This is a genomic window from Pseudomonas sp. HMSC08G10, assembly GCF_001808425.1.
Taxonomy (GTDB): Bacteria; Pseudomonadota; Gammaproteobacteria; order Pseudomonadales; family Pseudomonadaceae; genus Aquipseudomonas; species Aquipseudomonas guariconensis.
In genome coordinates, this window is record NZ_KV793283.1 from 55,465 (window position 1) to 169,765 (window position 114,301).

Consider the following 114,301-nt stretch of genomic DNA (forward strand, 5'->3'; position numbering starts at 1 on the left):
ATGAAGCCCATGTCGAGCATGCGGTCGGCTTCGTCGAGCACCAGGATTTCCACATGGGACAGGTCCACGCTGCCTTGGCCGGCCAGATCGAGCAGGCGGCCCGGGCAGGCGACCAGGACGTCGACGCCCTTGGCCATGGCCTGGATCTGCGGGTTCATGCCGACGCCGCCAAAGATACAGGCGCTGATCAGGTTCAGATCACGGGCATAAACCTTGAAGCTGTCGTGTACCTGAGCTGCCAGTTCGCGGGTTGGGGTCAGTACCAGGACGCGAGGCTGACGCGGACCGTGGCGCTGGGATTTGTCAGGGTGGCCACCGGGAAACAGACGCTCGAGGATCGGCAGTGCAAAACCGCCGGTTTTACCAGTACCTGTCTGGGCAGCGACCATCAGGTCGCGACCTTGCAACACGGCGGGAATGGCCCGCTGTTGCACCGGAGTGGGCTGGGTATAGCCCGCAGCCTCGATAGCGCGGACAAGAGCCTCGGAGAGACCGAGGGAAGCAAAGGACATGGGCAATCCTGTTCTCGTGGGGGCTGGGCCCGATGGGATGATCTGCCTGGCGCGACGGGCATCGGCGAGATGCGATCGCGTCCGGTCCAGCTGGGCATTCACTGCGCATCCGGGAGGCGGCGGGCGGCACTGGGGTGCGTTGCCGACGGGTCGAGATGCCTGTTGCGAGGCCGAGCGTCCGGGCGTGAGCCGGGCGGGAAGGCCCGAGTATAACAGAGCTATCGCGCTCTGCTGTGTTCGTGCTGCTCAACGGCGTCAGGAATATTGCCGAGGTCGCTGTCGTAACGGGCACTGATGGCCGCATACGCAGGGTCTTGCTTGAAGCGTCGCAGCTCGTCGGCGAACGCCTGTGCCAAGCGTTCCCTTCCGGGCTTGTTCGCAAGTCCCAGGTATTGAGGGTGCCGGCTGATTACCAAGGGTAGCTCCTGAACCTGTCCCTCGAGCCCCAATTGCCGCCGCAACAGGCGCCCTGCACGGCGGTCTGTCACCAGTAGGTCGATGCGCCCGAGCATCAACTTGCCGAAATTCGCCTCATGGGTGGGCGCCGGCTCTCGACGAAACAGGAAGGACTCGCTGAACGCCCGGCTGTAGGTGTAGCCCGGCGAGGTCCCTACGGTAAGGCCCGCAAGGTCTCTCAGGCGTTCGATGGCGTGAGGCCTGGCGTCGGCCTGGAACAGCACGAACTCAACCTCCGAGAGTGCCTCGTCCGGGTAGACCATGAACGGTTTGCGCGAATCGACCTGGAAGATGTCCAGCACACCGTCGGCCGCACCTTGCTCCACCATGGCGAGACAGCGTTTCCAGGGCAGCATTTGCCAGTCGACATCGATGCCGAGTCGCTTGAGCACTTCGTTGGCGACTTCGTAGTCGATGCCTTTGGGCTGGCCTTCGTGCCAGTAGATATAGGGCGCCCAGTCATCGCTAACCAAGCGCAGGCGCTCCGCCTTGGCAAACGGGCTCAGGCAGACGAGCAGCAGGGCGCAAAGAAGGGGGGTGAAGTCAGGCATGGCGGCAGCGTACGTCCAATGTGTGTCCGAGGCCAGTGAAGCCTGTCGTCAGCCTTTGTCAGGCTTGAGCAGATGATCCCGCACGTCCTGATACTTGCTCCCTAAAGACAGACGTAAGCCAGGGTGGTGCAGCAATTGGTGCAGTTGTTCGCTGTTCAGGCGCCCTTGGCGTTGCTGAAGATTTTCCAGTGCCTTGTCCCACCAGGCGAAGGTACAGGCCCGATCGAATTCGTTGGCATAGGAGTAGCAGCCGTACAGCAACTCCCGAGCAAATTGGCGTTGGTGGCGGGGCAGTGTCAGGCTCAGGGCCTTGTATCCCAGGCGATGCAAGGTGGGTGGTTTTGGCAGGCGGTCGTTGACCAGGGCTACGTCGGCCAGGGCGGCCTCGCCCAGAGGGTCATCCCCGTGCTTGTGCAACCAGGCCTGGATCTTGGCGCGGAACAGGTCCTTGCGGCTCCAGTAGTGATGGATGACGTCGGTGCAGTCGGTCAGCGTCAGCGTGCGATAGGCCGCCACGGCCAGACAGAACTCTTCGAGGGTATAGGCGTTGGGGACGATAGGGTGGAACTCGTCCATCAGCGCGATCGATTGGTCGAGTACTCCTGAATCCTCTGCCGCAAGGCCGATGACGCCGGAGTTGATCAGGTTCATGTGGTCATCCGCCAGGCCGCGCGCGTGCAGGATGCTGCGCAGGCCTTGGTACAGGACGGTGTTCGGGTTTTCGCCATAGCGCGCGCAGATGGCGTTGCACAGCAGATGGCCGGGCTTGACGCGGCGCAGCAGTTCCATCGGCGATTGGCGGAAGAACGTGTCGGTGTCGATAAGCACCGCCTGGGAATGCTGCTCGAGGGCCTGGCGTAACAGAACATGCTTGCTGCGAAAATGGTAGCCATGGGGTTGGGTCCAGGCCGCGCGCGTGGCATCGCAGATAAGGTGAACGGTGACCGGGAGTTTCGCGTAGGGCGCGGGGTCGTCGGTATGGACCTGGATGTCCAGGGCTTGGCTGCCGGACTCTTTCAGCTGGGCGAGGGCGCTGATGATGCTGAAGCAAGCTTCCTGTTGGTAGGTCTTTGCACCGAACGCTAGATAGATGAGCTGAGGTGCCGAGGAAGGCAAAGGCTGCATGGGCGGCTCGCTAACAGGTCTAAGGCTTGATGAAAGGTTTTAGCCTAATACCTAAGCCTTAAAGCTGCCTTAAGGACCTGTTAGCGAAATATGTCAGCGCGGCAGCTTCAGGTTGTTCCAGATCGCCAGGCTCGGCTCGGCCTGGTTCAACGTGTAGAAGTGCAGGCCCGGTGCGCCGCCTTGGAGCAACTGCTCGCACATGCGGGTGATCACCTCTTCGCCGAACGCCTGGATGCTGGCGGTGTCGTCGCCATAGGCTTCCAGCTGCTTGCGAATCCAGCGGGGGATCTCAGCACCGCAGGCGTCGGAGAAGCGCGCCAGCTTGCTGTAGTTGGTGATCGGCATGATGCCGGGCACGACCGGGATGTCCACGCCCATCTTCTGCACACGCTCGACGAAATAGAAGTAGCTCTCGGCATTGAAGAAGTACTGGGTGATGGCGCTGTTTGCACCGGCCTTGACCTTGTGCACGAAGTTGGTGAGATCGGACTCGAAATTGCGCGCCTGAGGGTGCATCTCCGGGTAGGCCGCGACTTCCAGATGGAAGTGATCGCCGCTCTCCTGGCGGATGAACTCGACCAGGTCGCTGGCATAGCGCAGCTCGCCATAGGCCATGCCCATGCCCGACGGGAGGTCGCCGCGCAGGGCAACGATGCGCTTGATGCCTGCTGCCTTGTACTGGGCGATCAGGGCGCGCAGCTCTTCCTTGCTGTCACCGACGCAAGACAAGTGCGGCGCGGCAGGAATCTTCACTTCGCTTTCCAGCTGCAGCACCGTGTTCAGGGTGCGATCGCGGGTGGAACCACCGGCACCGTAGGTGCAGGAGAAGAAATCGGGGTTGTAGCCCGCCAGCTGGCGAGCGACCGCCATCAGCTTTTCATGGCCGGCGTCGGTCTTGGTGGGGAAAAACTCGAAACTGTAGCGGCGTTCTTGTGACATCACTCGTTCCTCGTGCAGCCCGCCTCAAGCGGCAAGCTGCAAGTAAAAGCCAGATCGGTGATGGCCGATCTGGCTTGGCATCGTTCAAGATTTCTCAGCCTGGACTTCAAGCGGCACCGGCGCGATCTGCCGTTGCTTGCCGCTTGAAGCTTGCCGCTTAGTAGCGGTAGGTGTCCGGCTTGAACGGGCCTTCGACGGTCACGCCGATGTATTCGGCCTGCTGCGGGGTCAGCTGGGTGACCACGCCGCCGAAGCCGCGGACCATTTCCAGGGCCACTTCTTCGTCGAGTTTCTTGGGCAGTACTTCCACGGTCAAGCGCTCGGCCTTCTGTGCGGCAGGCAGTTGGGCGAACTTCTGCTCGAACAGGAAGATCTGGGCCAGTACCTGGTTGGCAAACGAGCCGTCCATGATGCGGCTTGGGTGGCCAGTGGCGTTGCCCAGGTTCACCAGGCGGCCCTCGGCCAGCAGGATCAGGTAGTCATCGTTCTGCGGATCGAAGGTGCCAGCGCCGGTACGGTGGATCTTGTGAACCTGCGGCTTGACCTCTTCCCATGCCCAGTTCTTGCGCATGAAGGCGGTGTCGATCTCGTTGTCGAAGTGACCGATGTTGCAGACAACGGCGCGCTTCTTCAGGGCCTTGAGCATGTTGGCGTCGCAGACGTTGACGTTACCGGTGGTGGTGACGATCAGGTCGATGCGGCCCAGCAGGTCCTTGTTGATGCCGGCCTCGGTGCCGGTGTTGATACCGTCCTTGAACGGCGAGACGACTTCGAAGCCGTCCATGCAGGCCTGCATGGCACAGATCGGGTCGACTTCGGTGACCTTGACGATCATGCCTTCCTGACGCAGGGACTGGGCCGAGCCCTTGCCCACGTCACCGTAGCCGATCACCAGGGCTTGCTTGCCCGACAGCAGGTGGTCGGTACCACGCTTGATGGCGTCGTTGAGGCTGTGACGGCAACCGTATTTGTTGTCGTTCTTGCTCTTGGTGACCGAGTCGTTGACGTTGATCGCCGGAACTTTCAGCTCGCCCTTGGCCAGCATGTCCAGCAGACGGTGCACGCCAGTGGTAGTTTCTTCGGTGATGCCGTGGATCTTCTCCAGCATCGCCGGGTACTTCTTGTGCAGGATTTCGGTCAGGTCACCGCCGTCGTCCAGAACCATGTTGGCGTCCCATGGCTGACCGTCCTTGAGGATGGTCTGCTCGATGCACCATTCGTACTCCTGCTCGGTCTCGCCCTTCCAGGCGAAAACCGGAATGCCGGCGGCGGCGATGGCGGCAGCGGCCTGGTCCTGGGTCGAGAAGATGTTGCACGACGACCAGCGCACCTCGGCACCCAGGGCGACCAGGGTCTCGATCAGCACGGCGGTCTGGATGGTCATGTGGATGCAGCCCAGGATCTTGGCGCCTTTGAGCGGTTGCTCAGCCTGGTACTTGCGACGCAGGCCCATCAGCGCGGGCATTTCCGATTCGGCGATGATGACTTCCTTGCGGCCCCAGTCGGCCAGGGAAATGTCGGCGACCTTGAAGTCGGAAAAACCTGCAGGCGTGTTTACAGCGCTCATCGAGAGCCTCCATTCGTAGTGTGCGAATGGGCGCCGTTGTGCGTTAGGCGTCCGCAGTGCGGACAACGCCCCAACCGAGCCTGACAGGCCGAGCCTGCTGCAGCGCCCCTCGGATGGGTGGCGGGATGGCCCCCGCGGCGGGTGGCCATGTGAATCGGCAGGGATTATAGCCGTGGCGTCGTGCCACGCCCAAGGTTTTCTGTCGCTTAATCGAGACGATAGTCGATGTTCAATGGAGAGGTGCCAAAGGCTCTGCCATCATTACCCTACGTTAGCCAAGCAGGTCAGGAGTACCGATGAATTTCCACACCCGCAAATGGGTAAAACCCGAAGACCTCAATCCCAACGGCACCCTGTTCGGTGGCAGCTTGCTGCGCTGGATCGACGAAGAGGCGGCGATCTACGCCATCGTCCAGCTGGGCAACCAGCGCGTGGTCACCAAGTACATGTCGGAAATCAACTTCGTCAGTGCCTCGCGTCAGGGCGACATCATCGAGCTGGGCATCACCGCCACCGAGTTTGGCCGTACGTCCATCACCCTCAAGTGCGAAGTGCGCAACAAGATCACCCGCAAAAGCATCCTGACCGTCGACAAGATGGTCTTCGTCAACCTGGGCGAGGACGGCCTGCCGGCCCCGCATGGGCGAACCGAGATCAAGTACATCCAGGACCAGTTCCCCGATACCGCGGTGGAATGACATTGGGGGCCGCGAAAGCGGCCCCAAAAGTGTCAAGGCTGTGCAGTAACCCCGCGCACCACCCGCCCGATGCTCAACCCCTGCACCAGGATCGAAGACAGCACCACGATGTAGGTGATCGACAGCAGCAGGTCACGCTCGGCGCCAGCGGGCAGCGACAGCGCCAGGGCCACCGACACTCCGCCGCGCAGGCCGCCCCAGGTCAGTACGCGGACAGTCCCCTTGGGCACGCTGCGCCAGCGGCGCAGCAATACGATCGCAGGCGCCACGGTCAGCAGGCGCGACAGCAGCACTGCCACGGCCAGCACGCTCCCGGCGGCCAGGTGCAGCCAGTTGAATGGCAGTAGCAACAGTTCCAGGCCGATCAGGGCGAACAGCAGGGCGTTGAGCATGTCGTCGATCAGTTCCCAGAAACCGTCCATGTAGCGACGGGTCATGTCGTTCATCGCCAGGTTGCGCCCCAGGTTGCCGATGATCAGGCCGGCCACCACCATGGCGATCGGCGCCGACACATGCAGCTCGTAGCACATGGCCGAGCCGCCGATCACCAATGCCAGGGTCAGCATCACCTCGACCTGGTACTGCTCGACGCTCTTGATCATGCGATAGGTGGCGTAACCAATCACACCGCCAAAGGCGATCCCGCCAATGGCTTCTCGGGCGAACAGCAAGGCGGTGTCGGCAAAGCTTGGCGCCTCGCCGAGCTGGACGATGCCCAGCAGGACGGTGAATACCACCACCGCCGTGCCGTCATTGAACAGCGACTCGCCCACGATCGTAGTCTTGAGTGGCTTGGAGGCATTGGCGGTACGCAGTGCGCCGAGCACGGCGATCGGGTCGGTGGGGGAGATCAGCGCGCCGAACAGCAGGCAGTAGATCAGCGGCACGTTCCAACCGAACATCGAGAAAACCCAATGGGCCAGATAGCCGATCACCAGCGTAGCGATCAGTACTCCGAAGGTGGCCAGCAGGCCGATCGGCCAGCGGTAGCTGCGCAAATCGGCAAGGTTGACGTGCAGCGCGCCGGCGAACAGCAGGAACGACAGCATCCAGTGCATCAACAGGTCGTTGAAATCGATCTGGTTCATCAGGCCCTCGACGCGCGCTTCCAGGCCGGGGAAGCCGATCAGGCTCAGGCCTTGCAGGATCAAGGAGAACAGCAGGGCGGTGACCATCACGCCGATGGCCGGCGGCAGGCCGATGAAGCGGTAATTGACGTAGGTGAGGAGGGTGGTCAGGCAGATAAAAGCGGCAACAAGTTCAAGCATCCGAAATCCTGTGACAGTGGCTTCCAAGTCGTTACCCGAATTGCTCGGGCAGTTCTTTGATGGCCTGGTGAGCGTTTCGGGACACACCTTATGACCCGATCCGAAGGATTCGTTCCGCCGGACAGGGCGCTGATTCCTACATTAGGGCTGGAAATCGATATAGTGTCGGACAATCAGGCCAACGAGGGCCTGGACTCTGTGCAAGGACCCTCCCGTGTTGGCAACTTCGCTGGTTTTGGTCGCGGCCCTGCTCCACGCGACTTGGAATACCCTGATCAAATTCAGTGGCGAGCGTTTGCTGGTGATTGCCAGCATGGACCTGGTAGCCCTCGCCTTCGCCGTGGCGGCGGTGGCGTTCGTAGACATTCCTCCGGCGCACATCTGGCCTTGGTTGCTCGCATCGGCGCTGGCCGAGCAGCTGTACCGCTTTTTGTTGATCCAGGCGTATCGGGTTGGCGATCTGGGGCTGGTCTATCCTCTGATGCGCGGCCTGTCGCCCTTGGTGGTGCTGGGGTTGACGCTGGCCTTTGCCGGAGAATCGCTCAGCGACAAGCAGATCATTGGCATCCTGCTGATTCCGTGCGGCATGGCCTGCCTGCTCTGGCAGGGCGGCGGCGGGGATCGGCTGCCGTGGTCGATGCTGCCAGTGGTCGCGCTGATCGGTCTGTGCATCGGTTGCTACACCTGGTTCGACGGCAGGGCCGTGCAAATCTGGGGCAAGCCGTTGGATTACCTGGTGTGGTTGACCTTGCTCAGTGCTTGGCCGTTTCCGTTGCTGGCAAGCGTGGCGCGGCGGGCGCCGTTCGTATTGTTCTGGCGCACCCAGTGGCGCCTGGGGTTGGCGGTGGGGTTGTGCGTGTTGTTGAGCTATGCCCTGGTGCTATGGGCCATGCACCTGGGGTCGGTTGCCGAAGCGGCGGCATTGCGGGAGCTGAGCGTGATCCTCGTGGTGCTGCTGGGCATGCGCTACCTCAAAGAACCTTTTGGCGGGCCAAGACTCCTAGCTTGCGGGCTGGTCCTGGCTGGCATGCTGGTGATGAAGCTCTGAAACCGATCATTTGAACAAGGAGTCCTTTCCATGACCGTTGCCCTGTGGTGCATCCTGATTGCCATGATCCTGCCGCCGCTGTGTGGGTTGACCGCGAAACTGAGCAGTGGCCGTTTCGGCTTGCGTGAAAACCACGATCCGCGCGCCTTCCTCGATACCTTGTCGGGCCTGCCACGCCGTGCCCATGCCGCCCAGCAGAACGGCTTCGAGGCCTTTCCCGCCTTTGCTGCCGCGGTGCTCGTTGCCGATATCGTCGGTAACGCGGAGCAGGTGACGCAGGATGTACTGGCGGTGCTGTACATCACCAGTCGCCTACTCTTCATCATCTGCTACCTGGCCGACCTGGCCATCCTGCGTTCACTGGTGTGGTTTGCCGGGCTGGCGCTGATCATTGCGTTTTTCGTGGTTTCCATCTGAAAGCGTGTCGCGCTCTTCGCGGTTAAACCCGCTCCCCCATGGCAATGTGGGTCTTGAGGTCTGTGCAGGCTTGTGGGAGCGGGGTCCGCCGCGAAGCATCCAACCCTGATCAAGGGACTTTCGGCACCTCAGGCAGCGCCGCGCCCTTGGGCCACAGCATCCAGATCTGCCCTGGCTGCTTCATGTTCCCTGCCAGTTCGCCGGCCTGCGGGCCAGTTCCCCAGAATAGGTCTGCGCGGACCTCGCCGGTGATGGCGCCGCCGGTGTCCTGGGCGCCCACCGGACGCACCACCGGGCTACCATCCGGACGGGTGGTGGACAGCCAAAGCAGGCTGCCCAGGGGGATCACCTTGCGATCGATGGCGACGCTGTAACCGGCGGTCAACGGCACGTTCAACGAGCCGCGCGGGCCTTCGTTGCTGTCTGGACGGGTGCCAAAGAATACGTAGCTGGGGTTGCTGGCCAGCAGCTCGGGAACCCGCTGCGGGTTGGCCTGGGCCCAGGCGTGAATGCTGCCCATAGTCACGTCTTCTTTCTTCAACTGGCCTTGCTCCACCAGCCAGCGACCGATGGGACGGTAGGGATGGCCGTTCTGGTCGGCGTAGCCCAGGCGCAGTTGGCGCCCGTCTTCTAGCTGAATGCGCCCGGAGCCCTGGATCTGCAGGAATTGCAGGTCCATCGGATCGGTCAGCCAGGCCAGTACCGGCGCTTTCACGCCGTCGCGGTTGATCACTTCAGCGGTGTCGTAGGGCTTGAGCACGCGGCCATCGAGGCGCCCGCGCAGGCGTTTGCCTTTTAGCTCCGGGTAGATGCTGGCCAAGTCGACCACGATCATGTCTTCGGGAATGCCGTACACCGGCACGTGGGCGGACTCGGTACGGCTGAGGCTTCCGGGGTAGACCGGTTCGTAGTAACCGGTGATCAGGCCGTGGGCGTTGTTTTGCGCTGAACGCAGGCCGTAGACCGACAGGTTCTGCTGTAGGAAGGCACGGATCTGGGCGGCGTCTTCAGGCATGCGGGCCGCGGCGTCGCAGGTAGCGGCCCAGACCGGATCACGCTTGAGCTTTTCGCATCCATTGCGCCAGGCCTGGAAACCGGCCAACAGGTCGTCGTCGCTGACGCTTGGCAGGTCTTGCCAGGTGGCCGGGGCGTAGGTCGCCATGGCGTGGGGTTCGGGTTTGGCATTCTCGCCGCCGTTGCAACCGGCCAGCAGGGCCAGGGTGGGAAGCGCCCAGGCAAGGTGGCGCAGAGCAGATCTCATGGTTGAATCCTTGAATGGGCGGCCTGTACGGCTGCCCATGTTTTTCGTGGGGGTATTGGTCTTTGTCGAGCAGGCGAGGATACTGTCGGCCCTTTCCCTCTGCCAATGTGACCGTGATGTTGAAATGTTTCACCGTTCTGCTGTTGGTCGGCCTGTCCCTGGCGGCCTGTGACCGTGTCGATCCTAACTCACCACTGGGTCAGCGCAAGGCGATCTTCAAGCAAATGCTCAAGACCAGCGAGGATATGGGCGGCATGCTGCGGGGACGATTACCGTTCGACGGCGCCCGGTTCGCCGAGGGTGCGGTGAAGCTCGATGGCCTGTCCCGCGAGCCGTGGCAGCATTTTCCGCAGGTCAAGGATGAGGGTGACAGCAGCGCGCGGCCTGAGGTGTGGGAGCGTCAGGCGCGTTTCCAGGATTTGGCTCGGCAATTGGAAGGGGTGACGGGCGAGCTCGTCAGCGTGACCCGTGACCAGCCGCTGGAGGCGGCAAGCTTGAAGGCGCCAATGGACAAGGTCGAGGCCGCGTGCAAGGCCTGCCACACGGAATTTCGCAATCATTGATTGCCCGCATGGCCGGGCTTGAGGCTGCTTCCCGCAATGCCTGTGGGAAACTGCGAAGGGTCGCGCAACGGCCCTGATATGCAGGGGCACAACTACCGTGCAATGCCCCTTTCAGCGGTAGCCCAGGGAGCCGATGTCACTTGTTCAGCTCCAGCTCGGCCTGCTTGAGTTCAGCCTGGGACTCTGCAAGCTTGCGCTCGCGCTTGGCGATCTTGTCCTTGTCGCCCTTGGCATGAGCCTCGGCGAGGTCTGCCTTGCGTTCGGCCACTTCCGCCTTGGCCTCGGCGACCTTGGCTTCACGCTCGTGTTTCAGGCCGGCATCGGTGCAGTGGGCGGCGTTTTCCTTCAAGGCTTTTTCCAGGCCACGGATCTGACCCCAATTGTTGTGCTTGCGGGCGTATTCGAGCTGGTTCTCGATGGCGCTGCGTTTGGCCGCGCAACCGGTCAGGCCTGGGGCGGGCTGCGCTGCCTGCGCAGTGCCAGCGGCCAGGCCGAGGATGGCCAGAATTGTCAGGGCGGAACGGGCTTTCATGAACACTTCCTTCAATAGCAACAAAATTTGTAGGGGATAGTGCCTACAACCGTTTGCCGAGTGAACCCTGGAAACGGGTGCTACATCGCTTTCAGAAAAACCCTACTCCGGCGTGACTGACTCAGCGCTCCAGTCCATCGACGGCTTCTTGCAGCTCTTTCTTGGCCTCGGCGAGCTTTTCCTTGCGCGTGTTGATCTTCTCCGGGTCGCCTTTCTTCATGGCCTTGTCCAGGTCCTTGGTGCGCTGGTTCACTTCGTGGCGGGCCTCGAGAACCTTCTGCTCACGCTCCTTGCGCAGGCTGGAATCGGTGCAGTGTTCGGTGACTTCGGCCAGGGCCTTTTCCAGGCCGGCCTGCTGCTCGCTGTTGCCTTGGCTGCGCGCTTGTTCGAGCTGTTCGCTGATAGCCTGGCGCTTGGCCGCGCAGCCGGTCAGCCCAGGCTGCTCTTCGGCGGCCAGCAGAGGGCTGGCGGCGATGCTGAGCAAGGCGGACAGTGCAAGGGACGAAAGCAATTTCATCGGGGACTCCATTCGAAGGCAGGACAGCGGAAAACGAAATGCTGCCCTGATCTGACGAAATTAGAAACCCTGGATTGCGTGTGCGCGCAATTGCATGGCCAGCAGGGCCAGCGTTTCATCCGTGAAGAACGCCTCCAGTTGCGCGGCGCGTCCAGGGCCGATACCGGGCTCGGCCAGCCATTGTTCACGGCGCTTGGCCGCGAGGGTCTGCCAATCCGGTCCCAGTGGGAGGTTGCGCGGAGCCGGGACACCGAGGGCCCGCAACCAGCGCTCGAACGGTTGCTGGCGAGCATTGGCAAAGGCTTGCAGCAACTGCTCTGCACGCGCCGTGCCGATGCCCGATATGCGCTGCAGGTCGTCGCGGTCCAAGGCCAGCCAGTCATGCAGGCTGCTCACGGCCCCGCTTTCCACCAGGCGCGCCCAGGTGGCGGAGCCAAGGTTGGGCATCTGCAAACCCTGGCGGCCGCTCAACCAGGCCAGGCGGGCGAGGAACTGCTCCTTGCAGGTGTCGTCGGGCCGCCAGCAACTGAGTGGATGGTGCTGTGTGGCGTCCGGCGGCGTCACGGGCTCCCGGTGCGTCGAGCGGTGCACCACGCTTTCCAGTCGCGGCACGGTCAGCCCGGCCAGGGTGATCGCCACTTGGTCACCAGGGCGTATGTCCAGCCGCTGCCAGCGGGCCAGCGAACCGAGGCTGACCAGGCTGATGCGGCGGTCATCCAATACGACCGGGTGCAGGTGCAGCATGGGCGTGATGCGACCGGTCCGTCCTACCCGAAAGCGCACCTCGCGCACCTCGGCCAGGGCTTGTTGGAATGGGTACTTCCAGGCCGCTATCCAGGAGGGCGGCTTGGCCCGCCAGCGTTTGGCCGGCGGCCGACTGTCCTGGCGCAGAATCACGCCATCAGTCGCGAAAGGCAGGGGTGAACGGTACCAATGCTGGCGCCAGTGTGAGGCTTGGTCGAAGGTCTCGATGGCGACGCTGTAGCGCTGGCTATCGGCAAAGCCGAGCTGCGCCAGCCGTGACAGGCGGTCGGCCTGACGGGGCGGCCCATCGGGCCAATCCCAGACGAACAGACCGATGCCGCCACCTTGGGCATCATCCAGGCTCTTGCGCGCCAGGAGGCCTGCCACCGTACCGCGGGCGTTGGCGCTGCCGGCCAGAACTTGCGTGTGATTGTCCCGACGCCAGTAGAGTTCGCCCTGCAGCACGAGGTCGATCGGCTCCGGCAGTTGCCGAGTGATGCCGCTCAGGTGGGGAATATGGCGACTCCAGTCATGTCCCAGAAGGCCATCGCCGCGGCTGAGCAACTGCACCAAGCGCCCTTCGCGGTACACCAGCGACGCTGCGACGCCATCCACCTTCGGTTGTATCCAGACATCGCGCTTGCCTTGCAGCCAAGCTACCACTGCCTGTTCATCGGCCAGTTTGATCACGCCGGTATGAGGTATTGGGTGAGGTAGGGCGCCGCGGGCGCTGGCCAGCGGATCATCGCTGCCTGGCAGGTCGAAGCAGATTTGCAACGCGTGCAGGCGCTGCCGGCTCTGGTCGTAAAGTTCGTCCGCCACGGGTGAATGGCCTTGGCGGTGGTACTGGTCGTCCCAGGTGGCCAGGGTTTCGCGCAGTCGGGTGATTTCCTCGTGGGCACGGGCCGAGGGCCAGGATGGACAGACGTCGGCTTGACTGACGATCGGCAGAAGTATGAGCAATGCAGCGATGAGCATTGGGGGCATGGCCAGCATCCTTGCTTGGCGGGAGGGAATGCTCAGCCTAGGCAATCGCAGGCCAGGGCGGCGGGCGGAGTTGTCAGTCGATATGTCACGAAAAAGCCCCTACCGATCACTCGGCAGGGGCTTTTTCTTGCAACCTGTGGCGTGCGGCCTGCAATCAGCCGCTTACCCTTACAGGCCGGCTGCGGCGCGCAGGGCGTCGACGCGGTCGGTGCGTTCCCAGGTGAAGGTGGTGAAGGTGTCGTTGCCGACAGTCTTCTGCTGAGGGATTCGGCCGAAGTGACCGTAGGCAGCGGTTTCCTGGTACATCGGGTGCAGCAGGTCGAGCATGGTGGTGATGGCGTACGGGCGCAGGTCGAAGCACTCGCGGACCAATTGTACGATCTTGTCGTCGGCGATCTTGCCGGTGCCGAAGGTGTTGATCGAAATGGAGGTCGGCTGGGCCACGCCGATGGCGTAGGACACCTGGATCTCGCAACGGTCGGCCAGGCCTGCGGCAACGATGTTCTTGGCCACGTAGCGGCCGGCGTAGGCTGCCGAGCGGTCGACTTTGGACGGGTCCTTGCCGGAGAACGCGCCGCCACCGTGACGAGCCATGCCGCCGTAGGAGTCGACGATGATCTTGCGACCGGTCAGGCCGCAGTCGCCCACTGGGCCACCAATAATGAAGTTGCCGGTCGGGTTGATGTGGAACTGGGTGTCCTTGTGCAGCAGCTCGGCAGGCAGGGTGTGCTTGACGATCAGCTCCATGACGGCTTCACGCAGATCTTTGTAGGAGACTTCCGGGTTGTGCTGGGTCGACAGGACCACGGCATCGATACCCACGACCTTGCCGTTTTCGTAACGGCAGGTGACCTGAGACTTGGCGTCCGGACGCAGCCACGGCAGCAGGCCGGACTTGCGCGCTTCGGCCTGGCGCTCGACCAGGCGATGGGAGAAGCAGATCGGGGCAGGCATCAGGACGTCGGTTTCGTTGCTGGCGTAGCCGAACATCAGGCCCTGGTCGCCCGCACCCTGGTCTTCCGGCTTGGAGCGGTCGACGCCCTGGGCGATGTCCACCGACTGTTTGCCGATGATGTTCATCACGGCGCAGGTCGCGCCGTCGAAGCCGACGTCGGAGCTGTTGTAGCCGATGTCGATAATGACTTTGCGCACCAACTCCTCCAGGTCGACCCAGGCTGAAGTGGTCACCTCACCGGCAATGATGGCGACACCGGTCTTGACCAGGGTTTCGCAAGCAACGCGGGCGTATTTGTCCTGGGCGATGATTGCATCAAGGACCGCGTCCGAAATCTGGTCGGCGATCTTGTCCGGATGCCCTTCGGACACGGACTCGGAAGTGAAAAGGGAGTATTCGCTCATCTCGACGGGTTCCTAAAAATTTACCGATGGTGAGTGTCGCCAGTCGTCCGCTGGAAATGGCGGACCTGAATCTGGAAACCGTTACGCAAGCCCACATAGAGGCTGTCCCCGGGTACTAGCCCCGCTACCCGGGCCCAACGGGCCAGGTCTTCCTGCTCGAAGCCCAACCAGAGATCGCCGCAGGCTTCCCGCGCCCAGCTCTGATCATGGCTGCACAGCTCGGTGACCAGCAGGCTGCCGCCCGCTTTCACCCGTTTGGCCAGCAGGCGCAGGGCCAGGGCCGGGTCGCTGAAATGGTGCAATACCATGTTCAGCACTACGCAGTCGGCTTCCACATCCGTTGCACCCAGTGCATCGGCCAACTGCAGGTTTACATTATCCAGCCCTTCGCGCTCGCAGACCTGGCGGGCCAATTCGAGCATGGTCGAGCTGTTGTCCAAGGCCGTGACCTGATTGAAGCGCCGTGCCAGGTCCGGCAGGAAGCCGCCATCGCCTGGACCGACTTCCAGCGCGCTGGCCTCGGGGCCGAAACTCAGGTTGTCGAGCAGAGCCAGCAGGCTGTCGCGGTACTGCGGCAGGCCGGCGATCAGGTCTTGCTGGGCGCGAAACTTTTCTTCCACGCGCAGGAAAAAGTCCTGGCTGGTGGCGGCGCGGCGTTGTTGTACCTGGGCGATACGGGCCTGCACGTCCTGCGTCAGGGCCAGGCCGTCCACCTCTTCGAGCAGGGCTGCGTGCAGGCGGCCGCCCAAGCGCAGGCTGTCGGGCAAGGCGCGGCGGTAAAAGATCGCATTGCCCTCGCGGCGCGTGGCCACCAGTTCAGCCTGGGCCAGTACCTTGAGGTGATGGCTCATGCCCGATTGGCCGATGTCGAAAATCTGCGCGAGCTCCAGCACGCCAAACGAGTCGCTGGCCAGCGCGCGCAGCACGTTCAGGCGCAGCGGGTCACCGCCGGCCTTGCACAGGGCGGCCAGCTCGTCGCTGCGTTGAGGGGTGATGGGCGCGCTTTGGTTCATGAGGCGGCAGTCTAGACAGGGGATGCTGTCGTAGCAATAGCAATATCAAAAAGTTTTGATATTGGCGATGAGCTGCGGTCTGCAGGGGGCAAGCTGCAAGGTTGGAGCAGATCGGGCGCCGATCTGCCTCTGCTTGCAGTGTCGAGCTTGTCGCCTGTGGCTGGAAAAGTTTGCCCCCGGCCCCGCCTGTGGGCGAAAATGGCGGCCTTTTTCGTTTCACTACCTTTTCAATCCCCAGGAGACTCAGCGATGCCCAGCCGTCGTGAACGTGCCAACGCCATTCGTGCCCTCAGCATGGATGCCGTGCAAAAGGCCAACAGCGGCCACCCAGGTGCCCCCATGGGCATGGCGGATATCGCCGAAGTGCTTTGGCGCGATTACCTGAAGCACAACCCGAGCAATCCGAAATTCGCCGACCGCGACCGCTTCGTGCTGTCCAATGGCCACGGCTCGATGCTCATCTACTCGCTGCTGCACCTGACCGGCTACGACCTGTCGATCGACGACCTCAAGGCCTTCCGTCAACTGCACAGTCGCACGCCGGGTCACCCGGAGTACGGCTACACCGCAGGCGTCGAGACCACCACCGGCCCGCTGGGCCAGGGTATCGCCAACGCCGTGGGCTTCGCCCTGGCGGAAAAAGTCCTGGCGGCCCAATTCAACCGTGAAGGCCACAACATCGTCGACCACCACACCTACGTGTTCCTGGGCGACGGCTGCATGATGGAAGGTATCTCCCACGAAGTCGCGTCCCTGGCCGGCACCTTGGGCCTGAACAAGCTGATCGCCTTCTACGACGACAACGGCATCTCCATCGACGGCGAAGTGCACGGCTGGTTCACCGACAACACCCCGGCGCGCTTCGAGGCGTACAACTGGCAGGTGATCCGCAACGTCGATGGCCATGACGCCGACGAGATCAAGACCGCCATCGAGACCGCCCGCAAGAGCGATCGCCCGACCCTGATCTGCTGCAAGACCATCATCGGCTTCGGCTCGCCTAACAAGCAGGGCAAGGAAGACTGCCACGGCGCGCCGTTGGGCAACGATGAAATCGCCCTGGCCCGCAAGGAACTGAACTGGAACCACGGTCCGTTCGAGATTCCGGCCGACATCTATGCAGAATGGGACGCCAAAGCCGCCGGCGCCAAGCTCGAAGCCGACTGGAACCAGCGCTTCGACGCCTATGCCAAGGCCTACCCTGAGCTGGCTGCCGAATTCAAGCGCCGTGAACGCGGCGAGCTGCCGGCCGACTTCGCCGAGAAGGCCCAGGCCTATATCAACGAAGTCGCCGCCAAGGGTGAAACCATCGCCAGCCGCAAGGCCAGCCAGAACGCCCTGAATGCCTTTGGCCCGCTGCTGCCTGAGTTCCTTGGCGGCTCGGCTGACCTGGCCGGCTCCAACCTGACCCTGTGGAAAGGCTGCAAAGGCGTCAGCGCCGATGACGCCAGCGGCAACTACGTGTTCTACGGTGTGCGCGAGTTCGGCATGACCGCCATCATGAACGGCGTCGCCCTGCACGGCGGCCTGGTGCCTTACGGCGCGACCTTCCTGATGTTCATGGAGTACGCCCGCAACGCGGTGCGCATGTCCGCCCTGATGAAGCAGCGCGTCATCCATGTCTATACCCACGACTCCATCGGCTTGGGCGAAGACGGCCCGACCCACCAGCCGATCGAGCAGCTGACCAGCCTGCGCAGCACGCCGAACCTGGACACTTGGCGTCCAGCCGACGCGGTGGAATCCGCCGTGTCCTGGAAGCAGGCCCTGGAGCGCAAGGACGGCCCATCGGCGTTGATCTTCTCCCGTCAGAACCTGCAGCACCAGGAGCGCGATGCCCAGCAGATCGCCAACATCAGCCGCGGCGGCTACATCCTCAAGGATTGCGCCGGCGAGCCTGAGCTGCTGCTGATCGCCACCGGTTCCGAAGTGGGGCTGGCGGTCCAGGCGCATGCCAAGCTGACCGAGCAGGGCCGCAAGGTGCGTGTGGTTTCCATGCCGTGCACCAGCGTGTTCGACGCCCAGGACGCCGCCTACAAGCAGTCCGTTCTGCCGCTGGAAGTCGGTGCGCGTATCGCCATCGAGGCTGCCCACGCGGACTTCTGGTACAAGTACGTGGGCCTGGAAGGCCGCGTCATCGGTATGACCACCTACGGTGAGTCGGCGCCGGCCTCCGCACTGTTCGAGGAATTCGGCTTCACCCTGGAGAACATTCTGGGTACCGCTGAAGAGCTGCTGGAAGACTGATGTAAGGATCTGCGGGCGGTGTCGCCCCGATTCGCGGGCAAGCCCGCTCCCACGGTGGTCGTGTATCCCTGTGGGAGCGGGCTTGCCTGCGAATGCCACACCGCAATCCCGCAGGCTGCTGACAATAGATCTGTTCCGTGAGTATCGAATGCCCCATCCGCGTCCCTACAAAGTTGCACTCAACGGTTACGGCCGTATCGGTCGTTGTGTCTTGCGCGCACTGTTCGAGCGAGGAGCGGACGCCGGCTTCGAGATCGTCGCGCTGAACGACCTGGCCGATCAGGCCAGCCTCGAATACTTGACCCGTTTCGACTCCACCCACGGGCGATTCCCTGGCGAGGTGAGGGTTGACGGCGACTGCCTGCACATCAATGGCGACTGTGTGAAGGTCCTGCGCAGCGCCACCCCGGAGGGCATCGACTGGGCGGCGCTGGGCGTCGATCTGGTGCTGGAGTGCTCCGGGGCCTACAACACTCGTGCCGATGCCCAGCGCTTTCTCGATGCCGGCGCGCCGCGGGTGCTGTTCTCCCAGCCGATGTCCAGTGAAGCGGATGTCGACGCCACGGTCGTCTATGGCATTAACCAGGACTGCCTGAGCGGTGAGGAGCGCCTGGTGTCCAACGCCTCCTGTACCACCAACTGCGGTGTGCCGCTGTTGCGCGTGCTGGACCAGGCGTTTGGCATCGAGTATGTGTCGATCACCACCATTCACTCGGCGATGAACGACCAGCCGGTGATCGATGCCTATCACCATGAGGACCTGCGCCGCACCCGTTCGGCATTCCAGTCGGTGATCCCGGTGTCCACTGGTCTGGCGCGCGGCATCGAGCGCCTGCTTCCGGAACTTGCCGGTCGAATCCAGGCCAAAGCCGTACGCGTGCCGACCGTCAACGTCTCGTGCCTGGACATCACCCTGCAGACCGCCCGTGATACCAGCGCGGCAGAGGTCAACCGGGTGTTGCGCGAGGCTGCGCTGAACGGCCCGCTGAAAGGGCTGCTGGCCTATACCGAGCTGCCCCACGCCAGTTGTGATTTCAACCATGACCCGCATTCGGCCATCGTCGATGCCAGCCAGACCCGTGTTTCCGGCCCCCGCCTGGTGAACCTGCTGGCCTGGTTCGACAACGAATGGGGGTTCGCCAACCGTATGCTCGACGTTGCCGGTCATTTCCTGCACGTCGTCCACCAAACCCGCACCAAACAGCCCTGAAGGACTGCATTCATGACCGTGTTGAAGATGACCGACCTCGACCTGCAAGGTAAGCGCGTACTGATCCGCGAAGACCTCAACGTCCCTGTGAAAGACGGTGTGGTAGCCAGCGATGCGCGTATCCTGGCCGCGCTGCCGACCATCAAGCTGGCCCTTGAGAAGGGCGCTGCCGTCATGGTCTGCTCGCACCTGGGTCGCCCCACCGAAGGCGAGTTCTCCGCCGAGAACAGCCTCAAGCCGGTGGCTGATTACCTGAGCAAGGCCCTGGGCCGCGACGTGCCGCTGGTCGCTGACTACTTGGACGGTGTCGAGGTCAAGGCCGGTGATCTGGTGCTGTTCGAGAACGTGCGCTTCAACAAGGGCGAGAAGAAGAACGCCGACGAGCTGGCGCAAAAGTACGCCGCCCTGTGCGACGTATTCGTCATGGACGCCTTCGGTACCGCCCACCGTGCCGAGGGTTCGACCCACGGTGTTGCCAAGTTCGCCAAAGTGGCTGCTGCAGGCCCGCTGCTGGCGGCCGAACTCGATGCCCTGGGCAAGGCCCTGAAAGCCCCGGCCAAACCGATGGCCGCCATCGTCGCTGGCTCCAAGGTCTCCACCAAGCTGGATGTGCTCAACAGCCTGAGCACGGTCTGCGATCAACTGATCGTCGGTGGCGGCATCGCCAACACCTTCCTCGCCGCGGCGGGCCACAAGGTCGGCAAGTCGCTGTACGAACCTGACCTGGTCGACACCGCCAAGGCGATCGCCGCCAAGGTCAGCGTGCCGCTGCCGGTGGACGTAGTGGTTGCCAAGGAGTTCGCCGAGAGCGCCGAAGCCACCGTCAAGTCCATCGCCGATGTGGCCGATGACGACATGATCCTGGATATCGGCCCGAAGACTGCCGAACAGTTTGCCGAGCTGCTCAAGTCGTCCAAGACCATTCTGTGGAACGGCCCGGTCGGCGTGTTCGAGTTCGACCAGTTCGGCAACGGCACCAAAGTGCTGGCCAAGGCCATCGCCGACAGCGCCGCCTTCTCCATCGCCGGTGGCGGTGACACCCTGGCGGCCATCGACAAATATGGCGTAGGCGCTGATATCTCCTACATTTCTACCGGTGGCGGCGCGTTCCTCGAATTCGTCGAAGGCAAGGTCCTGCCCGCCGTGGCTATCCTGGAAGAGCGGGCCAAGGCCTGAGTATGGCGGCGCCTGGCAAAGGGAGCGACCTGATGGTCAAGCAATTGCCTGTGATGATCCTGGCCCTGTTGCTGGGCGCCTGCTCCAGCAAGTCTGCCGATACCGAGCCGTCGCAGCCGCCCAAGGGCGGCTGCTATCAGTCTCAGTGGCAGGCGGAGACCGCGCCGGTTATCAACAAGCGCATGGGCCCGGAGGGCCTGGAAAAGTACGACGACGAACACCAGCGCCAGGCGCCGGGCTGCCCTTGATCGGGCGCCAGGCAACCAAGGTTGGGTTTTGTGGTCTTGGATTAGGGGCCGCGTAGCGGATCCACGACGAGGTTTTTGGATGAAAGCGCTTCTGGCCGCATTGGCCCTGGCGACCCTGGCAGGATGCTCGCTGCTGCAACCGGCCCCATCCGCTCCGGCGGACAACTGGACCCGCTGGGTCTGCGACAGCCAGGCCGAAGTGCTCTGGCGATTCGCCGATGCGAGCCAGGATGCGGTCGACGTACGCCTAGGCGGCGGCGACCAGGTCTACCGGCTCAAGTCCGAGCCGGGCGCCTCGGGCGCGCTGTACAGCGACGGGGTACTTGCCTTCCACACCAAGGGCGATGAAGGCCTGGTGTACTGGGTGGCGACCAACGATCTGATTGGGCGGGGCTGCAAGGCACCGTGACTGGCCGGGCCGCGACGGTGGCCCACACTACTTGAACAGCAACCGCCCCTGCGGCAGGCTTGCACGAAACAACGACGCTTGTCGGGAGAGAGATACACAATGGCACTCATTAGCATGCGCCAGATGCTGGACCACGCCGCCGAGTTCGGCTACGGCGTTCCGGCTTTCAACGTCAACAACCTCGAGCAGATGCGCGCCATCATGGAAGCCGCGGATGCCACCGACTCCCCGGTCATCGTCCAGGCCTCGGCCGGCGCCCGCAAGTACGCTGGTGCCCCGTTCCTGCGTCACCTGATCCTGGCGGCGATCGAAGAGTTCCCGCACATCCCGGTGTGCATGCACCAAGACCACGGCACCAGCCCTGACGTCTGCCAGCGTTCCATCCAGCTGGGCTTCAGCTCGGTGATGATGGACGGCTCGCTCAAGGAAGACGGCAAGACCCCGTCCGACTACGAGTACAACGTTCGCGTCACTCAGCAGACCGTGGCATTCGCCCACGCCTGCGGCGTGTCCGTCGAAGGCGAACTGGGTTGCCTGGGCAGCCTGGAAACCGGCCAGGCCGGTGAAGAAGATGGCATCGGCGCCGAAGGCACCCTGGATCACAGCCAGATGCTGACCGACCCGGAAGAAGCCGCCGACTTCGTCAAGAAGACCCAGGTCGACGCCCTGGCCATCGCCATCGGCACCAGCCACGGCGCCTACAAGTTCACCAAGCCGCCAACCGGCGACATCCTGGCCATCGACCGGATCAAGGAAATCCACAAGCGCATTCCCAACACCCACCTGGTCATGCACGGTTCTTCCTCGGTGCCGCAGGAGTGGCTGAAGGTCATCAACGAATACGGCGGTGACATCAAGGAAACCTACGGCGTGCCGGTCGAAGAAATCGTCGAAGGCATCAAGTACGGCGTGCGCAAGGTCAACATCGACACCGACCTGCGCCTGGCCTCTACCGGTGCCATCCGTCGCTACATGGCCCAGCACCCGAGCGAGTTCGACCCACGCAAGTTCTTCGCCGAGACCGTGAAGGCCATGCGTGATGTCTGCATCGCCCGTTACGAAGCCTTCGGTACCGCCGGCAACGCCTCCAAGATCAAGCCGATCTCCCTGGAAGGCATGTTCCAGCGTTACGCCAAAGGTGAGCTGGCCGCCAAGGTCAACTGATCCTGCCATGAACAAGGGCCGTTTCGCGCCGGCGAAACGGCCCTTGTTCATATTGGATGCGGATCGGATACACTCGCGGTTCTTCTCGCTGAACGCCGTGCAATGACCGCATTACGCTACCTGCAAGCCTACCCGCCTCACCTGCAAGAGCAGGTCCGCCAGATGATCGCCTCCGATCGCCTGGGCGATTACCTGCGCCAGCGCTACCCGGATCGACACGACGTACAGAGCGACAAAGCGCTGTACAGCTATGCCCAGGACTTGAAACAGCAATACCTGCGCAGTGCGCCGAATCTGGACAAGGTGCTGTTCGACAACCGCCTGGATCTGACCCATCGCGCCCTGGGCCTGAACACTGCGGTCTCCCGCGTACAGGGCGGCAAGCTCAAGGCCAAGAAGGAAATCCGCATCGCCTCGCTGTTCAAGGACGCGGCGCCCCAGTTTCTACGCATGATCGTGGTGCACGAGTTGGCGCACCTGCGCGAGCGGGACCACAACAAGGCGTTCTACCAGCTCTGTCAGCACATGGAGCCGGACTATCATCAATTGGAATTCGACCTGCGCGTCTACCTGACCTACCAGGAGCTGCCGGGCACCACCTGAGGATCGAGCAGCATGGATGTGAGCAAGACCAAGAGCAGTTTCTACCGGCGTCTCTATGTGGCCTGGTTGATCGACAGCCAGACCGCAACCAGTGTTCCGGCGCTGATGGAGGCTACCGGCATGCCTCGTCGCACTGCACAGGACACCATCGCCGCACTGGCCGACCTGGATATCGTTTGTGAATTCGAGCAGCAGGCCGGGGCGCGCAATCACGCCGGGCACTACCGCATCCATGATTGGGGTGCCATCGACAAGCAGTGGATCATCCAGCACCTGCGCCAGATCAGGGACGTGCTGGGTTATCCATGACCTGAGCGCCCCAGCCGCTCGATGCCCTCTCGCCTCAAGCCTTGCGCATACCGATATGCGCAATGCCATCCTCCAGGTACTGCTCTCCAGCCACCTCGAATCCATGCCGCGCATAGTAGGCCTGCAGATGTGCCTGGGCCGACAGGTAGATCGGTATCCCAGGCCAGCAGTGCTCGGCGCACTCCAGCCCCTTGAGCAACAGCTGATGGCCCAAGCCGCCACCGCGCGCGGCGGGGGCGGTTACCACCCGGCCAATGACCACGTCGCCGCCTTGGGATTGGGGGTCGAGCAGGCGCAGGTAGGCCACCAAGCGGTCTTGTTCCCAACCCATCAAGTGCAGCGTATCTGCGCAAAGGTCCTGGCCGTCGACCTCTTGGTAGGGGCATTGCTGCTCCACCACGAAGACTTCAGTGCGCAACTGCAGGATGGCATAGAGTTGCTCCTTGCCAAGGTCGGTATGGTGCTTGCAGATCCACTCGATGGACATGGGTATGAACTCTTTGAAGGGGCGGTCGATCATCGCAAATCCCGGCGCTGGCGACGAGTCAGACATTGCCCAAAAACGGCTTCAACCGCATTCGGCCAAAATAGAGGCTATTTGATATCATTTGTCGGCTGCCGTCCGAGAGGGCTTTGTGTAATCTGCCCATCCTGTAGTAGTGCGGATCGCCACCACCAGAGTGGATCACCCACCTGCTAAAGGACTCGAGCATGCGGCCATTGCTTTGCGCGCTTGGTTTACTGTTGATCGTGCTGTTCACCCCCGCCGTGGCGGCCGAGAAGTTGCGTCTTGTGGCTGACAGTTGGCCTCCGTTCACAGACAGCGACTTGCCCGGCGGCGGCCTGGCCACCAACATCGTCACCGCGGCACTGACCCGTGCTGGCTACACCAGCAATGTCGAGCAGGTGCCCTGGGCCAGGGCCTTGATGGGTATCGGCGAAGGCCGCTACGACATCTTGGTCAACACCTGGTACAACGACTCGCGCACGCGTCTGGGCGCGTTTTCCAAACCCTACCTGGTCAACCGCATCCGCCTGCTCAGGCCGCAAGATACGCCTTTGAGCTACCGTCAGCTGGCCGACCTCTACGACTATTCCATTGCCGTGGTACGCGATTACGCCTATTCCCCGGAATTCGACGCCGACGCCCGTTTGCACAAGGTGGCGGTGCGCAACTTCTCGTCGGCGGTGCGCATGCTGGCGGCGGGACGGGTCGACTTGACAGTGGAGGATGAATTCGTCGCGCGCTACAGCCTGCAACGCGAGACGAAGGCGGTGCGTGAGGCCGTGACCTTCGTAGAGCCCGCGTTGGGCGAAAACAACCTGCACATTCTCGTCAGCCTCAAGCATCCCGATCATGAGCAGATCATCGAGCGCTTCGACCGCGCCATCGCCGCGATGAAGGCCGATGGCAGCTATGCCCGTCTGTTGCGCCAACACGGGTTCTGAACCGCCTGAGGGGCCGCTGGCCTTAAGAGCGGGTTGGCCTGGGAGCGTCAGCCCGGTGGGCTTTCCTTGATCAGGTGTGCCGCCAGGGTACGCAGCGGCCCGAGTTGGCGGCAGATCAGCGCCAGTTGGGTTTGCACCAGACGCTGATGTTCGTCCAACTCTTCGGGCATCTGTTCCAAGGCGCCGGCCAGGGCTTCCTCGGCATCGCTGTGGATGGCCACGGGCAGGCGGGCGGCCAGTCCATTGGCGATCTCATCGAGGCTGTTTGCCAGGCTCTGGCCGGCGCCATCGATCAACTGCTCGTGAACCTCCGGCGGCAGCGCCGTGTCGCGGTGTGCACCGAGCCCGGAGAGGTAGCTGAGCAGGGTGTGTGAGAGCACCAGGAAGCGGAAGCCCACATCGGCTTCCTTACGGAAGTGCCCAGGCTCCATGAGCATATTGGCCAGTGTGGTCGACAGTGCCGCATCGGCGTTGTGGGCGTTGCGCCGGGCCAGGCGATAGGCCAAGTCGTCGCGCTTGCCATGGGCATATTGCTGCATGATCTGGCGTAGGTAGGCACTGGCGCAGGTCAGCGTATTGGCCAGCACTTTGTTCAGGCGCCGCCCCTGCCAGTCCGGTAGGAACAGGAACACCGCCAGGATGGCAATCAGGCTGCCCACGAGGGTATCGAACAGGCGTGGCAGGAACAGGCCGTAGCCATCGCCGATCTGGTTGAAGCAGAACAGCACCATCAGGGTGATTGCCGCCGTGGCCAGGGTGTAGCGGGTGGTTCGGTTGACGAAGAACACCACCCCGGCGACCACCGCGAACATCGACTGGATGACCGGGCTGGGGAACAGGTCGAACAGCGCCCAGCCCACCGTGAGGCCGACGGCCGTACCCAGCACGCGCTGCACCAGCTTGCGACGGGTCGCACCATAGTTGGGCTGGCAGACGAACAGGGTGGTCAGGATGATCCAGTAGCCTTGGGTCGGGTGGATCAGGTGCACCATGCCGTAGCCCACCGACAGCGCCAGGGACAGGCGCAGGGCATGGCGGAACAACAGCGAAGTGGGCGTCAGCTGCGTGCGCAGGCGGCTCCAGACATCCTTGAGATTGCGTGGCGAGCGGTCGAGCAGGCTGCTGTCGCTGGCATCGGCCAGGCTGTCGGGGTTGCTGGCGGCGCCCAGCAGGCGGTCCAGGGTTGCCAGGTTACCGGCCAGCGCCCGCAATGAGCGCAGCAGGCCGCGCCAGGCTGGATTGCTTTGCTGGCGCAGGTGTTCCAGGGAGGCGTTGAGGTCTTCCAGCGCTTCGGCGAACCCGCCGCCGTAGACGAACGGCTGGCGCAGGCGGATCGAGTGGGACAGTTGCTGGCAGGCCGAGCCTTGCTGGCGCAGCAGGCGCTGGCAGCGGAACATCACATCGCTGTGGAAGAACGCTTCGGCCAGTGCGTTGTAGGGATAGTGCGAGGCACTGACCCGCTCATGGATGTCCTGAGCCAGAAAGTACAGCTTCAAATAACGGCTGACCTTGGCGTTCGGCTGGCTGTTGCCAACCCGGTGCAGGATGATTTCCTTGGCTGCGTTCAGCGCCGCCACTACTTTGCCATTTTGCTGGGCCAGTTCCAGGCGGCGGGCTTCCAGGTCCAGGTTGCGAATCGGCTCGAACAGGTTGGCCTTGAGCTTGAGGTAGCGGCCAAGCTCCATGAACAACTTCGCCAGGCTCTGCTGCACCGGCTGGTTGGAGAACAGCGCCTGCCACAGGACCGAGAGCAGGCCATACCACGCCGCACCGGCCACCAGCAGCAACGGTTCGTGCCAGAAATCGCTGACCTGCCCGCCGCGCTGGTCCACGCCGATCATGGTGTACACCGAGAGGATCAATGTCGCCGAGGCGATGGCGCCGTAGCGCTCGCCCAGCGCGCCGAGCATGGTCAGGGCGAAGGCTGCCAGGGCCAGTGCGCCAGCGAAGATCCAGGGGTAGGGGAACAGCAGCTCCACCGACAAGGCGGCGATAGCGAAACACACCAAGGTAACGGCCAGGGCGCTCAGGCGGCCTTGCCAGCCGTCGTCGGTCTCGGCCAGGGCGCTGGCGATGATGCCGAGGAACAGCGGGATCAACAGCGCCATTTCGTCCTGGTACCAGCAAAGCGCCAGGCTGCCGGTGAGTGCGATCGTTACCCTGATGCTGTAGCTGAACTTGTCTTGGCCCCACAAACGACGCAATGAATGGCGGAACGAGCTCGATGACATGATGGCCCTGGGCAGTGATCGAATGAATACCTTGGCGCCATTCATAGTGGGGCTGCGCAGCAGCCCCAGAAATCGGCACCTCAGCACAGACCAGCAAGAAGCGTTCCGTGCTGCTGAAAGGATTCTACTCTACACGAACTGCGCTGCAGCGTTGGCCGAGGCCCATGCCCACTGGAAATTGAACCCGCCCAGGTGGCCCGTGACATCGAGCACTTCGCCGATGAAGTACAGCCCTGGACTCTTGAGGGATTCCATGGTCTTTGAAGACACCTCGCGGGTATCGACGCCACCGAGGGTCACCTCCGCGGTGCGATAACCTTCGGTACCGGCCGGCACCAGTTGCCAGGCCGACAGCTTGTCCGCCACCTGGGCCAGCTCGGCCGGGGTGTACTGCTTCATTGGCTTGGACACGAACCACTGCTCGGCCAGCAGGTTGGCCAGCTTGCGGGTGAAAACCTCGCCCAGCAGCGTCTTCAGCTCGCTGTTGGGGCGTTCGGCCTGCTGCTGTTGCAGCCAACTGAGGGCGTCGCGATCGGGCAACAGGTTGATCTCCACGGTATCGCCCGCCTCCCAGAACGAGGAAATCTGCAGGATCGCCGGGCCGCTCAAGCCGCGGTGGGTGAACAACAGGTTTTCCCGGAAGCTGGTGCCATTGCAACTGGCGATGCAATCCAGCGCGGTGCCGGAGAGCTCGGTGCACAGGGCCTTGAGTTGAGGCTCGGTGATGGTGAAGGGCACTAGACCCGCGCGGGTCGGCAGCAGGGTATGGCCGAACTGGCGGGCGACCTGGTAGCCAAAGCCGGTAGCGCCCAGGGTCGGGATCGACAGGCCGCCGGTGGCGATCACCAGGGACTGGCAGGCGAACGGGCCGGCGGAGGTTTGCAGACAATAGCCTTCAGCGGTCTTCTCGATCTGCTCGATGCTGGTCTGCAGGCGTATCTGGGCGCCGGCCTCGTCGCATTCGGCGAGCAACATGTCGAGGATGTCGCTGGACTTGTTGTCGCAGAACAGCTGGCCAAGTTTCTTCTCGTGGTAAGGCACGCCGTGCTTGCACACCAGCTCGATGAAATCCCACTGGGTATAACGGGCCAGGGCCGACTTGCAGAAGTGCGTGTTCTGCGAGAGGAAGTTGGCTGGCTCGGTGTACATGTTGGTGAAGTTGCAGCGACCGCCTCCGGACATGAGGATCTTCTTGCCCGGCTTGTTGGCGTGGTCGAGCACCAGCACCCGGCGTCCGCGACGGGCGGTGAGCTGGGCGCACATCAGGCCGGCGGCGCCGGCGCCGATGATGATCACGTCGGTGGAATGCACGGTGTAAACCTTTTCTGAAATGACACACTGGCCCCAGTGGGAGCGGGTTTACCCGCGAAGGCGGCAGTAAGTCCACCATCGCATTCGCGGGTAAACCCACTCCCACAGGAGTCGTGCAAATCTTTAGATGATGCGGACTTTCAGGGACCGACCCTTGATCTTGCCGCTGTTCAGGCGCTGCATGGCTTGTTTGGCCACAGCGCGCTCCACCGCCACGAAGGCCTGGAAGTCGAAGATGGCGATTTTGCCTACCTGCTTGCCGGGGATGCCTGCGTCGCCAGTCAGCGCGCCGAGGATGTCGCCTGGGCGCAGCTTGTCCTTGCGGCCTGCGGCGATGCACAAGGTGGTCATCGCTGGCAGCAACGGCTCACCCCCCTTGTGCTTGAGGCTGTCGAGCTGCTCCCAGCGCAATGGGCGCTTCTGCAGGTCTTCGATGGCCTGGGCGCGGTGGCCCTCGGCAGGGGCGACCAGGCTGATGGCGATGCCTTTTTCACCCGCGCGGCCGGTGCGGCCGACGCGGTGTACGTGAATCTCGGGATCACGCGCCAGCTCGACGTTGATCACCATGTCCAGGCCGTCGATGTCCAGGCCACGGGCCGCCACGTCAGTGGCCACCAGCACCGAGCTGCTGCGGTTGGCGAACATCGTCAGCACCTGGTCGCGGTCGCGTTGTTCCAGGTCACCATGCAGAGCCTGGGCGACGATGCCCTTGGCGCTGAGGTGGGCCACCACGTCCTCGCACTGCTGCTTGGTGAAGCAGAACGCCACGCACGACTGCGGGCGGAAGTGGCCGAGTACGCGGGTGACGGCTTCCAGGCGTTGCTGGGAGTCGATCTCGATGAAGTGCTGTTCGATCTGGTTGTCGGCGTGCAGGCTTTCGACCTTGACCTGCTGTGGCTTGCGCATGAACTCGGCGGCCAACTGCTCGATACCGGCCGGGTAGGTGGCCGAGAACAGTAGCGTCTGGCGGCGCGAAGGGGTCTTGCCGATGATGCTGGCGATGGCGTCGAAGAAGCCCATGTCGAGCATGCGGTCGGCTTCATCCAGCACCAGCGTGTTGAGCCCGTCGAGCACCAGGGTGCCCTTGTCCAGGTGCTGCTGGATGCGCCCTGGGGTGCCGACGATGATGTGTGCGCCATGCTCCAGCGAGGCGATCTGCGGGCCCAGCGAAACGCCGCCGCATAGAGTGAGGATCTTGATGTTGTCCTCGGCGCGGGCCAGGCGACGCAGCTCCTTGGCCACCTGGTCGGCCAGCTCGCGGGTCGGGCACAGCACCAGGGCCTGGCAGCCGAAGTAGCGCGGGTTGATCGGGTTGAGCAGGCCGATGCCGAAGGCGGCGGTCTTGCCGCTGCCGGTCTTGGCCTGGGCGATCAGGTCCTGGCCCTTGAGGATGACCGGCAGGCTCTGGGCCTGGATCGGCGTCATCGAGGCGTAGCCGAGGGCGTCCAGGTTGGCCAGCATGGCGGCGGACAACGGCAGAGTGGCAAAGGCGGTGGAGTCGGTGGTCACGAGGCGGGCCTGCGTTGCGAAGCGAAAAATGCCGCACAGTCTACCAGCCTCGTGGCCATTCGCCCTACGACTCCATGTGCGCTTCCTGACGACGGGCACGCCTTCCGTCTGTCGGCGACAACTGCAGGAAGATCGCTGCCGCCAGCATGGCCATCAGGCCGATGGTCAGGAAGGTCAACTGGAAGGCGCCCAGGGTGCTTTCCACCCCCTCTGCGCTGCCCGCGGCGGTAAAGCCGCCAAGCAAGGCGCCAGCACAGGCCACCCCCAGGCTCAGGGACAGCTGCGCGACCACCGACAACAGGCTGTTGCCGCTGCTGGCGCTGGCGTCGTCCAGGTCGATCAGGGTCACGGTGTTCATGGCGGTGAACTGCATGGAGTTCACGGCGCCGAGCAGGGCCAGTTGCGCGAGCAGCAGGGCATACGGCGTGTCCGCGTCCACCAGCCCCAGGCTGGCCAGCAGCAGGCCAAGCAACAGGGTATTGCCGGTGAGGATGATGCGATAGCCGAAGCGTTCGATCAGCGGCCGTGCGATGGACTTGGCGAGCATCGCCGCGGCGGCCAGAGGGATCATGCTCATGCCGGCCTCGGCGGGCGAATAGCCCAGCGCCACCTGCAGTAGCAACGGCACCAGAAACGGCAGGGCGCCGCTGCCCAGGCGGGCGAAGAGGTTGCCGAGGATGCCGATGGCGAAGGTGCGCACCCGGAACAGGCCCGGCGAGAACAGCGGCTGCGGATCGCGCCCGGCGCGCAGCCAATAGGCGGCCAGGCAGGCCATGCCGGCGAACAGCAGCAACATCACCCGCAAGTGCGGCAGGTGCAGTTCACCCAAGCCTTCCATGGCGATGGTGATCAGTACCATCGCGGCGCCGAACAGGACGAACCCCGGGCCGTCGAAGGTAGTGCGCTCGGCGCCGCGCAGATCAGGGATGAACTTCCATACCGCGTAGCAGCCCAGTGCACCGACGGGCAGGTTGAGCAAAAAGATCCAGTGCCAGGTGAGGATCTCCACCAGCCAGCCGCCCAGGGTCGGTCCCAGCAGCGGGCCAAGCAGGCCGGGGATGGTGATGAAGCTCATGATCCGCACCAGCTCCGAACGCGGATAGGCGCGCAGCACCACCAGTCGCCCGACCGGCAGCATCAACGCACCGCCCAGGCCCTGGATGACCCGGGCCAGGATGAGGAACGTGAGGCTGTTGGCCATGGCGCAGAGCAGCGAGCCCAGGCTGAAGAGCAGGATGGCGCTGAAGAAAATGCGCTTGGTGCCGAAGCGGTCGGCGATCCAGCCTGAAGCGGGAATCAGCAGGGCCACCGTGAGCATGTAGGCGATGATCACACCCTGCATGCGCAGCGGGTCTTCGGCCAGGGAGCGGGCCATGGCCGGCAGGGCGGTGTTGAGGATGGTGCCGTCCAGGGACTGCATGAAGAAGGCGATGGCCACCACCCAGGGGATCCAGCGGGCGGTGACGGGGTCCAGCGGGGCGCGTTCGGGCATGAATACCTCGGCTTTGCTGCTTGATCGTGCTGGCCCGCCTCCACAGGGTTATCGTCCTGTAGGAGCCCTGTGAAGCAGTCAGCACAGACCCATTACAGGGTGAGGGTCAGGGCTTTGACCAGCGCCCCCGGCAAATGACTCGACCCGGTGCTGCGCTGGCCGTAGGTACTGGTCGACAGGATCAGCTCCCGCTCACGCGTCAGGTCTTCCAACTGACTGCCCAGCAGGTTGTACAGGCTGTCATCGAAGCGCATGGTGCCGACCGGCCCCTGGATGCAACCGTCCTGCACCCAGAAGGTGGCGAAGCGGGTCAGGCCGGTCATGCGGGCGGCAGGCAGGTCCGAGTAGTTCAGGTACCAGAGGTTGCTGATATACAGGCCCGTGCCGAGTCGCTCGAGGATCTGCGCCGAAGGCAGTTGCCCCGGTGCCAGGCTCAGCGCACAGGGCGACTCGAAGCTGTCGGCGCCGTTGGCCTGCAGGTCGAACTCCGCAGCGCTGCGCGCGCTGACCAGACGCGCGTGTGCGCGGCCTTCGTGGATCAGGTGCACGTCCTGGCGCGGCGAGCCTTCGTCGGAGAAGGGCGGGCTGAGCGAGCCGCTGACCTGTTCATCGAAACTGACCTGCGGGCTGAGGCTGGCATCGCCGGCGTACAGGCGTTGCAGCGCGCTGTTGCCTGTGGCCAGAGCCTGGGCGGAAAAACCACCCCAGCAGAGCATGCCGGCAATCTCGTCCATCGCCGCCGGGGCCAAGTAAGCGCGGTAGCTGCCAGGCTTGAGGATGATTGCCGGGCGGCCAAGGAAATCCAGTTGCTCGCGGGCCTGGCGCAGGCGCGCCACCAGGGCCGCACTGTCCCAGACCTGACCTGCATAATTGGCCTTGACCGCCTGGCCATTGGCGTGGAACAGGCTCCAGTCGAAGTTGAAACTGTTGGCCTGATGCCAGCCAAAGGCCCCGAAGGAGCTGGCGAACCCCCGGCAGATGGGGCCTGCGGCATAGATACCGACCAGGTCCAGATCGCCGGCTTCACGCTCGATCAGTCCAAGAACATCGGCGCAGTCCGGCAGCGCTGCTGCCTGCAGGCTATGGCTGTGCCAGGCGCTTTCATCAAGACGCAGGTAAGGGTCGACAGGCAGCAGCGGCAGGATCTGACGCAGCTGGGCCAGCGCGTCGTGCAGGCGCTGGCGGTCCAGCTGTGGATCGTCGCCCAGCGTGAAGTGCTGCTCGGCCTGGCGCCCGTCGCGGATCAGGCGCAAGTGCGCGCTGGCCTGGGCGATTTCGCCGGCCTGGCGCACGCGGGCATGGTTGAAGCGGATGAACTGTGAATGCTCGGCACTGTAGCCGAGGGTGAACTGCTCGCCAGCTTGGAGTGCGTCGCGCAGGGCGCCTGTCAGGTCCTCGAAGCGTTGCTGGGGCGTGGCGCTCATCAAGCGTCTCCTCCGAATACGTCGATCTGGCGGAACACGCATGCCGGCGAGGCATGGCCAACCCGTACCACCTGGTTGGGTTCGCCCTTGCCGCAGTTTGGCGTGCCCAGTACCTGGAACGTGCTGCGATCGCCGACGGCGGCGAGATTGCCCCAGAACCGTGCGGAGATGCCGCGGTAGTTGGGGTTTTTCACTACGCCTTTGAGTTCGCCGTTTTCGATCAGTTGGCCCCACTCGCAGCCGAACTGGAACTTGTTGCGTGCGTCGTCGATGGACCAGGAGCGGTTGGTGCGCATGAGGATGCCATGCTCGATACCACCGATCAGCTGCGCCAGCGACTGGTCGCCCGGCTCGATGTTGAGGTTGGCCATGCGATCGATTGGCGCGCGATTCCAGCCACAGGCCCGGCTGTTGGCCACGCCATCCAGTCCCGAGCGGTACTGCGACAAGGCGCCGCCCAGCGGGCGCAGCAGCAGGCCGTCGCGGATCAGGAACTGCTTGCTCGCCGCAGTGCCGTCGTCGTCGAAGCTGTAGCTGGCCAGCTCTTCGGCGATAGTCGGGTCGAAGGTCACGTTGAGCAGCTTCGAGCCGTATTGCAGGTGACCAAAGTCGCTTGCCTTGACGAAGCTGGTGCCGGCGTAGTTTCGTTCGTCGCCCAGGATACGGTCCATCTCCAGCGGGTGGCCGATGGACTCGTGGATCTGCAGCATCATTTGGTCTGGCATCAGCAGTAGGTCGCGCGGGCCGCTGGGGGTATTGGGCGCGAGCAGCAATTGCAGGGCCTCGTCGGCGATGCGCCGGGCCGCACCGACCAGGCCACAGCGTTCGATCACCTCGAAGCCGCCTTGCTGGCCGAAGTTCTCCCGGCCTAGGCTGCGGCTCTGACTGTCCTGGCCATCGCTTGCGGTCACGCCCAGGCCCGGGAACAGGAAACGTTGGGCATGGCGCAGCTCAGCGCCTGCAGAATTGAGGTAGGTCTGCTCGACAAGGCTGATACCCAGGCTCGCCTGCCAATCAACCAGGCGGCTGTCCTTGGGCACGCTGGCCGACTCGGCGGTGAGCAGCTCGAGGCACTCGGCAAGGCTAGGCAGGGGATGTTCGAAGTGGGGCGAAACATGGTCATGGCGCTCGCTGGCCACCGGTTGCCCGCTCAGGTCCAGCAGACTGTAGGCGGCGATCGTGCGAGCCAGCGCCTCGGCCTGTTCGAGGGCGCGTTGCAGACCGGCTTGGGACACGTCGGCGGTGGCAGCGTAGGCTTCCACGCCCTTGACGCGCACGGTGAGCATGGCGCCTTCGTCCTGGCTGAAGAATGGTGGCTCGGCCACATTGCGACGCACCGACAGACTCTGGTGCGACTGCTTCACATGGCGCAGGGAAAACACCTCGGCCGAACTGCGCAGCGCGGCAAAGCGCTGGCGTAGCAAGGCACTGGAATCGAACATGCGGGAACCTCCGGTGCGCGGTGGCTCCCCCTAGAACCACCCCCTCTTGCAGGCCCAGGCCGGCTATGTTGCCTGACTTGAGCGGTGCGAGGTCATTATGGCAGCCTCGCCCTTGGTCGGTGGAAGAAATAACGTGCGGCCTGAATCGTCAAAAGGTGAATTTTGTTGTGAACAGCAGACGGATCAGCTGGTGGTGCTGGGGCATGTTCGATGCCCTGTTGTTAATCGACTACATGTTCAAAGCGATCGCCAGCGACAGGATTCCATTCGTTTCCGACGCGCTGCGGATTCCTGTGATCGCCAGCGACGAAGGTACGGCGACCGCGGTGCTTTTTGCCTTGCGCTTGGGCCTGCTGGTGTCAGTGGGCATCAGTTGTGCGCTGTTTTTCACCCAGCGCAATGCCGTGAAATGGCTGGGGGGGTTGCAACTACCGCTCAGGCTGCTCTTTTTCATTCCCTCTGTTTCGGTCTTCTATCTGTACGAGGGGTATCAAGCGTCAGCACATCCGCTGATGTTCTTTTTGATCGTGCTGGCGTGTGAGCTGTTCAAGATCTGGACGCTCTGGTTCTTCGGTAGAAACCAGGTGTCCACCTGATGGGGGAGCGGGAATCTGGCGTTGTAAACACAAAAAAGGAGAGCCGAAGCTCTCCTTTTTCGTTTGCCGCGTTGGGTCAGCCGATGGTCATGAGGCTGGCGTTGCCACCTGCTGCTGCGGTGTTGACGCTCACGGCGCGCTCGATTACCAGACGCTCCAGAGCGATCTGGTGGTCGCCGCTGGAGAGGCCATGGACGCCGACGATGGCGCCGGCGCGCTTGGCCACTTGCTCGCACACGCCGCGCAGCTGGTCGGAGTCGCCGTGGTGGATGACGGCATCGAAGGCGACGTCGTCCTTCTGCCAGTCGGCCACCAGCTTGACCTTGGCCTGCAGCTCCTTCGGCAGGCGGGCACGCAGGCTCTTGCCGGGCTCTGCGTCGGCCCACACCGCCGAGCTGCCCACGGCCAGTACGGCAGCCAGTTGGGCCAGCAGGTCGGCATCGTTGTCGGCCAGGCAGAGCACGTGCTCACGTGGCAACACGGTATAGGTGTTGCGCTCGCCGGTCGGGCCGGGCAGCACGCGGCTGATACCGCTCTGGGACTGGGCGGCGAACTGGTCGCACAGGCTGGCCAGCTCACCCAGCTGGCTGCTGGCAGCCCAGGTCTTGAGGGTGTGCAGCGGTTTGATCAGTTGGTCGCGCAGGACAGTATCGACCTTGCCTTCGCCGTCGACACGCTGGAAGTGGCGGGCGATGGCGTCGGCCGGGCGGGTCGACAGCAGGCGGTACAGGTAGAGCGGGCCGCCGGCTTTCGGGCCAGTGCCGGACAGGCCTTCGCCACCGAACGGCTGGACGCCGACCACGGCGCCGACGATGTTGCGGTTGACGTACATGTTGCCGGCATTGACGTTGTCCACCACCTTGGCGATGGTCTCGTCGATGCGGGTGTGCACACCCAGGGTCAGGCCGTAGCCGGAGGCGTTGATCTGCTCGATCAACTGGTCGAGGTCCTTGCGGTTGTAGCGCACCACATGCAGGACCGGTCCGAAGATCTCACGCTTGAGTTCGTCGAAGCTTTCAAGCTCGATCAGGGTTGGCATCACGAAGGTACCGCGCTTGATCTCTTCACCTTCGGCGATGGCGACCTGGTAGACCGTACGGCCTTTGTCGCGCATGCCCTGGATGTGCTTCTCGATGCCTGCCTTGGCTTCGGCGTCGATGACCGGGCCGATGTCCACGGACAGACGTTCCGGGTTGCCCAGGCGGCTTTCGGCCATGGCGCCCTTGAGCATCTCGATCACGCGGTCGGCGGAGTCTTCCTGCAGGCACAGCACACGCAGTGCCGAGCAGCGCTGGCCGGCGCTGTCGAACGCGGAGGACACCACGTCGATGACCACCTGCTCGGTCAGGGCCGAGGAGTCGACGATCATGGCGTTCTGGCCGCCGGTCTCGGCGATCAGCGGAATCGGACGGCCTTGGTTATCCAGACGGCCAGCAATGTTGCGTTGCAGCAGGCGAGCGACTTCGGTGGAACCGGTGAACATCACGCCTTTGACGCGCTCGTCACCGACCAGTCCGGCACCGACGGTTTCGCCGCGGCCTGGCAGCAGTTGCAGCACGCCTTCAGGGATACCGGCTTCCAGCAGCAGGCGCACAGCCTGGGCGGCGACCAGCGGGGTCTGTTCGGCAGGCTTGGCCAGGACCGGGTTGCCGGCGGCCAGGGCCGCGGCGACCTGGCCGGAGAAGATCGCCAGCGGGAAGTTCCACGGACTGATGCACACCACCGGCCCAAGCGGGCGGCAGCTGTCATTGCTGAAATCGTTGCGTGCCTGCACCGCGTAGTAGCGCAGGAAGTCCACCGCTTCGCGCACTTCGGCGATGGCGTTAGCGTAGGTCTTGCCGGCTTCGCGCACCAGCAGGCCCATCAGCGGCTGGATATCGGCTTCCATCAGATCGGCGGCGCGTTCGAGGATCGCGGCGCGTTCGGCTGGCGGCGTGGCCTGCCAGATCGGAGCGGCGTTGAGTGCGCACTGGATGGCATTGTCGACGTCCTCGACAGTGGCTTCCTGCACATGACCGACGACATCGCGGTGGTCGGCCGGGTTGAGCACTTGCACGGCAGGTTGCTCGCTGGCGGCGCAGGCCAGCAGCGGGGATGCTTTCCAGTCATTGTGGGCAGTGGCCAGCAGTGCGCAGGACAGCGACGCCAGGCGGTGTTCGTTGGCCATGTCGATGCCGGCCGAGTTGGCCCGCTCGCTGCCATACAGTTCACGCGGCATAGGAATGCGCGGATGCGGCAGGCCGATGCTGCCCTCCTGGGTGCCCATGCGCTCGATGCTGGCGACCGGATCGGCGACCAGTTCCTGGATCGAGATCGAGTGGTCGGCGATGCGGTTGACGAACGAGGTGTTCGCACCGTTTTCCAGCAGACGACGGACCAGATAAGCCAGCAGAGTTTCGTGGGTGCCGACCGGGGCGTACACGCGGCATGGACGATTCAGCTTGCCTTCGGAGACCTTGCCCACCACCTGCTCGTACAGCGGTTCGCCCATGCCGTGCAGGCACTGGAACTCGTACTGGCCTGGGTAGTAGTTCTGGCCGGCAATGTGGTAGATGGCCGACAGGGTGTGGGCGTTGTGGGTGGCGAATTGTGGATAGATGGCTTCCGGTACCGACAGCAGCTTGCGAGCGCAGGCGATGTAGGAGACGTCGGTGTACACCTTGCGGGTGTAGACCGGGTAGCCTTCCAGGCCCTCGACCTGGGCGCGCTTGATCTCGCTATCCCAGTAGGCGCCCTTGACCAGACGGATCATCAGGCGGTGGCGGCTGCGCTTGGCCAGGTCGATGACGTAGTCGATCACGTACGGGCAGCGCTTCTGGTAGGCCTGGATGACGAAGCCGATGCCGTTCCAGCCAGCCAGCGATGGCTCGAAGCACAGGCGCTCGAGCAGGTCCAAGGACAGCTCCAGGCGGTCGGCTTCCTCGGCGTCGATGTTCAGGCCGATGTCGTACTGCTTGGCCAGTTGAGTCAACGACAGCAGGCGCGGGTACAGCTCCTCCATCACGCGCTCGTACTGGGCGCGGCTGTAGCGCGGGTGCAGGGCGGAGAGCTTGATGGAGATGCCCGGGCCTTCATAGATGCCACGGCCGTGGGAGGCTTTGCCGATCGAGTGAATCGCCTGCTCATAGGAGGCCAGGTACTTCTGGGCGTCGTGCTCGGTCAGGGCGGCCTCGCCGAGCATGTCGTAGGAGTAACGGAAGCCCTTGGCTTCGAACTTGCTGGCGTTGGCCAGGGCCTCGGCGATGGTCTCGCCGGTGACGAACTGTTCGCCCATCAGGCGCATGGCCATGTCGACGCCCTTGCGGATCATCGGTTCGCCGCTCTTGCCGATGATGCGGGTGAGCGAGGAGGTCAGGCCGGATTCGTTGTGGGTGGAGACCAGCTTGCCGGTCAGCAGCAGGCCCCAGGTGGCGGCATTGACGAACAGCGACGGACTGTTGCCCAGGTGCGGCTGCCAGTTGCCGGTGCTGATCTTGTCACGAATCAGGGCGTCACGGGTGCCTTTGTCCGGGATGCGCAATAGCGCCTCGGCCAGGCACATCAGCGCCACGCCTTCCTGGGACGACAGGGAGAATTCTTGCAGCAGGCCCTGGACGATGCCGGCGCGGCCGCTGGCGCTCTTCTGGTTGCGCAGTTTCTCGGCGATTCCGGCAGCCAGCTTGTTGGTGGCCTCGGCCTGCTCGGTGGAGAGGCGGGCCTGCTCCAGCAGCATCGGCACAACTTCAGGTTCCGGGCGACGGTAGGCGGCAGTGATGGCCGAGCGCAGGACCGATTGCGGCAGGATGCTTTCAGCGAATTCGAGGAAGCACTGATGGCTGTGGTCAGGCTGGACGTCGCCGGCATCGTCGCTGAGGCTGGCGGCGTGGCCGTTGAGTTCGTTCAGGGTGGCGCCACCCTCGAGCTTCTCCAGGTAGTTGAAGATCGCTTGCTTGATCAACCAGTGCGGCGTGCGGTCGATGGACTGCGCAGCTGCTTTGAGTCGCTCACGGGTCGGGTCGTCGAGTTTGACCCCAAGGGTGGTCGTCGCCATTTCTTATCCTCGTTATTGCCACGGATGTGGCCTAAGCTGGCGGCAAGATTAGCTGTAGGACAATCCGGGTGCAACCGGGTGCAACCCGTTTTTTGATCGGCGTAGGTGCAACTCGTCCGACGGCCTCATGGGTGGCAGAAAAATGTACTTTCTTGGTGCTTTTTCTTATGAAAAACCCAGTTTTTGAAACAAAAAGGCGCAAAGAAGCGATTTTGTCTGAAAATGCAGGTGTAGGTGCAACTTGCAAATGAAAAATGGTTGCACCTCGTTCATGTTGTTGCATAGGATGCGCCGCCTAGGTGCAACCGCCTTGCCGGCGGTCGCAAAACATAAAAACAACGCCAGGGCACAACCATGGGCAATCCACTCACGATCACCTTCGTGATCTACATTGCGGCAATGGTGCTGATCGGCTTCGCCGCCTATCGCTCCACCAAGAACCTCTCCGACTACATCCTGGGCGGTCGCAGCCTTGGTAGCGTGGTCACCGCGCTTTCCGCCGGCGCCTCCGACATGAGCGGCTGGCTGCTGATGGGCCTGCCGGGCGCCATCTACTTCGCAGGTCTTTCCGAAGCCTGGATCGCCATCGGCCTGACCGTCGGTGCCTACCTCAACTGGCTGTTCGTTGCCGGTCGCCTGCGCGTGCAGACCGAGTACAACGGCGATGCCCTGACCCTGCCGGACTACTTCTCCAGCCGTTTCGAAGACAACAGCGGCCTGCTGCGGATCATCTCGGCCATCGTCATCCTGGTGTTCTTCACCATCTACTGCGCCTCCGGCATCGTCGCCGGTGCCCGCCTGTTCGAAAGCACCTTCGACATGCCTTACGAGACCGCCCTGTGGGCCGGCGCGGCCGCCACCATCGCCTACACCTTCGTCGGTGGTTTCCTGGCGGTGAGCTGGACCGATACCGTACAGGCTTCGCTGATGATCTTTGCCCTGATCCTCACGCCGATCATCGTGCTGATCTCCACCGGCGGCTTTGACACCACCTTCCTCGCCATTGAAGCGCAGAACCCTGCAAACTTCGACATGTTCCGCGGTGCGACCTTCATCGGCATCATCTCGCTGATGGGCTGGGGTCTGGGTTACTTCGGCCAGCCTCACATCCTGGCGCGCTTCATGGCCGCCGACTCGGTCAAGTCGATCGCCAAGGCCCGTCGCATCTCCATGACCTGGATGATCCTGTGCCTGGCCGGTACCTGCGCCGTCGGTTTCTTTGGTATCGCCTACTTCTCGGCTCACCCCGAAGTCGCGGGTCCTGTCACCGAGAACCACGAGCGTGTGTTCATCGAGCTGGCCAAGATCCTGTTCAACCCCTGGATCGCGGGTGTCTTGCTGTCGGCCATCCTGGCTGCGGTGATGAGCACCCTGAGCTGCCAGTTGTTGGTGTGCTCCAGCGCCCTGACCGAAGATTTCTACAAATCCTTCCTGCGCAAGAATGCTTCCCAGCGTGAACTGGTCTGGGTCGGCCGCCTGATGGTGCTGGCCGTGGCTCTGATCGCCATCGCCATGGCCGCCAATCCGGAAAACCGCGTACTGGGCCTGGTGGCCTACGCATGGGCAGGTTTCGGTGCCGCTTTCGGTCCGGTCGTTCTGATCTCCGTGCTGTGGAAGGGCATGACCCGCAACGGCGCACTGGCCGGTATCGTGGTCGGCGCCCTGACGGTGATTCTGTGGAAGAACTACGTTGGGCTGGGTCTGTACGAAATCATCCCGGGCTTCCTGTTCGCCAGCATCGCCATCGTAGTGGTGAGCAAGCTGGGTGCCCCGACCGGCAGCATGGTGTCGCGCTTCGAGAAAGCTGACGCGGCGTATCACGCTGAGAAGTGATCCTGCGTTAGGACAACTGCTTTGTTCGCGGCAAGCCCGGTCCCACAGGCTCCAATTGCCCTGGGGGAGGCGGGCTTGCCCGCGAGTGCAGCATGCGCCGATCGACAGTCAGGCCTGACTCCGCCTGCCTGACAAGGTAAACTTGTCGCCCCCGCAGGAGTTGCCATGAACTATCGTCACGCCTTCCACGCCGGCAATCACGCCGACGTCCTCAAGCACATCGTGCTGACTCGCCTCATCGCCCTGATGTCGCGCAAGGAGCAGCCGTTCGCCTACATCGATACCCATGCCGGCCTCGGTCTGTATGATTTGCAGGGCGACCAGGCGACCCGCACCGGTGAGTACCTCGAAGGTGTCGCCCGACTGTGGAATCGCGAAGACCTGCCGGCCGTCACCGCTGACTACCTGCGTATCATCAAGCGCCTGAATCCGGACGGTGAGCTGCGCTATTACCCCGGTTCCCCGGAGCTGGCGCGGCGCCTGATGCGTCAGCAGGATCGGGCGCTGCTCAACGAGAAGCACCCCGAAGACGGCCCGCTGCTCAAGGAAAACATGAAGAAGGACCCGCGGGTAGTCGTGCACCTGGGCGAGGGCTGGCACGTGCCTCGGGCATTGCTGCCGGTGCAGGAGAAGCGCGCGGTGATGTTGATCGACCCGCCTTTCGAGCAGGCCGATGAGCTCAAGCGCTGCACCGTGGCGATGAAAGAGGCGATCGGCCGCATGCGCCAGACCGTCGCTGCGATCTGGTACCCGATCAAGGATCAGCGATCGCTCACGCGGTTCTATCAAGACCTCACCAGCACCGGGGCGCCCAAGCTGCTGCGGGTCGAGTTGTATGTCCATCATCAGGACAGCCCCCAGGGTCTCAATGGCTCGGGCCTGGCTATCGCCAACCCGCCGTGGGGTCTGGAAGAGGAGCTGCGCGAGTTGTTGCCGTGGTTGGCCAAGGAGCTGGCGCAAACGGCCGGCAGCTTCCGCATGGACTGGCTGATCGCCGAGTGACAAGGGCCTGTTGCGCAGCCATGCCAGGCTGCGAACTCGCTCATGGTACAGCGCTGCTTCCTGTAGCCCCTTCCAGCAATCGCACCCCCTGCTGTTTGCGTTATAATTCCGCCCTTTAGCCGCCATCCGCCTGCAAGGCCGATGGCGCATCCCTACCGAAAGAAGAGGCTAGACCCTTGGCATTGACGATTCTTGGCCTGTCCGGCGCCCTTAGCCATGACCCTTCCGCGGCCCTGTACATCGACGGTAAACTGGTTGCCGCCGCCGAAGAAGAGCGCTTCGTGCGTGACAAGCATGCGAAGAACCGCATGCCCTACGAGTCGGCGAAGTTCTGCCTGGAGCAGGCCGGCATCAAGCCGTCCGACGTCGACGTAGTGGCCATTCCGTTCGCCCCCATCAGCCTGTTCGGCAAGGCGCGCTGGCACTATGCCAAGCGCTACTGGTACGCCCCGGACCGCGCCCTCGACGCGATCCTGATGGGCAACCGTCGCTACAAGCGTTACCGCAAGAAGATCGTCTGGTGCCTGGAGCAGCTGGGCTTCGACCCGAAGAAGATCAAGATCGAACCGGTCGAACACCACCTGGCCCACGCCTCCAGCGCCTACCACTGCTCGGGCTTCAAGGAAAAGACCGCGATCCTGGGCATCGACGGCAAGGGCGAGTACGCCACCACCTTCTTCGGCTACGGCGAGAACGGCAAGATCCACAAGATCAAGGAGTTCTACGATCCGGACTCTCTGGGTGGCCTGTATGGCGCGATCACCGAGTTCCTCGGTTTCGAGATGCTCGATGGCGAATTCAAGGTCATGGGCATGGCGCCCTATGGCGACGCCAGCAAGTATGACTTCTCCCGTCTGGCCAGCTTCGAGAACGGCGAGCTGGTGATCAACACCGAGTACGCCAACGTCATTGGCCTGCGCCGCTATAAAGAGAAGGGCAAAGGTTTCTACTTCTCGCCCAAGCTGATCGAGTGGCTGGGGCCCAAGCGCGAAGGCGACATCGCCGACGAGCCATACATCCACTACGCCGCGAGCATGCAGGCGCTGTTCGAGAAGCTCGCGCTGCAAATGATCGACTACTACCTGGGCGACATCCTCAAGCAGGGTGGCAAACTCGCCTTCGCCGGCGGCTGCGCGCTGAACGTCAAGCTCAACCAGAAGATCATCGCCCGCCCAGACGTCAAGGAACTGTTCGTGCAGCCTGCCTCGGGCGATGCCGGTACCGCCGTCGGTGCCGCAGCGTATGTTTCCCACGCCCGCGGCGTGCCGGTCGAGAAGATGGAGCACGTCTACCTCGGCCCTTCGTACTCCAACGAAGATGTGATCGCCGCCTGTGCCCGTCATCCAAATGCACCGAAATGGCGCAAGATCGACGACATGCCGCAGCGTATCGCCAAGATCATGGTCGATGGCAACCCAGTGGCCTGGTTCCAGGGCCGCATGGAGTTCGGCCCGCGTGCGCTGGGTGGTCGTTCGATCATCGGTTGCCCGAGCGTGCCGGGCGTGGCCGACCGGATCAACGAGCAGATCAAGTTCCGTGAGCGCTGGAGACCCTTCTGCCCGTCGATGCTCGACACTGTAGGGCCGCAGATGATCAAGGTCGATCATCCCGCGCCGTTCATGACCTTCACCTTCGAGGTCGCCGAGGAATGGAAAACCCGTGTGCCAGAGGTGGTCCATGAGGACGGCACCTCTCGCGCCCAGGTGCTCAAGCGTGAGTACAACCCGCGTTACTACGACATGATGAAGGCCCTCGAGGACCTGACCGGCAACGGCGTGTCGCTGAACACGTCGCTCAACCGCCGTGGGGAACCCATGATCTGCTCGCCGACCGATGCCCTGAACATGTTCTTCGGCTCGGACCTGCAGTACCTGATCATGGAGGACATCCTGGTAGTCAAGGACGGCGCGGCGCCTTATGACCAACCGCTCTGAACGGCGCGTCCTGCAGTTCTGCCACGGCTATGACGGGCCATTCCTCGATTGCGCCCGTCAATATGCCAGTCTGTTCCAGGGCAGCGGCTACAAGGTCACCACGGTCTTTCTCACCGGAAAGGCCGACCCCCAGGTAGCCGCAGGCTGCGCGTCGGACGAAGTGTTGTTTCTGGAGTTCAGCTCCAAGGCCGTACGTGGCCTGAAGCTGGGCGCGATCGCCGCGTTGCGCAAGATCGCCGCGGCCCGCGACTTCAGCTTCTGCATCGCCCACCGCTTCAAGCCGATCTATGTGGCTCTGCTGGGTACCCGCTTGCCGGTGATCGGCGTGCACCATGCGTTCGGTGACTACCAGCGCGGCGGTCGGCGCCTGTTCGCCAACCTGTTCAAAAAGCGTCTGAGTCTGCTCGGCGTTTCCGATGCGGTGCGTGACGACATGCGCCGTTGCCTGGCGCAGTGGCCGGTCGAGCGAATCCAGACACTGTACAACCGCATCGATGTCCAGGGGCTGCAGGCCGGCCTGGTGCCTCGTGAGGAGGCGCGCCGGGCGCTGGGGCTCGATCCGCAGGCCTGGGTCGTCGGCAACGTCGGTCGCCTGCATCCCGACAAGGACCAGGCCACTTTGCTTCGCGGCTTTGCCGAGGCGCTACCCGATCTGCCAGCTGGCGCCCGTCTGGCGATCCTGGGAGAGGGCCGCCTGGAAGCTGCGCTCAAGGCGCAGGCGGCGCAGCTGGGTATTGCCGGTCAGGTGGATTTTCTGGGCCAGGTGCCCAATGCGCGGCGCTATTTCCAGGCGTTCGACGTGTTCGCCCTGAGCTCCGACCATGAGCCGTTCGGCATGGTTCTGCTGGAGGCGATGGTCGCCGGCGTACCGCTGCTCGCCACGGCGTGTGGTGGGGCCCTCGAGGTGGTTGAAGGCGTGGGCGTGTTGTTCCCGCTTGGGGATGTCGGTCAGCTGGCCCAAGGCCTGAAGCATATGGCCGGGCTGGATGTGGCGCAGCGTCAGGCGTGCGCCGAGCACATGCTACAACGCCTGCATGAGCGATTTTCCGACCAGGCCGTACGCGAGGCCTTCTGGGCCTTGCCGCAGGTGCGGGCATTGGTGGCGGAGGCGTGATGCTCAATCATATCCGGGTCCTGCGCGAGCGCGGCTGGTCCGTCATCGACGATCAGGCCTACGCCGATGCCTGGCATCGTTTCGGCGGCAGTGTCGCCACCCATCCGCAGGTGGTCGAGCAATTGGCGGACCTGGCGCAGATCCCTGTGCGTTACCTGGGTTGGCACCACGCTGGCGAGCTCAAGGCTGCTATTCCGACTTGGGGGCGTCACCTGGCGCTGTCCAAGGCCGTGCTCAAGCGCCACGGTAAGAAGGGCCTGTTCGACCTGGGCAATGCGGAAATCATCCTGCCCGCAGCTCCCGATGCTGGTGCGCCACTGCGCCATGCGGCGCGTTATCTTTCCGAGTTGAACCAAGGTCGATTCACAGGGCTCAAGGCGCAAGCCGAGCAGCTGGCCATGGCCCGTGCCCATGAAGACTTGTCGAAGAAGTTCCGTTACAACCAGCGCCGCGAGCTGCGCCTGCTGGAAGAGGCGGGCGGTGTGGTGCGGCCGATCAGCGACTTCAGCGCGAGCGAAATTGCCGCCATCTACTGCGACCTGTTCATGCGCCGCTGGGGGTTCCCGGCCACGGGCGCGGCGCGTATGGCTGAGGTGCTGGAGCGCCTGCGTGACCTGTTGATCGGCTCGGTGTTGCTGCTCGATGGGGCGCCGATCGCGATCCAGCTGGTGTACCGGGTCGAGGCGCCGGAATGGATCAGCGTCGAATACATCAACGGCGGTGTCGACCCAGAGACCAAGGCCTTCAGCCCGGGCAGCGTCCTGAGCTTCCTCAATACCCAGGCTGCCTGGGAGGACGCCAGGGCGCGTAACAAACCGCTGCGATTCTCCTTCGGTCGCGCCGACCGCGAGTACAAGGACCGCTGGTGCAACCCCGTGCCGGTGTTCCAGTCGTGAGCCGCAAGCAGCAGTTGCTCAAACGCCATCGGCGCAACAAGCGCCTGGGGCTGCTGGCCGGGCTCATGGTGCTGGCCGCCCTGGGGGTGTTGACTTGGTGGTGGCTGCCACTGGTGCTATTGCCGCTGGTTTGGATTGCCCACGAGGCCTGGTTCGCTGACCACCTGTTCTATTCGCCCTCCGAAGACTATGCCTACCGATTCGGCGAACTGACCCGCCAGGCCGCTGCGCGGCTTCAGGGTGACCGGCTCCAGGTCGATGTGCCACTGGCAGGCGATGAGACGCTGATCCTCGAAGTACGGGTCAAAGCCAACTGGTTGGGGCGTTTTCTCGACCCGCAGGTGCTGCTTGATGGTGAGTCCGAGCAGGACTGCCAGACTTTCGAACGCGGCGTCGATGGTGTCCGTTTCTTGAACCTGACCGGTTTCGCCGCGCCCCTGATGGCGGGTGTCTTGCGTTTGCGCGGTCGCCACTGTCGGCTGGTCGGCGAGCCTCGCCTGTGGATAACCCCCTCGGTCGAATTGCACAAGCGCCGTGTGATGGTCATCGCACCCCATGCAGATGACGCCGAGCTTGCTGCCTATGGCCTGTATAGCCAGGCCGAAGAAGCCTGGGTGGTCACCCTGACCGCAGGTGAGATAGAGGCCGAGCACTATCAGCAGATGGGCCTGCCCAAGGCTGAGGCGGCGCGCCTGAAGGGCCGTCTGCGCGCCTGGGACAGCATCGCGGTGCCGCGCTGGGCGGGTGTGCCTGAGTCGCGCTGTGTGCAGTTGGGCTATTTCTGTCTGCAGTTGCCGGCGATGCAAGCGGCGCCGGACATGCCGGTGGGCTCGCGTGAGGCGGACATGGCCGACATCCGCCCCTTCCGCCGTTTCAACCCCTTCGACTTGCCAGGCGATGCCGATGGTGCACCGACCTGGAACAACCTACTGGCCGATCTGCGTGCCGTCCTGGAGCGGGCGCGGCCCCAGGTGCTGGTGATGCCACATCCACAGCTCGATCCACATCCGGATCACATCTGTGCCCAAGCGGCGGTGCTCGAAGCGTTGCAGGGCCTGGACTGGCAGCCCGAGACGCTGCTGTGCTACGCCAACCACCTGCACGACAATGACCGCTGGCCGATGGGTGACAGCGGCGACGGCGTTGCCTTGCCCCCGCAGTTGAGTGCCGACCAGGTCTGGGCACCCTGCAGCCAGGTATTGAGTCTTGCTATCCAGCGCGACAAGGCCATGGCCTTGGGCATGATGCATGACCTGCAGCCCAGCGCGCCGTTCAAGCGTCGCTTGCGGCGTGCCCTGCAACGCTGGCTGGCCGGACGCAAGCCATCGCCTTATGGCGAGAACGAATTCTTCCGCAAGGCGGTACGCCGCCACGAGCTGTTCTGGCGTCGCACGTTTGAGCGCGACGAATGATTGAAGGCGCAGAGGCCCAAGCAAAGCAATGAAAGTCCTATTTCTGGTGCAGAAGGAGCAACGGGCGATCCTCGACCGCCTGTACGATGGGGTGGCCGCCAATTGCGATTGCGACCTGCGCTGGCTGAGCAGCGAGGACCAGCGCAACCTGCGCCGCTACTTCAAGCGCGAGGTGGATGTAACGCGCTATGACCGGATCGTGTTCTTCCTGCGCTTCAAGCAGGAGATCCGCCAGGTCCCGTTCATCCGCAGCGTGCCCAACCTGGTGATTCTCGAGCACGACGCCTACCAGAACTACATCCCGTGCAAGTACACCGGCAAGTTCAGTGCGCATTATCGCAAGCTGCCGTGGGCTCGGGTGATCAGCTCCGGCTATATGGTCAGCGAGCGCCTGCGCCAGGAAGGTTTCGACGCAGTGTTCGTGCCCAAGGGTTACGACGAGCAATTGCTCACAGACCAGGGGCGCGAGCGCGATATCGAGCTGGCCTTCGTCGGCAGCACTGGAAGCGTCGCCTACAGTGGTCGCAAGGCGTTGCTCGATGAGCTTGGTCAGGTGGAGAACCTGGTGGTCACCCGCACCAAGTCCGGCGAGGACTACTGCAATACGCTCAACCGCATTCGCTTCTTCGTCAGCGCCGATGTGGGCATGGGCGAATACATGATCAAGAACTTCGAGGCCATGGCCTGTGGCTGCGTGCTGCTGGCCTATGACCAGGGCGAGGCGGAGAACCGTGCACTGGGTCTTGAGGACATGCACAACGTGGTGCTGTACGACAGCATTCCGACCTTGCGGGAGAAATTGGCGGTACTGCGCAACGACCCCGAACTTGCCGAGCGCATCGCGCGTAATGGTCGTGAGCTTGCGGTGTCACGCTTTAGCTTCGCCCAGGTAGGACGCAGCATCGTCGAGCATCTGGTGCCTGCGCTGCGTCCGCATCCGCCGCTGACCCGTTGGCAGCGTCTGCGCCTGGCACTGGGATTCTGACCGGCCTCTTTTACCTGGGGCTCGGCGGCGGCTTCCAGCTGCCGGGGCCGGTGTGCGGCCCAGCGCAGTCTTGGTAGGTGCTGGCGAAGCGGCCCCAGGACCTGACAGCCGCAATCGATTAGCAGGCCTCAATGGGCCAGCAGGGCAGCCTCGAAATCGGCGACGGGGAACTGATTGGCGAGTTTTTCTCGCTCGATGTACCGCGCCATGTGCTGGACGTTACGCCGAACCATTCGCGCCGAAAGCGGTGCGCGCAGGAAGCGCATGTCCGCCACATCGATCAGCCCAAGGCGCTGGTCGGGTGTCATCACCACGTTACCCAGGTGCAACGAGCGGAAATAAATGCCCGAACGGTGCAAGTGACGGATCAACTCGATCAGTTGAGGCATAAGGGCGTCCCAACTGAACCCGGGTTTGCGCGACAGCTGCAGCAGTGTTTCGCCCGGCAGTGGGCGGTACAGCACGGCGGTGCGTCCTGGCAGTTCGAGCTTGTGGTGGCTGATCACCTGCAGAGTCGGGATTCCCAGTTGCGTCAGGCGTGCCGCATTCTCGACGAAGCGTTGCGAGTAGGGGCGCAACAATGCAGATGAAATCAAACGCTTGCGACGAAAGATTTTAAGGATATTGCCATTCCCTAGCAGGTAGACTTTGGCGCCGTAGCTATCTGCCTCTAGAACCTTGGCACCGAGTGTCAGCTGATCGAAGTCGACCTGGGAGAGCCGGGAGCATTGCATGGGTAGGGCCTTGTCGTCTGGCAAGCAAAATGACCGGCAATAATGCCGAAAATAACGCGCCAGTACCATGATGGTGGCGTTGGATTGTTTCAGGGATCGAAGCCAAGAAGCATTGCGCCGGCCTGCGAAGAGGCTGGTCATGTGGGTCCGGTGCTGCCCCGACGGGTGCCCTGGACAAACCCTGTGTTAAAATTTCCGGTTCAACCTGAACAGCGAGCTCGATGATGGCCGAAACACCGCTACCGGCGGAGCAAACCTCCAGCCTGAAGATCTACTTCCGGCTGCTGAGCTACGTCAAACCCTATATCGGCATTTTCCTGCTGAGTATCGTGGGCTTCGTGATCTTCGCCTCCACCCAGCCGATGCTGGCGGGGATTCTCAAGTATTTCGTCGATGGATTGAGCGATCCACAGGCGGTCCTGTTCCCGGACGTGCCCTACCTCAAAGACATGCAGTTGCTGCAGGCCGTGCCGTTGCTGATCATCCTGATCGCAGCCTGGCAGGGCCTGGGTTCGTTCCTGGGCAACTACTACCTGGCCAAGGTATCCCTGGGGTTGGTGCATGACCTGCGGGTGGAGTTGTTCAACAAGCTGTTGGTGCTGCCGAACCGCTACTTCGACAGCCACAACTCCGGTCACCTGATTTCCCGCATCACCTTCAACGTGACCATGGTCACCGGCGCCGCCACCGATGCGATCAAAGTGGTGATTCGCGAAGGCCTGACCGTGGTGTTCCTGTTCGCCTACCTGCTGTGGATGAACTGGAAGCTGACCTTGGTGATGGTTGCCATCCTGCCGGTCATCGCCCTGATGGTCAGCACCGCGAGCAAGAAGTTTCGCAAGCAGAGCAAGAAGATCCAGGTGGCCATGGGGGACGTCACCCATGTAGCCTCCGAGACCATCCAGGGCTATCGCGTGGTCCGCAGCTTCGGCGGCGAGGCCTACGAGCAGCGTCGCTTCAGCAACGCCAGCCAGAGCAATACGGACAAACAACTGCGCATGACCAAGACCGGCGCGCTGTACACGCCGATGCTGCAGCTGGTGATCTACAGCGCCATGGCCGCGCTGATGTTCCTGGTGCTGTTCCTGCGTGGCGATGCTTCGGCGGGCGACCTGGTGGCTTACATCACCGCCGCGGGCCTGCTGCCCAAGCCGATCCGCCAGCTTTCGGAAGTCAGCTCGACCATCCAGAAGGGCCTGGCCGGCGCCGAGAGCATCTTCGAGCAGTTGGACGAGAAGCCCGAGGTGGACACCGGTACCGTGGAAAAGGACAAGGTGGAAGGCCGCCTGGAGGTGCGCAACCTCAGCTTCACCTACCCAGGGACCGAGCGCCAGGTACTGAGCGACATCAGTTTTACCGCCGAGCCTGGGCAGATGATCGCACTGGTTGGGCGTTCCGGCAGCGGCAAGTCCACGCTAGCGGCGCTGATTCCACGCTTCTATCACCATGATCAGGGACAGATCCTGCTTGATGGTGTGGAGATCGAACAATACCGACTGCGCAATCTGCGTCGACATGTGTCCCAGGTGACGCAGCACGTCACTCTGTTCAACGATACCGTGGCCAACAACATTGCCTATGGCGACCTGGCCGGTGCGCCGCGTGAGGCGATCGAGGCGGCGGCTGCCGATGCCTACGCCAAGGATTTCGTCGACCAGCTACCCAAGGGTTTCGACACCGAAGTCGGCGAGAACGGCGTGCTGCTTTCCGGTGGCCAGCGCCAGCGCTTGGCGATTGCCCGCGCACTGCTCAAGAACGCACCGCTGCTAATCCTCGACGAGGCGACCTCGGCACTGGATACCGAATCCGAGCGGCACATCCAGGCGGCGTTGGACCACGTGATGGAAGGCCGCACCACCCTGGTGATCGCCCACCGCCTGTCGACCATCGAGAAGGCCGACCTGATTCTGGTCATGGACCAAGGCCGCCTGGTGGAGCGTGGCACCCACGCCGAGCTGCTCCAGGCCAATGGCCATTATGCCCGCTTGCACGCAATGGGGCTGGATGAGCCGGAAAAGGCCGATATCACCTGACCCCCCTGAATCGGGGCCCTCTCGGCCCCGATCATTATTGGTAACGCACAGATCGCAGCTGGCCATAAAGCCGTCGCCGACCCTGTGCTAATATCCTGCCCCTGTTCATTATTTTTCATATGGGTTGCCCATGAAGTTGTCCATGCCGCGTTTCGATCAAGCCCCGGTCCTGGTGGTCGGTGATGTCATGCTCGACCGCTACTGGCATGGCGGTACCTCGCGGATCTCTCCCGAAGCACCGGTGCCGGTGGTCAAGGTCGAGCAGATCGAGGATCGCCCCGGCGGCGCGGCCAACGTCGCACTGAACATCGCTGCCCTTGGCGCGCCTGCCTCGCTGGTCGGCGTGACCGGTCAGGACGAGGCTGCCGACAGCCTCGCCAACAGCCTGCAGGCTGCAGGTGTGCGCTCGGTCTTCCAGCGCATCGCTCATCAGCCGACCATCGTCAAGCTGCGGGTCATGAGCCGTCACCAACAGCTGTTGCGCATCGATTTCGAAGAACCGTTCGCCACCGACCCGTTGTCGTTGGGCGAGGAGGTCGATGAGCTGCTCGAAGGCATCAAGGTGCTGGTCCTGTCCGACTACGGCAAGGGGGCGCTGAAGAACCATCAGAGCTTGATCCAGGCGGCTCGGGCCAAGGGCATTCCAGTGTTGGCAGACCCCAAGGGCAAGGACTTTTCCATCTACCGCGGCGCCAGTCTGATCACCCCGAACCTCAGCGAGTTCGAGACGATCGTAGGTCGTTGCGCCGACGAGGCCGAACTGGTCGCCAAGGGTCTGCAATTGCTCCAGGATCTGGAACTTGGCGCGCTGCTCGTGACCCGTGGCGAGCATGGCATGACCCTGCTGCGCACCGGGCACCCGGCGCTGCACCTGCCCGCCCGGGCCCGTGAAGTGTTCGATGTCACCGGTGCCGGCGATACCGTGATCTCGACCCTGGCCGCAGCCATTGCCGCCGGCGAGGATCTTCCCCACGCTGTTGCCCTGGCCAACCTGGCTGCAGGTATCGTGGTCGGCAAACTGGGTACCGCTGCCATCAGCGCGCCGGAGCTGCGCCGGGCGATCCAGCGTGAAGAGGGCTCCGAGCGCGGCGTGCTCACCCTCGACCAGTTGCTGCTGGCCATCGATGATGCCCGGGCACACAACGAAAAGATCGTCTTCACCAACGGGTGTTTCGACATTCTCCACGCTGGGCATGTGACCTACCTGGAACAGGCTCGCGCTCAAGGTGACCGCCTGATCGTGGCGGTCAATGACGATGCTTCGGTCAGCCGTCTCAAAGGGCCGGGTCGGCCAATCAACAGTGTCGACCGTCGCATGGCCGTACTGGCTGGCCTGGGGGCCGTGGATTGGGTCATCAGTTTCCCTGAAGGCACGCCGGAAAACCTGCTCAGCCAGGTCAAACCGGACGTGCTGGTCAAGGGCGGCGACTATGGCATCGACCAGGTGGTCGGCGCCGATATCGTCAAGGCCTACGGTGGCACCGTGAAGGTGCTGGGACTGGTGGAGAACAGCTCGACCACCGCCATCGTCGAGAAGATCCGCAAGCACTGATCTGCAACGAAGATATCGCGTGACAATTCCCCTGTAGCGCAATGCTTGTTGGGAGCTTGTCACGCGATTGGCCTGTAAGGCCTGCTGTCGTTACTTGTGCAGCGCGCGCTGCAACAGCGCCCGCGCCTTATCGCTGAATCGCTGCAGGTGCGAGGTCGACGCCTGCTCAAGGCCTTGTTGCTTGATCCACTCTTTCCAGCGAATCCGCTCATCCTTCACCACCCAGCCTTCCTGTCGGGCAAAGCTTTCGGCCAGGTACAGACCGCGGGTGCTTGCAGGCACCAGTTGGTCTTTCTTCAAGGTATAGAGCTCGGCCGTGGGCTGGCCATCGATCAGTGGCATCAGATACAAGTCAGGGCGCTTGCGGTTCAGGCGTGCGACCAGTTGGTCACCTTCCAGCCGTTCGTCGACATGGAACAAACTGAGCGACTTGGCCTCCCGGGGGACCTGCAGGCGAAGGTCATAGATCAACTGCAGGGATGCCGTTGGCAGGTGCACATAGGCGCGTGGGCGTTCCAACAGCATGAGGTTGTCGCAGTGAACCGGACGGGCTGCACCGGACTCGGGGGATAGAACAAACGGTAACGCCTCGCGGTAGTGCAGGGCGTCGGCGTAGGGGGCTGGCAGCCAGGTATCGTTGAAACGCCCTCCGAGCCAGCCTTCGGGCGTCTCCATCAGGCACTCCTCGGCCACCTCCTGGATGGCGGTGTGCAGCGGCAGGTTCAGTTCCTGGGCCGGGACATAACCGGAAATAAGCTTGAGCACGACATCGCCACGATCCTGGCGGCGCTGGCGCACCAGCACCCAGTAGTCGCGATGCTGCCAATGCAAGGTCAGACGCACCGATACCCCGAGGTTGGCCAGTTCGACCACGAAGCGCTCCGGGTTGCCCAGCTGAATGGCTTTGCGTCGCTGCTGCACTTGGGAGAAGTTCAACGGCATGCCGATGGGCTTGTAGGTCAGGCCGTCGGGCGTGGCTTCGACATGCAGCGGCAAAGTTTTGAAGTTGCTCGGGTTCTTGCGGATCAGCGTTCGCGGCACGAGGCTCCTCCTTGCGTTGGGCGCCCGTCTGGGCGATTCAAGGCCGTCCCAGGATTCGGGCGACGGTGGCCACGTTATGGACCAGGTGCAACGGGTTGATGGTACCGACGATAGCACTGCTCACCCCCGGGTGGGAGAACAGCAGCTCGAAGCTGGCCTGCACCGGATCGACCCCGGGCGCGAGGCAGATGTGCCCGCTGGCCAAGGCCTTTTTCACCAGGATGGCCTTGCCGTGTTCGGCAGCGTAGTCCAGCACCGGGCGTTCCGCCTGCTCGTTGAGGTTGTAGGTGACCATGGCGCAGTCGCCTTGCTCCAGTGCCTTGAGTCCGCCGGCTACAGTCTTGCCGGACAGGCCGTAGCCGAGGATCTTGCCCTCCTGCTTGAGCTCGGCGAGGGTCTGGTAGACGCCTTGCTGTTCGAGGATTGCCAGGTCGTTGCCGTCCGAATGCACCAGCACCAGCTCGATGCGGTCGGTCTCCAGACGATGCAGGCTGCGCTCCACCGACAGGCGAGTATGGGCGGCACTGAAGTCGAATCGTGACTGGCCGTCCTCGAACTCCTCACCCACTTTGCTGACGATCACCCACTCGTCGCGCTGCCCGCGCAGCAGTGGCCCCAGGCGTTCCTCGCTGCGGCCATAGGCAGGGGCGGTGTCGATGAGATTGATACCCAGCTCTCGCGCCTGGGCCAGCAACAGCCGGGCCTCGTCATCACCTGGAATGGTGAAACCGGTGGGGTATTTGACGCCCTGGTCCCGGCCAAGCTTGACGGTGCCCAGGCCCAGCGGCGAGACCTTCAGGCCGGTGCTGCCCAGCGGGCGGTGGAGGTCGTGCAGGGTCGGCAGGCTCATGGCAGCAGTTGCTCCCAGGCAGGCACGCCAACCGGTGGGCGGGGCAAGTCGGCCAGGTCCGGTTGGGCGGTGGGGCGGATGCCGTCCCGATCCAGGCTCGCCAAGACGCGATCAGCAAAATCCGGAGCCAGGGCCAGCTTCGTCGGCCAGCCCACCAGCAGGCGCTGCTGGTCAGCCAGGAAGGCGTTGTCCGGGCGTACCAGGCCTGATTGCGCAGGTTCTGCGCGATCGACACGCAGGGTGGCCCAGCGAACTGGGTTCTGGTCGACCCATGGCAACAGGCTGGCGATTTCCTTTTGCGCCGCGGCGATCTGCGCCGCAGGCTCGCGGGCGACCCCCTCGGCTTCGGCCAAATCCCCCCCCAGGTACCAAACCCATTGCCCGTCCGCAGCCGGGTGGGTGGTGACGGTCACCCGAGGCTTGGGGCCGCCGCCCAGGCAGTGGGCGTAGAGCGGTTTGAGATTCGGCCCCTTGGCCATGACCATATGCAGCGGACGGCGTTGCATGGCGGGTTGGCTCAGTCCCAGGGCCTGGAGCAGCGCCTCGGTGCCCGCGCCGGCGCTGAGGACGATGCGTTGGGCACGGATCTCACGGTCATCGACACGCAAGCCGACGAGCTCGTCGCCTTCTTTCAAGGGTTCGATGCGCTCGCCGGCCAGTAGGCTGTCGCCGGCCAGTTCGGCCAGGTTGGCGAGCAGGCTGGGCACGTCGATGACCAGTTCGGCCAGGCGATAGACCTTGCCCTTGAAGGCACGATCCTGCAGAGCGGGGGGCAATTGATCGCCCTTGACCTGATCGACCCGACCGCGCACGGCTTTGCTGGCGAAGAAGCTGGTGAGGTTGCCGGCCAGGGTGCCAGGAGACCACAGGTAGTGGGCTTCGGAGAGAATGCGGGTCTTGCTGAGGTCGAGCTCGCCGTTGCCGGCCAGTGCTTCGCGCCAGCGGCGAGGCATGTCGGCGATGGCCTCCGATGCGCCGGTCAGGGCGCCATGCAGGGCGTACTTGGTACCGCCGTGGATGATGCCCTGGGACTTGATGGTCTGCTCGCCGCCGAGGCTGGCGCGTTCGACCAGCACGGTCGAGTACCCCAGGCGCTGCAGCCGGGCATTGAGCCAGAGGCCTGCGACCCCGGCGCCGACGATCAGCACGTCAGTGGAAATGGCAGATGGCATGCGGGCACCTCTAGAACTGGGACAGTTGCCCAGTATACAGGCTGTGGCGTGATGCTTGTCCGGGGAGAGGTGCAGACCGTGTTGTCGCGTTCGCGGGTAAACCCGCTCCCACCGTTACAGCGGTGTTCCTATGAGCGCCGAAGAACCGGTAAGGGCGGGTTTGCCCGCTGAAGAGGGCACCACCACAGGGCAAGATGCTTGCCGCCCATGGGCGTGCATGAAATGCGCTGTCGCTCAGTGCCCCGCGGTCTTGGAGAACAGCTGGATCACCACTACGCCACCGACGATCATGGCCATGCCCAGCATCGCCGGGAAGTCCAGCTTCTGCCCATAGATCACCAGCGCCACCGCGCTGATCAGCACGATGCCCAGGCCCGACCAGATGGCGTAGGCGATACCCACTGGAATGCTGCGCACCACCAGCGTCAGCATCCAGAACGCCACGGCGTAACCGCACACCATCAACAGCAGTGGCAGCGGTGTGCTCAAGCCCTTCACTGCTTTCATGGAAGCGGTGGCGATGACTTCTGCGCAGATGGCGATGGTCAGGTAGGTATATGCGTTCATGGTGCGAGTCTCCGTTGCCAGGCCTCGCATTCTAGGCCTAGGTGAAATGCGGTAAAGTCATTACCTATCTAACTTGGAGATAGGTTCAATGGCTGAGCAGTGGAGTCTGGATCAGCTGCGTCTGTTCCTGCGGGTGGCCGAGTTGCGGTCGTTTTCTGCTGTCGCACGGGAGCAGCGCAAGGCGCAGTCAGCCATCAGCAATGCAATCGCGCTGTTGGAGACGGACTTGGGCGTAACGTTGTTCGAGCGCAGCAGCGGGCGCCAGCCACGTTTGACCGAGAGCGGTGCGGCCCTGCTCGAGGATGCCCGCGAGCTGCTACGCCAGTGCGAGCGTCTGGACGGCCGGGCCTTGGCATTGATGCGGGGGCAGGAAGCACTGCTGCGGGTAGCCAATGACGAAGCCATGCCCTACCAGCCGGTCATCGACAGCCTAGACGAGCTGTCCACCCGCTTTCCGTTCCTCGAGGTGCAACTGGCCAGCGGTGCTCAGGGGGATGTGGCGCGCAAGCTGGTCGAGCGGCGCGCGGACCTGGGGTTGTTCTTCCATCACGAGCAGATTCCCGCCTCGCTGGAGCGGCGGGCGCTGGGCAGTGTCGAGATGGTCACGGTCTGCGCCGTGGGGCATCCGCTGGCCCGCGAGCAGCGGGTCAGTCGTCAGCAGCTGGCGCGTCATCGGCAATTGCTGATCACGCCCCAGCAAAGCGGTTATCCCGGTGGCGAGGCGATCAGTCCGCAGGTGTGGCGCGCCGACAGCTTCTATTCAATGGCCGAACTGCTGATGCGTGGCCTGGGCTGGGCCTGGCTGCCGCGGCATGTGGTGCAGTATCCGACCTACCAAACGCACATGGTCGAACTGGACAGCGAGTGGCGCCCGCCGGCGCTGGTGGTCGAGCTGGCTTGGCGCCGCGACCAGCCGTTGGGGCCGGCGGCGCAATGGTTGGCCGAGCGCTTCGCCGTGCACCTGCGGGCGATTGGCTGAGGCTCGCCGCTTGCAGGCCTTTTCCTGCGGTTCCTAGTACACTGCGTCGCCATGAACAGAACCCTCTATACCTTGCTGTTTCACCTGGGCCTGCCGCTGGTCGCGCTGCGCCTGTACCTGCGCGCCCGCAAGGCTCCGGCCTACGGCCAGCGCATCGCCGAGCGCTTTGCCTGCAAGCTTGCGCCCATGCGCCAGGGAGGCATCTGGGTGCATGCGGTGTCGGTGGGCGAGAGCATCGCTGCGGCGCCGATGATTCGCGCCCTGCTCAAGGCCTACCCGGACTTGCCCATTACCCTGACCTGCATGACCCCGACCGGGTCGGAGCGGATCCGTGCGATGTTCGCCGAGGAGTCGCGCATTCAGCATTGCTACCTGCCATACGATCTGCCGTGGGCCGCCGGGCGTTTCCTCGATCATGTGCGGCCACGGCTAGGCATCATCATGGAAACCGAGCTGTGGCCAAACCACATTCACCAATGCACCAAGCGCGGCATCCCGGTGGCCTTGGCCAATGCTCGGCTGTCCGAGCGTTCGGCCCGCGGTTACGCGCGCTTTGCCGGGCTGACCGGTCCGATGCTCGCCGAGATGAGCCTGATCGCCGTGCAGACCGAGGTCGAGGCCGAGCGTTTCCGCAGCTTGGGCGCGCGCCCCGAGTGCGTGCAGGTGACCGGCTCGATCAAGTTCGACCTGAAAATCGACGAGCAACTGCAACCACGTGCCAAGGCGTTGCGCGAACAGTGGGGCGCCGAGCAGCGCCCCGTGTGGATCGCCGCCAGTACCCACGAGGGTGAGGATGCGCTGATCCTGGAGGCCCACCGGCAGTTGTTGCAGGTTCATGGCGATGCGCTGCTGATTCTGGTGCCGCGTCATCCGGAGCGTTTCGATGCGGTGTATGCCTTGTGCCGCGATCAGTTCGCCACGGTGCGACGCTCCCTGGGGGCGCCGGTGACCGGCCAGACTGCGGTGCTGTTGGGCGACACCATGGGCGAATTGCTGTTCCTCTACGCATTGGCTGATATCGCCTTCGTCGGCGGAAGCCTGGTGGCTACCGGCGGGCACAACCCACTGGAGCCTGCTGCGCTGGCCTTGCCGGTGGTCATGGGACCGCATGTGTTCAATTTCCTCGAGATCACCGCCATGTTGCGTGAGGCCGGTGCCTTGCAGCAGGTGGATGATGCCGAGGGACTGGCTGGCGCTATACGCCGCTTGATCGAGCTGCCACAGGATGCCCGGCGCATGGGGCTGGCGGGCAAGGCCGTGATGCAAGCCAATCAAGGGGCCCTGGACCGGCTTGTGCAGGCATTGGCGAAATGGCTGTGATGACGCAAAAGGTGGCAAACAGATAGTTCATTTGCGCTGTGCGTGCTGCCTACGCTCCTGTTCAGGACGCCAACAGGCGTGTCGAAGATTGGAGGAGACGCCGCATGTACAGCAGGACACTCACCGCGTTCGGCCTGATGACCGCCTTGTCGGCACAGGCCTCGATCGGTGTGCCGAAGTACCCAAAGTTCATCGAACCGTGGGCCAGCGTGAGCGTGACCTACCCGGATCCAAACGCCAGCATCCAGCACACCGGGGCCTATTTCATCGACGCCCTGAGAGGGCCGCACTTCACTATCGATGGCAATGCCAGTTGGTCGGTGGATGACGACGATCAGGGCAGGTTGGAGATGGTGCCGGAGGTGCTGGGCAAGCATAGCTTCGTTGAGGAGGTCCTCGTGACCTCGGGCGCTCTGGCGTGTAATTTCAGCATCATGTACGACCTGCGGCGTGTCAGGCTTCATGCCGCGTCCATCGGCGAGGCTTACGCCGACTGCAGATCCTCGCTGCATGTCGATGGCGATCACAATGCAATTCGTTTCTTCATGAAGTGATGTGCATCGACAGGCTGTGCCAGCTACTTCACGAGCCGCTCGGCAGGCGTGTCCGTGAAGTAGCTGTAGCGCGTCCTCAAGGTCGCCGCTCGAAGTTCTTTGCCGCCGCGGCTGCCAGGTCGGGTGGGAGGAAGTCCTTGTCCGGGTTGTAGTCGGCTTTCAGATAGCGGCCCAAGTCCTGCAGGTCTTGCGGGCTGAGCGTCCCGGCAGCTTGCTTGAGGCGCAGGTTGTCGAGGATGTAGTCGTAGCGGCTGTTGTTGTAGTCGCGCACCGAGGTGTAAAGCTGGCGCTGGGCATCGAGTACGTCGACGATGTTGCGGGTACCGACCTGGTAGCCGATCTCGGTAGCCTCCAGGGCACTCTGGTTGGAAATGATCGATTGCTTGCGCGCCTGTACCTGTTCCACGTCTGTGTTCACTGCACGGTGCAGGTTGCGGGTGTTCTCCACCACCTGACGACGCAGGCTTTCGCGCTGCTGTTCGCTCTGGCTCAGGCGCTGGTACGCTTCGCGCACTTGGGAACTGGTCAGCCCGCCACTGTAGATCGGGATGTTCAACTGAAGGCCGATGCTGGTCTGCTCCACGTCGCCGCTGTAGCGCCCAAAGGGCGAGGGGTTGGTGAAGCCGAGACTGTCATTGTCGCCTTTTTGGTACTTGGCCACAGCATCGAGCGTCGGGGCGTGGCCGGCCTTGCGCTGGCGCAGGGTTTCCTCGGCGGCGGTCACGGCATGGTTGGTGGCAAGCAGGTTGAGGTTCTGCCGCGCCGCGGTATCGACCCAGGCCTTGGCATCGTTGGGGATTGGCACCTGCACCGGTAGGGTATGGACCACGCCCTGGATCGAGCTGTATTCGCGGTTGGTCAGGGTCACCAGGGCCTCGAAGGCATCCTGTACCTGGCGCTCGGCGATGATCCGGTTGGCCCGGGCGGTGTCGTAACTGGCCTGGGACTGCAGCACGTCGGTCTTGTCCGAAAGGCCGACGTCGAAGCGCTCGTTGGACTGGTCCAGCTGGCGCTTGAAGGCCGCTTCCTCGGCTTTGGTCGAGGCCAGGTTGTCCTGGGCGCGCAGTACCGCGAAGTAGTTTTCGGCGGTTTGCAGAATCAGGTTCTGTTCGGTGGCCGACAGCTCAAGGGCCGCCTGTTCATTGACGGCTTCGGCCGCCTGCAACTGGAACCAGCGGTCGGCACGGAAGATCGGCTGCGCCAGTGTGGCGCTCCAGGAGTTGCCGCTGCGGTTGGACGTGATTGAGGGCTCGTCGATCTTGGTGCGGGTGTTGAGCATCTCGGCACCTGCCGACAGGTTCGGCAGCAGTCCGGCCCGGGCCTGGGGGACCACTTCGCGACGGGCGCCGTAGTCGGCGCGGGCGGCGGCCAGGTCGGCGTTGTTGTCGACCGCCTCCTGGTAAACGCTGACCAGGTCGGTTTTCACCGTCGTGGGCATATCCGCTGCCCAGACCACTGCATTGGACGCACAAGACACGGCTATCGCCAGTGAGAGTTTGCGCAGCATAGGCAATCCTTGAAATGAATTTCTGAACTGTTGAGTATCGAGCGATGGGCCAGTGTAGTGCCGGGCGCACCTGGCAACAATCGCCTGACGTGCCTTTCATCATTCGCCAATCTACACGCTTGGCTTTGCCGACCACTTGAGTCTAGACTGCGCATGTTCTTGTCGGGGTGCCTTGAATCGAAGGCTGAGATCGGATAGTTCCGGATCCCGTTGAACCTGATCAGGTTAGCGCCTGCGTAGGGAACAAGATTGCTCGCTTTCCCGGCGAGATCTTGTGCCAGGTCCGGGATTGTCGAAGCTCAAGCTCAAGGCACTTCTCGCATCCGGCACCACACCGTCCTAGGTGTATCCGCGCCCCTTCAGGTTCTCCCCGACATTCCACGCTGTCTGGAGAGCCTGTGATGAGCCAACAAGAAAAATCGATCCACCTCAGCGAGTCGGCGCAAGTCGACCAGCAGTCCGTGCAACCTTTCCCCCGTTCGCGCAAGGTCTATGTCGAAGGCTCGCGCCCCGATATCCGCGTACCCATGCGCGAGATCAGCCTGCATGACACGCCGACGGACTTCGGTGGCGAGCAGAATGCGCCGGTGCTGGTGTACGACACTTCTGGTCCCTACACCGATCCCAACGTCGTCATCGATGTGCGCAAAGGCTTGGGCGATGTGCGCTCGGCGTGGATCGAGGCCCGTGGCGATACCGTGCGCCTGGATGGCCTGAGCTCGAACTTCGGTCAGCAGCGCCTGAGCGACCCCGAACTGGCCAAGCTGCGTTTTGCCCACGTGCGCAACCCGCGCCGTGCCAAGCCAGGCGCCAACGTCACCCAGATGCACTATGCACGTCAGGGCATCATCACCGCCGAGATGGAATACGTCGCCATCCGCGAGAACATGAAGCTGCAGGAGGCCCGCGCCGCTGGCCTGCTGGACCAGCAGCACGCCGGGCACAGCTTCGGTGCCAGCATTCCCAAGGAAATCACCCCTGAGTTCGTGCGCGAGGAAATCGCCCGCGGCCGCGCGATCATCCCCGCCAACATCAACCACCCGGAGCTTGAGCCGATGATCATCGGCCGCAACTTCCTGGTGAAGATCAACGGCAACATCGGCAACAGTGCCCTGGGGTCCTCGATCGAGGAAGAAGTGGCCAAGCTGACCTGGGGCATCCGCTGGGGTTCGGACACGGTCATGGACCTGTCCACCGGCAAGCACATTCATGAAACCCGCGAGTGGATCATCCGCAACTCGCCGGTACCGATCGGCACCGTGCCGATCTACCAGGCCCTGGAAAAGGTCGGCGGTGTGGCCGAGGACCTGACCTGGGAGCTGTTCCGCGACACCCTGATCGAACAGGCCGAGCAGGGCGTGGACTACTTCACCATCCATGCCGGCGTGCTGCTGCGCTACGTACCGCTGACCGCCAAGCGGGTCACCGGTATCGTCAGCCGTGGTGGCTCGATCATGGCCAAGTGGTGCCTGGCGCATCACAAGGAAAACTTCCTGTACACGCACTTCGATGAGATCTGCGAAATCATGAAGGCCTACGACGTCAGCTTCTCGCTGGGCGACGGCCTGCGTCCGGGCTCGATCGCCGATGCCAACGACGCGGCCCAGTTCGGTGAGCTGGAAACCCTGGGCGAGCTGACCAAGATCGCCTGGAAGCATGACGTGCAGTGCATGATCGAAGGCCCGGGCCACGTGCCGATGCAGTTGATCAAGGAAAACATGGACAAGCAGCTCGAGTGCTGCGATGAGGCGCCGTTCTATACGCTGGGCCCCCTGACCACCGACATCGCCCCTGGCTACGATCACATCACCTCCGGTATCGGTGCCGCGATGATCGGCTGGTTCGGCTGCGCCATGCTCTGCTACGTGACGCCCAAGGAGCACCTGGGCCTGCCGAACAAGGACGACGTCAAGACCGGCATCATCACCTACAAGATCGCCGCGCACGCCGCTGACTTGGCCAAGGGCCACCCGGGGGCGCAGATCCGCGACAATGCCTTGTCCAAGGCACGCTTCGAGTTCCGTTGGGAAGACCAGTTCAACCTCGGCCTGGACCCGGACACCGCCCGTGCGTTCCACGACGAGACGTTGCCCAAGGAGTCGGCCAAGGTCGCGCACTTCTGCTCTATGTGCGGGCCGAAGTTCTGCTCTATGAAGATCACCCAGGAAGTCCGTGAGTACGCAGCCAACCAGCGTATCGAGGCGACGGATGTGTCCGTGGAAGAGGGCATGCGCGAGCAGGCCGAGCGGTTCCGTCAGGAAGGCAGCCAGCTGTACAAAAAGGTGTAACGCATCCCGGCCCCTTCCTGTGGGAGGGGCACATTTTTCTGTGTGGGGCACGGCCCTGTGGGGGCGGGTTTACCTGCGAATGCTGAGTTCACTGACGCATTCGTGGGTAAACCCACTCCCACAGGGCTGTGCCCTTCGTCAGTTTGACTCGGTATCCCCAACAACAACTCTGGTAAGCCCGCCGATGACCACTCCCAGCCACTTCTCCCCCGACCACCCGGTCCCGCACGGGCAGCGCCAATTCGGCGCCCGCGACCTGTTTTCCCTCTGGTTCTCCCTCGGCATCGGCCTGATGGTCCTGCAGGTCGGCGCGCTGCTTGCGCCAGGCCTTGGCCTGGCAGGCTCGGTGCTGGCGATCGCGCTGGGCTCCGCGGTAGGTGTGCTGCTGTTGGCGGCGGCCGGGGTCATCGGCAGCGACACTGGGCTATCGGCCATGGCCACCCTGCGCCTGAGCCTGGGGCGTCATGGCGCGCGTCTGCCGGCGCTGCTCAACTTGTTGCAACTGGTGGGCTGGGGTTCGTTTGAGATCATCGTCATGCGCGATGCCGCCAGCCTGCTCGGCACCCGGGCGTTCGGCGAGGGCAGCGGCTGGAGCAGCCCTCTGCTCTGGACCTTGTGCTTTGGCGCTCTGGCCACTTTGCTGGCGGTGAGCGGCCCACTGACCTTCGTGCGCAAGGTGCTGCGCAAATGGGGTATCTGGCTGCTGCTCGGGGCGTGCCTGTGGCTGACCTGGAACTTGTTCGCCAAGGCGGACCTGGCGGGCCTGTGGCGCCAGGCGGGCGATGGCTCGATGTCACTGGCGGTGGGCTTTGACATCGTCATCGCCATGCCGTTGTCGTGGTTGCCGTTGATCGCCGACTACTCACGTTTCGGCCAGCGAGCCAGCCGCGTGTTCGGCGGTACGGCGCTGGGCTTTTTCATTGGCAATGCCTGGCTGATGAGCCTGGGCGTGGCCTACACCCTGGCCTTCGCGCCGAGCGGTGAGGTCAATGCACTGCTACTGGCCTTGGCGGGGGCAGGTCTGGGAATTCCACTGCTGCTGATCTTGCTGGATGAGTCGGAGAACGCCTTTGCCGACATCCATTCTGCTGCAGTGTCTACGGGTTTGCTGGTGCGCATGAAGGTCGAGCACCTGGCCCTGGCCATCGGCGTGCTGTGCACATTGATCGCCCTGCTGGCGCCGCTGGCGCAGTACCAAAACTTCTTGCTGTTGATCGGATCGGTGTTCGCGCCGTTGTTCGGTGTCGTGCTGATGGACCACTTCGTCATTCGTCGTCGGCAGATGCCGGCGGCGATCAGTGGCTTACACTGGCAGGCGCTGGTCGCCTGGGCGGTGGGGGTGGCGGCATATCACTTCATGGCCAATGTCGCACCGGAGCTGGGAGCGACCCTGCCGGCACTGCTGCTGGCAGGGGTACTGCATGGCCTGCTGAGCCTCAGCCGCGGCCAGGAAACAGCTCGGGCTTGAGCACGCCGTTGAGGCGTGGGTAGGGGATCTTCAGTTCGATGTGGCCCATGGAATAGGGCGCAATGGCATAGACTTCGTACTTGACCACCACCGCACCATAGGTCAGCGCCACGTGCGGGGACTTGCGGAACGGCCAGGTCTTGATGAACTCGGGGTCCTTGTCCATGCCGGTGCTGATCATCCAGGCGCGGTGGGACTCCTCGACCGTCTTCCAGAAGGTTTCCTCCTGACCGGGCAGCAGCATGTCTTGCAGGGTCAGGACCTTGTCCAGCTTGCGCGAATAGTTGATGAACCCGCGCCCCGGCATGCCGTGGGCGCCACCGCTGTCCAGGTAGCTGGACAGTTCGATGATCACCAGCCCGTCATGCTGCTCGCGTACCTTGGCCTGCAGGTAGCTGCTGTTGCGTTTTTCGGCACTGGCCAGGTATTGCTGCTCGTAGGCTTGCAGCGAGGTAGGCGCGGTGCTGCGCTGGTTGTCTTCGGTCAGCTGCAGCAGGCGCTGTTCGACGATGGCGTCGAGCTTGGGCAGGGCCGGGAAATGAATGGTGTCGATGTTCACCAGTGGGCAGTCGCTCTCGCTGCAACCGGGTTTGACGTGTTCCCAGGCGTCGCGCTTGACCTCGAGCGGGGCTCGGTAGTTGGGCTCGAACAGGCTTTGGCAGGCGCCAAGGGCCAATGCCAGCACAGCCACGGAAGTCAGTTTGACAAGCGTCATGATGATCCTTGCAGAACAGATGGAGTCGAGCTTCGACCGTCGGCGCGGCCTTCAGTTCGCCACTAAGCTAACAGAGTAGAGACGCTCTGTCCTGGCCGCCTGAACGGTCATTGGAAAGGGGTGAAACACGACGGCTCGCAGAGTAGGATGGCGCGATGCGGTAAATGAGGTAACGAGGATTCCCATGTCAGATACGTTGAATTCAGTGCCCAAGGCGGTCGAGATCGTCGAGCAGGCCAACTGCTTCCAGGGCTTCTACCGGCTCGACAAGGTGCGCTTGCGCCATGAGTTGTTCGCTGGCGGCATGGGGCGGGAGATCAGCCGGGAACTGTTCGTGCGCCATGATGCGGTCTGTGTGCTGCCATACGATCCTCAGCGTGACGAGGTGGTACTGATCGAGCAGTTCCGCGTCGGTGCTTTGGGCAAGGTCGAGAACCCTTGGCTGATCGAGATGGTCGCCGGGCTCATCGACAAGGACGAGGAGCCCGAGGAGGTCGCCCATCGCGAAGCCCAAGAGGAAGCCGGCCTGACCTTCAGCGCACTGTGGCCCATGACCCGCTACTTCCCGTCGCCTGGAGGCAGTGACGAGTACGTGCACCTGTTCCTGGGGCGCTGCTCCAGCGAAGGCGCCGGCGGGTTGCATGGTCTTGAGGACGAGGGCGAGGACATCCGCGTGCGCGTCTGGTCGTTCGAGGATGCCCTGCAGGCTGTGCGTGACGGGCGTATCTGCAACGCCGCGACCATCATCGGCCTGCAATGGTTGGCGCTGAACCGTGCGGAAGTGCGAGGGATGTGGTCGTGAACCTGTTACGCGAGCGCTATCGGGTCGACCTGGCCGGGCTGCAGGCAGCCTGCGAGGCCAACTACGCCCGCCTGATGCGCCTGTTGCCAGACATGCGCACCACCCAGAGCTCGCGGCGCATCGGCATGACCCAAGGTGACCAGATGCTGGGCGTGCTGGTGCTCGACGTGGTGCTGGCGTGCCCCTACACCACCACCTTGCGCGTGCGTCAGGAACACAGTCTGCCCTGGTTGCCGGTGCCGCATCTGGAGGTGCAGGTGTACCACGATGCACGCATGGCCGAAGTGGTCAGTGCCGAGCATACCCGGCGCCTGCGCAGCATCTATCCCTATCCCAACGCGGCCATGCACCAGCCGGACGAAAAAGCTCAGCTCAACCTGTTCCTGGGCGAATGGCTCAGCCACTGCCTGGCCTGCGGCCATGAGTTGGAAGCCGTTCGCTGAAATGTGACGGCGGTCGGTTTCAGCCCTTTGCTCCGGCCCCTTCGGCATCCCATAATCGCGCTGAATCCGTTCGAGGAGCCGGCCGTTGCCGCAATTCAATCTCCCTCAAGCCTCGGCACCCCTGCAGGTGGTGCAACTGACCGACGCCCACCTGTTCGCGGACGCGGGCGGCACCCTGCTGGGCATGAATACCCGCGACAGCTTGCAGCATGTGGTCGAGCAAGTGCGCGAGCAGCTGCAACCGGACTTACTGCTGTGCACCGGTGATCTGTCCCAGGATGGCAGCGTCGCGTCCTATGAAGCCTTCCGCCAGCTGACTGCGGTGTTGGGTGCGCCGAGCCGCTGGCTGCCGGGCAATCACGATGAGGCCAAGGTGATGGCCGAGTTCGCACAGGGCAGCGACCTGATGCAGGCGGTGACCGATCTGGGCGCCTGGCGCATTGTCATGCTCAACTCGAACGTGCCCGATGCCACCTATGGCTGGCTCGCCGACGATCAACTGGCCCTGCTGGAGCAAGCCCTGGCTGGAGCGGGAGAGCGTCACTGCCTGGTCTGCCTACACCATCAGCCTGTGGACATCGGTTGTGCCTGGATTGCGCCGATCGGTCTGCGCAATGCCGATGAACTGTGGAAGCGACTGCGCAGTTATCCACAGGTAAGGGCAGTGCTCTGGGGACATATCCACCAGCCTTGGGATGAGCGGCGTGAAGGTGTTCGTCTGTTGGCCACGCCCTCGACCTGCATCCAGTTCGCCCCCAACAGTGAGGACTTCCAGGTCAGCGAGGAGCAGCCCGGCTACCGGTGGTTGCGCTTGCATGGCGATGGGCGAGTCGAGAGTGGGTTCGAGCGTGCCCGGGATTTCAACGTACAGCTGGACTTCAACAGTCCGGGGTATTGAGGCTCGGTGTGCTCCTGGTAAGTGCCCGCGAACAAGGTGCAGGCCCCTGGCTGCCTGCGGCGTGAAGAATTTGTTGCGAAAAGCCCGAAGCTGCGCCAAAACCCAGCGAACAGGCTACACTGCGCGTCCCTGCGCCCGCACGGACGGGCGCGCCGCAGTACACTCCGGGGGCAGCATGTCGGGTTCCATCCTTTATATCCATGGCTTCAACAGCTCGCCGCTGTCGAGGAAGGCGCTCCAGCTTGAGGCGGTGATGCAGCAACTGGGCCTGGCCGATCAACTGCGTGTGCCTGCCCTGCATCACCACCCACGCCAGGCCATTGCCCAGCTCGAAGGGGCCATCGCCGAGCTGGGCCACCCTTTGCTGGTGGGCAGTTCGCTCGGCGGCTACTATGCCACCTACCTGGCCGAGCGCCATGGCCTGAAGGCACTGCTCATCAACCCGGCGGTCGGACCGCACCGGCTGTTCGACGGATACCTCGGCACCCAGCGCAACCTGTACACCGACGAGACCTGGGAGCTGACCCTGGACCATGTACACGCCCTGGCCGAGCTGGAGGTGCCGCCCCCCCTGGATGCCAACCGCTATCAGGTATGGTTGCAGACCGCCGATGAAACCCTGGATTATCGCCATGCCGAGCGCTATTACCGAGCTTGTGCCCTGCGCATCCAGGCTGGCGGCGACCACGGTTTCCAGGGCTTCGCCGAGCGCCTTCCGGCATTGCTGGCCCTCGCCGGCATTGCGCGCGGGCAGTATGCGGCGCTCGATTTTTCTGTATTTTGACTTTTTGCATTCACCAGACTGACGACGAGAACCCATGGCCAATCCCAGCGCTAGCGCCTATAACGCAGACGCCATCGAAGTCCTCTCGGGCCTTGACCCGGTCCGCAAGCGGCCGGGCATGTATACCGATACCAGCCGGCCCAACCACCTGGCCCAGGAAGTCATCGACAACAGTGTCGACGAAGCCCTGGCCGGCCACGCCCGTTCGGTACAGGTGATTCTCCACGCCGACCATTCGCTGGAAGTCTGCGACGACGGTCGCGGCATGCCGGTGGACATTCACCCCGAGGAGGGGGTGTCCGGGGTCGAGCTGATCCTCACCAAGCTGCATGCTGGCGGCAAGTTCTCCAACAAGAACTACCAATTCTCCGGCGGCCTGCATGGGGTGGGCATCTCGGTGGTCAACGCCTTGTCCAGCCAAGTCCGCGTGCGCGTCAAGCGCGATGGCACCGAGTACCAGATGACCTTCGCCGATGGCTACAAGGCCAGCGAACTGGAGGTGGTCGGCACTGTTGGCAAGCGCAACACTGGCACCAGCGTCTATTTCAGCCCCGACCCGAAATACTTCGATTCACCTAAGTTTTCCATCAGCCGCCTCAAGCATGTGCTCAAGGCCAAGGCCGTGCTTTGCCCAGGCCTTTTGGTCAGCTTCGAAGACAAAGCCAGCGGTGAAAAGGTCGAATGGCATTACGAGGACGGCCTGCGCTCGTACCTGGTCGATTCGGTCAGCGAGTTCATGCGTCTGCCCGACGAGCCGTTCTGCGGCAGCCTCGCGGGCAACAAGGAGGCGGTCGACTGGGCCTTGCTATGGCTGCCCGAGGGCGGCGACAGCGTCCAGGAAAGCTATGTCAACCTGATCCCCACCGCCCAGGGTGGCACGCACGTCAATGGGCTGCGCCAGGGGCTGCTGGATGCGATGCGCGAGTTCTGCGAGTTTCGCAACCTGCTGCCGCGTGGCGTCAAGCTGGCGCCCGAGGATGTCTGGGAGCGCATCACCTTCGTCTTGTCCATGAAGATGCAGGAGCCGCAGTTCTCTGGCCAGACCAAGGAGCGCCTGTCATCCCGCGAGGCGGCGGCGTTCGTTTCCGGCGTGGTCAAGGATGCGTTCAGCCTGTGGCTCAATGCCCACCCCGAGCTGGGCATGCAATTGGCGGAGCTGGCCATCAGCAACGCCGGGCGTCGTCTGAAGGCGAGCAAGAAAGTCGAACGCAAGCGTATCACCCAGGGGCCGGCGCTGCCTGGCAAGCTGGCCGACTGTGCAGGCCAGGACCCGATGCGTGCCGAGCTATTCCTGGTCGAGGGTGACTCGGCCGGCGGTTCGGCCAAACAGGCGCGTGACAAGGAGTTCCAGGCGATCCTGCCCCTGCGCGGCAAGATCCTCAACACCTGGGAAGTCGATGGTGGCGAAGTCCTCGCCAGCCAGGAGGTGCACAACATCGCCGTGGCCATCGGGGTCGATCCGGGCGCTGCGGACCTGTCGCAGTTGCGCTACGGCAAGATCTGCATCCTCGCCGACGCCGACTCCGACGGTCTGCATATCGCCACGCTGCTATGTGCCTTGTTCGTTCAGCACTTCCGCCCGCTGGTGGAAGCCGGTCATGTGTACGTGGCCATGCCACCGCTGTATCGCATCGACCTAGGCAAGGAAATCTACTACGCCCTCGACGAGGCGGAACGCGACGGCATCCTGGACCGCCTGGTGGCCGAGAAGAAACGTGGCAAACCGCAGGTCACCCGATTCAAGGGGCTGGGCGAGATGAACCCACCGCAGTTGCGCGAGACCACCATGGATCCGAACACCCGGCGCCTGGTCCAGCTGACCCTGGACGATGTGCAGGGCACCACCGAGATCATGGACATGCTGCTGGCCAAGAAGCGCGCCGGCGATCGCAAGAGCTGGCTGGAGACCAAGGGTAATCTCGCCGAGGTACTGGTTTGACCCGCCTGATTGCAGCGGTCTGCCTGCTGTTGGTCGCCTTGCCGAGCCTGGCGGCCAACTGGCCTGAGCTCAAGATGAGCGAGGAACACCCGGTCGATGGCATGCGCGGTGGCAACCTGTCGGGCCTGGCCTGGTGCCGTGGGGCCTTGTGGACGGTGTCCGACCGGGACGACGACCGCATCTACCGCCTCGACCAGCAGGACCGGACCTGGCGTGCCCAGCCACTGACGTTCACCCCGCCACCGGTGCCGGAGAGCGGCCTGCCCTGGGGATTGAAGTCGCGTAATTGGGCGGCCTCTTATATCCGCGGCGGCGAGCTGGACTTCGAGGGCATCAGCTGTGATCAGGCCGGCAACTTCTACCTGATCAGCGAAGCCCATGCCGCGGTGTTGCAACTGCCTGCCGATGGCGAACCGCGCTGGTTGAAGATCGACCCGGCCATGGTGCGCCAGGCGCGTGCCAGCGGCATGCTGCTGCACTTCAATGCACTGTTCGAAGGGCTGGCAGTCCACCCGTCCGGGGATCGTCTGTGGCTGGCGGCCGAGCGGGAGCGACGCGGTCTGCTGCTGGTAGAACGCCAGCAGTCGGTCTGGAACTGCGCACGCAGCTGTGTGTTGCTCAGCGAGGCGGGCGTCGAAATGCAGCCCAAGCAAATGCCCAATCCGCAGGCCATGGCGCGGGACTTCTCCGACCTGGCGTGGTACGAGGGCAAACTGTACACCCTTGAACGCAACGCCTATCGCATCTGCCGCCGTGACAGCGAGAGCGGGCAGGTCGAGCGCTGCTGGTCGTTCGCCGCCGATGCCTTGGTTGAATCGCGCCGCTACGACCAACCGTATGGGCTGGCCGAGGCGTTGGTGATCGACGCCAAAGGTGCCTGGGTGGGTGTGGACAACAACAACGGCGACCGTGCCGATGGTGAGGCTCGTCCAATCGTCTGGCGTTTCGCGGCCCCTGAAGGTGGCTGGAACGCCAAGCCTTAGGCTTGCCGGCTGATTTGAATTTACCCGGCGCGGCGGTAGTTGCCGTCGCGCCAGAACCTGAAATGACGAGGCCCGCATGAGCGACTCACTGGAACTCAGTCTCGAAGGCGTCGAACGCCGCTCCTTGGCTGACTTCACCGAACAGGCCTACCTCAACTACTCCATGTACGTGATCATGGACCGTGCCTTGCCGCATATCGGCGACGGTCTGAAGCCGGTGCAACGACGCATCGTCTACGCCATGAGCGAGTTGGGGCTCGATGCCGATGCCAAGCACAAGAAATCGGCGCGCACCGTCGGTGACGTGCTCGGCAAGTTCCACCCCCATGGCGACTCGGCCTGCTACGAGGCCATGGTGCTGATGGCCCAGCCATTCAGCTACCGCTATACCCTGGTCGATGGCCAGGGCAACTGGGGTGCGCCGGACGATCCGAAGTCATTCGCCGCCATGCGTTACACCGAGGCGCGCCTGTCGCGTTATTCGGAGGTGTTACTCAGCGAGCTGGGCCAGGGCACTGTCGACTGGGTGCCGAACTTCGATGGCACGCTCCAGGAGCCTGCCGTGTTGCCGGCGCGCCTGCCGAACATCCTGCTCAACGGCACCACCGGCATCGCCGTGGGCATGGCCACCGACGTGCCACCACACAACCTGCGTGAAGTCGCCAGCGCTTGCGTGCGCCTGCTCGACGAGCCCAAGGCGACCATCGAGCAACTGTGCGAGCACATCCAGGGGCCGGACTATCCGACCGAAGCCGAGATCGTCACGCCGCGCGCCGAGATCCTCAAACTCTACGAGAGCGGCCGTGGCTCGATCCGCATGCGTGCCGTGTACCGGGTAGAAGACGGCGACATCGTGGTGACGGCCCTGCCGCACCAGGTCTCCGGTGCCAAGGTGTTGGAGCAGATCGCCGCGCAAATGCAGGCCAAGAAGCTGCCGATGGTCGCCGACCTGCGCGATGAGTCGGATCACGAGAACCCCTGCCGTATCGTCATCATCCCGCGTTCGAACCGGGTGGATACCGACGAACTGATGCAGCATCTGTTCGCCACCACGGACCTCGAGAGCAGCTATCGGGTCAACGTCAACATCATCGGTCTGGACGGCCGGCCGCAGCTGAAGAACCTGCGTGCCTTGCTGCTCGAATGGTTGGAGTACCGCATCGGTACCGTCCGCCGCCGCTTGCAGCACCGTCTGGAGAAGGTCGAGAAACGCCTGCACCTGTTGGAAGGCTTGCTCACTGCGTTTCTCAACCTGGATGAAGTCATCCACATCATTCGCACCGAAGACCAGCCTAAGCAGGCTCTGATCGCTCGCTTCGACCTCACCGAGGTTCAGGCCGATTACATCCTCGAGACCCGCCTGCGTCAGCTGGCGCGCCTGGAAGAGATGAAGATCCGCGGCGAGCAGGACGAGCTGCTTAAGGAACAGGCCAAGCTGCTGGCGCTGCTGGGCAGCGATGCCAAGTTGCGCAAGCTGGTGCGCAGTGAGCTGATCAAGGATGCCGAGACCTACGGCGACGACCGCCGCTCGCCGATCGTCGAGCGAGCTGAGGCCAAGGCACTCTCGGAAAACGAGCTGATGCCGACCGAGCCTGTTACCGTCGTGCTTTCCGAGAAGGGCTGGGTACGCTGCGCCAAGGGGCATGACATCGATGCCACAGGCCTGTCCTACAAGGCCGGTGATGGCTTCAAGGGAGCTGCCGCGGGCCGCTCCAATCAGTACGCCGTGTTCATCGATTCCACCGGGCGCAGCTATTCGCTGGCTGCCCACAGCTTGCCTTCGGCACGTGGCCAGGGTGAACCGCTGACCGGTCGTCTGACGCCGCCACCGGGCGCGAGCTTCGAATGCGTGCTGCTGCCTGATGACGATGCGCTCTATGTGGTAGCTTCCGACGCCGGCTACGGCTTCGTGGTCAAAGGTGAAGACCTGCAGGCGAAGAACAAGGCCGGCAAAGGGCTGCTCAGTCTGCCCAACGGCGCCAAGGTCATGACTCCAAGGCCGGTGACGGACCGGGAGCAGGACTGGCTGGCTGCGGTGACGACCGAAGGTCGCCTGCTGATCTTCAAGGTCAGCGATCTGCCGCAATTGGGCAAAGGCAAGGGCAACAAGATCATCGGCGTGCCCGGTGATCGGGTCGCCAGCCGTGAAGAGTTTGTCACTGACCTTGCGGTAGTGAGTGAGGGGGCGACCCTTGTATTGCAAGCGGGCAAGCGTACGCTATCTCTCAAGCCTGACGATCTTGAGCATTACAAAGGCGAGCGGGGACGGCGTGGCAGCAAGCTGCCTCGTGGCTTCCAGCGCGTGGATGGCATGGCGGTTGAACGCCCTGAGTGAACCGGCTGTCTGTCTGAAGCGGCAATTACAGCGTCATTTCAGGCAGAAATGCTGGAGTCGGGCGATTATTTCGCGGATGATAGTGCCCTTGCGGTACCGGCGTGGCCGTGTGCCCGTAAGAATCTACATGAGTATCACTGCGGTTTGCCCCTGGGCGACCGCTTGGATGGGATGAATGAAATTTCTGCGCCTTCCATTTGCGCTGTTGATGACAGGTCTGCTGGGACTGAGCGGATGCAGCATGCATCAGCCGGTAGCCTTGTATCAGCTGGACAGCGGTGATCCAGGCCAGCCCTCGCAGAGCGCCGGCATGGCGGTTGTGCTCGGCCCGGTATCGGTCGCCGATTACCTGCAACGTGAAACCTTCCTGCAGCGTCAGCCTGATGGCAGCCTGACCTCGGCGACCGACGGTCGTTGGGCCGGCAGTTTGTCCTCGGACATCGACCAGTTGCTGGTTCGCCAATTGGCCTGGCGTCTGGACAGCCAGCGCGTGGTCCTGGCCCCGGCGACCGCCGGTTTCAATCCTGACGTGCAAGTGTTGCTGTCGATTACCCGCCTGGATTCGGGCAAGAACCAGCCGGCGATTCTCGACGCCCAGTGGCGCCTGCTCGATCGTCGCGGCAAGGTACGGGATAACCGTATCGTTCACCTGGAGCAGCCACACGAGGGCTCCGAGGCGTCCCAGGTGCAGGCCCAGGGGCAATTGCTGCAGAAGCTGGCCGAGCAGCTCAGTGTTGCGGTCAAACCGCTGGCTAACCAGCCGGCAATTGCTGAAGAGACCCCGCCTCAACGCAAGTCCGCCCCGGTTCAAGTCAAGAAGGGGCCTGAGAAGCCAAAGATTCCGATGGCCTCGCCGATTCGGACCGACATGGAGGTCTACCGGTTCTAAACCGATAGACACAAAAAAGCCCGCAGCGATGCGGGCTTTTTTTTGCTTCGTGAAGTGCTGGTGATTCGAGCTGTTGGAACGGTTGCGAATTAGGGGGCTGTTGTGCGGAGCCTCGCAGGTTGAGCCAGCTCCTACGGTGCGCTGGCTCGGCCCCAATCGTTCCTGAAGCTCAGGCCCGGCGCTCGTGCATGCGCGCCAACTGGCGCTCGAGCATGGACGGGTAGGGCTCCATTAGTCGCTCAACGCAGCAGGCGCCTTCGGGGCTGGCTATCGGGCGGATGCGAGCTCGTTGACGAATCAGTCCATCATCGCTGATCTTGCGTTCCACCAGCAGCAAGTTACGGCTGTGCTGCGAGAGCGCCAGGGCATCCTGGGCTTTTTCGGTCATCAGCAGGTCGACCTGCTCCAGACCCTGCAGGTCGTCCGCCAGGACCAAGCCCAGCTGCAGTTGCAGGGTGATGCCACTGTCGGCCACCTCGATCTGCAAGGCATGGCCCAGCGCCCGTAGCAATTCGCCGCAGCAGATGGCATTGGTCAGGTAATCCTCGCCACAGTCGCGACTGTGGAACAGCAGCAGGGTGCTGCCATCGTTGAGGGTGTAGGTCTCGCCGTCATACAGCGATGCGGCCTGCTCCAGGCAGTCGCGATAGCGCTCCAGCAACTCGGTCAGGCGTGTGCGGGGCAGGCGGCGCAGTTGCTCCTGGGAGCCCAGTTGCACGGCGAGCACGGCGCTGTACTGCGGCTCGTCGGACACCGCAGCGACGGGCTTGGCGTGGCTGTCCTCGGCGTCGATCAGACCGGCGAAGGCATCATCGTCCTCGTCGTCTTCAGTTGCAATCTTGGCTTTTGCCGTGGCCTTGGGGGCGGCGGCGACTTCGTCCAGGTCCTCGAAATCTTCTTCGATTTCCTCCGGTTCTGGCGGCGGGGGTGGTGCCAGGCGGGTGTGCAACTGACGCGCCAGGTCGCCGATCTCGTCCTGACGATCGGTGGCAGGGGTATAGGGATGCGGGTCACGCAGCCACACGCGCAACTGCAAGAGCGGCGTCGTGATGTGACGGCCCAGGCGCAGGCTCAGGGCCAGTGCCAAGGCCAGCAGGATGCCGCCGAGGATACCCATGCTCTGCAGGCTGATGGTCATCGGCTGCTGGAACTGGCTCATGTCCAGGCTGATGCGCAGTTGCCCGGCGGTCACGTCCTGGAAGGTGATCTTGGTCTGGTAAAGCCCTTCAGCCTCGCCCAGCAGTCCGTTCTTCGGCCGCTGGCCGGCTTCGGCCAGCATGCGGTTGTCCACGCTGTAGATGGCCGCATGGGCCACCAGCGGATTCTTCACCAGATTGCCCAGCAATACGTTGAGGCTGAGGATGTCGTTCGACACCAGCAGCTCGGTCGCCGAGTTGGCGGTCTGGATGGTCAGGCTCTGGCCGAGGGCGTCGGCCTGCTCATGCATGGCCTGCCGGAACTGCAGACCCATGACGCAGGCATAGATCACCAGCGCCAGGGCCACCAGGAAAATATTGTGGCTGGCGATGCGCAGAGCCAGCGGAACGCGACGCTGGCGCAGGGCTCGGAAGATCATCAGGAAGAAGTTATCAGGTTTGACTGGCGTGGGCCGGTTCACAGAGCGCGGCTCTTTATGGCGAAAAAGGTGTTGCGCAGTATAGCGAGCCGTGTTTTGTCGGCAAAGTATCGGTAGCGCCCGATGGTCACGGAAAATCGGTAGAATGCGCATTTTTCATCGAAGTCGGAGCCCGGTCTTGCGCGAAATCGTCCTGATCAACATCACTGGTGAAGACCGTCCCGGTCTCACTGCGGCCATCACTGGCGTCCTGGTCCAGGGCGGTGTGAACATTCTCGACATCGGCCTGGCGGTGATGCATGGCACCCTGTCCTTCGGCATTCTGGTCGATATCCCGGACAACGAAGTGGCCACCAACTTGCTGCAGAGCGTTCAGGCCAAAGCTCATGCGCTGAACCTGCAGGCCCGCTACACGCCCATTTCCGAGGCCGACTACCAGCATTGGGCCGACAGTCAGGGCGAGGCACGCCATATCGTGACGTTGCTCAGCCGCAAAGTGACACCGGAGCAGTTGCAGCGGGTCAGTGCTGTGATCAGCCAGTACGGCCTGACCATCGAGCGCATCGAGCGCCTGTCCGCTCGGGTGTCGCTGGATGCCTCCTGCGAGAAGAGCAAGGCCAGCCTCGAAATTTCCGTACGCGGCGAGCCGAGTGATTCCCAGGCCCTGCGCGCGGACTTCTTCGCCCTGGCCGAGGAGCTGAGCGTCGACATCGCCTTCCAGAAAGATGACCTGTTCCGCCGCAACCGGCGCCTGGCCGTGTTCGACATGGACTCGACGCTGATCGAGGCTGAAGTGATCGACGAACTGGCCAAGGCCGCCGGGGTGGGCGAGCAAGTGGCGGCGATCACCGAGCGCGCCATGCGCGGTGAGTTGGATTTCCGTGCCAGCTTCAAGGAGCGCATGGCCTTGCTCAAGGGCTTGGATGTTGGCGTGCTGGACCAGATCGGCGCTTCCCTGCGCCTGACGGAGGGGGCCGAGCACCTGTTCGCCGAGCTCAAGCGCCTGGGCTACAAGACAGCGATCTTGTCTGGTGGCTTCTCCTACTTCGCCAAGCAGGTGCAAGCGCGCCTGGGCATCGACTATGTCTTTGCCAACGAACTGGAAGTGGTCGACGGCAAGGTCACCGGCGTCGCCGTTGAGCCGATCGTCGATGCGCAGCGCAAGGCCGATCTGCTGCAGCAACTGGCGAGCGAAGAAGGCCTGCAGTTGGAACAGACCATTGCCGTGGGTGATGGCGCCAACGACCTGCCGATGCTGTCGCTGGCCGGCCTGGGCGTGGCTTTCCGCGCCAAGCCGCTGGTGCGCCAGTCGGCCAAGCAGGCAATCTCCACCCTGGGGCTCGATGGCGTGCTGTACTTGCTGGGGCTACGTGATCGCGACGCGCGTAGCTGAGGTTGGCGCCTACTGACGTAGCACCATGAAAAAGGCCCCGCCTGTGCGGGGCCTTTTTTCGTGGCGATGACTCAGGCTTGGGCAGGCTGTGCGAGCAACTCGCCCATACGTACCGCAGAGCCTGCACCCAGGCTTTGCGCCCACTTCACCTGCTCTGGGCCAAAAAGCACGATTGCGGTCGAACCCAGCTTGAAACGGCCCAGTTCGGCGCCTTTCTCCAAGTGGATAGGGGCACGGCTGCCTTCGTCGTAGCGGAAGGTCTTGAGTTCACGCTTGGGTGGCGTGACCAGGCCTGCCCAGACCGTCTCGATCGAGGCCACGATCATTGCGCCGACCAGCACTACAGCCATCGGGCCACGCTCCGTATCGAACAGGCAGACTACACGCTCGTTGCGGGCGAACAGCTCGGGTACGTTCTCGGCAGTGGTCTGGTTGACCGAGAACAGCCGGCCTGGCACGTAGACCATTTCTCGCAGGGTGCCGGCCAGTGGCATGTGCACGCGGTGGTAGTCCTTGGGCGACAGGTAGATGGTGGCGAACTCCCCCCCCATGAAGGGCGCGGCCAGGGCGGGATCGCCGCCAAGCAGTTCCAGGGCACTGAAACTGTGCCCTTTGGCCTGGAAGATACGGCCATGCTCGATCGGGCCGAGCTGGCTGACGGCACCATCGGCCGGGCACAGGATGGCGCCTGGGGTTTCGTCCAGCGGGCGGGCGCCTGGCTTCAGGGCGCGGGTGAAGAAGGCGTTGAAATGTTCGTAGGCGGTCAGGTCTTCGACCAATGCCTCGGACATGTTCACCTGGTAGCGCTTGGCGAACCAGGCGGTGAAGGCGTTCTTGAACCAGCGGGCGCGGCATTCGGCGACGCAGCCGGCCAGCCGCGAGAGCAGGTGATGCGGCAGCAGGTACTGGCTGATGATGAACAAACGGGATTTCATTGGGTTTCCTTGGAATTTCAAACTTCTACAGGCGTGTCCGGATGGTTGCCCCATTCGCCCCAAGAGCCGGCGTAGGCCTTCACTCGTGGATAGCCGAGGGCTTTGGCCACCAGATAGGTGAAGCCGGAACGATGGTGGGTCTGGCAGTGAGTGATCACTTCCTTGTCCGGGGTGATGCCGAGTTGTTGCAGGATGTCGGCCATGTCCGAGCGGATGCGCAGGTGGTCGTTCAGGTCCATGCCTGCGGTCCACTCGAAGTTGACCGCGCCGGGAATGTGCCCGCCTTTGGCGGCCAGGACTTTCTCACCTTTGTACTCGCCGGGGCTGCGGGCGTCCCAGATGGCCAGGTCCGCCGCGCCCAGTCGGCTTTGCAGGTATTCGCGGGTGGCGGTGGGCTCTGCATGCAGTTGCAGGTTGACCGGGCTGCCGCCGCTTGGCGGGATTTCAACGCTGAGCTTGTCAGCGGGCCAGGCCTGGATGCCGCCATTGAGGTAGTGGTAACGCGTGTGCCCGATGACATCGAGCAGCCAGATGAAGCGCCCGGCCCAGCCGCCCCCTTCATCGTCGTACACCACATAGACCGCATCGTCCCGGTGCTCGAGTTCACCGAACAGCTTCTCCAGGTCAGCCCGCGCCGGCAGCAACCCAGGTGCCGGTGGTTGTCCCAGCTGGGTGCGCTTGGGATCGACGAACCGGGCGCCAGGGATGTGCCCGCTGCCATAGCGATTGACGCTGGTCAGGTCGACGAGGATCAGCTGTGGCGAATCCAGGCGCGCGAGCAGGTCGGCCGGTTCGATCACCAGGGGCAAGCCGGAAAAGTCAGTCATCCACGATCTCCAGGGTGGAATAGAGGAGGCGATTGTAGCCTAAGGCTCAAGCGTTGCGGTTGGTAAAGGCCGACAGGGCACGCTCGGTGCATTGGGCTGTCTTGCCGAAAGCCTGCACGCTGACATCGGCCATGGGCCTGCCGCCTTGGTCGGCGATCATCAGCATCGTCACCTGGCCGTTGACTGCCAGCGAGCGCAGCAACAGATGCTCGCTGGACAGCAGTGCTCGCAAAGGAGTTGGCAGCAAGGCCGAGAACTGGGCGTGGTTCTCCGGCGTCAGGCGCAGTTGCGCCGCCTGGCCCATCAGCCGTTGCAACAATTTGCTCTGGTTCAGCGGCAGCACCAGCGAGGCTGCCTCCGGGGGCAGACCTGCGGTCTGCTGAACGCGCAGGCATTCATTGGGTCTGTCGAGCGCCAGCAACATGACCCGCTGCATGCCGCAGGCCAGGAGGGCTTCGCGCGCCTGGGTGCTCAGGTGCAGGATGGTGGTGAACGGGCTGGGTTGGACCAGCAACTCTCCACAGATTTTGCGCCAGTGCTCCAGATCCTTACTGGTGGGTGGCTCAGGTGCGAGCATGTCCGGATGCGGTCGCCGCTGGTGCCAGGGCCAGAGCAGCGCTTCGGCGGGATGGAAGAGGGCGTGCCGGGCGTGGTGCCGGGCACTGGCTGCCGCTTGCTGGTGAACCTGTTGCTGGACATCATCGAGCGAGGTTTGCAGGTACAACGCCGTCAGCAACTGCCAGCGCAGCAGGTGAGGATTGTCCCAGCCCACCTGCGCCGCCAGAGCCAGTCCGTTGGCCAGCAGCACGGTGTTGGCCGGTTGGTTGAACCAGCGGCGCAGCCCGGGCTCTTCATCCAGACGCTGTTGCTGGGTGAAGGCATCCTGCTCGCGCGCGATGGTCAGGATCTGGGCCAATTGTTCGCGCTCATCGAGCAGCAGGCGATAACCCTGGGTCACCCAGCCGGGCAAGCGCCATTGTTCGGCCATGGCTTGGCACAGGGTCACGATGCGTACGCCGAACAGTGCCTGCTCGACTTCGGCAGCCTCCTCACCCTTGTGGATGACTCGCAGCTCCCAGGCATCGAGCAATTTAGGGTAGGCCAAAGCCAGGGGCCACAGTGGCGACAGGAACAACAGGCTGCCCCAATGGATCTCTTGCCACAACCGGGCCAGGCGGCTGGCGAACAGGCCACTGGCCTGCTGGGCAGCGTGCTGGCTGATCAACAGGAACTGACGCAGTACTGGCGGAATATCTTCGCCGGGGACGGCAGGCAGACGTGCCAGCAGGCTCGCGGTGCGGGCCAGGCCTAGGCGATTGAGGGCGACTTCCAGGCTTTCGGCGGGTTCGGCCTGGCTGGCGTTAGCCGGATGGTTCGCCTCGCGCATCACCGAAAGCACCAGCGCTGGGCTATCCTGCATCAGTTCGGCGATGTCGCGCAAAGAGCGCCGGCTATCGTTGATGGCGGCCAGTACCCGGTCATGACTCTCCTTGGGTACTGGCAGGCGGATGCCATCGAGCAGTTTTACCCAGGCATCGAGCGTGGGTGGAATCTGGCTTGGTACCTTAGCGTCCATTGGCATTTTGACATCAGTCCGAACTGGCTTTTCGCATTTTGTGCCTATAGTCTGGCGCAGTTCTGTCGATAAGTAGAAGAAGAGTTTTAAAGCTCCCGCCCCTGACCCTGACCACCACAGCAAGTGCTTTGAACCTATGGCTAAAATTATCGGCATCATCGTCGTATTCGCGAGCGTGCTCGGCGGCTACGTGCTATCCCACGGCAAGATCGCAGCGCTGATCCAGCCGTTCGAAGTGCTGATCATCGGCGGTGCGGCCTTCGGTGCGTTCCTTCAGGCCAACCCTGGTCACATGACCATGCATGTGATCAAGAAGTCGCTGAAGATGTTCGGCACCCGTTTCACTCACACCTTCTACCTGGAGGTGCTGGGCCTGGTCTACGAGATCCTCAACAAGAGCCGCCGCGAAGGCATGATGGCCATCGAGGGTGATATCGAAGAGCCAGCCGCCAGCCCCATCTTCGCCAAATACCCGGCCGTTCTGGGTGACGAGCGCATGACCGCGTTCATCTGCGACTACCTGCGCATCATGTCCACTGGCAACATGGCGCCCCACGAGCTCGAAGGTCTGTTCGACATGGAGCTGCTGAGCCTAAAGGAAGAGCTTGAACATCCGTCCCATGCCGTGACGAGCGTCGCTGATGCCATGCCGGGCTTCGGTATCGTCGCGGCGGTACTGGGTATCGTGGTGACCATGGCTTCCTTGGGCGAGGGCGACCAGAAGTCCATCGGCCTGCACGTGGGCGCGGCGCTGGTGGGTACTTTCTTCGGTATTCTCGCGGCATATGGCTTCTTCGGCCCGCTCTCCAATGCCCTGCGTCACGACGCCAAGGAAGAGATCAACGTCTACGAGGCGATCAAGGCCTCGCTGGTCGCCTCGGCGTCCGGCATGCCGCCGTCGCTGGCCGTGGAGTTCGGGCGCAAGGTGCTGTACCCGTCGCACCGTCCAAGCTTTGCCGAGCTGGAACAAGCGGTCCGCGGTCGCTAAGCCATGGAGAACAATCAGCCCATCATCGTCAAGCGCGTCAAGCGCTATGGCGACGGCCACCATGGTGGCTCCTGGAAGATCGCCTTCGCCGACTTCGCCACCGCGATGATGGCGTTTTTTCTGGTGCTCTGGCTGCTGTCCACGGCCACGCCTGAACAGAAACTCGCCATCGCTGGCTATTTCAAGGACCCGATAGGCTTCTCCGAGAGCGGCACCCCCTACGTCATCGACCTGGGTGGTTCGCCACAACTGGCGCCGGAGAAAACCATCAATCCGGAAGAAAAATCCGAGCCGACACCTGACACCCACATCCAGCTGGACAAGGACAAGGTCGAGACCTTGGCCGAGCAGGTCGAGCAGGAGCGCTTGCAGTTGTTGCTGCAGGAACTGCAGAACAAGGTCGAGGAGAACCCGCAACTGCAGAAGTTCAAGGACCAGATCCTGTTCGAAATCACCCAGGACGGCCTGCGCATCCAGATCATGGATGCCGAGAACCGGCCGATGTTCGACCTGGGCAGTGCGCGCCTGCAGCCGTACTTCGAGGACATCCTGTTGGCCATGGCCGACACCATCAAGGCGGTGCCGAACAAGATCAGCATCAGTGGTCATACCGATGCCAAGCCCTATGCCGGTACTGGCGAATTCGGCAACTGGGAACTGTCGGCCAACCGCGCCAATGCCGCGCGACGTGCGCTGGTCGCCGGGGGGTACCCGGATGAGCAGGTGGCACGAGTGGTGGGTTACGCCTCGTCGTCGCTGTTCGATCGCAAGGACCCGTTCAACCCGGTCAACCGACGTATCGACATCATTGTCCTGACCAAGAAGGCCCAGCGCACCATCGAAGGCGAGCAGGGCACGCCACAGGCCCCGCCGGCGACAGAACAGGCTCCGGCCAATGGTGCGCCGGGGGCGGCTACCCCGGCCGCGCCGGGCCCGGGCGATACGGCTGAGGCACCGATGCAGCCGCGTGAGCTTCGCCAGAAGCTGAACATCTTCGAAGATGGTGTGTTGAAAATGGACAATACCCAGGAGTGAGACCTGGGCTGGGCCAGTCCACATAAGGCCGCGCCTGCAATCGCTGCAGGCGTGGCCTTGTCTTGTCTGGGAGCTGTTCGGCAGGCCTGCGCTGGATGACTCAGTAGGTGTCTTGCGGCAGGCTGGCGATGATCGAGCGGTAGCTGTTCATCCGCTGTGGCTTGATGCGCCCGTCATCCAGGGCCTGGAGCAAGGCGCAGCCGGGTTCACGGTCGTGTTTGCAGTCGCGGAAGCGGCAGTGGCCGAGCAGTTCGCGGAACTCGATGAAGCCGCCCTCGACATCGTCGCGGCTGACATGGCCCAGGCCGAATTCGCGGATGCCGGGTGAGTCGATCAGATCACCACCGTTGGGGAAATGGTACAGGCGGGCCGTGGTGGTTGTGTGTGTGCCCTGTCCAGACCATTCGGACAGATCGCCCACACGAGTCCTGACCTCCGGCAATAGGCTGTTGACCAGCGATGACTTGCCGACTCCCGACTGGCCGACGAACACGCTGATGTGCTTGTCCAGCGTCTGCTGCAAACGCTGCATGCCCTCGCCCTGATGAGCCGAAACCTCCAGAAGGGGATAACCCAGGTCGCGGTAAACCGCCAGGAGGGCCTCGATGGTCGGGCCGTTCTGCTCATCGATCAGGTCGGCCTTGTTCAGCAGCAGAAGAGGGCGGATGCCTGCGTGTTCGGCGGCGACCAGGTAGCGGTCGATCAGGTTGGCCTGGGGTTCGGGGGCGGGAGCGAAGACGATCACGATCAGGTCGACATTCGCCGCCACCGGCTTGAGCTGGCCGTGATTGTTCGGCCGGCACAGCTCGGCGGAGCGGGGCATCTGCGCGACGATCACACCATTGCCCTGGTTGCCCGCTCGCCATACCACCCGATCGCCAGTGACCAGTGCCGGTAAATTGGCTCGCAAATGACAGCGAAACACCTGGCCCTTGGCCTCGCCATCCTGCGCCTCGACCTCCACCTGCACGCCGAAGTGAGCGATCACCAGCCCCAGCTGTTCAGGGCCTAGATCACCCCCTTCCAGCTCCTGCAGGGCGTGTTGCTCACGTTTGGCGGCGCGAGCGGCGCGCTCGCCTTGGATTTTTTCGATGCGCCAGTTTTGGCGACGGTTGAGCTGGCGTTTGGCCATGGAGGTTCCGTGTCGGCGGGGCAGAAGGAAAAACGGCTGGCAGTTTAGCACGCCGAAAGCCCTCGCCTTATTCGGTTACGGTTTCGCGGCCAAATGCACGGCGAAAGCTGCTATTTCTATAGAAATGACTACATATATAGAGAGGGTGAAAAAAATCAGGGAAACACCCATCCGGCGCTAAGCTTCCGGCGGGTATGGAGTTTCCCTAGGCATCTAATTGCCATTGTGCGACGATGCCGCCCTGCACCAGAAGCTGGCACCTTGCCGCTGTGCAGATTCGATACGCAGGATTTCCAAATGATGGCCTGCCACGCAATGACCAAGGAGCGGGGAAGGCCGCGATATTGTGCCTGATGGACATGCTGATTAGAGTTTTCTACGGTGATAACCCAGCGTTTCTCTGCGTGCCCAGGAGCATGGGTGATCGCATTCCTTCGCAGCGTTTCCTGAGTACGGCGGCTGGCCTGGGATCGGAGGTATTGCATTGGAGGTCGGGCGTTTGAGCATTCGTCCATCATTGGGACCTGATGCAGAAGGTGGCGCGGACGCGCCCTTGGTCTCCGTGCTCGTGCCTTGCTACAACCGCGAGCTGTACATCGAGGAAGCACTGCTGAGCATCCTTGAACAGGATTACCCGAATTTCGAGCTGATCGTCGTCGACGACGGCTCGCAAGATGGCAGTGCCCAGCGGATCGAAGCCTTGCGCGAGCGTTATGGTTTCCAGTTTTATTGCCAGCAGAATCAGGGTGTGAGCGCGGCACTCAACACAGCGCTCAAGTATGCACGCGGTCAGTACATTGCGACCCCGGACTCCGACGATGTCATGTTGCCAGGCCGTCTGGCGCTGCAGGTCGCCTACCTTGAGCAACATCCCGAAGTCGGATGCGTCGGCGCCGGGGTTGTGTATGTGGATGCCAATGGCCGGCGCTTGAAAGCCGAGAAGTGCAAGCCGATACGCGCTTTCAGTTTTTCCGAGTTGCTGGCCACTGCCCGTGCGGTTGGGGCGCCGGTGGCCATGTACCGACGCGAGGCTATGGATCGTGTCGGTGGTTACGACCCGCAGATTCGTATCCAAGACTTCCAGATGACCCTGAAGATCGCCTATCTGGGTTACCGCGTGGATATTCTGCCTGACCTGGTGACGCTGTATCGCAAGCATCCGGGTAACATGTCGACGACGGCCTACAAGCGCCAGCTTGACTATGACCTGATGGCAATCGCCCCTTATCAAGATCATCCCGGCTACCTGCCGGGATTGACCTGCGTGATGAACAAAGCCCTCAAGCACTCGGTGGTTTCGCAAAAGGGCTATGCGCTCGGGTTGTTGATGAAAATTCCGCCGTGGCGCTGGAATCGCGTGACCTGGCGACGCATTCGCCAGCTGGTGTTCAAGTTCCGTGAGTAATCAGATGTTGTCTACAAAGCAAAATTTGCTGCAAGCCTGGAATAGCTGGCGGGCGCCCGTACGTATGGGTGAGGGACGAGCGGCCCGGGTCGCGGAAACGATGCTTGGGATTGGTGTGTTTTGGAGCATTGGGGGCGTGTTCCTGACGCCGACTATGAAGCTCTATCACACGCTTCTGGTGTTGTTCGTCTACCTGCCCGCCTTGTGGTTGGTCATCAGTCGTCCGGCGAGCCTCAAGCAACTGTTGCACGAACGAATCGAGGCGCGCTTGTTCCTGGTATTGCTGGTCTGGGCCGGGCTTTCATTGTTCTGGAATGGTGAGCCGGGTGAACACCTGTCCCGCCTCAAGCGCTTGTTACTGTTCTGCCTGCTGGTCTGCGGGTGGGTGCTGTGGGCGCGGATGAGCGAGCAGCGCTTGCGTGGCACCATGGTGGTGTTGGGCGCGCTCAATAGCCTGTACAGCGTCGCGGCCTTGCTGTGGTTGAAGCCGGTGTTCGGGCGTATGAGCGGGTTTGGCGGTTTTCTCGACAATCCCAATGCGGCGGCCTATGCCACTGGCTTTGTAATGCTGTTGGCGTTGCCATTGCTTCCGGCTATGCGGTCCTGGCGTATAGGGTGGCTGCTGCTTCAGATCCCTCCACTGATCTATGTCGGGCTGTGTGCGAGCCGAGGGACGTTGTTGGGGTTGATGGTGGTGGCGCTGTTCTACCTGGTGTTTTTGGCCGGGCGCCGAGGGCGGTGGATCGCGCTCTTGGTCTTGGCTGCTGGCGCGATGCTGGCCTGGCTCGAGCCGACCTTGCTGGCGCGTGGGGATTCGGGGCGCTTTGAATTGCTGCAAAGTGCCTGGCCGATCCTGAAGGAGCATTTCTGGATCGGCCTGGGCTATGGGGCAGGCTATGAGCTCCATCTTTGGGGCCGTCCGACCGACATGGACGTTCACAACTTCCTGATGCATACGGCGATGCAATATGGCGTGCCGGCATTGCTGGTGTGGTGCTGGCTATGGGTGGCGCTGGGCCTTCGGGCCTGGCGGGCTCGTCATACCCAGCTGGGCCTTTCGGTGCTGCTACTTTGGGTTTTCGCCAGCGTGGCCATGCAGTTCGATGTCTTCAGTTTGTGGGAGCGTACCCGTGCGATGTGGTTGATGCCATGGGTTGTGGTACTGCTGGGGTTAAGCTTGAAGGTGCCGACTAATTCATCCGCTGCTGAGCAGAATTAACCGCCCCGGGGCTCGCGTGGGCTAAAATGACGGCCTATTCGAGGAGCCCCTTCATGCAAAACGCACAGAACCTGATCTGGATCGATCTGGAAATGACCGGTCTGGATCCGGACAACGACGTCATCATCGAGATGGCGACCATCGTCACCGACAGTGAGCTCAACACCCTGGCCGAAGGGCCGGTCATCGCGATCCACCACAGCGATGAAGTGCTGGCACGTATGGACGACTGGAACACCCGGACCCACGGTGCTTCCGGCCTGACCCAACGTGTGCGCGAGAGCCGCATCGACATGGCTGAGGCCGAAGCGCAGACCTTGGCCTTCCTCGAACAATGGGTGCCCAAGGGCAAGTCGCCGATCTGCGGCAACAGCATCTGCCAGGATCGCCGCTTCCTTTATCGCCACATGCCTAAGCTCGAAGGGTTCTTCCACTACCGCAACCTGGACGTCTCCACGCTCAAGGAGTTGGCAGCCCGCTGGGCCCCGCAGGTGCGCGACAGCTTCAAGAAGGGGGGGACCCACCTGGCGTTGGACGACATTCGTGAGTCGATCGCCGAGTTGCGGCACTACCGCGAACATTTCATCAAAGTCTAAGTTTCGAGCCTCGAGCCAAGCATCAGCGCCACAGCGGCTGAGTGATCAGCCAGCCGTGGCGTTTTGTTTGTGGGTTTGGCGTTTGCCGCTTTTTTTGGACATGCACCATGTTGTTGATGCTCTACCTTGTCGCCATTACCGCCGAAGCCATGACCGGCGCGCTTTCCGCGGGGCGCCGCGGCATGGATTGGTTTGGCGTGGTGCTGATCGCCTGCGTCACCGCGCTGGGCGGCGGTTCGGTGCGGGATGTACTGCTTGGGCACTACCCGCTGACTTGGGTGAAGCATCCCGAGTACCTCGTGCTGACCAGCTTTGCAGCTTTGCTGACCATCTTCATAGCGCCGCTGATGCGCCATCTGCGCTCGCTGTTTCTGGTGCTCGATGCGCTGGGGTTGGTGGCCTTCACCTTGATCGGTTGCATGACCGCCCTGGAGATGGGGCAGGGCATGCTGGTGGCTTCGATCAGTGGCGTTATCACCGGTGTGTTCGGTGGCATCCTGCGGGACATCTTCTGCAACGATATCCCGCTGGTATTCCGCCGGGAGCTGTATGCCAGCGTCTCCTTTGCCGCCGCCTGGTTCTACCTGGGCTGCGTGTACTTCAAGGTGCCGGCCGAGCAGGCCATGCTGCTGACCTTGTTCGGTGGGTTCCTGGTGCGCTTGCTGGCAATCCGCTTCCATTGGGAAATGCCCAAGTTCCACTACAACGACCAGCAGTGATCCCCCTCTGCAGGCTTGAGGGGCTGGGTCGCTACTGGCCTTCGTGCTGTGCCAGCGCCCACTCCACATGCTCGCGCACCAGTGCCGAGGGGTGCTCGCGCCGGGCACGCAAAGCTTCGAGTACAGGGATGGTAGTCGGGGCATTCCCCAGCCCCACCGCCAGGTTGCGCAACCAACGTTCGTAGCCTGCACGGCGCAGGGGGGAGCCCTCGGTGTTGTTCAGGAAGGTCGCTTCATCCCAGAGGAACAGTGAGGCCAGCTCGGCGTTGTCCAGGCCGTGACGGGGCTTGAAGTCGTTTTCCTGGGTCGGGCGGGCGAAGCGGTTCCAGGGACAGACGATCTGGCAATCGTCGCAACCGAACACCCGATTGCCAATCAAAGGGCGCAACTCGACCGGGATTGCCTGCTTGAGTTCGATGGTCAGGTAGGAAATGCAGCGCCGGGCGTCGAGCACATACGGCCCGACGAAGGCGGCGGTCGGGCAGATGTCCAGGCAGGCCTGGCAGCGCCCGCAATGTTCGCTGGTCTGGGCCTGGTCCACCGGCAGTGGCAGGTCGACGAACAGCTCAGCAAGGAAGAAGTAGCTGCCGGCCTTGCGATTGAGCAGCAAGGTATTCTTGCCGATCCAGCCCAGGCCGGCCTGTTCGGCGATGGCTTTTTCCAACACTGGGGCGCTGTCGACGAAGGCGCGAAAACCAAAGGGGCCGATGGCCTGCTGGATACGCTCGGCCAGGTGCTGCACGCGTTTGCGCACCAGCTTGTGGTAGTCGCGACCCAGGGCATAGCGGGAAATGTAGGCTTTCTCAGGCTGAGCGAGCATCTGGGCCATGCGTGTATCGCCGGGTAGGTAGTCCATGCGCAGCGACACCACACGCACAGTGCCGGGTACCAGTTCGTCGGGGTGCGAGCGTTTGCTGCCATGGGCGGCCATGTAGTCCATCTCGCCCTGGTAACCAGCTTCCAGCCAGCGTTGCAGGTGATGTTCGTGCTCGCCAAGCGCCACGTCGGCGATACCGACGTGTGCGAAACCGAGTTCGCGGCCCCAATCCTTGATCGATTGGGCCAGCGTATTGAGGTCAGGAAGGCAAGCGGACATGGATGGACAAGGCAATACAGGCAGAGGTGCGTATAATTCTGCCAGACATCGGAGCCTTTGACCCCATGCCTCAGACCAAACACCCCGGTAATGCCCCCCAGCTGCTGAGCAGCCTGACCACTGCGCACCTGTCAGCGCGCCGCGCCGACGCCCACAAAGGCGACTTCGGTAACGTCCTGGTGGTCGGGGGCGATCTGGGCACCGGCGGAGCGGTGATGCTCAGTGCCGAGGCGGCCCTGCGCTGTGGTGCTGGCCTCGTGAGCGTGGCGACACGCCCCGAGCACGTCAGTGCAGGGCTTGCGCGTCTGCCCGAAACCATGTGGCTCGGCGTGAGTTCGGCCAACCAGTTGATGGGCGTGCTCGAGCGCGCCTCGGTGTTGGTAGTCGGCCCTGGCCTGGGCCAGGCCGCCTGGGGGCGCAGCCTGTTGTCGGCGGCGGCCAACGCGCCTGTGCCGCAGGTGTGGGATGCCGATGCGCTGAATCAGCTGGCGCACAGGCCCTTGGCCCTGCACAGCGGCAGCATCCTCACCCCGCATCCTGGGGAGGCAGCGCGCATGCTGGGTATTTCCACTGAGGCGGTTCAGGCCGACCGCCCGGGAGCTGCTCGCAAGCTTGCGCGCAAGCATGCCAGTGTCTGCGTGCTCAAGGGCGCCGGTACCTTGGTGGCAGGCCCGGATGGGCAGCTGGCGTTGTGCGAGCGTGGCCATCCGGCCATGGCAGGCGCGGGCCTGGGCGATGTGCTGACCGGCGTGCTGGCCGCCTTGCTGGCCCAGGGCATGGATGCGTGGTCGGCCGCCTGCCTGGGCGTGTGGTTGCACGCCTGTGCGGGGGAGCGCCTGGGTGTGAAAGGAAGAGGCTTGGCGGCCAGTGATCTGGTTCCGGTCATTCGTGAATTGTTGGAGGAGCATTCAGCGTGTCTGGCATAACCCTGTTTCTGGCCGACGAACCGGCCACCGTCGCATTTGGCGCACGCTTGGCCGAAGTGACCGGCGGTCATGGCGTGATCTTTCTCGAAGGCGATCTGGGCGCGGGCAAGACAACGCTTTCGCGCGGGCTGATCCGCGGCCTGGGCCATACCGGGGCAGTCAAAAGTCCGACCTTCACCGTGGTCGAGCCTTACGAAATTGGCGATGTGCGCGCCTTCCATTTCGACCTGTACCGTCTGGTCGATCCGGAGGAGCTGGAGTTCATGGGGATCCGTGACTATTTCGAAGGGGACCCGCTGTGCCTGTTCGAATGGCCACAAAAGGGTGCGGGCGTTTTGCCAAAGCCCGACCTGACCATTACCATAAGCCCGCAAGCGAGTGGACGCTCGCTTCTCCTTTCACCGCAGGGGGCTCGCGGTGAGGCCTGGTGCGCCGCCCTGGCCACAGAATTCAAACAGTAAATGGGGTTAGGTATGCGCATACGCGCACTGGTCGCCGTCGTTGGGCTGCTGCTGACAGCGGTGACCGTTGACGCTCTGGCCGTCACACAAGTCAAGAGCATGCGTCTGTGGCGCGCACCGGACAATACGCGGCTGGTCTTCGACCTGTCCGGCCCTGTGCAGCACAGCGTCTTCACCCTGACCGCGCCGGACCGCCTGGTCATCGACATCAACGGCGCCACCCTGGGCGGTTCGCTGAATGTCGCCACCTCCAATACGCCGATCAACAGTGTGCGCTCCGCCCAGCGCACGCCCACTGACCTGCGCGTGGTGGTCGATCTGAAAAAGGCCGTGACGCCCAAGAGCTTCACCCTGGCGCCCAACGCGCAGTATGGCAACCGCCTGGTGGTCGATCTGTACGATCAGGAAGCCGATGCCGTTGCCGCCAGTACTCCGACCCCGCCGCCTGCGCAAACACCCGCTACTGTCCCGGCCGTGCCGGTGACGCCTGCCCAGCCGGCTATCAAATTGCCGCCGGTGCCCAGTGGCAAGCGCGACATCGTCGTCGCCATCGACGCCGGCCATGGTGGCGAGGACCCAGGCGCATCGGGCTCGCGTGGGCAGCATGAAAAAGACATCGTCCTGCAGATTGCTCGCGAGCTGCAGCGCCAGATCAACACCGAGCGTGGCTATCGCGCCGAACTGACCCGAACGGGCGATTACTTCATCCCGTTGCGCAAGCGCACCGAGATCGCGCGCAAGAAGGGCGCCGACCTGTTCATTTCCATCCATGCCGACGCCGCGCCGTCCAAGGCCGCTTTCGGTGCATCGGTGTTCGCCTTGTCCGACCGGGGCGCAACCTCAGAGACCGCGCGCTGGCTGGCCGACACGGAAAACCGCTCCGACCTGATCGGGGGCGCCGGCAATGTCAGTCTCGATGACAAGGACCGCATGCTTGCAGGTGTACTGCTGGATCTGTCCATGACCGCCACGCTCAGCTCCAGCCTCGATGTGGGGCAGAAGGTGTTAGGCAACATGGGGCGCATCACCCCGTTGCACAAACGCCGCGTGGAGCAGGCTGGGTTCATGGTGCTGAAATCCCCGGATATTCCGTCGATCCTGGTGGAAACCGGGTTCATCTCCAATGCCAACGAAGCCGCCAAGCTGGCGACCAAGAGCCACCAGCAGGCTTTGGCCCGCTCGATCCACACTGGCGTGCGTCAGTATTTCCAGCAAAGCCCCCCTCCCGGGACTTACATCGCATGGCTGCGCGATAGCGGCAAGATTGCCCAGGGACCGCGCGAGCATACTGTGCGGCCCGGCGAAACCCTGGCCATGATCGCCGTGCGTTATCAGGTCAGCGTGGCCAGCCTGCGGACCACCAACAGCCTCAAGAGCGATGAGCTGAAGGTCGGCCAGCACCTCGACATCCCTGGCACTACCCTGGCTGCCCAGCAATGAGTGGTGGTTCGCGCATCCAGTTGCTCAGCCCTCGGCTGGCCAACCAGATCGCCGCAGGCGAGGTGGTCGAGCGTCCGGCTTCGGTCGCCAAGGAGCTGCTTGAGAACAGCCTGGACTCCGGTGCCCGGCGTATCGATGTGGAAGTCGAGCAGGGCGGCGTGAAGCTACTGCGCGTGCGGGATGACGGTGGCGGCATCGCGCCTGACGATCTGCCGCTGGCCTTGGCGCGCCATGCCACCAGCAAGATTCGCGAACTCGAAGACCTCGAAGGCGTGCTCAGCCTGGGCTTTCGCGGCGAGGCCCTGGCGTCGATCAGTTCGGTGGCGCGCCTGACGCTCACCTCGCGCACCGCCGGCGCTGGCGAAGCTTGGCAGGTAGAGACAGAGGGGCGTGACATGACGCCGCGTGTGCAGCCTGCCGCGCACCCTGTCGGCACCTCGGTCGAGGTGCGTGACCTGTTCTTCAATACCCCGGCCCGGCGCAAGTTCCTCAAGTCGGAGAAAACCGAGTTCGATCACCTGCAGGAAGTTGTCCGTCGTCTGGCTTTGGCCCGCTTCGATGTCGGCTTTCACTTGCGCCATAACGGCAAGAGCATCCTCAGCCTGCACGAGGCGCCCGATGAGCTGACCCGGGCGCGGCGGGTCGGAACGATCTGCGGCCCGGGCTTCCTCGAGCAGGCCCTGCCTATCGATGTCGAGCGCAATGGCCTGCGTTTGTGGGGCTGGGTTGGCCTGCCGACGTTTTCGCGCAGTCAGGCTGATCTACAGTACTTCTTCGTCAACGGTCGCGCCGTGCGTGACAAGTTGGTGGCCCACGCGGTGCGGCAGGCCTACCGCGACGTGTTGTTCAATGGCCGGCACCCGACCTTCGTGCTGTTCCTCGAACTCGAACCGAACGGGGTTGACGTCAACGTGCACCCCACCAAGCATGAAGTGCGCTTTCGCGAAGGGCGCATGGTCCACGATTTTCTGTATGGCACTCTGCACCGTGCCCTGGCGGACGTGCGTCCGGAAGACCAGCTCGCCGCACCGGCAGCGGCTACCGATATCGTCCGTCCCAGTGGTCTGCAGGCCGGTGAGTTCGGGCCCCAGGGCGAGATGCGCCTGGCCTCGCCGGTGCTGGAGCAGCCTCAAGCCGAGCCGCGCCAGTCGTTCGCCGGTGGTGGTGGCTCGGGTTATCAGTACCAGTACACCCCACGTCCCTCGCAGCCTGTGCCGGTTGCTGAAGCGCAGGCTGTCTATCGTGAATTCTTCGCCCCGCTGGAGGGTGGCGCCTCTGTCCCGGCGGCGTTGCCGCAAAGCCAGGGCGATGTGCCGCCATTGGGCTTTGCCCTGGCTCAGCTCAAAGGCATCTACATCCTGGCCGAGAACGCCGTTGGCCTGGTGCTGGTAGACATGCATGCCGCCCATGAACGCATCATGTACGAGCGCCTCAAGGTGGCCATGGCCAGCGAGGGCTTGAGTGGCCAGCCGCTGCTGGTGCCCGAGTCGCTGGCCCTCAGCCAGCGCGAGGCTGACTGCGCCGAGGAGCATGCCCAATGGTTCCAGCGCCTGGGCTTCGAACTGCAGCGCCTGGGCCCAGAAACCCTGGCGATCCGGCAGATTCCTGCCTTGCTCAAGCAGGCCGAGGCCAACCGGCTGGTCCAGGATGTGCTCGCGGATCTCATGGAGTACGGCACCAGTGATCGTATCCAGGCGCACCTCAATGAGCTGCTCGGTACCATGGCCTGCCACGGGGCGGTGCGTGCCAATCGCCGCCTGGCCATCCCCGAGATGAACGCGTTGCTGCGTGACATGGAGAACACCGAGCGCAGTGGCCAGTGCAACCACGGTCGGCCGACCTGGACCCAGCTAGGGCTGGATGACCTGGACAAACTTTTCCTGCGCGGTCGATGACATGAGCGGCAAGCCCCCAGCGATATTCCTCATGGGCCCGACGGCGGCCGGTAAGACCGACCTTGCCATCGAGCTGACCAAGGTGCTGCCCTGTGAGCTGATCAGTGTCGATTCGGCGCTGGTCTATCGCGGCATGGATATTGGCACCGCCAAGCCTTCCAAGGACGTGCTGGCTGCACACCCCCATCGGTTGATCGACATTCTCGACCCGGCCGAGAGCTACTCGGCGGCGCAATTTTGTACCGACGCGCTGGAAGCGATGGCTGAGATCACCGCCCGGGGCAAGATCCCTTTGCTGGTGGGCGGCACCATGCTTTATTACAAGGCGCTGGTCGATGGTTTGGCGGACATGCCCGCCGCAGACGCTACCGTACGCGCCGAGCTTGAAGCCCAGGCGCGGGACCTTGGCCTGGCCGAGTTGCACCGGCAATTGGCCGAAGTGGATCCGGAATCGGCGGCGCGCATCCATCCCAACGACCCGCAGCGACTGATTCGCGCCTTGGAAGTCTATCGCGTGAGCGGCGAAAGCATGACCACGCACCGTCAACGTCAATACGCGGAAAGTCGCGGCTCAGACGCAGGCGCGGGCGGTCATTTGCCCTATACTGTCGCCAGTTTGGCGATCGCTCCTACAGATCGTCACATTTTGCATCAGCGAATTGCGCTACGATTTTCGCAAATGCTGGAACAGGGGTTCGTCGACGAGGTCCGAGCACTGCGCGCCAGAAGTGACTTGCACGCAGGGCTGCCGTCTATACGGGCAGTGGGGTATCGGCAGGTCTGGGACTACCTGGACGGCAAGCTGACAGCCGAAGAAATGCGTGAACGCGGTATCATTGCCACTCGCCAATTGGCCAAGCGGCAATTCACCTGGTTACGTGGTTGGTCCGGCGTGGAGTGGCTAGACAGCCTGGCCTGCGACAATCTGTCCCGCACCTTGAAATACCTGGGGGCCATCTCCATATTGAGCTGAGTCCCTGCAATTGCCGTCTATTCTTGCGATTAGAATGGCTTGAATGACCGATTTTATTGTTTTTTTACTATTGATCCTTACAGGAGTGCGGCATATGTCAAAAGGGCATTCGCTACAAGACCCTTACTTGAACACCTTGAGAAAAGAAAAGGTCCCGGTTTCCATTTACCTGGTAAACGGGATCAAGCTGCAGGGCTCGATCGAATCCTTCGACCAGTTCGTGGTACTGCTGAAGAACACCGTCAGCCAGATGGTCTACAAGCACGCCATTTCGACCGTGGTTCCTGCCCGTCCGGTTCGCCTGCCAAGCCCGTCCGATTCCGAACACGGCGACAGCGAGCCAGGCAACGCCTGATAGGAGCCTGCATTGTTCTTTGAGCGCCACGGTGGTGGTGAGCGAGCGTTGCTCGTTCACTTGGAAGGTCAGAACCCTGAGGCGCGCGAAGACCCGCAGGAGTTTCAGGAGCTGGCGCTGTCGGCCGGAGCGGAGATCGTTTCGCTGGCCACGGTGGCCCGGCACCAGCCTACAGCCAAGTACCTGATTGGCAGTGGCAAGGTCGAGGAACTGCGCGATCTGGTCCATGCCGAACAGGTCGATCTGGTGATATTCAATCACACCCTCACGCCCAGCCAGGAGCGCAACCTTGAGCGCGTCTTCGAGTGTCGTGTGCTCGACCGTACCGGGCTGATCCTTGACATCTTCGCCCAGCGGGCGCGCACCCATGAGGGCAAGTTGCAGGTCGAACTGGCCCAGCTCGAGCACATGAGCACGCGCTTGGTACGCGGTTGGACCCACTTGGAGCGGCAGAAGGGCGGTATCGGCCTGCGCGGCCCGGGTGAGACCCAGCTGGAAACCGACCGCCGCCTGTTGCGGGTCCGCCTGCGGCAGATCAAGGCGCGTCTGGAAAAGGTGCGCAGTCAACGCGAACAGGCAAGGCGCGGCCGCAAACGTGCGGATATCCCATCCGTTTCGCTGGTGGGCTACACCAACGCCGGCAAGTCCACGCTGTTCAACGCCTTGACCACCTCCGACGTCTACGCCGCGGATCAGTTGTTCGCGACCCTCGATCCGACCTTGCGCCGACTCGAACTCGCCGACCTAGGCCCGATCGTGCTGGCCGACACTGTGGGATTCATCCGCCACCTGCCGCACAAGCTTGTCGAGGCATTTCGGGCTACGCTCGAAGAATCGAGCAACTCCGACCTGTTGCTGCACGTCATCGATGCTCATGAGCCCGAGCGTATGGAGCAGATCGAGCAGGTACTGGCGGTGCTGGGCGAGATCGGAGCCGAAGGCTTGCCGATCCTCGAGGTCTATAACAAACTCGACCTGCTCGAAGATGTCGAGCCGCAGATCCAGCGAGATGCCGACGGCAAACCGCAGCGGGTCTGGGTATCGGCACGTGATGGACGTGGCCTGGAACTGGTTGGCCAGGCGATTGCCGAGTTGCTGGGGGATGATCTGTATGTCGGAACCCTGCGTCTGGAACAGCGACTTGCCCGCTTGCGCGCGCAATTCTTCGCTCTGGGCGCGGTGCAAGGCGAAGAGCACGATGAAGAAGGTCGCAGCCTGCTGAGCGTGCGATTGCCCCGGGTGGAGCTCAATCGCCTGGTCAGTCGCGAGGGCATGGAGCCTGAACTTTTCATCGAGCAACACACTTTGCAATAAATGCCCGTCGAGGTCGCCGGGCGACCGTGACAGGCATTCTGTAGCATTGGACGGCGCGCCGTGGGCGCGTCTTTGCTTTATCAGATGGAGAGCGCTATGGCTTGGAATGAGCCGGGTGGCAACTCGAACAATCAGGATCCCTGGGGCGGCCGTCGTGGCGGCGGTGGTGGCGACAAGAAAGGTCCACCGGATCTGGACGAGGCCTTCCGCAAGCTGCAGGACAGCCTCAACGGCATGTTTGGCAGCGGCAAGAAACGCGGTGGCGGTGGTGACCGCAATGTTGGCAAAGGTGGCGGCCTGGGCCTGCTGGGCATCGGCCTGGCCGTGCTTGCGGCCATCTGGCTGTACAGCGCCGTGTACGTCGTGGACGAACAGGAACAGGCTGTGGTGCTGCGCTTCGGCAAGTACTACGAGACTGTCGGTCCGGGCTTGAATATCTATTTCCCGCCCATTGACCGTAAGTATCTTGAGAACGTGACCCGCGAGCGGGCCTACACCAAGCAGGGCCAGATGCTCACCGAGGACGAGAACATCGTCGAGGTGCCGCTGACCGTGCAGTACAAGATCACCAACCTGCAGGACTTCGTACTCAACGTCGACCAGCCGGAGGTCAGCCTGCAGCACGCGACCGACAGCGCCCTGCGCCATGTGGTGGGTTCCACCTCGATGGACCAGGTGTTGACCGAAGGCCGTGAGCAGATGGCCGTCGATATCCGTGAGCGCCTGCAGCGCTTCCTCGACAACTACCGCACCGGTATCACCGTCACTCAGGTCAACGTGCAGAGCGCGGCAGCCCCGCGTGAAGTGCAGGAAGCGTTCGATGACGTGATCCGTGCCCGCGAGGACGAGCAGCGTGCACGCAACCAGGCCGAGTCCTACGCCAACGGTGTGGTGCCGGAGGCCCGTGGTCAGGCTCAGCGCATCATCGAGGATGCCAACGGCTACCGCGATGAAGTCATCGCCCGCGCCAAGGGTGAGGCCGATCGCTTCAGCAAGTTGGTTGCCGAGTACCGCAAGGCGCCGGACGTGACCCGTCAGCGCCTGTACCTGGAGACCATGCAGGAGGTCTACAGCAATTCGAGCAAGGTCCTGGTGACCAGCAAGGATGGGCAGAACAACCTGCTCTACCTGCCACTGGACAAGATGGTCGAAGGCAGCCGCCATTCGGCCGCACCGGTCAGCACAGTGCCGGCGTCGGCCAACGATGCGGCCGCGCGCGCGGCGCAGGAAATGCAACAGCAGCAACAATCGCTGCGTTCTAGGGAGAGCCGCTGATGAGCAATAAATCGCTGATCGCCCTGATCGCCGCCGTGGTGCTGGCCATCGTGGCCTGGAACAGCTTCTACATCGTGTCCCAGACCGAGCGTGCGGTATTGCTGCAATTCGGCCGCGTGGTCCAGGCGGATGTCCAGCCAGGCCTGCACGTGAAGGTCCCCTACGTCAACCAGGTGCGCAAGTTCGACGCCCGTCTGATGACCCTGGATGCACCGACCCAGCGCTTCCTGACGCTCGAGAAGAAGGCGGTGATGGTCGATGCTTACGCCAAATGGCGAGTCAAGGACGCCGAACGCTTCTACACCGCGACCTCGGGCCTCAAGCAGATCGCCGATGAGCGTCTGTCCCGTCGTCTGGAAAGCGGCCTGCGTGACCAGTTCGGTAAGCGCACCCTGCACGAGGTGGTCTCCGGTGAGCGTGATGCGTTGATGGCCGACATCACCGCTTCGCTGAATCGCATGGCCAGCAAGGAACTGGGTATCGAGGTCGTCGACGTGCGCGTCAAGGCCATTGACCTGCCGAAGGAAGTCAACCGCAGTGTGTTCGACCGCATGAGCACCGAGCGTGAGCGTGAAGCCCGTGAGCACCGCGCCAAGGGTAACGAACTGGCCGAAGGTATCCGTGCCGATGCCGACCGTCAGCGTCGTGTACTGCTGGCCGAGGCCTATCGTGAAGCGGAAGAGACCCGCGGTGACGGCGACGCCCAGGCGGCCGCCATTTATGCCAAGGCTTACAACCAGGACGCGGACTTCTATGCGTTCTACCGTAGCCTGCAGGCCTATCGCGAGAGCTTCTCCAGCAAGAGCGACGTGCTGGTTCTCGATCCGAAGAACGAGTTCTTCCGCTTCCTGGACAAGAGCAAGCCTTGAGCCCTTCCTGAAAGACGCACCCCGCCTGGCAGCTAAAATGCCAAGCGGGGTGCATCCTGAAGGAAAAGGGGTGTATGATGAGTCAGCCGGGAAATTCCCGGCTTTTTTGCGTCTGCAAGGTTGATCGGCAACGTGTCGGTTGACGGTTTGGTCAGGTCGCAAGGCTATTCGAGGGTATTGGGTACGGTGGTAGCGCTGGGATCGGTGCTGCCCGCTGCTGTGCGCCAATGCCTGCTTTACTGACGGCTCGCCAGCTGGCAAGCCGCCCGGACCAGAGGGGAAATGGCGTAATGGCAACGGTAGACCGCTGGCTGCTGCCAGATGGCATCGAGGAAGTACTGCCGCCTGAGGCTGCGCGCATCGAGATCGCGCGTCGCCAGGTGTTGGACCTGTTCCAGAGTTGGGGTTACGAGCTGGTCGTCACCCCGCATATCGAGTACCTGGAATCGCTGCTCACCGGTGCCGGCCAGGACCTGGACCAGCGCACCTTCAAGGTGGTCGACCCGCAGTCCGGTCGCCTGATGGGCTTCCGCGCCGACTTCACTCCGCAGGTGGCGCGTATCGACGCCCACACCTTGCGTCGCGAAGGGCCGAGCCGCCTGTGCTATGCCGGTAGCGTTCTGCACGCTCAACCCCGTGCCCTGTCCACTTCGCGCAGCCCGATTCAGCTCGGTGCTGAGTTGTACGGCGATGCCAGTCCCACCAGTGACGTCGAGGTCATCAGCCTGATGCTCGCCACGTTGCAACTGACCGATGTCGCCGATGTGCACATGGACCTCGGCCATGTGGGCATCTACCGTGGCCTGGCCCGTGCCGCCGGCTTGTCCGGGGCGGTCGAGCAGCAGTTGTTCGACGCCCTGCAGCGCAAGGCCGTCGATGAAGTGCAGGCCCTGACCGCCGACCTGCCGAAGGATCTGGGCAACATGCTGCGTGCCCTGACCGAGCTGTGCGGTGGTCGTGAAGTGCTGGCCGAGGCCCGCGTCCGCCTGGGGCGTGCGCCAGCCAGTGTGCTGGCGGCGCTTGACGATTTGCTGGCGATCGCCGATCGCCTGGCGGCGCGTTATCCGGACTTGCCGCTGTACTTCGACCTTGGCGAGTTGCGCGGCTATCACTATCACACCGGCGTGGTGTTCGCCGTGTTCGTTCCAGGCGTCGGTCAGTCGATCGCCCAGGGCGGACGCTACGACGACATCGGCGCCGATTTTGGCCGGGCACGCCCAGCCACCGGTTTCTCCACGGATTTGAAGACCCTGGTCACACTGGGGCGAGCGGAGGTCGTATTGCCTTCTGGCGGGATCTGGATGCCCGACAGCGGCGACACGGCCCTCTGGCAGATGGTCTGCCAGTTGCGCAACGAGGGCCAGCGTGTGGTCCAGGCTCTGCCTGGACAGCCGTTGAGTGCTGCTCTCGAGGCGGATTGTGATCGGCAATTGATTCAGCAAGACGGGCGCTGGCAGATACTGCCTCTGACCCATTGAGATTCTTCGTCGGCCGAGGGCCGGCAACCAAGTTTGCGTGAATGAGGACAAGTGTTATGGGTAAGAATGTCGTCGTCCTGGGCACCCAGTGGGGTGATGAGGGCAAAGGCAAGATCGTCGATCTGCTGACCGAACATGCTGCCGCCGTAGTGCGCTACCAGGGTGGCCACAACGCGGGTCACACCCTGGTGATCAACGGTGAGAAGACCGTTCTGCACCTGATTCCTTCCGGCATCCTGCGTGAAGGCGTGCAGTGCCTGATCGGCAACGGCGTGGTCGTGGCTCCGGATGCCTTGATGCGTGAAATCACCAAGCTGGAAGAGAAGGGTGTACCGGTGCGCGAGCGCCTGCGCATCAGCCCGGCTGCTCCGCTGATCCTGTCTTACCATGTGGCCCTCGACCAGGCCCGTGAAAAGGCGCGTGGCGAAGCCAAGATCGGCACCACTGGCCGTGGTATCGGCCCAGCCTACGAAGACAAGGTCGCTCGTCGCGGCCTGCGCGTTGGCGATCTGTTCCACCGCGAGCGTTTTGCCGCCAAGCTCGGTGAGCTGCTGGATTACCACAACTTCCAGCTGGTGAATTACTACAAAGAGCCGGCCATCGACTTCCAGCAGACCTTGGACGAGTGCATGGCCTACGCCGAGCAGCTCAAGCCGATGATGCTCGACGTTACCGCCGAGCTGCACAACCTGCGTCGCGCCGGCAAGGACATCATGTTCGAAGGCGCCCAGGGCTCGCTGCTGGATATCGACCACGGCACCTACCCGTACGTCACCAGCTCCAACACCACCGCTGGCGGTATCTCCACGGGTTCCGGCGTTGGCCCGATGTACCTGGACTACATCCTCGGCATCACCAAGGCCTACACCACCCGCGTGGGTTCCGGCCCGTTCCCGACCGAGCTGTTCGACGAGACTGGCGCCACCCTGGCCAAGCGCGGCCATGAGTTCGGCTCCACCACCGGTCGTGCACGTCGCTGCGGTTGGTTCGATGCCGTGATCCTGCGTCGCGCCATCGACGTCAACAGCATCTCGGGCATCTGCCTGACCAAGCTGGATGTGCTGGACGGCCTGGAAACCATCAACATCTGTGTTGGCTACAAGAACGAGAACGGTGCGGTCATCGACGCGCCTTCCGACGCTGACAGCTACATCGGCCTGGAGCCGGTGTACGAAGAGATGCCAGGCTGGAGCGAGTCGACCCTGGGCGTGAAAACCCTGGAAGAACTGCCGGCCAACGCCCGTGCCTACATCAAGCGCATCGAAGAACTGATCGGCGCCCCAATCGACATCATCTCGACTGGCCCGGACCGCAACGAGACCATCGTGCTGCGTCATCCGTTCGCCTGATCAACTGCTTCGGCAGTTGATCGAACGCCGCGCCCCCGCAAGGAGGTGCGGCGTTTTCATTTGAGCGCCATGCAGAAATGCCTTGCCCAGCGCCAGACATTGGCGTTTATCCCTGCTGCGCTGGGCACAACCCTTGCTGTATGAAACTCCTGTCGGTGCCATCAAAGTAATGGCGCCAGAAAACACGGGAGTTACAACGTGTCCGCCATTCTTTCACTGTTACGAAGCCGCCTCTTGCGGCCAGTGTTTGTTGCACTTGGTATCGCTCTTCTGGTGCAGGTGCTTGTTGCCGTTGCACTGACGCGGAGCACGGTCACGGCCTTGGAAGCCGATTTGGGTGCACGCCTGGGCAGCGACAGTCAGAAACTGGCCGGTGAACTGGAGCAGGCCGGGCAGGATGTCCGCGCCGGGCTCGACAGCCTCTCGGCCAGCACTCGTCAGCGTTTGAGCGCCGGCCTTTCCGAGCGGCTGCAGGGCGAGCAGCAGCAACTGCGCGCCACACTGGAGAAGAACCTCAAAGACTCGGCCAACGACATGGCCGAGCTATTGGCCTCTGTCGCGCCGCGCGCCATCTGGGACAACGACGTGCCGACGCTTTCGGACTTTGCGCGTCGCGCTCAGCGTAATCCCAACGTGCTGTTTGTCATCTATGACGACGCCCAAGGCCAACACCTGACCCGCTACCTGAACCGGCAAAATCCCATCAACCAGACGCTGATCGAGCGCGGGCAGGGCGAGCGTGCACTGGACAAGGTGCTCGATGCCGCGCGCAAGGACCCTTCGGTGTACTACGTCGAGGCGTCCATCAACCCCAATGGCGCCGAGATCGGCAAGGTGCTGATGGGCGTGTCCACTACCGGCGTGGAACAGGAGCTCAAGGCGCTGGACCAGCGTTTTGCCGCCTTGATCGCCAGCGGCGAGCAACTGGTGGGCGATAGCCTGGTGGCGGCCGCCGCCGACAGTGGCAAGGCTCTGCGGTCGCGTCTCGAGACTGCACAGAACAGCGCCACCGCCATGCAGGCCAACACCGCGCAAACCGTGCGCGATGCCGCTGCCGAGCTGCGCTGGCGGATCGGCCTGGGCCTGGTGCTGGTGGGCTTGGGCGTGCTGTTGGTGGTGGCCGTGGTGCTGGGGCGGCGTGTGGTCAACAAACTGCGCTTGTTGATTGGGGCGCTGAACGATCTGGCGGCGGGCGAGGGCGATCTGACCAAGCGGGTGGCCCTCGACAGCCGTGACGAGATCGGTGATATGGCCTCAGCGGTCAATCGCTTCGTCGACAAGCTGCAGCCCATCGTCCGCGAGGCTGGCGAAGTGGCTCAGCGTACGGGAGTGGAAATCGACACCATGGCTCAGCGCAACGCGGGTGCCGACGCAGCCGCTGCGCTGCAGCGTGACGAGGTCGCTGCCAGTCTGCGTGATCTTTCGAGCATGGCGGACGAGGCCCAGGCCGAAAGCCAAGCCATGCAAGCGGCCTTGCAGCAAGTGGTGGATATCCGCCAGGCCACTGACGAGAACAGTCGCGCTTCCACCCAGCTGGCGCGTTTGATCGAGAACCTGGCTGGGGAGGTGGAGACGGGTTCTCAGGTAATCGAACGGCTGGCCAAGCAGAGCGAACAGATCGAAGTGGTGTTGACCGTGATCCACGGCATCGCTGAGCAAACCAACCTGCTGGCGCTCAACGCCGCTATCGAGGCTGCCCGCGCCGGAGAGACGGGACGCGGCTTTGCCGTGGTCGCCGATGAAGTGCGCGCCCTGGCAAGCAAGACCCAGAGCTCCACGGGCGATATCCAGGCGCACATCGCCGCCTTGCAGGCAGGAGCCAAGGAGGCGGTGGCCACCATTAGCCAGGCCGGTCGCCAGGCAAGCGAAGGGTTGTTGGTGCTGCGTGACAATGAGCGTCGTCAGCAGTCGGTACAGGCTGCGGTGGAGCAGGTGCACTCGGCCATCGGTCTCGCGACCCGGGCGGCTGAACAGCAGGCTCACGGCGCGCAGGCTGTGCGCGGACGAGTGGAGAATATCCATGCCCAGGCTGAGCGTTCGGCGGAGGTGGTGATGCAGACCACTGCCAGCAGCAAGGTGCTGGATGAGCTGGCGGCACAGTTGCGGGCGAGCCTGGGGCAGTTCCGCGCCTGAAAAATCGGGGTGACGGGGCGACTATTGCCCTGCCGGATCCAGGGGCTGTAAAGCAGCCCCTGGAGCGGAGGGTGGGATCTACGAAACGGTTTACGCCTTGTTCAGATACATCCGCGTCGTCAGCAAATACACCGGCAACCCCGACACCACGATCAGTAGCGCCGCATAAGGCGCCGCCGCGGCGAATTCGACGTTGGCGGTATGCGCCCAGACTTCTGTTGCCAGCGTCGTCATGCCGGTAGGGCTGAGTAGCAGGGTGGCGGTCAGCTCCTTCATGGCATCGAGGAATACCAGGGCGAAGGCCGCTGCCAGGGCTGGGAAGATGATCGGCAGAGTCACCCGGCAGAAGGCGCCAAAACTGCTGGCGCCCAAGGTTCGGGCCGCTTCTTCCAGCGTGGGGGAGGCTTTGTTCAGAGCCGTGCGCACGGGGGCCTGGGCCAGCGGCAGGAACAGCAAGGCATAGGCAAGCAGCAGAAGGGCGGACGTCTGGTAAAGGGCCGGCACATAGTGCAGGGCGAAGAACACTAGCGTCAGTGCAATCACCAGCCCTGGCAGGGCATGCAGCAGGTAGGGCAGGCGCTCGGCCCAGATCGCCAGGCGGCCCTTGTAGCGCACTACCAGGAAGCTGATGGGCAGCGCCAGCAGCACGCAAAAACCGGCTCCACCCAAGGAGACTGACAACGATGTCAGCAGCGCCTTGCCGATTTCCGTAACCGGAAATGCTGCCGATGAACCCACACTCAACCAGTAGCCGAGCATGGCCAAGGGGATTCCGCTGCCCAGTACCGCCAGTGACAGGCAGAACAACTGCCCCAAGGGCATCCAGACCCGTAGGCGAACCGGTTGACCGCGACGTGCCACGCCCTGGCCGATCCGCACGTGGCGCGCTTTGCCGCGCACGCGCAGCTCCAGCCAGAGCATCGCCAGGCACAGCGCCAGCAGTACTGCTGAAAGCATGGCCGCGTTGGCGTTGCTGAACTCCAGTTCGAACTGCTGGTAGATCGCCGTGGTGAAGGTCTGCAGGCCGAGGATGGACAGGGCGCCGAACTCCACCAGCATGTGCAGGGCAATCAGCAGTGCGCCGCCGATCATCGAGGGCCACAGCAATGGCAGGGTGACCTTGAAGAACACGCCCCAGCGGCTGCAGCCCAGGGTGCGCGCCGACTCCTCAAGAGAGGTGTCGAGGTTGCGCAGGGTCGCGGCCACAGGCAGGAACACCAGCGGGTACTTCGACAGCGCCATGACCAGGATCGCCCCGCCCAGGCCCTCGAAGTCCGAACTCAGCGACACCCAGGTGAAGCTGCTGACGAACGACGGCACAGCGAAGGGTAGACACAGCACCACCCCCCAGAGGCGACGGCCTGGCAGGTCGCTGCGCTCCAGCAGCCAGGCCAACGCCAGTCCGACGATCAGGCAGGCCACTGTGACCCCTACCATCAACATCAAGGTGTTGCGCAGCAGCCCCCAGACGAAGGGGCGCCAGAGCAGGCGAAAGGCTTCATGCCAGCCGGCTTGCCATGCCTTGAGAGCGACGTAGAGCAATGGCAGCAAGCTCATCGCCACCAGGAACAGGACGGGCAGCACCACCCAGATCGAGGGGCGCTTGCGGCGTGGCACGAAGCGCGCCAGGGCCGGCTGGGGCGGGGCGGCAGTCATCAGAGCAGGCCGACCTCTCGTTCAAGCTCCAAGGCTTCCTCAGCGTTGCCAAGGTCCGCCGGCGAGATCTTCGGTGGGCGCAGCTCTTCGAACGGCTTCAGGCCCTGATCCGAGACCATGCCTTTATGCAGCGGGTATTCGGCGGTGGTCTGGGTGATGACGCGCTGGCCCTCTTCGCTGGCCATCCAGTTGAGCAGGGCTTGGGCTTCCTTCGGGTGCTTGCTGGCCTTGACGGCGCCGGCACCGGAGATTGTTACCAGATTGCCGGCGTCGCCGTCGGCCAGGTAGTAGAGCTTGGAGTCCAGCTGGCCACGCTCGCGCTTGAGGGCATACCAGTAGTAATTGTTCACTAGCACGGTATCGACTTCACCGCGCTCGACGGCTTTGAGGGCCACCATGTTGTTAGTGTAGGCCTTGCCGAAGGCTTTGAGGCCGGTTAGCCATTCCTCGGTCGCTTCGCGGCCATGCAGCTTGAGGATGGCCACGGCTTGTTCTTGGAAGGCACCGCTGGTAGGCACGTAGCCGACACGGCCATCCCACTCGGGGTTGGCGAAGTCCATGACGCTTTTCGGCAGGTCCTTCTCGTCGATTTTCTTGGGGTTGAACACGACGATCCGGGTTCGCGCGGTCACACCCATCCAGGTACCGTTGGCGCCGACGTATTGCTTGGGCAGCATGTCCAAGGTCGCGTCATCGATTTTCGCCAACAGGCCCAGTTCGCCCAGGTTGTTCAGGGGTGGGGATTCTTCGGTGTAGATGACATCGGCGGGCGAGCGATTGCCCTCTTCGATAATCTGGCTGGCCAGCTGGTTGCTGCTGCCCTTGCGGATATTGATGTGGATGCCGGTCTTGGCCTCGTAGGCCTTGGCGATGGCTTCGCCGATTTCCTTGTGCTGGCCGTTGTACAGGGTCAGCGTGACCGGTTCGTCAGCCAAGGCGGCCGGTGCGCCGATCACCAGGCCCAAGAGGGCGGCGGCCAGGCTGCGCATCAGCAGTTGCGGGCGGATCGTCATGCGGGTACTTCCTCGCTTACGGCTACATATTTGGAAACAATGGTAAACGAAATCGTTTCTCAAGTGGCCGTATGGCGAGAAATTCATCAGCAGACAAAAGGCTAAGGAGGCGTCTCTTCCTGGTGGGGCTGGTTTGCCTTCGAAGAGCGATACACAGTGCTTGGCACCGGCTTTGCCGGTGTTTGCGCATGAAGCCGTTGCTGTAGAGGGCAGGGGGCTAAATCGCAGGGCAAGAAAAAACCCACTAGCAAGCTAGTGGGTTTTTGTATGGTGCCCAGGAGAAGACTCGAACTTCCACGACCGTTAAGTCACTGATACCTGAAACCAGCGCGTCTACCAATTCCGCCACCTGGGCAAAGCTTTACATCTTCTGTGTAAGACGACTATCGTTCGCTTAACACAGTAGTAACAGATCCTTGGTCATCTGTTACTTGAAAATAGTTGGTGCCCAGGAGAAGACTCGAACTTCCACGGCCGTTAAGCCACTGATACCTGAAACCAGCGCGTCTACCAATTCCGCCACCTGGGCACACATTTCGTCGAGGTCACATGATGCTTTACATCGCGTTGCATCTCAACTACAACGTCGGCTGTCCGTCGTTGTGGTGCGCACTATACGGACGCTCCTGAGGGCTGTAAAGCCCCGGATCAAAAAAAAATTCAAAAAATTCAACTTGTTGATTCCGCAGGCCTATTGCCTCCACCTCGACGCTCCGCTGGGGCTGTCCAAGGCAGACATTTCCGGTTTCAATACGCCTATGCCAGAATTCTTATCTATATACCCCAAGGTGAACCCCTTCTGATGGCCGATTGGCAATCCCTCGATCCCGAGGCCGCTCGCGAAGCGGAAAAATACGAAAATCCCATTCCTAGCCGTGAGCTGATCCTGCAGCGTCTCGCCGACCGTGGCGAACCGGCCGCTCGCGAAGAGCTGGCTGCCGAGTTCGGCCTGCACGAAGAAGACCAGATCGAAGCCCTGCGCCGCCGTCTGCGCGCCATGGAGCGCGATGGCCAGCTTATCTATACCCGGCGCGGCACCTATGCCCCGGTAGACAAGCTTGACCTGATTTGCGGTCGCGTCTCCGGCCACCGCGATGGTTTCGGCTTCCTGATCCCTGATGATGGCAGTGAAGACCTCTTCCTGAGCCCTGCGCAGATGCGCCTGGTGTTCGACGGTGACCGCGGTCTGGCCCGGGTTTCCGGTGTCGATCGCCGTGGCCGTCGTGAAGGCGTGCTGGTCGAAATCATCTCCCGTGCCCACGAGAGCGTGGTCGGCCGCTACTTCGAGGAAGGTGGCATTGGTTATGTCACTCCCGATAACCCTAAGATCCAGCAGGAAGTGCTGGTGACTGCCGGGCGTAACGGTGGTGCGAAGATTGGCCAGTTCGTCGAGATCAAGATCACCCATTGGCCGACCCCACGCTTCCAGCCCCAGGGCGATGTGGTGGAGGTGATCGGCAACTACATGGCGCCCGGCATGGAGATCGATGTCGCGCTGCGTAGCTACGATATTCCTCACGTCTGGCCTAAAGATGTGATCAAGGAAGCGCGCAAGTTCCGCTCCGAGGTCGAAGAGAAGGACAAGGAAAAGCGCATCGATCTGCGTCATCTTCCGTTCGTCACCATCGATGGCGAAGATGCCCGCGACTTCGACGATGCCGTTTATTGCGAGCCCTTGGGCAAGCTGCGGCTGTTCTCGGGCGGCTGGCGCCTATATGTGGCGATCGCTGACGTTTCCAGCTATGTGCGCCTAGGTTCGGCCCTGGATGTCGAGGCGCAGCAGCGCGGCAACTCGGTGTACTTCCCCGAGCGCGTGATTCCGATGCTGCCCGAGGAGCTGTCCAACGGCCTGTGTTCGCTGAACCCGCACGTCGATCGCCTGGCTATGGTCTGCGAAATGACCATCAACAAGGCCGGTCAGATGGTCGACTATCAGTTCTACGAAGCGGTGATTCATTCCCATGCCCGCCTGACCTACAACAAGGTCAGCAGCATGCTCGAACATGCCCGTACCCGCGAAGGCAAGGCCCTGCGCGAGGAGTACAGCGCTGTACTGCCGGACCTCAAGCACCTCTATGCCTTGTACAAGGTGCTGGTGGCGGCTCGCCACACCCGTGGCGCGATCGACTTCGAGACCCAGGAAACCCGCATCATCTTCGGTGAAGACCGCAAGATCGATGAAATTCGTCCGACCGTACGCAACGATGCCCACAAGCTGATCGAGGAGTGCATGCTGGCGGCCAACGTGGCCACCGCCGAGTTCCTGCAGAAGCACGGCGTTCCGGCACTCTACCGTGTGCACGATGGCCCGCCACCGGAGCGCCTGGAAAAACTGCGCGCATTCTTGGGCGAGCTGGGCCTTTCGCTGCACAAGGGCAAGGATCCTTCGCCGAAGGACTACCAGGCCCTGTTGGCGAGCATTGCCGGGCGCCCGGACTTCCATCTGATCCAGACCGTCATGCTGCGCTCGTTGAGCCAGGCGGTGTACAGCGTCGAGAATAACGGCCACTTCGGCCTGAACTACGAGGCCTACACCCACTTCACCTCGCCGATTCGCCGTTACCCGGACCTGCTGGTGCATCGCGCCATCCGCAGCGTGATCCGCTCGAAGATCGATACTCCGCATGTCAAGCGGGCGGGTGCCATGAGCATTCCGAAGGCGCGCATTTACCCGTACGACGAAAACACCCTCGACCAGATGGGCGAGCAGTGCTCGATGACCGAGCGACGTGCCGACGAGGCCACGCGTGACGTCGTCAACTGGCTCAAATGCGAATACATGCGCGACCGTGTCGGCGAGACCTTCCCGGGCGTGATCACCGCGGTGACCGGCTTCGGCCTGTTCATCGAACTGACCGACATCTATGTGGAAGGCCTGGTACATGTCAGCGCCTTGCCGGGTGACTATTACCACTTCGATCCGGTGCACCATCGTCTGTCTGGCGAGCGCAGTGGTCGCAGCTTCCGCCTGGGCGATACTGTCGAGGTCAAGGTCATGCGTGTCGACCTGGAGCAGCGCAAGATCGACTTCGAGATGTCCGAGGCGAGCGTCAACGCCCCGGTCGGTCGCAAACCCGCTGCCGCGGCCGACAAAGCGGTACCTGCAGCCCAGCCGGCACCTGCATCCGAGGCGAAGATCTCGCCCAAGCCGCGCAGTCGCAAAAGCGAGACTGCCGAGGCGTACTTCCCCAAGGACGCCGTGCAGCGTAATGCCGAAGTGCGCAAAAGCCGGGAAATGAAAAAGGCGCTGATGAGCGAGGCCCGTCACAGCCACGCCAGCGGCAAGTCGGACAAAGGCGCCAAGGCGTCCGGCAAGCCGACCAAGCATCGCAAGGGGCCGTCGAAGTCCGGCGCGCCGCGCAAAGGCAAGAACAAGTCATGAGTCAGCTGGAAAAAATCTACGGCGTGCATGCCGTGCAGGGGCTGTTGCAGCATCATCCCAAGCGGGTCAAGCAGATCTGGTTGTCCGAGGGGCGCAGCGAGCCGCGTATCCAGAGCCTGTTGGCCTTGGCGGCGGAAAACCGCGTTCCGGTCGGCCAGGCCGAGCGCCGCGAGCTCGATGCCTGGGTCGAAGGTGTGCACCAAGGTGTCGTCGCCGAGGTCAGCCCGAGCCAGGTCTGGGGCGAGGCCATGCTCGACGAGTTGCTCGAACGTGCTGAACGGCCACCGCTGATCCTGGTGCTCGATGGTGTCACCGATCCGCATAATCTCGGTGCCTGCCTGCGTACTGCCGATGCTGCCGGTGTCACGGCAGTGGTGATTCCCAAGGACAAGTCGGCGACGCTCACGGCCGTGGTGCGCAAGGTCGCCTGCGGCGCTGCCGAGGTGATTCCACTGGTGGCCGTGACCAACCTTGCCCGTACGCTGGAGAAACTCCAGCAGCGTGGGCTATGGGTGGTCGGGACTGCAGGCGAGGCCGAGCAGGAGATCTACCAGCAGGATCTGACTGGCCCGCTGGTGATGATCATGGGCGCCGAAGGCAAGGGCATGCGTCGCCTGACCCGCGAGCACTGCGACTTCCTGGTCAAGTTGCCGATGGCCGGTAGCGTCAGCAGCCTGAACGTGTCGGTGGCTACCGGGGTGTGCCTGTTCGAAGCTGTGCGCCAGCGTCAGGCCAAGGGCTGATGCCCATTTGCGGGTGATCCCGCTGCTACAGGGTAGTGGGAGCGGGATTACCTGCCAAAGGGGCGGCGCCTCTTTCGCGGGGCACCGGCAATTTGTTTCCGGCTGTTCAAATAATCACCAGCCACCTTGCTTGTACTCCCCGCCTTCTCTACAATTGCGCCCCTTGCCAAGCAGGCAGGCGCGCATGTGCCTCTTTCCAAGGCAAGACATACAGTGTCATTCACTCCTTGTCTGACCACAGTGCTGGCAGACTACTAACCCGTAAGGAGCATTCATGCGTCATTACGAAATCATCTTCCTGGTTCACCCGGACCAGAGCGAGCAAGTCGGCGGCATGGTTGAGCGTTACACCAAGCTGATCGAAGAAGACGGCGGCAAGATCCACCGCCTGGAAGACTGGGGCCGTCGTCAGCTGGCCTACGCCATCAACAACGTTCACAAGGCTCACTACGTGATGCTGAACGTTGAGTGCACCGGCAAGGCCCTGGCCGAGCTGGAAGACAACTTCCGCTACAACGATGCCGTGATCCGTAACCTGATCATCCGTCGCGACGAAGCCGTCACCGGCCCGTCCGAGATGCTGAAGGCCGAAGAGAACCGCAGCGAGCGCCGTGAGCGTCGCGAGCGTCCTGAAGCTGCTGATGGCGTCGATGGCGACGACAGCAACGACAGCGACAACAGCGATAACGCTGACGAGTAATCCACGGACCTTTTTGAGGAGCCTATTACATGGCACGTTTCTTCCGTCGTCGTAAATTCTGCCGCTTCACTGCTGAAGACGTGAAAGAGATCGACTACAAAGATCTCAACACCCTGAAAGCTTACGTATCCGAAACCGGCAAGATCGTTCCAAGCCGTATCACCGGTACCAAAGCTCGTTATCAGCGTCAGCTGGCTACCGCTATCAAGCGCGCCCGCTTCCTGGCCCTGCTGCCCTACACCGACAGCCACGGCCGCTGAGACCGGGTCGTCGACAAGTAGCAAGGGATAAGCATGCGAGCGTTGGCTGATTTCATCATGCGCGGTCGTGTGCAGGCCTCCATTGTGGTGGCCGGTTGTGCGGCGTTGCCGCTGTTGTTCTGGTTGAGTGCCGCCGCCGGGAGCCTGGTGTTCCTGCGGCGCGGTTTCAAGGACGCTTCCTCGGTCATCGTCTGGGGTATCTTGCCGGCGTTGGCCTGGTGGATCTTCGGCGAGCCACGCACCTTGATGGTGCTGCTGGGGACGCTGGGGCTGGCTGCGCTGCTGCGCGCCGGACATTCCTGGAACCGGGTGCTGTTGTCCAGCATCGCCCTGGGCCTGTTGTACGGTGTTGTGCTTGGTTCGGTGTTCCGCGAACCGATTGAAGCTCTGGCGCGAGCGCTTGAAAAAGCCCTGCCGCAGATGCTCGACGGCCTCTATCAGCAGTTGTCGGTAGAGGAACAGGCACACCTTGGAAGTCTCATCGTACCGGTGCTCGGCGGCCTGATTGCGGCCCTGTTGCAAGTTGTCAGCGTGCTGGCCCTGATGTTGGGTCGCTACTGGCAAGCCGTGTTGTACAACCCGGGAGGTTTCGGCCGCGAGTTTCACGCGGTACGGATTCCCCTGGTGCCGATGCTGGTGCTGTTGGCCTGCATGCTGTTCGGCCCGAACTTCGGTCCTGGCCTGGCATTGCTGACGCCACTGTGCAGTGTGCCGCTCATGTTCGCGGGGATTGCCCTGTTGCATGGGTTGGTGGCCCAGAAGCGCCTGGCCAAATTTTGGCTGGTGGGGTTGTACGTGACGCTGGTGCTGTTCATGCAGCTGACTTATCCGTTGCTCGTGGTCTTGGCCATTGTCGATAGCCTGATTGATTTTCGCGGTCGCAAGTCCCCTCACCAGGGTGACGATTCCGCGAACGGTGAAGGTTAAAAGTTAAGAGGTTTTACCAAATGGAACTGATCCTGCTGGAAAAAGTCGCCAACCTGGGCAACCTGGGCGACAAAGTAAAAGTAAAAGGTGGTTACGGCCGTAACTTCCTGCTGCCTTTCGGCAAGGCCGTCGTTGCCAACGCCGTCAACCTGGCTGCGTTCGAAGAGCGTCGCGCCGAGCTGGAAAAAGCTGCTGCCGAGCGTAAAGCTTCGGCTGAAAGCCGCGCTGCCCAACTGGCCGAGCTGGAAGTGACCATCACTGCCACCGCTGGTGACGAAGGCAAGCTGTTCGGTTCGATCGGCACCCACGACATCGCTGACGCCCTGACCGCCTCCGGCGTTGAAGTGGCCAAGGCTGAAGTTCGTCTGCCGAACGGCACCATCCGTAACGTCGGCGAATACGACGTTGCCGTGCACCTGCACAGCGACGTTGAAGCCACCGTTCGCGTGGTTGTCGTCGCAGCCTAAGCTGCCGCGAATCGGTTGGCTCCTTGGGGCCAGCCGGTTAACATCGGGCACGGTCCTGCATCATGCAGGTCGTGCCCTTTGTCTTTTTCATCACCCAGATTTTTCGTGTGGACATGAACGAGATCAGCAATCCCGAACAACTAGACCTGCAGACTGCCGCCCTCAAGGTGCCGCCGCACTCCATCGAGGCCGAACAGGCCGTGCTCGGTGGCCTGATGCTGGACAACAACGCGTGGGAGCGGGTGCTGGACCAGGTCTCGGACGGTGATTTCTATCGGCATGACCACCGCCTGATCTTCCGCGCCATCCACAAACTGGTGGATCAGAACCAGCCGTTCGACGTGGTCACGCTGCACGAGCAGTTGGACAAGGAAGGCCTGTCGACCCAGGTCGGCGGGCTGGCGTACCTGGCCGAGCTGGCCAAGAACACGCCCTCGGTGGCCAACATCAAGGCCTATGCGGCGATCATTCGCGAGCGGGCCACGCTGCGCCAGTTGATCAGCATCAGCACCGATATCGCCGACAACGCCTTCAACCCCCAGGGCCGCAATGCCGCGGAAATTCTCGATGACGCCGAACGGCAGATCTTCCAGATCGCCGAAGCGCGACCCAAGACCGGTGGCCCGGTGGGCGTCAACGAGCTGCTGACCAAGGCCATTGACCGCATCGACACGCTGTTCAACTCCGACAGCGACATCACCGGTCTGTCGACCGGCTATACCGACCTGGATGAGAAGACCAGCGGCCTGCAGCCAGCGGACCTGATCATCGTCGCGGGTCGCCCTTCGATGGGTAAGACCACCTTCGCCATGAACCTGGTGGAGAACGCAGTGCTGCGCAGCGACAAGGCGGTGCTGGTGTTCTCCCTGGAGATGCCCGGCGATGCGCTGATCATGCGTATGCTGTCGTCCCTGGGGCGCATCGACCAGACCAAGGTGCGTTCCGGTCAGCTGGACGACGACGACTGGCCGCGCCTGACCTCGGCAGTCAACCTGCTCAACGACCGCAAGCTGTTCATTGACGATACCGCCGGCATCAGTCCCTCGGAAATGCGTGCCCGTACCCGTCGTCTGGTCCGCGAGCATGGCGATATCGCCATGATCATGGTCGACTACCTGCAGTTGATGCAGATCCCTGGCTCCAGCGGTGATAACCGGACCAACGAGATCTCCGAGATCTCGCGTTCCCTCAAGGCGCTGGCCAAGGAATTCAACTGCCCGGTCATCGCCCTGTCGCAGCTCAACCGCTCCCTCGAGCAGCGCCCGAACAAGCGACCGGTGAACTCCGACTTGCGTGAATCCGGAGCGATCGAGCAGGACGCCGACGTGATCATGTTCGTCTACCGTGACGAGGTGTATCACCCCGAGACCGAGCACAAGGGCATCGCCGAAATCATCATCGGCAAGCAGCGTAACGGCCCCATCGGCTTCATCCGCCTGGCGTTCATCGGCAAGTACACCCGTTTCGAGAACCTCGCGCCGGGCATGTACAACTTCGACGACGACGAATAACCCTTCCAGCGGTACGTCTGTCCCTTGTGACGACGGGTTTGCCTGCGAATACAGTGGACTCTGCGCCATCGCATTCGCGGGTGAACCCGCTCCCACAGGGCGACAGTCTCTTTTTTTGAGCACACGAATCCGACCACTATCGTCGGATTTGATCAAATTTTGTGCTATATTCCGCGCCCGCGATTTCCCTGCACACCAGAACCGGTCACTGACATGCAAGCAGCCAAACCACTCTACGACTATCCCAAGTACTGGGCCGAATGCTTCGGGCCGGCACCGTTCCTGCCAATGAGCAGGGAGGAGATGGATCAGCTCGGCTGGGATTCCTGCGACATCATTATCGTGACCGGAGACGCCTACGTAGACCATCCGTCCTTCGGTATGGCCATCATTGGCCGGCTGCTGGAAGCCCAGGGCTTTCGCGTCGGCATCATTGCCCAGCCGAACTGGCAGTCGAAGGACGACTTCATGAAGCTTGGCGAGCCGAACCTGTTCTTCGGCGTCGCGGCAGGCAACATGGACTCGATGATCAACCGCTATACCGCGGACAAGAAGATCCGTTCCGACGATGCCTATACCCCGGGTGGCCTGGCGGGCAAGCGCCCTGACCGCGCAAGCCTGGTGTACAGCCAGCGCTGCAAGGAGGCCTACAAGCATGTGCCGATCGTGCTCGGTGGCATCGAAGCCTCCCTGCGTCGCATCGCCCACTACGACTACTGGCAGGACAAGGTCCGTCACTCGATTCTGATCGATGCCAGCGCCGACATCCTGCTGTACGGCAACGCCGAGCGCGCCATTGTCGAAGTCGCCCAGCGCCTGTCCCAGGGCGAAAGCATCGAGAGCATTACCGATGTACGCGGCACCGCCTTCGTGCGCCGTGACACGCCAGAGGGTTGGTACGAGATCGACTCGACCCGCATCGATCGCCCAGGACGTGTCGACAAGATCATCAACCCCTACGTCAACACCCAGGACACCCAGGCCTGCGCCATCGAGCAGGCCAAGGGTGAAGTCGAGGACCCGAACGAAGCCAAGGTTGTGCAGATTCTCGACAGCCCGCGCATGACCCGTGAGAAGTCGGTGATCCGCCTGCCATCGTTCGAGAAGGTGCGCAACGACCCGGTCCTCTACGCCCACGCCAACCGTGTGCTGCACCTGGAGACCAACCCCGGGAACGCCCGCGCTTTGGTGCAGAAGCATGGTGAGGTGGACGTCTGGTTCAACCCACCACCCATCCCGAT

At 62.9% G+C, this 114,301-nt stretch carries 99 protein-coding genes, 2 tRNA genes, 1 pseudogene and 2 riboswitches (1 of these 104 cut by a window edge); of the genes and pseudogenes, 65 read left to right on the top strand and 37 right to left on the bottom strand.

All coding sequences use genetic code 11. From position 1 onward, the window contains the following. From HMPREF3173_RS24750 to ahcY, 5 genes are all read right to left on the bottom strand, one after another. On the bottom strand, window positions 1-512 hold a 512-nt coding region (locus tag HMPREF3173_RS24750), incomplete at its 3' end, for a DEAD/DEAH box helicase (protein WP_256543670.1). A gap of 218 nt (window positions 513-730) precedes the next feature. Then, the gene (locus HMPREF3173_RS00580) at window positions 731-1,519 is read right to left on the bottom strand and encodes a substrate-binding periplasmic protein (RefSeq protein WP_070571087.1); all 789 of its coding nucleotides are present in this window, start codon (window positions 1,517-1,519) and stop codon (window positions 731-733) included. A gap of 48 nt (window positions 1,520-1,567) precedes the next feature. Further along, a complete protein-coding gene (locus HMPREF3173_RS00585; protein WP_070571088.1) occupies window positions 1,568-2,644 on the bottom strand; it encodes a hypothetical protein in 1,077 nt (358 codons plus the stop codon). A 93-nt stretch (window positions 2,645-2,737) separates the two neighbouring features. Then, window positions 2,738-3,583, bottom strand: coding sequence for a methylenetetrahydrofolate reductase [NAD(P)H] (metF, locus tag HMPREF3173_RS00590; RefSeq protein ID WP_043207230.1), 846 nt, complete (start codon window positions 3,581-3,583; stop codon window positions 2,738-2,740). 157 nt (window positions 3,584-3,740) lie between these two features. Beyond that, window positions 3,741-5,150 (bottom strand): adenosylhomocysteinase, encoded by a 1,410-nt coding sequence (gene ahcY / locus HMPREF3173_RS00595; RefSeq protein ID WP_043207233.1) that lies wholly within the window; start codon window positions 5,148-5,150, stop codon window positions 3,741-3,743. Between the two features lie 21 nt (window positions 5,151-5,171). After that, a riboswitch (S-adenosyl-L-homocysteine riboswitch) is annotated at window positions 5,172-5,267 on the bottom strand. Window positions 5,268-5,446: 179 nt separating this feature from the next. Here ahcY and HMPREF3173_RS00600 point away from each other — a divergent pair. Continuing rightward, on the top strand, window positions 5,447-5,848 hold the full coding sequence (locus tag HMPREF3173_RS00600; RefSeq protein ID WP_043207235.1) for an acyl-CoA thioesterase: 402 nt from the start codon (window positions 5,447-5,449) through the stop codon (window positions 5,846-5,848). Window positions 5,849-5,880: 32 nt separating this feature from the next. On the opposite strand, the gene HMPREF3173_RS00605 is transcribed toward HMPREF3173_RS00600, so the two are convergent. Next, window positions 5,881-7,116 (bottom strand): cation:proton antiporter, encoded by a 1,236-nt coding sequence (locus HMPREF3173_RS00605; protein WP_043207237.1) that lies wholly within the window; start codon window positions 7,114-7,116, stop codon window positions 5,881-5,883. 214 nt (window positions 7,117-7,330) lie between these two features. Here HMPREF3173_RS00605 and HMPREF3173_RS00610 point away from each other — a divergent pair, with 214 nt between their 5' ends. After that, window positions 7,331-8,164, top strand: coding sequence for an EamA family transporter (locus tag HMPREF3173_RS00610; RefSeq protein ID WP_043207239.1), 834 nt, complete (start codon window positions 7,331-7,333; stop codon window positions 8,162-8,164). 30 nt (window positions 8,165-8,194) lie between these two features. Continuing rightward, the gene (locus HMPREF3173_RS00615) at window positions 8,195-8,581 is read left to right on the top strand and encodes an MAPEG family protein (RefSeq protein WP_043207241.1); all 387 of its coding nucleotides are present in this window, start codon (window positions 8,195-8,197) and stop codon (window positions 8,579-8,581) included. 109 nt (window positions 8,582-8,690) lie between these two features. Here the strand turns inward: HMPREF3173_RS00615 and HMPREF3173_RS00620 are convergent, their stop codons facing one another. Then, complete coding sequence (locus HMPREF3173_RS00620) at window positions 8,691-9,842, bottom strand: murein transglycosylase A (protein WP_070571089.1); 1,152 nt, start codon at window positions 9,840-9,842, stop codon at window positions 8,691-8,693. Between the two features lie 116 nt (window positions 9,843-9,958). On the opposite strand from HMPREF3173_RS00620, the gene HMPREF3173_RS00625 reads away from it, so the two are divergent. Beyond that, window positions 9,959-10,405: a c-type cytochrome gene (locus tag HMPREF3173_RS00625; RefSeq protein ID WP_070571090.1), complete on the top strand. Its 447-nt coding sequence runs from the start codon at window positions 9,959-9,961 to the stop codon at window positions 10,403-10,405. Window positions 10,406-10,541: 136 nt separating this feature from the next. Here the strand turns inward: HMPREF3173_RS00625 and HMPREF3173_RS00630 are convergent, their stop codons facing one another. The 5 genes from HMPREF3173_RS00630 to HMPREF3173_RS00650 form a co-directional block, all read right to left on the bottom strand. Continuing rightward, window positions 10,542-10,937 (bottom strand): DUF1090 domain-containing protein, encoded by a 396-nt coding sequence (locus HMPREF3173_RS00630; protein WP_070571091.1) that lies wholly within the window; start codon window positions 10,935-10,937, stop codon window positions 10,542-10,544. A gap of 121 nt (window positions 10,938-11,058) precedes the next feature. Beyond that, window positions 11,059-11,454 (bottom strand): DUF1090 domain-containing protein, encoded by a 396-nt coding sequence (locus tag HMPREF3173_RS00635; RefSeq protein WP_070571092.1) that lies wholly within the window; start codon window positions 11,452-11,454, stop codon window positions 11,059-11,061. A 60-nt stretch (window positions 11,455-11,514) separates the two neighbouring features. Continuing rightward, window positions 11,515-13,185, bottom strand: coding sequence for an NAD-dependent DNA ligase LigB (gene ligB, locus HMPREF3173_RS00640; protein ID WP_070571093.1), 1,671 nt, complete (start codon window positions 13,183-13,185; stop codon window positions 11,515-11,517). A 168-nt stretch (window positions 13,186-13,353) separates the two neighbouring features. After that, on the bottom strand, window positions 13,354-14,544 hold the full coding sequence (metK, locus tag HMPREF3173_RS00645; protein ID WP_043207253.1) for a methionine adenosyltransferase: 1,191 nt from the start codon (window positions 14,542-14,544) through the stop codon (window positions 13,354-13,356). A gap of 20 nt (window positions 14,545-14,564) precedes the next feature. Beyond that, the gene (locus HMPREF3173_RS00650; RefSeq protein WP_043207256.1) at window positions 14,565-15,557 is read right to left on the bottom strand and encodes an ArsR/SmtB family transcription factor; all 993 of its coding nucleotides are present in this window, start codon (window positions 15,555-15,557) and stop codon (window positions 14,565-14,567) included. 249 nt (window positions 15,558-15,806) lie between these two features. On the opposite strand from HMPREF3173_RS00650, the gene tkt reads away from it, so the two are divergent. The 8 genes from tkt to HMPREF3173_RS00690 all read left to right on the top strand — a co-directional run bounded on the left by tkt (window position 15,807) and on the right by HMPREF3173_RS00690 (window position 22,923). Continuing rightward, window positions 15,807-17,804 (top strand): transketolase, encoded by a 1,998-nt coding sequence (tkt, locus tag HMPREF3173_RS00655; protein WP_070571094.1) that lies wholly within the window; start codon window positions 15,807-15,809, stop codon window positions 17,802-17,804. Between the two features lie 148 nt (window positions 17,805-17,952). Further along, complete coding sequence (epd, locus tag HMPREF3173_RS00660; protein WP_070571095.1) at window positions 17,953-19,014, top strand: erythrose-4-phosphate dehydrogenase; 1,062 nt, start codon at window positions 17,953-17,955, stop codon at window positions 19,012-19,014. A 12-nt stretch (window positions 19,015-19,026) separates the two neighbouring features. Then, complete coding sequence (locus tag HMPREF3173_RS00665) at window positions 19,027-20,190, top strand: phosphoglycerate kinase (RefSeq protein ID WP_043207267.1); 1,164 nt, start codon at window positions 19,027-19,029, stop codon at window positions 20,188-20,190. Between the two features lie 32 nt (window positions 20,191-20,222). Then, window positions 20,223-20,438, top strand: coding sequence for a hypothetical protein (locus HMPREF3173_RS00670; protein WP_043207346.1), 216 nt, complete (start codon window positions 20,223-20,225; stop codon window positions 20,436-20,438). 79 nt (window positions 20,439-20,517) lie between these two features. After that, window positions 20,518-20,847 (top strand): MliC family protein, encoded by a 330-nt coding sequence (locus tag HMPREF3173_RS00675; protein ID WP_070571096.1) that lies wholly within the window; start codon window positions 20,518-20,520, stop codon window positions 20,845-20,847. Window positions 20,848-20,946: 99 nt separating this feature from the next. After that, window positions 20,947-22,011, top strand: coding sequence for a class II fructose-bisphosphate aldolase (gene fba / locus HMPREF3173_RS00680; protein WP_043207275.1), 1,065 nt, complete (start codon window positions 20,947-20,949; stop codon window positions 22,009-22,011). A gap of 102 nt (window positions 22,012-22,113) precedes the next feature. Next, window positions 22,114-22,614, top strand: coding sequence for a M48 metallopeptidase family protein (locus tag HMPREF3173_RS00685; RefSeq protein WP_070571097.1), 501 nt, complete (start codon window positions 22,114-22,116; stop codon window positions 22,612-22,614). Between the two features lie 12 nt (window positions 22,615-22,626). Then, window positions 22,627-22,923, top strand: a complete 297-nt coding sequence (locus HMPREF3173_RS00690) for a winged helix-turn-helix domain-containing protein (protein WP_070090534.1) — start codon at window positions 22,627-22,629, stop codon at window positions 22,921-22,923. A 34-nt stretch (window positions 22,924-22,957) separates the two neighbouring features. Here HMPREF3173_RS00690 and HMPREF3173_RS00695 read toward each other — a convergent pair whose 3' ends face one another. After that, window positions 22,958-23,410: a GNAT family N-acetyltransferase gene (locus HMPREF3173_RS00695; RefSeq protein WP_070571151.1), complete on the bottom strand. Its 453-nt coding sequence runs from the start codon at window positions 23,408-23,410 to the stop codon at window positions 22,958-22,960. A gap of 224 nt (window positions 23,411-23,634) precedes the next feature. On the opposite strand from HMPREF3173_RS00695, the gene HMPREF3173_RS00700 reads away from it, so the two are divergent. Continuing rightward, window positions 23,635-24,372: a substrate-binding periplasmic protein gene (locus HMPREF3173_RS00700; RefSeq protein WP_070571098.1), complete on the top strand. Its 738-nt coding sequence runs from the start codon at window positions 23,635-23,637 to the stop codon at window positions 24,370-24,372. A gap of 47 nt (window positions 24,373-24,419) precedes the next feature. On the opposite strand, the gene yccS is transcribed toward HMPREF3173_RS00700, so the two are convergent. The 6 genes from yccS to HMPREF3173_RS00730 all read right to left on the bottom strand — a co-directional run bounded on the left by yccS (window position 24,420) and on the right by HMPREF3173_RS00730 (window position 33,781). Beyond that, window positions 24,420-26,603 carry a YccS family putative transporter gene (yccS, locus tag HMPREF3173_RS00705; protein WP_070571152.1) on the bottom strand — a complete coding sequence of 728 codons (2,184 nt, stop codon included), beginning with the start codon at window positions 26,601-26,603 and terminating at the stop codon, window positions 24,420-24,422. Between the two features lie 129 nt (window positions 26,604-26,732). Next, window positions 26,733-27,914 carry a BaiN/RdsA family NAD(P)/FAD-dependent oxidoreductase gene (locus tag HMPREF3173_RS00710; RefSeq protein ID WP_070571099.1) on the bottom strand — a complete coding sequence of 394 codons (1,182 nt, stop codon included), beginning with the start codon at window positions 27,912-27,914 and terminating at the stop codon, window positions 26,733-26,735. Window positions 27,915-28,037: 123 nt separating this feature from the next. Then, the gene (dbpA, locus tag HMPREF3173_RS00715) at window positions 28,038-29,375 is read right to left on the bottom strand and encodes an ATP-dependent RNA helicase DbpA (protein ID WP_230387760.1); all 1,338 of its coding nucleotides are present in this window, start codon (window positions 29,373-29,375) and stop codon (window positions 28,038-28,040) included. 112 nt (window positions 29,376-29,487) lie between these two features. Then, the gene (mdtD, locus tag HMPREF3173_RS00720) at window positions 29,488-30,915 is read right to left on the bottom strand and encodes a multidrug transporter subunit MdtD (RefSeq protein WP_070571101.1); all 1,428 of its coding nucleotides are present in this window, start codon (window positions 30,913-30,915) and stop codon (window positions 29,488-29,490) included. 92 nt (window positions 30,916-31,007) lie between these two features. Then, window positions 31,008-32,339: a TldD/PmbA family protein gene (locus HMPREF3173_RS00725; RefSeq protein ID WP_070571102.1), complete on the bottom strand. Its 1,332-nt coding sequence runs from the start codon at window positions 32,337-32,339 to the stop codon at window positions 31,008-31,010. Then, window positions 32,339-33,781: a TldD/PmbA family protein gene (locus HMPREF3173_RS00730; protein ID WP_070571103.1), complete on the bottom strand. Its 1,443-nt coding sequence runs from the start codon at window positions 33,779-33,781 to the stop codon at window positions 32,339-32,341. The genes HMPREF3173_RS00725 and HMPREF3173_RS00730 overlap by 1 nt, the downstream gene beginning before the upstream one ends. Window positions 33,782-33,984: 203 nt before the next feature. Here HMPREF3173_RS00730 and HMPREF3173_RS00735 point away from each other — a divergent pair, with 203 nt between their 5' ends. After that, the gene (locus HMPREF3173_RS00735; RefSeq protein WP_070571104.1) at window positions 33,985-34,377 is read left to right on the top strand and encodes a hypothetical protein; all 393 of its coding nucleotides are present in this window, start codon (window positions 33,985-33,987) and stop codon (window positions 34,375-34,377) included. 76 nt (window positions 34,378-34,453) lie between these two features. Here the strand turns inward: HMPREF3173_RS00735 and putA are convergent, their stop codons facing one another. Continuing rightward, window positions 34,454-38,407, bottom strand: coding sequence for a trifunctional transcriptional regulator/proline dehydrogenase/L-glutamate gamma-semialdehyde dehydrogenase (gene putA / locus HMPREF3173_RS00740; protein WP_070571105.1), 3,954 nt, complete (start codon window positions 38,405-38,407; stop codon window positions 34,454-34,456). A gap of 68 nt (window positions 38,408-38,475) precedes the next feature. On the opposite strand from putA, the gene HMPREF3173_RS24205 reads away from it, so the two are divergent. The 8 genes from HMPREF3173_RS24205 (at window position 38,476) to HMPREF3173_RS00775 (ending at window position 47,583) form a co-directional block, all read left to right on the top strand. Then, window positions 38,476-38,658 carry a hypothetical protein gene (locus HMPREF3173_RS24205; RefSeq protein WP_139146795.1) on the top strand — a complete coding sequence of 61 codons (183 nt, stop codon included), beginning with the start codon at window positions 38,476-38,478 and terminating at the stop codon, window positions 38,656-38,658. A 103-nt stretch (window positions 38,659-38,761) separates the two neighbouring features. After that, window positions 38,762-40,240 (top strand): sodium/proline symporter PutP, encoded by a 1,479-nt coding sequence (gene putP, locus HMPREF3173_RS00745; RefSeq protein ID WP_070571106.1) that lies wholly within the window; start codon window positions 38,762-38,764, stop codon window positions 40,238-40,240. Window positions 40,241-40,405: 165 nt separating this feature from the next. Beyond that, on the top strand, window positions 40,406-41,242 hold the full coding sequence (locus tag HMPREF3173_RS00750; protein ID WP_043207307.1) for a 23S rRNA (adenine(2030)-N(6))-methyltransferase RlmJ: 837 nt from the start codon (window positions 40,406-40,408) through the stop codon (window positions 41,240-41,242). A 176-nt stretch (window positions 41,243-41,418) separates the two neighbouring features. Continuing rightward, window positions 41,419-43,176: a carbamoyltransferase family protein gene (locus HMPREF3173_RS00755; protein ID WP_043207308.1), complete on the top strand. Its 1,758-nt coding sequence runs from the start codon at window positions 41,419-41,421 to the stop codon at window positions 43,174-43,176. Then, window positions 43,160-44,290 (top strand): glycosyltransferase, encoded by a 1,131-nt coding sequence (locus HMPREF3173_RS00760; RefSeq protein WP_070571107.1) that lies wholly within the window; start codon window positions 43,160-43,162, stop codon window positions 44,288-44,290. The genes HMPREF3173_RS00755 and HMPREF3173_RS00760 overlap by 17 nt, the downstream gene beginning before the upstream one ends. Next, window positions 44,290-45,186: an antimicrobial resistance protein Mig-14 gene (locus tag HMPREF3173_RS00765; RefSeq protein WP_070571108.1), complete on the top strand. Its 897-nt coding sequence runs from the start codon at window positions 44,290-44,292 to the stop codon at window positions 45,184-45,186. Before HMPREF3173_RS00760 ends, HMPREF3173_RS00765 begins: the two co-directional genes overlap by 1 nt. Beyond that, a complete protein-coding gene (locus tag HMPREF3173_RS00770; protein ID WP_043207313.1) occupies window positions 45,183-46,598 on the top strand; it encodes a PIG-L deacetylase family protein in 1,416 nt (471 codons plus the stop codon). The genes HMPREF3173_RS00765 and HMPREF3173_RS00770 overlap by 4 nt, the downstream gene beginning before the upstream one ends. A 28-nt stretch (window positions 46,599-46,626) precedes the next feature. Then, window positions 46,627-47,583 (top strand): glycosyltransferase family protein, encoded by a 957-nt coding sequence (locus HMPREF3173_RS00775; protein ID WP_070571109.1) that lies wholly within the window; start codon window positions 46,627-46,629, stop codon window positions 47,581-47,583. A 128-nt stretch (window positions 47,584-47,711) separates the two neighbouring features. On the opposite strand, the gene HMPREF3173_RS00780 is transcribed toward HMPREF3173_RS00775, so the two are convergent. Then, window positions 47,712-48,317: a BUD32 family EKC/KEOPS complex subunit gene (locus HMPREF3173_RS00780; protein WP_043207317.1), complete on the bottom strand. Its 606-nt coding sequence runs from the start codon at window positions 48,315-48,317 to the stop codon at window positions 47,712-47,714. Between the two features lie 224 nt (window positions 48,318-48,541). Here HMPREF3173_RS00780 and msbA point away from each other — a divergent pair, with 224 nt between their 5' ends. Beyond that, window positions 48,542-50,350 carry a lipid A export permease/ATP-binding protein MsbA gene (gene msbA, locus HMPREF3173_RS00785; protein ID WP_043207321.1) on the top strand — a complete coding sequence of 603 codons (1,809 nt, stop codon included), beginning with the start codon at window positions 48,542-48,544 and terminating at the stop codon, window positions 50,348-50,350. 130 nt (window positions 50,351-50,480) lie between these two features. Further along, window positions 50,481-51,902, top strand: coding sequence for a bifunctional D-glycero-beta-D-manno-heptose-7-phosphate kinase/D-glycero-beta-D-manno-heptose 1-phosphate adenylyltransferase HldE (gene hldE / locus HMPREF3173_RS00790; protein WP_043207322.1), 1,422 nt, complete (start codon window positions 50,481-50,483; stop codon window positions 51,900-51,902). A 90-nt stretch (window positions 51,903-51,992) separates the two neighbouring features. Here the strand turns inward: hldE and HMPREF3173_RS00795 are convergent, their stop codons facing one another. The 4 genes from HMPREF3173_RS00795 to HMPREF3173_RS00810 form a co-directional block, all read right to left on the bottom strand. Further along, a complete protein-coding gene (locus HMPREF3173_RS00795) occupies window positions 51,993-52,943 on the bottom strand; it encodes a metal ABC transporter ATPase (protein WP_070571110.1) in 951 nt (316 codons plus the stop codon). Window positions 52,944-52,980: 37 nt separating this feature from the next. Beyond that, window positions 52,981-53,793: an aldo/keto reductase gene (locus HMPREF3173_RS00800; RefSeq protein WP_070571111.1), complete on the bottom strand. Its 813-nt coding sequence runs from the start codon at window positions 53,791-53,793 to the stop codon at window positions 52,981-52,983. Next, complete coding sequence (locus HMPREF3173_RS00805; RefSeq protein ID WP_070571112.1) at window positions 53,790-54,965, bottom strand: NAD(P)/FAD-dependent oxidoreductase; 1,176 nt, start codon at window positions 54,963-54,965, stop codon at window positions 53,790-53,792. The genes HMPREF3173_RS00800 and HMPREF3173_RS00805 overlap by 4 nt, the downstream gene beginning before the upstream one ends. A 234-nt stretch (window positions 54,966-55,199) precedes the next feature. After that, window positions 55,200-55,532 (bottom strand): DMT family transporter, encoded by a 333-nt coding sequence (locus HMPREF3173_RS00810; protein WP_043207325.1) that lies wholly within the window; start codon window positions 55,530-55,532, stop codon window positions 55,200-55,202. A gap of 88 nt (window positions 55,533-55,620) precedes the next feature. Here HMPREF3173_RS00810 and HMPREF3173_RS00815 point away from each other — a divergent pair, with 88 nt between their 5' ends. From HMPREF3173_RS00815 to HMPREF3173_RS00825, 3 genes are all read left to right on the top strand, one after another. Next, window positions 55,621-56,511 (top strand): LysR family transcriptional regulator, encoded by an 891-nt coding sequence (locus HMPREF3173_RS00815; protein WP_043207326.1) that lies wholly within the window; start codon window positions 55,621-55,623, stop codon window positions 56,509-56,511. A gap of 51 nt (window positions 56,512-56,562) precedes the next feature. Further along, window positions 56,563-57,831, top strand: coding sequence for a lipid IV(A) 3-deoxy-D-manno-octulosonic acid transferase (waaA, locus tag HMPREF3173_RS00820; RefSeq protein ID WP_070571113.1), 1,269 nt, complete (start codon window positions 56,563-56,565; stop codon window positions 57,829-57,831). A gap of 104 nt (window positions 57,832-57,935) precedes the next feature. Next, the gene (locus HMPREF3173_RS00825) at window positions 57,936-58,385 is read left to right on the top strand and encodes a hypothetical protein (RefSeq protein ID WP_070571114.1); all 450 of its coding nucleotides are present in this window, start codon (window positions 57,936-57,938) and stop codon (window positions 58,383-58,385) included. Window positions 58,386-58,461: 76 nt separating this feature from the next. Here the strand turns inward: HMPREF3173_RS00825 and HMPREF3173_RS00830 are convergent, their stop codons facing one another. Next, window positions 58,462-59,892, bottom strand: coding sequence for a TolC family outer membrane protein (locus tag HMPREF3173_RS00830; protein WP_043207331.1), 1,431 nt, complete (start codon window positions 59,890-59,892; stop codon window positions 58,462-58,464). 153 nt (window positions 59,893-60,045) lie between these two features. Continuing rightward, window positions 60,046-60,152, top strand: a riboswitch (TPP riboswitch). A gap of 141 nt (window positions 60,153-60,293) precedes the next feature. On the opposite strand from HMPREF3173_RS00830, the gene thiC reads away from it, so the two are divergent. Together thiC and cytX are read left to right on the top strand one after the other, a co-directional pair. After that, window positions 60,294-62,180 carry a phosphomethylpyrimidine synthase ThiC gene (gene thiC / locus HMPREF3173_RS00835; RefSeq protein ID WP_070571115.1) on the top strand — a complete coding sequence of 629 codons (1,887 nt, stop codon included), beginning with the start codon at window positions 60,294-60,296 and terminating at the stop codon, window positions 62,178-62,180. Between the two features lie 184 nt (window positions 62,181-62,364). Then, entirely contained in the window at window positions 62,365-63,648 is a 1,284-nt protein-coding gene (cytX, locus tag HMPREF3173_RS00840; RefSeq protein ID WP_070571116.1) for a putative hydroxymethylpyrimidine transporter CytX, read from the top strand. Here cytX and HMPREF3173_RS00845 read toward each other — a convergent pair. Further along, complete coding sequence (locus HMPREF3173_RS00845) at window positions 63,617-64,363, bottom strand: RsiV family protein (RefSeq protein ID WP_043207334.1); 747 nt, start codon at window positions 64,361-64,363, stop codon at window positions 63,617-63,619. The genes cytX and HMPREF3173_RS00845 overlap by 32 nt on opposite strands. Before the next feature lie 184 nt (window positions 64,364-64,547). Here HMPREF3173_RS00845 and HMPREF3173_RS00850 point away from each other — a divergent pair, with 184 nt between their 5' ends. The 8 genes from HMPREF3173_RS00850 (at window position 64,548) to HMPREF3173_RS00885 (ending at window position 73,436) form a co-directional block, all read left to right on the top strand. Continuing rightward, on the top strand, window positions 64,548-65,165 hold the full coding sequence (locus tag HMPREF3173_RS00850) for an NUDIX domain-containing protein (RefSeq protein WP_070571117.1): 618 nt from the start codon (window positions 64,548-64,550) through the stop codon (window positions 65,163-65,165). Further along, window positions 65,156-65,608: a DUF1249 domain-containing protein gene (locus HMPREF3173_RS00855; RefSeq protein WP_043207338.1), complete on the top strand. Its 453-nt coding sequence runs from the start codon at window positions 65,156-65,158 to the stop codon at window positions 65,606-65,608. The genes HMPREF3173_RS00850 and HMPREF3173_RS00855 overlap by 10 nt, the downstream gene beginning before the upstream one ends. Before the next feature lie 85 nt (window positions 65,609-65,693). Further along, entirely contained in the window at window positions 65,694-66,506 is an 813-nt protein-coding gene (cpdA, locus tag HMPREF3173_RS00860) for a 3',5'-cyclic-AMP phosphodiesterase (RefSeq protein WP_070571118.1), read from the top strand. 175 nt (window positions 66,507-66,681) lie between these two features. Continuing rightward, complete coding sequence (locus HMPREF3173_RS00865; RefSeq protein ID WP_070571119.1) at window positions 66,682-67,290, top strand: YqiA/YcfP family alpha/beta fold hydrolase; 609 nt, start codon at window positions 66,682-66,684, stop codon at window positions 67,288-67,290. 34 nt (window positions 67,291-67,324) lie between these two features. Then, window positions 67,325-69,229, top strand: coding sequence for a DNA topoisomerase IV subunit B (gene parE / locus HMPREF3173_RS00870; protein ID WP_070571120.1), 1,905 nt, complete (start codon window positions 67,325-67,327; stop codon window positions 69,227-69,229). Next, window positions 69,226-70,212 carry an esterase-like activity of phytase family protein gene (locus tag HMPREF3173_RS00875; RefSeq protein WP_070571121.1) on the top strand — a complete coding sequence of 329 codons (987 nt, stop codon included), beginning with the start codon at window positions 69,226-69,228 and terminating at the stop codon, window positions 70,210-70,212. The genes parE and HMPREF3173_RS00875 overlap by 4 nt, the downstream gene beginning before the upstream one ends. A gap of 76 nt (window positions 70,213-70,288) precedes the next feature. Continuing rightward, entirely contained in the window at window positions 70,289-72,547 is a 2,259-nt protein-coding gene (gene parC, locus HMPREF3173_RS00880) for a DNA topoisomerase IV subunit A (RefSeq protein WP_043215890.1), read from the top strand. Window positions 72,548-72,722: 175 nt separating this feature from the next. Further along, window positions 72,723-73,436 (top strand): PqiC family protein, encoded by a 714-nt coding sequence (locus tag HMPREF3173_RS00885; RefSeq protein WP_070571122.1) that lies wholly within the window; start codon window positions 72,723-72,725, stop codon window positions 73,434-73,436. Between the two features lie 169 nt (window positions 73,437-73,605). Here the strand turns inward: HMPREF3173_RS00885 and HMPREF3173_RS00890 are convergent, their stop codons facing one another. Beyond that, the gene (locus HMPREF3173_RS00890; protein WP_070571123.1) at window positions 73,606-75,054 is read right to left on the bottom strand and encodes a histidine kinase; all 1,449 of its coding nucleotides are present in this window, start codon (window positions 75,052-75,054) and stop codon (window positions 73,606-73,608) included. 136 nt (window positions 75,055-75,190) lie between these two features. Here HMPREF3173_RS00890 and serB point away from each other — a divergent pair, with 136 nt between their 5' ends. Then, entirely contained in the window at window positions 75,191-76,405 is a 1,215-nt protein-coding gene (gene serB / locus HMPREF3173_RS00895; protein ID WP_043212004.1) for a phosphoserine phosphatase SerB, read from the top strand. A gap of 71 nt (window positions 76,406-76,476) precedes the next feature. On the opposite strand, the gene asd is transcribed toward serB, so the two are convergent. Genes asd through HMPREF3173_RS00910 form a run of 3 tightly spaced genes read right to left on the bottom strand, consistent with a single transcriptional unit; the run spans window position 76,477 to window position 79,749 of the window. After that, complete coding sequence (gene asd / locus HMPREF3173_RS00900; protein ID WP_043212003.1) at window positions 76,477-77,340, bottom strand: archaetidylserine decarboxylase; 864 nt, start codon at window positions 77,338-77,340, stop codon at window positions 76,477-76,479. 17 nt (window positions 77,341-77,357) lie between these two features. Then, window positions 77,358-78,167, bottom strand: coding sequence for a rhodanese-like domain-containing protein (locus HMPREF3173_RS00905; RefSeq protein WP_070571124.1), 810 nt, complete (start codon window positions 78,165-78,167; stop codon window positions 77,358-77,360). A 46-nt stretch (window positions 78,168-78,213) separates the two neighbouring features. Next, on the bottom strand, window positions 78,214-79,749 hold the full coding sequence (locus HMPREF3173_RS00910; protein WP_070571125.1) for an HDOD domain-containing protein: 1,536 nt from the start codon (window positions 79,747-79,749) through the stop codon (window positions 78,214-78,216). A 130-nt stretch (window positions 79,750-79,879) separates the two neighbouring features. Between HMPREF3173_RS00910 and motA the strand changes: the two genes are divergently transcribed. Together motA and motB are read left to right on the top strand one after the other, a co-directional pair. After that, window positions 79,880-80,731, top strand: a complete 852-nt coding sequence (motA, locus tag HMPREF3173_RS00915) for a flagellar motor stator protein MotA (RefSeq protein WP_070571126.1) — start codon at window positions 79,880-79,882, stop codon at window positions 80,729-80,731. A 3-nt stretch (window positions 80,732-80,734) separates the two neighbouring features. Continuing rightward, window positions 80,735-81,766, top strand: coding sequence for a flagellar motor protein MotB (gene motB / locus HMPREF3173_RS00920; RefSeq protein WP_070571127.1), 1,032 nt, complete (start codon window positions 80,735-80,737; stop codon window positions 81,764-81,766). A 100-nt stretch (window positions 81,767-81,866) separates the two neighbouring features. Here motB and rsgA read toward each other — a convergent pair whose 3' ends face one another. Continuing rightward, on the bottom strand, window positions 81,867-82,898 hold the full coding sequence (gene rsgA / locus HMPREF3173_RS00925; RefSeq protein WP_070571128.1) for a small ribosomal subunit biogenesis GTPase RsgA: 1,032 nt from the start codon (window positions 82,896-82,898) through the stop codon (window positions 81,867-81,869). A gap of 553 nt (window positions 82,899-83,451) precedes the next feature. Between rsgA and HMPREF3173_RS00930 the strand changes: the two genes are divergently transcribed. From HMPREF3173_RS00930 to HMPREF3173_RS00945, 4 genes are all read left to right on the top strand, one after another. Further along, entirely contained in the window at window positions 83,452-84,303 is an 852-nt protein-coding gene (locus tag HMPREF3173_RS00930) for a glycosyltransferase family 2 protein (RefSeq protein ID WP_274093561.1), read from the top strand. 154 nt (window positions 84,304-84,457) lie between these two features. Beyond that, window positions 84,458-85,522 carry an O-antigen ligase family protein gene (locus HMPREF3173_RS00935; protein WP_256543682.1) on the top strand — a complete coding sequence of 355 codons (1,065 nt, stop codon included), beginning with the start codon at window positions 84,458-84,460 and terminating at the stop codon, window positions 85,520-85,522. Window positions 85,523-85,575: 53 nt separating this feature from the next. Then, window positions 85,576-86,118, top strand: coding sequence for an oligoribonuclease (gene orn / locus HMPREF3173_RS00940; protein WP_070571130.1), 543 nt, complete (start codon window positions 85,576-85,578; stop codon window positions 86,116-86,118). Window positions 86,119-86,225: 107 nt separating this feature from the next. After that, entirely contained in the window at window positions 86,226-86,837 is a 612-nt protein-coding gene (locus HMPREF3173_RS00945) for a trimeric intracellular cation channel family protein (protein ID WP_070571131.1), read from the top strand. A gap of 31 nt (window positions 86,838-86,868) precedes the next feature. Here HMPREF3173_RS00945 and queG read toward each other — a convergent pair whose 3' ends face one another. After that, on the bottom strand, window positions 86,869-87,933 hold the full coding sequence (gene queG / locus HMPREF3173_RS00950; RefSeq protein ID WP_070571132.1) for a tRNA epoxyqueuosine(34) reductase QueG: 1,065 nt from the start codon (window positions 87,931-87,933) through the stop codon (window positions 86,869-86,871). A 65-nt stretch (window positions 87,934-87,998) separates the two neighbouring features. On the opposite strand from queG, the gene HMPREF3173_RS00955 reads away from it, so the two are divergent. The 13 genes and pseudogenes from HMPREF3173_RS00955 to HMPREF3173_RS25210 all read left to right on the top strand — a co-directional run bounded on the left by HMPREF3173_RS00955 (window position 87,999) and on the right by HMPREF3173_RS25210 (window position 102,401). After that, on the top strand, window positions 87,999-88,859 hold the full coding sequence (locus HMPREF3173_RS00955; protein WP_070571154.1) for an NAD(P)H-hydrate dehydratase: 861 nt from the start codon (window positions 87,999-88,001) through the stop codon (window positions 88,857-88,859). Then, window positions 88,847-89,320, top strand: coding sequence for a tRNA (adenosine(37)-N6)-threonylcarbamoyltransferase complex ATPase subunit type 1 TsaE (gene tsaE, locus HMPREF3173_RS00960; protein ID WP_043211984.1), 474 nt, complete (start codon window positions 88,847-88,849; stop codon window positions 89,318-89,320). The genes HMPREF3173_RS00955 and tsaE overlap by 13 nt, the downstream gene beginning before the upstream one ends. After that, on the top strand, window positions 89,321-90,760 hold the full coding sequence (locus tag HMPREF3173_RS00965; protein ID WP_168166358.1) for an N-acetylmuramoyl-L-alanine amidase: 1,440 nt from the start codon (window positions 89,321-89,323) through the stop codon (window positions 90,758-90,760). It abuts the gene before it with no gap. After that, complete coding sequence (mutL, locus tag HMPREF3173_RS00970) at window positions 90,757-92,655, top strand: DNA mismatch repair endonuclease MutL (protein ID WP_070571134.1); 1,899 nt, start codon at window positions 90,757-90,759, stop codon at window positions 92,653-92,655. The genes HMPREF3173_RS00965 and mutL overlap by 4 nt, the downstream gene beginning before the upstream one ends. A gap of 1 nt (window position 92,656) precedes the next feature. Then, window positions 92,657-93,628 carry a tRNA (adenosine(37)-N6)-dimethylallyltransferase MiaA gene (miaA, locus tag HMPREF3173_RS00975; protein WP_070571135.1) on the top strand — a complete coding sequence of 324 codons (972 nt, stop codon included), beginning with the start codon at window positions 92,657-92,659 and terminating at the stop codon, window positions 93,626-93,628. Window positions 93,629-93,722: 94 nt separating this feature from the next. Next, window positions 93,723-93,983, top strand: a complete 261-nt coding sequence (hfq, locus tag HMPREF3173_RS00980) for an RNA chaperone Hfq (RefSeq protein WP_003258160.1) — start codon at window positions 93,723-93,725, stop codon at window positions 93,981-93,983. A 12-nt stretch (window positions 93,984-93,995) separates the two neighbouring features. Next, a complete protein-coding gene (hflX, locus tag HMPREF3173_RS00985; protein ID WP_043211980.1) occupies window positions 93,996-95,297 on the top strand; it encodes a ribosome rescue GTPase HflX in 1,302 nt (433 codons plus the stop codon). A 96-nt stretch (window positions 95,298-95,393) separates the two neighbouring features. After that, window positions 95,394-96,572 (top strand): FtsH protease activity modulator HflK, encoded by a 1,179-nt coding sequence (hflK, locus tag HMPREF3173_RS00990; protein ID WP_043211979.1) that lies wholly within the window; start codon window positions 95,394-95,396, stop codon window positions 96,570-96,572. After that, on the top strand, window positions 96,572-97,441 hold the full coding sequence (gene hflC, locus HMPREF3173_RS00995) for a protease modulator HflC (protein WP_043211977.1): 870 nt from the start codon (window positions 96,572-96,574) through the stop codon (window positions 97,439-97,441). Before hflK ends, hflC begins: the two co-directional genes overlap by 1 nt. A gap of 290 nt (window positions 97,442-97,731) precedes the next feature. After that, on the top strand, window positions 97,732-98,919 hold the full coding sequence (locus HMPREF3173_RS01000) for an ATP phosphoribosyltransferase regulatory subunit (RefSeq protein ID WP_070571136.1): 1,188 nt from the start codon (window positions 97,732-97,734) through the stop codon (window positions 98,917-98,919). A 56-nt stretch (window positions 98,920-98,975) separates the two neighbouring features. Further along, window positions 98,976-100,268, top strand: coding sequence for an adenylosuccinate synthase (locus tag HMPREF3173_RS01005; RefSeq protein WP_013974430.1), 1,293 nt, complete (start codon window positions 98,976-98,978; stop codon window positions 100,266-100,268). Window positions 100,269-101,282: 1,014 nt separating this feature from the next. Then, window positions 101,283-101,543 (top strand): annotated as a pseudogene (locus tag HMPREF3173_RS25205) (HAMP domain-containing protein); the annotation flags it as partial. A gap of 69 nt (window positions 101,544-101,612) precedes the next feature. Then, a complete protein-coding gene (locus tag HMPREF3173_RS25210; RefSeq protein WP_371906655.1) occupies window positions 101,613-102,401 on the top strand; it encodes a methyl-accepting chemotaxis protein in 789 nt (262 codons plus the stop codon). Between the two features lie 90 nt (window positions 102,402-102,491). Here the strand turns inward: HMPREF3173_RS25210 and HMPREF3173_RS01015 are convergent, their stop codons facing one another. From HMPREF3173_RS01015 to HMPREF3173_RS01030, 4 genes are all read right to left on the bottom strand, one after another. Further along, window positions 102,492-104,057 (bottom strand): ABC transporter permease, encoded by a 1,566-nt coding sequence (locus HMPREF3173_RS01015; protein ID WP_070571138.1) that lies wholly within the window; start codon window positions 104,055-104,057, stop codon window positions 102,492-102,494. After that, complete coding sequence (locus HMPREF3173_RS01020) at window positions 104,057-105,070, bottom strand: extracellular solute-binding protein (RefSeq protein ID WP_070571139.1); 1,014 nt, start codon at window positions 105,068-105,070, stop codon at window positions 104,057-104,059. Before HMPREF3173_RS01020 ends, HMPREF3173_RS01015 begins: the two co-directional genes overlap by 1 nt. A 268-nt stretch (window positions 105,071-105,338) precedes the next feature. After that, window positions 105,339-105,425: transfer RNA gene (locus tag HMPREF3173_RS01025), tRNA-Leu, on the bottom strand. 87 nt (window positions 105,426-105,512) lie between these two features. Continuing rightward, a tRNA-Leu gene (locus tag HMPREF3173_RS01030) sits at window positions 105,513-105,599 on the bottom strand. Window positions 105,600-105,872: 273 nt separating this feature from the next. Here HMPREF3173_RS01030 and rnr point away from each other — a divergent pair. The 8 genes from rnr to HMPREF3173_RS01070 all read left to right on the top strand — a co-directional run. Then, window positions 105,873-108,452: a ribonuclease R gene (rnr, locus tag HMPREF3173_RS01035; RefSeq protein WP_043211965.1), complete on the top strand. Its 2,580-nt coding sequence runs from the start codon at window positions 105,873-105,875 to the stop codon at window positions 108,450-108,452. Then, on the top strand, window positions 108,449-109,195 hold the full coding sequence (gene rlmB / locus HMPREF3173_RS01040; protein WP_070571140.1) for a 23S rRNA (guanosine(2251)-2'-O)-methyltransferase RlmB: 747 nt from the start codon (window positions 108,449-108,451) through the stop codon (window positions 109,193-109,195). Before rnr ends, rlmB begins: the two co-directional genes overlap by 4 nt. Window positions 109,196-109,469: 274 nt before the next feature. Next, window positions 109,470-109,895, top strand: a complete 426-nt coding sequence (rpsF, locus tag HMPREF3173_RS01045; protein ID WP_043211961.1) for a 30S ribosomal protein S6 — start codon at window positions 109,470-109,472, stop codon at window positions 109,893-109,895. A 29-nt stretch (window positions 109,896-109,924) separates the two neighbouring features. Then, complete coding sequence (gene rpsR, locus HMPREF3173_RS01050) at window positions 109,925-110,155, top strand: 30S ribosomal protein S18 (protein ID WP_009403887.1); 231 nt, start codon at window positions 109,925-109,927, stop codon at window positions 110,153-110,155. Window positions 110,156-110,188: 33 nt separating this feature from the next. Further along, on the top strand, window positions 110,189-111,082 hold the full coding sequence (locus tag HMPREF3173_RS01055) for a YybS family protein (protein ID WP_043211957.1): 894 nt from the start codon (window positions 110,189-110,191) through the stop codon (window positions 111,080-111,082). 20 nt (window positions 111,083-111,102) lie between these two features. Then, entirely contained in the window at window positions 111,103-111,549 is a 447-nt protein-coding gene (rplI, locus tag HMPREF3173_RS01060; protein WP_043211954.1) for a 50S ribosomal protein L9, read from the top strand. A gap of 113 nt (window positions 111,550-111,662) precedes the next feature. Further along, a complete protein-coding gene (gene dnaB, locus HMPREF3173_RS01065; protein WP_043212012.1) occupies window positions 111,663-113,060 on the top strand; it encodes a replicative DNA helicase in 1,398 nt (465 codons plus the stop codon). 213 nt (window positions 113,061-113,273) lie between these two features. Then, window positions 113,274-114,301, top strand: the 5' portion of a protein-coding gene (locus tag HMPREF3173_RS01070; protein ID WP_070571141.1) for a YgiQ family radical SAM protein. The gene runs 1,273 nt beyond the window's last position; 1,028 of the gene's 2,301 nt are visible here — the first part of the coding sequence; it begins with the start codon at window positions 113,274-113,276; its stop codon lies beyond the right edge, outside the window.

Coding starts and splice junctions, on each gene's coding strand:
- ligB (WP_070571093.1), bottom strand. CDS start 13,185: ATGCCCCCAATGCTCATCGCTGCATTGCTCATACTTCTGCCGATCGTC.
- HMPREF3173_RS25210 (WP_371906655.1), top strand. CDS start 101,613: ATGGCTCAGCGCAACGCGGGTGCCGACGCAGCCGCTGCGCTGCAGCGT.
- dbpA (WP_230387760.1), bottom strand. CDS start 29,375: ATGCTGGCCAACCTGGACGCCCTCGGCTACGCCTCGATGACGCCGATC.
- mdtD (WP_070571101.1), bottom strand. CDS start 30,915: ATGCCCGAACGCGCCCCGCTGGACCCCGTCACCGCCCGCTGGATCCCC.
- HMPREF3173_RS00625 (WP_070571090.1), top strand. CDS start 9,959: ATGTTGAAATGTTTCACCGTTCTGCTGTTGGTCGGCCTGTCCCTGGCG.
- rplI (WP_043211954.1), top strand. CDS start 111,103: ATGGAACTGATCCTGCTGGAAAAAGTCGCCAACCTGGGCAACCTGGGC.
- HMPREF3173_RS00850 (WP_070571117.1), top strand. CDS start 64,548: ATGTCAGATACGTTGAATTCAGTGCCCAAGGCGGTCGAGATCGTCGAG.
- putA (WP_070571105.1), bottom strand. CDS start 38,407: ATGGCGACGACCACCCTTGGGGTCAAACTCGACGACCCGACCCGTGAG.
- hfq (WP_003258160.1), top strand. CDS start 93,723: ATGTCAAAAGGGCATTCGCTACAAGACCCTTACTTGAACACCTTGAGA.
- HMPREF3173_RS01055 (WP_043211957.1), top strand. CDS start 110,189: ATGCGAGCGTTGGCTGATTTCATCATGCGCGGTCGTGTGCAGGCCTCC.
- HMPREF3173_RS00605 (WP_043207237.1), bottom strand. CDS start 7,116: ATGCTTGAACTTGTTGCCGCTTTTATCTGCCTGACCACCCTCCTCACC.
- HMPREF3173_RS00730 (WP_070571103.1), bottom strand. CDS start 33,781: ATGTTCGATTCCAGTGCCTTGCTACGCCAGCGCTTTGCCGCGCTGCGC.
- HMPREF3173_RS00805 (WP_070571112.1), bottom strand. CDS start 54,965: ATGCCATCTGCCATTTCCACTGACGTGCTGATCGTCGGCGCCGGGGTC.
- HMPREF3173_RS00780 (WP_043207317.1), bottom strand. CDS start 48,317: ATGCAATGCTCCCGGCTCTCCCAGGTCGACTTCGATCAGCTGACACTC.
- hflC (WP_043211977.1), top strand. CDS start 96,572: ATGAGCAATAAATCGCTGATCGCCCTGATCGCCGCCGTGGTGCTGGCC.
- HMPREF3173_RS00800 (WP_070571111.1), bottom strand. CDS start 53,793: ATGAGCCTGCCGACCCTGCACGACCTCCACCGCCCGCTGGGCAGCACC.
- rpsR (WP_009403887.1), top strand. CDS start 109,925: ATGGCACGTTTCTTCCGTCGTCGTAAATTCTGCCGCTTCACTGCTGAA.
- HMPREF3173_RS00670 (WP_043207346.1), top strand. CDS start 20,223: ATGGTCAAGCAATTGCCTGTGATGATCCTGGCCCTGTTGCTGGGCGCC.
- HMPREF3173_RS01000 (WP_070571136.1), top strand. CDS start 97,732: ATGGCAACGGTAGACCGCTGGCTGCTGCCAGATGGCATCGAGGAAGTA.
- HMPREF3173_RS01015 (WP_070571138.1), bottom strand. CDS start 104,057: ATGACTGCCGCCCCGCCCCAGCCGGCCCTGGCGCGCTTCGTGCCACGC.
- mutL (WP_070571134.1), top strand. CDS start 90,757: ATGAGTGGTGGTTCGCGCATCCAGTTGCTCAGCCCTCGGCTGGCCAAC.
- fba (WP_043207275.1), top strand. CDS start 20,947: ATGGCACTCATTAGCATGCGCCAGATGCTGGACCACGCCGCCGAGTTC.
- cytX (WP_070571116.1), top strand. CDS start 62,365: ATGACCACTCCCAGCCACTTCTCCCCCGACCACCCGGTCCCGCACGGG.
- HMPREF3173_RS00750 (WP_043207307.1), top strand. CDS start 40,406: ATGAACTATCGTCACGCCTTCCACGCCGGCAATCACGCCGACGTCCTC.
- HMPREF3173_RS00815 (WP_043207326.1), top strand. CDS start 55,621: ATGGCTGAGCAGTGGAGTCTGGATCAGCTGCGTCTGTTCCTGCGGGTG.
- HMPREF3173_RS00695 (WP_070571151.1), bottom strand. CDS start 23,410: ATGTCCATCGAGTGGATCTGCAAGCACCATACCGACCTTGGCAAGGAG.
- HMPREF3173_RS00735 (WP_070571104.1), top strand. CDS start 33,985: ATGTTCGATGCCCTGTTGTTAATCGACTACATGTTCAAAGCGATCGCC.
- rnr (WP_043211965.1), top strand. CDS start 105,873: ATGGCCGATTGGCAATCCCTCGATCCCGAGGCCGCTCGCGAAGCGGAA.
- HMPREF3173_RS00775 (WP_070571109.1), top strand. CDS start 46,627: ATGAAAGTCCTATTTCTGGTGCAGAAGGAGCAACGGGCGATCCTCGAC.
- queG (WP_070571132.1), bottom strand. CDS start 87,933: ATGTCCGCTTGCCTTCCTGACCTCAATACGCTGGCCCAATCGATCAAG.
- asd (WP_043212003.1), bottom strand. CDS start 77,340: ATGAAATCCCGTTTGTTCATCATCAGCCAGTACCTGCTGCCGCATCAC.
- dnaB (WP_043212012.1), top strand. CDS start 111,663: ATGAACGAGATCAGCAATCCCGAACAACTAGACCTGCAGACTGCCGCC.
- HMPREF3173_RS00845 (WP_043207334.1), bottom strand. CDS start 64,363: ATGACGCTTGTCAAACTGACTTCCGTGGCTGTGCTGGCATTGGCCCTT.
- epd (WP_070571095.1), top strand. CDS start 17,953: ATGCCCCATCCGCGTCCCTACAAAGTTGCACTCAACGGTTACGGCCGT.
- HMPREF3173_RS00955 (WP_070571154.1), top strand. CDS start 87,999: ATGCCTCAGACCAAACACCCCGGTAATGCCCCCCAGCTGCTGAGCAGC.
- parE (WP_070571120.1), top strand. CDS start 67,325: ATGGCCAATCCCAGCGCTAGCGCCTATAACGCAGACGCCATCGAAGTC.
- HMPREF3173_RS00965 (WP_168166358.1), top strand. CDS start 89,321: ATGGGGTTAGGTATGCGCATACGCGCACTGGTCGCCGTCGTTGGGCTG.
- HMPREF3173_RS00765 (WP_070571108.1), top strand. CDS start 44,290: ATGCTCAATCATATCCGGGTCCTGCGCGAGCGCGGCTGGTCCGTCATC.
- rsgA (WP_070571128.1), bottom strand. CDS start 82,898: ATGGCCAAACGCCAGCTCAACCGTCGCCAAAACTGGCGCATCGAAAAA.
- motA (WP_070571126.1), top strand. CDS start 79,880: ATGGCTAAAATTATCGGCATCATCGTCGTATTCGCGAGCGTGCTCGGC.
- hldE (WP_043207322.1), top strand. CDS start 50,481: ATGAAGTTGTCCATGCCGCGTTTCGATCAAGCCCCGGTCCTGGTGGTC.
- HMPREF3173_RS00885 (WP_070571122.1), top strand. CDS start 72,723: ATGAAATTTCTGCGCCTTCCATTTGCGCTGTTGATGACAGGTCTGCTG.
- HMPREF3173_RS00580 (WP_070571087.1), bottom strand. CDS start 1,519: ATGCCTGACTTCACCCCCCTTCTTTGCGCCCTGCTGCTCGTCTGCCTG.
- HMPREF3173_RS00945 (WP_070571131.1), top strand. CDS start 86,226: ATGTTGTTGATGCTCTACCTTGTCGCCATTACCGCCGAAGCCATGACC.
- HMPREF3173_RS00905 (WP_070571124.1), bottom strand. CDS start 78,167: ATGACTGACTTTTCCGGCTTGCCCCTGGTGATCGAACCGGCCGACCTG.
- HMPREF3173_RS00620 (WP_070571089.1), bottom strand. CDS start 9,842: ATGAGATCTGCTCTGCGCCACCTTGCCTGGGCGCTTCCCACCCTGGCC.
- HMPREF3173_RS01020 (WP_070571139.1), bottom strand. CDS start 105,070: ATGACGATCCGCCCGCAACTGCTGATGCGCAGCCTGGCCGCCGCCCTC.
- HMPREF3173_RS00760 (WP_070571107.1), top strand. CDS start 43,160: ATGACCAACCGCTCTGAACGGCGCGTCCTGCAGTTCTGCCACGGCTAT.
- HMPREF3173_RS00935 (WP_256543682.1), top strand. CDS start 84,458: ATGAAGCTCTATCACACGCTTCTGGTGTTGTTCGTCTACCTGCCCGCC.
- HMPREF3173_RS00865 (WP_070571119.1), top strand. CDS start 66,682: ATGTCGGGTTCCATCCTTTATATCCATGGCTTCAACAGCTCGCCGCTG.
- yccS (WP_070571152.1), bottom strand. CDS start 26,603: ATGTCATCGAGCTCGTTCCGCCATTCATTGCGTCGTTTGTGGGGCCAA.
- hflK (WP_043211979.1), top strand. CDS start 95,394: ATGGCTTGGAATGAGCCGGGTGGCAACTCGAACAATCAGGATCCCTGG.
- parC (WP_043215890.1), top strand. CDS start 70,289: ATGAGCGACTCACTGGAACTCAGTCTCGAAGGCGTCGAACGCCGCTCC.
- HMPREF3173_RS00690 (WP_070090534.1), top strand. CDS start 22,627: ATGGATGTGAGCAAGACCAAGAGCAGTTTCTACCGGCGTCTCTATGTG.
- HMPREF3173_RS00810 (WP_043207325.1), bottom strand. CDS start 55,532: ATGAACGCATATACCTACCTGACCATCGCCATCTGCGCAGAAGTCATC.
- HMPREF3173_RS00685 (WP_070571097.1), top strand. CDS start 22,114: ATGACCGCATTACGCTACCTGCAAGCCTACCCGCCTCACCTGCAAGAG.
- motB (WP_070571127.1), top strand. CDS start 80,735: ATGGAGAACAATCAGCCCATCATCGTCAAGCGCGTCAAGCGCTATGGC.
- HMPREF3173_RS00615 (WP_043207241.1), top strand. CDS start 8,195: ATGACCGTTGCCCTGTGGTGCATCCTGATTGCCATGATCCTGCCGCCG.
- rpsF (WP_043211961.1), top strand. CDS start 109,470: ATGCGTCATTACGAAATCATCTTCCTGGTTCACCCGGACCAGAGCGAG.
- metF (WP_043207230.1), bottom strand. CDS start 3,583: ATGTCACAAGAACGCCGCTACAGTTTCGAGTTTTTCCCCACCAAGACC.
- ahcY (WP_043207233.1), bottom strand. CDS start 5,150: ATGAGCGCTGTAAACACGCCTGCAGGTTTTTCCGACTTCAAGGTCGCC.
- HMPREF3173_RS00675 (WP_070571096.1), top strand. CDS start 20,518: ATGAAAGCGCTTCTGGCCGCATTGGCCCTGGCGACCCTGGCAGGATGC.
- HMPREF3173_RS00600 (WP_043207235.1), top strand. CDS start 5,447: ATGAATTTCCACACCCGCAAATGGGTAAAACCCGAAGACCTCAATCCC.
- putP (WP_070571106.1), top strand. CDS start 38,762: ATGGGCAATCCACTCACGATCACCTTCGTGATCTACATTGCGGCAATG.
- HMPREF3173_RS00830 (WP_043207331.1), bottom strand. CDS start 59,892: ATGCTGCGCAAACTCTCACTGGCGATAGCCGTGTCTTGTGCGTCCAAT.
- HMPREF3173_RS00700 (WP_070571098.1), top strand. CDS start 23,635: ATGCGGCCATTGCTTTGCGCGCTTGGTTTACTGTTGATCGTGCTGTTC.
- HMPREF3173_RS00665 (WP_043207267.1), top strand. CDS start 19,027: ATGACCGTGTTGAAGATGACCGACCTCGACCTGCAAGGTAAGCGCGTA.
- msbA (WP_043207321.1), top strand. CDS start 48,542: ATGGCCGAAACACCGCTACCGGCGGAGCAAACCTCCAGCCTGAAGATC.
- HMPREF3173_RS00585 (WP_070571088.1), bottom strand. CDS start 2,644: ATGCAGCCTTTGCCTTCCTCGGCACCTCAGCTCATCTATCTAGCGTTC.
- thiC (WP_070571115.1), top strand. CDS start 60,294: ATGAGCCAACAAGAAAAATCGATCCACCTCAGCGAGTCGGCGCAAGTC.
- HMPREF3173_RS00910 (WP_070571125.1), bottom strand. CDS start 79,749: ATGCCAATGGACGCTAAGGTACCAAGCCAGATTCCACCCACGCTCGAT.
- orn (WP_070571130.1), top strand. CDS start 85,576: ATGCAAAACGCACAGAACCTGATCTGGATCGATCTGGAAATGACCGGT.
- HMPREF3173_RS00725 (WP_070571102.1), bottom strand. CDS start 32,339: ATGAGCGCCACGCCCCAGCAACGCTTCGAGGACCTGACAGGCGCCCTG.
- HMPREF3173_RS01005 (WP_013974430.1), top strand. CDS start 98,976: ATGGGTAAGAATGTCGTCGTCCTGGGCACCCAGTGGGGTGATGAGGGC.
- waaA (WP_070571113.1), top strand. CDS start 56,563: ATGAACAGAACCCTCTATACCTTGCTGTTTCACCTGGGCCTGCCGCTG.
- tkt (WP_070571094.1), top strand. CDS start 15,807: ATGCCCAGCCGTCGTGAACGTGCCAACGCCATTCGTGCCCTCAGCATG.
- metK (WP_043207253.1), bottom strand. CDS start 14,544: ATGAGCGAATACTCCCTTTTCACTTCCGAGTCCGTGTCCGAAGGGCAT.
- miaA (WP_070571135.1), top strand. CDS start 92,657: ATGAGCGGCAAGCCCCCAGCGATATTCCTCATGGGCCCGACGGCGGCC.
- HMPREF3173_RS00630 (WP_070571091.1), bottom strand. CDS start 10,937: ATGAAAGCCCGTTCCGCCCTGACAATTCTGGCCATCCTCGGCCTGGCC.
- rlmB (WP_070571140.1), top strand. CDS start 108,449: ATGAGTCAGCTGGAAAAAATCTACGGCGTGCATGCCGTGCAGGGGCTG.
- HMPREF3173_RS00635 (WP_070571092.1), bottom strand. CDS start 11,454: ATGAAATTGCTTTCGTCCCTTGCACTGTCCGCCTTGCTCAGCATCGCC.
- HMPREF3173_RS00825 (WP_070571114.1), top strand. CDS start 57,936: ATGTACAGCAGGACACTCACCGCGTTCGGCCTGATGACCGCCTTGTCG.
- HMPREF3173_RS00650 (WP_043207256.1), bottom strand. CDS start 15,557: ATGAACCAAAGCGCGCCCATCACCCCTCAACGCAGCGACGAGCTGGCC.